This is a genomic window from Lacticaseibacillus styriensis (assembly GCF_030770295.1).
GTDB lineage: Bacteria > Bacillota > Bacilli > Lactobacillales > Lactobacillaceae > Lacticaseibacillus > Lacticaseibacillus casei.
The window spans coordinates 2,649,334-2,764,676 of sequence record NZ_CP132483.1 but is presented as its reverse complement, the minus strand read 5'-3'; the positions used below and the strand labels follow the sequence as shown (position 1 = coordinate 2,764,676).

At 49.1% G+C, this 115,343-nt stretch carries 89 protein-coding genes, 1 tRNA gene and 1 pseudogene; 62 read left to right on the top strand and 29 right to left on the bottom strand.

The window, feature by feature from the left end; all coding sequences use genetic code 11:
- Positions 1 to 123 precede the first annotated feature (123 nt).
- Both LACSTY_RS12955 and LACSTY_RS12950 read left to right on the top strand, forming a co-directional pair.
- Complete coding sequence (locus tag LACSTY_RS12955; RefSeq protein ID WP_087912932.1) at positions 124 to 567, top strand: MarR family winged helix-turn-helix transcriptional regulator; 444 nt, start codon at positions 124 to 126, stop codon at positions 565 to 567.
- 206 nt (positions 568 to 773) lie between these two features.
- On the top strand, positions 774 to 1,091 hold the full coding sequence (locus LACSTY_RS12950; RefSeq protein ID WP_225362698.1) for a YxeA family protein: 318 nt from the start codon (positions 774 to 776) through the stop codon (positions 1,089 to 1,091).
- A 112-nt stretch (positions 1,092 to 1,203) separates the two neighbouring features.
- Here LACSTY_RS12950 and LACSTY_RS12945 read toward each other — a convergent pair whose 3' ends face one another.
- The 5 genes from LACSTY_RS12945 to LACSTY_RS12925 form a co-directional block, all read right to left on the bottom strand.
- On the bottom strand, positions 1,204 to 6,885 hold the full coding sequence (locus tag LACSTY_RS12945; RefSeq protein WP_087912931.1) for a DUF1542 domain-containing protein: 5,682 nt from the start codon (positions 6,883 to 6,885) through the stop codon (positions 1,204 to 1,206).
- A gap of 504 nt (positions 6,886 to 7,389) precedes the next feature.
- Positions 7,390 to 14,517 carry a DUF1542 domain-containing protein gene (locus tag LACSTY_RS12940; protein ID WP_151466792.1) on the bottom strand — a complete coding sequence of 2,376 codons (7,128 nt, stop codon included), beginning with the start codon at positions 14,515 to 14,517 and terminating at the stop codon, positions 7,390 to 7,392.
- Positions 14,518 to 14,876: 359 nt separating this feature from the next.
- The gene (locus LACSTY_RS12935) at positions 14,877 to 15,704 is read right to left on the bottom strand and encodes a PTS system mannose/fructose/sorbose family transporter subunit IID (RefSeq protein WP_087912928.1); all 828 of its coding nucleotides are present in this window, start codon (positions 15,702 to 15,704) and stop codon (positions 14,877 to 14,879) included.
- Entirely contained in the window at positions 15,679 to 16,485 is an 807-nt protein-coding gene (locus tag LACSTY_RS12930; RefSeq protein WP_087912927.1) for a PTS mannose/fructose/sorbose/N-acetylgalactosamine transporter subunit IIC, read from the bottom strand. The genes LACSTY_RS12935 and LACSTY_RS12930 overlap by 26 nt, the downstream gene beginning before the upstream one ends.
- A gap of 5 nt (positions 16,486 to 16,490) precedes the next feature.
- The gene (locus tag LACSTY_RS12925; protein ID WP_087912926.1) at positions 16,491 to 17,405 is read right to left on the bottom strand and encodes a PTS sugar transporter subunit IIAB; all 915 of its coding nucleotides are present in this window, start codon (positions 17,403 to 17,405) and stop codon (positions 16,491 to 16,493) included.
- A gap of 219 nt (positions 17,406 to 17,624) precedes the next feature.
- Between LACSTY_RS12925 and LACSTY_RS12920 the strand changes: the two genes are divergently transcribed.
- A complete protein-coding gene (locus LACSTY_RS12920; protein WP_087912925.1) occupies positions 17,625 to 18,878 on the top strand; it encodes an alpha-L-fucosidase in 1,254 nt (417 codons plus the stop codon).
- 100 nt (positions 18,879 to 18,978) lie between these two features.
- The gene (locus LACSTY_RS12915) at positions 18,979 to 19,716 is read left to right on the top strand and encodes a GntR family transcriptional regulator (protein WP_087912924.1); all 738 of its coding nucleotides are present in this window, start codon (positions 18,979 to 18,981) and stop codon (positions 19,714 to 19,716) included.
- Between the two features lie 161 nt (positions 19,717 to 19,877).
- Here the strand turns inward: LACSTY_RS12915 and LACSTY_RS12910 are convergent, their stop codons facing one another.
- From LACSTY_RS12910 to LACSTY_RS12900, 3 genes are all read right to left on the bottom strand, one after another.
- Complete coding sequence (locus tag LACSTY_RS12910) at positions 19,878 to 20,567, bottom strand: LPXTG cell wall anchor domain-containing protein (protein ID WP_151901597.1); 690 nt, start codon at positions 20,565 to 20,567, stop codon at positions 19,878 to 19,880.
- Between the two features lie 102 nt (positions 20,568 to 20,669).
- Positions 20,670 to 28,040, bottom strand: a complete 7,371-nt coding sequence (locus LACSTY_RS12905) for a DUF1542 domain-containing protein (protein WP_087912922.1) — start codon at positions 28,038 to 28,040, stop codon at positions 20,670 to 20,672.
- A 231-nt stretch (positions 28,041 to 28,271) separates the two neighbouring features.
- Positions 28,272 to 29,024, bottom strand: a complete 753-nt coding sequence (locus LACSTY_RS12900) for a MurR/RpiR family transcriptional regulator (RefSeq protein WP_087912921.1) — start codon at positions 29,022 to 29,024, stop codon at positions 28,272 to 28,274.
- A 124-nt stretch (positions 29,025 to 29,148) separates the two neighbouring features.
- Here LACSTY_RS12900 and pfkB point away from each other — a divergent pair, with 124 nt between their 5' ends.
- The 4 genes and pseudogenes from pfkB (at position 29,149) to LACSTY_RS12885 (ending at position 33,137) form a co-directional block, all read left to right on the top strand.
- The gene (gene pfkB / locus LACSTY_RS12895) at positions 29,149 to 30,078 is read left to right on the top strand and encodes a 1-phosphofructokinase (RefSeq protein ID WP_087912920.1); all 930 of its coding nucleotides are present in this window, start codon (positions 29,149 to 29,151) and stop codon (positions 30,076 to 30,078) included.
- A gap of 3 nt (positions 30,079 to 30,081) precedes the next feature.
- Positions 30,082 to 32,067: a fructose-specific PTS transporter subunit EIIC gene (locus LACSTY_RS12890; RefSeq protein WP_087912919.1), complete on the top strand. Its 1,986-nt coding sequence runs from the start codon at positions 30,082 to 30,084 to the stop codon at positions 32,065 to 32,067.
- 236 nt (positions 32,068 to 32,303) lie between these two features.
- Positions 32,304 to 32,667, top strand: a pseudogene (locus tag LACSTY_RS14775) (hypothetical protein).
- Positions 32,664 to 33,137, top strand: coding sequence for a DUF7679 family protein (locus LACSTY_RS12885; protein ID WP_087912918.1), 474 nt, complete (start codon positions 32,664 to 32,666; stop codon positions 33,135 to 33,137). Before LACSTY_RS14775 ends, LACSTY_RS12885 begins: the two are co-directional and overlap by 4 nt.
- Positions 33,138 to 33,214: 77 nt before the next feature.
- On the opposite strand, the gene LACSTY_RS12880 is transcribed toward LACSTY_RS12885, so the two are convergent.
- Positions 33,215 to 33,913, bottom strand: coding sequence for a DUF554 domain-containing protein (locus tag LACSTY_RS12880; protein WP_047107059.1), 699 nt, complete (start codon positions 33,911 to 33,913; stop codon positions 33,215 to 33,217).
- A 437-nt stretch (positions 33,914 to 34,350) separates the two neighbouring features.
- Here LACSTY_RS12880 and recA point away from each other — a divergent pair, with 437 nt between their 5' ends.
- Positions 34,351 to 35,544, top strand: a complete 1,194-nt coding sequence (recA, locus tag LACSTY_RS12875) for a recombinase RecA (RefSeq protein WP_087912917.1) — start codon at positions 34,351 to 34,353, stop codon at positions 35,542 to 35,544.
- A 270-nt stretch (positions 35,545 to 35,814) separates the two neighbouring features.
- Here the strand turns inward: recA and LACSTY_RS12870 are convergent, their stop codons facing one another.
- Positions 35,815 to 37,020 (bottom strand): aminotransferase-like domain-containing protein, encoded by a 1,206-nt coding sequence (locus LACSTY_RS12870; protein WP_087912916.1) that lies wholly within the window; start codon positions 37,018 to 37,020, stop codon positions 35,815 to 35,817.
- 266 nt (positions 37,021 to 37,286) lie between these two features.
- Here LACSTY_RS12870 and LACSTY_RS12865 point away from each other — a divergent pair, with 266 nt between their 5' ends.
- On the top strand, positions 37,287 to 38,189 hold the full coding sequence (locus tag LACSTY_RS12865; RefSeq protein WP_087912915.1) for a LysR family transcriptional regulator: 903 nt from the start codon (positions 37,287 to 37,289) through the stop codon (positions 38,187 to 38,189).
- 5 nt (positions 38,190 to 38,194) lie between these two features.
- Here the strand turns inward: LACSTY_RS12865 and LACSTY_RS12860 are convergent, their stop codons facing one another.
- Entirely contained in the window at positions 38,195 to 38,677 is a 483-nt protein-coding gene (locus tag LACSTY_RS12860) for a ribonuclease H family protein (RefSeq protein WP_087912914.1), read from the bottom strand.
- Positions 38,678 to 38,772: 95 nt separating this feature from the next.
- Between LACSTY_RS12860 and LACSTY_RS12855 the strand changes: the two genes are divergently transcribed.
- Both LACSTY_RS12855 and LACSTY_RS12850 read left to right on the top strand, forming a co-directional pair.
- Complete coding sequence (locus LACSTY_RS12855; RefSeq protein WP_087912913.1) at positions 38,773 to 39,585, top strand: Cof-type HAD-IIB family hydrolase; 813 nt, start codon at positions 38,773 to 38,775, stop codon at positions 39,583 to 39,585.
- Between the two features lie 161 nt (positions 39,586 to 39,746).
- Positions 39,747 to 40,448: a histidine phosphatase family protein gene (locus tag LACSTY_RS12850; RefSeq protein ID WP_070651421.1), complete on the top strand. Its 702-nt coding sequence runs from the start codon at positions 39,747 to 39,749 to the stop codon at positions 40,446 to 40,448.
- Here the strand turns inward: LACSTY_RS12850 and LACSTY_RS12845 are convergent.
- Together LACSTY_RS12845 and LACSTY_RS12840 are read right to left on the bottom strand one after the other, a co-directional pair.
- A complete protein-coding gene (locus LACSTY_RS12845; RefSeq protein WP_087912911.1) occupies positions 40,445 to 41,122 on the bottom strand; it encodes a YoaK family protein in 678 nt (225 codons plus the stop codon). The genes LACSTY_RS12850 and LACSTY_RS12845 overlap by 4 nt on opposite strands.
- A gap of 270 nt (positions 41,123 to 41,392) precedes the next feature.
- Entirely contained in the window at positions 41,393 to 41,656 is a 264-nt protein-coding gene (locus LACSTY_RS12840; RefSeq protein ID WP_025013126.1) for a hypothetical protein, read from the bottom strand.
- 207 nt (positions 41,657 to 41,863) lie between these two features.
- Between LACSTY_RS12840 and LACSTY_RS12835 the strand changes: the two genes are divergently transcribed.
- From LACSTY_RS12835 to LACSTY_RS12825, 3 genes are all read left to right on the top strand, one after another.
- Positions 41,864 to 42,208 carry a hypothetical protein gene (locus LACSTY_RS12835; protein ID WP_010490885.1) on the top strand — a complete coding sequence of 115 codons (345 nt, stop codon included), beginning with the start codon at positions 41,864 to 41,866 and terminating at the stop codon, positions 42,206 to 42,208.
- A 279-nt stretch (positions 42,209 to 42,487) separates the two neighbouring features.
- On the top strand, positions 42,488 to 43,300 hold the full coding sequence (locus tag LACSTY_RS12830; protein WP_087912909.1) for a Cof-type HAD-IIB family hydrolase: 813 nt from the start codon (positions 42,488 to 42,490) through the stop codon (positions 43,298 to 43,300).
- Positions 43,301 to 43,587: 287 nt separating this feature from the next.
- Positions 43,588 to 44,592 carry an aldo/keto reductase gene (locus LACSTY_RS12825; protein WP_087912908.1) on the top strand — a complete coding sequence of 335 codons (1,005 nt, stop codon included), beginning with the start codon at positions 43,588 to 43,590 and terminating at the stop codon, positions 44,590 to 44,592.
- A 72-nt stretch (positions 44,593 to 44,664) separates the two neighbouring features.
- Here the strand turns inward: LACSTY_RS12825 and LACSTY_RS12820 are convergent, their stop codons facing one another.
- Together LACSTY_RS12820 and LACSTY_RS12815 are read right to left on the bottom strand one after the other, a co-directional pair.
- The gene (locus LACSTY_RS12820) at positions 44,665 to 47,193 is read right to left on the bottom strand and encodes an excinuclease ABC subunit UvrA (protein WP_087912907.1); all 2,529 of its coding nucleotides are present in this window, start codon (positions 47,191 to 47,193) and stop codon (positions 44,665 to 44,667) included.
- 152 nt (positions 47,194 to 47,345) lie between these two features.
- A complete protein-coding gene (locus LACSTY_RS12815) occupies positions 47,346 to 47,762 on the bottom strand; it encodes a MarR family transcriptional regulator (protein WP_087912906.1) in 417 nt (138 codons plus the stop codon).
- A 136-nt stretch (positions 47,763 to 47,898) separates the two neighbouring features.
- Between LACSTY_RS12815 and LACSTY_RS12810 the strand changes: the two genes are divergently transcribed.
- The 7 genes from LACSTY_RS12810 (at position 47,899) to LACSTY_RS12780 (ending at position 53,315) form a co-directional block, all read left to right on the top strand.
- A complete protein-coding gene (locus tag LACSTY_RS12810; protein ID WP_087912905.1) occupies positions 47,899 to 48,543 on the top strand; it encodes an HD domain-containing protein in 645 nt (214 codons plus the stop codon).
- 204 nt (positions 48,544 to 48,747) lie between these two features.
- Positions 48,748 to 50,349, top strand: coding sequence for an ABC transporter ATP-binding protein (locus LACSTY_RS12805; protein ID WP_087912904.1), 1,602 nt, complete (start codon positions 48,748 to 48,750; stop codon positions 50,347 to 50,349).
- A 168-nt stretch (positions 50,350 to 50,517) separates the two neighbouring features.
- Positions 50,518 to 50,793, top strand: coding sequence for a type II toxin-antitoxin system Phd/YefM family antitoxin (locus LACSTY_RS12800; RefSeq protein ID WP_087912903.1), 276 nt, complete (start codon positions 50,518 to 50,520; stop codon positions 50,791 to 50,793).
- Positions 50,786 to 51,043 carry a Txe/YoeB family addiction module toxin gene (locus LACSTY_RS12795; protein ID WP_087912902.1) on the top strand — a complete coding sequence of 86 codons (258 nt, stop codon included), beginning with the start codon at positions 50,786 to 50,788 and terminating at the stop codon, positions 51,041 to 51,043. Before LACSTY_RS12800 ends, LACSTY_RS12795 begins: the two co-directional genes overlap by 8 nt.
- Before the next feature lie 241 nt (positions 51,044 to 51,284).
- Positions 51,285 to 51,357 (top strand) — tRNA-Thr (locus LACSTY_RS12790).
- A gap of 181 nt (positions 51,358 to 51,538) precedes the next feature.
- Positions 51,539 to 52,186, top strand: a complete 648-nt coding sequence (locus LACSTY_RS12785; RefSeq protein ID WP_087912901.1) for a CPBP family intramembrane glutamic endopeptidase — start codon at positions 51,539 to 51,541, stop codon at positions 52,184 to 52,186.
- Positions 52,187 to 52,343: 157 nt separating this feature from the next.
- On the top strand, positions 52,344 to 53,315 hold the full coding sequence (locus LACSTY_RS12780) for a TDT family transporter (protein WP_087912900.1): 972 nt from the start codon (positions 52,344 to 52,346) through the stop codon (positions 53,313 to 53,315).
- A gap of 24 nt (positions 53,316 to 53,339) precedes the next feature.
- Here LACSTY_RS12780 and LACSTY_RS12775 read toward each other — a convergent pair whose 3' ends face one another.
- Both LACSTY_RS12775 and helD read right to left on the bottom strand, forming a co-directional pair.
- Entirely contained in the window at positions 53,340 to 54,164 is an 825-nt protein-coding gene (locus LACSTY_RS12775) for a LysR family transcriptional regulator (protein ID WP_087912899.1), read from the bottom strand.
- 162 nt (positions 54,165 to 54,326) lie between these two features.
- Positions 54,327 to 56,615, bottom strand: coding sequence for an RNA polymerase recycling motor HelD (gene helD, locus LACSTY_RS12770; RefSeq protein ID WP_087912898.1), 2,289 nt, complete (start codon positions 56,613 to 56,615; stop codon positions 54,327 to 54,329).
- Between the two features lie 149 nt (positions 56,616 to 56,764).
- Here helD and LACSTY_RS12765 point away from each other — a divergent pair, with 149 nt between their 5' ends.
- The 7 genes from LACSTY_RS12765 (at position 56,765) to LACSTY_RS12735 (ending at position 65,136) form a co-directional block, all read left to right on the top strand.
- Entirely contained in the window at positions 56,765 to 58,297 is a 1,533-nt protein-coding gene (locus LACSTY_RS12765) for an ABC transporter permease/substrate-binding protein (RefSeq protein ID WP_087912897.1), read from the top strand.
- Positions 58,297 to 59,253, top strand: a complete 957-nt coding sequence (locus LACSTY_RS12760; RefSeq protein WP_087912896.1) for an ABC transporter ATP-binding protein — start codon at positions 58,297 to 58,299, stop codon at positions 59,251 to 59,253. Before LACSTY_RS12765 ends, LACSTY_RS12760 begins: the two co-directional genes overlap by 1 nt.
- Before the next feature lie 5 nt (positions 59,254 to 59,258).
- On the top strand, positions 59,259 to 60,584 hold the full coding sequence (locus LACSTY_RS12755) for a dihydrolipoyl dehydrogenase family protein (RefSeq protein ID WP_087912895.1): 1,326 nt from the start codon (positions 59,259 to 59,261) through the stop codon (positions 60,582 to 60,584).
- Positions 60,585 to 60,885: 301 nt separating this feature from the next.
- Positions 60,886 to 61,902, top strand: coding sequence for a tryptophan--tRNA ligase (gene trpS, locus LACSTY_RS12750; protein ID WP_087912894.1), 1,017 nt, complete (start codon positions 60,886 to 60,888; stop codon positions 61,900 to 61,902).
- A gap of 136 nt (positions 61,903 to 62,038) precedes the next feature.
- The gene (locus LACSTY_RS12745; RefSeq protein WP_010490914.1) at positions 62,039 to 62,647 is read left to right on the top strand and encodes a LemA family protein; all 609 of its coding nucleotides are present in this window, start codon (positions 62,039 to 62,041) and stop codon (positions 62,645 to 62,647) included.
- Between the two features lie 8 nt (positions 62,648 to 62,655).
- The gene (locus LACSTY_RS12740; protein ID WP_087912893.1) at positions 62,656 to 63,516 is read left to right on the top strand and encodes a TPM domain-containing protein; all 861 of its coding nucleotides are present in this window, start codon (positions 62,656 to 62,658) and stop codon (positions 63,514 to 63,516) included.
- 264 nt (positions 63,517 to 63,780) lie between these two features.
- The gene (locus tag LACSTY_RS12735; RefSeq protein ID WP_087912891.1) at positions 63,781 to 65,136 is read left to right on the top strand and encodes an MATE family efflux transporter; all 1,356 of its coding nucleotides are present in this window, start codon (positions 63,781 to 63,783) and stop codon (positions 65,134 to 65,136) included.
- Between the two features lie 90 nt (positions 65,137 to 65,226).
- On the opposite strand, the gene LACSTY_RS12730 is transcribed toward LACSTY_RS12735, so the two are convergent.
- Together LACSTY_RS12730 and LACSTY_RS12725 are read right to left on the bottom strand one after the other, a co-directional pair.
- On the bottom strand, positions 65,227 to 65,721 hold the full coding sequence (locus LACSTY_RS12730) for a GNAT family N-acetyltransferase (RefSeq protein WP_087912890.1): 495 nt from the start codon (positions 65,719 to 65,721) through the stop codon (positions 65,227 to 65,229).
- A 25-nt stretch (positions 65,722 to 65,746) separates the two neighbouring features.
- Positions 65,747 to 66,571: a class I SAM-dependent methyltransferase gene (locus tag LACSTY_RS12725; RefSeq protein WP_087912889.1), complete on the bottom strand. Its 825-nt coding sequence runs from the start codon at positions 66,569 to 66,571 to the stop codon at positions 65,747 to 65,749.
- A 463-nt stretch (positions 66,572 to 67,034) separates the two neighbouring features.
- Here LACSTY_RS12725 and LACSTY_RS12720 point away from each other — a divergent pair, with 463 nt between their 5' ends.
- From LACSTY_RS12720 to LACSTY_RS12700, 5 genes are all read left to right on the top strand, one after another.
- Positions 67,035 to 68,564 (top strand): Ppx/GppA phosphatase family protein, encoded by a 1,530-nt coding sequence (locus LACSTY_RS12720; RefSeq protein WP_087913302.1) that lies wholly within the window; start codon positions 67,035 to 67,037, stop codon positions 68,562 to 68,564.
- Entirely contained in the window at positions 68,561 to 70,726 is a 2,166-nt protein-coding gene (locus LACSTY_RS12715) for an RNA degradosome polyphosphate kinase (protein ID WP_049172807.1), read from the top strand. Before LACSTY_RS12720 ends, LACSTY_RS12715 begins: the two co-directional genes overlap by 4 nt.
- Positions 70,723 to 71,664, top strand: coding sequence for an exopolyphosphatase (gene ppx, locus LACSTY_RS12710; protein ID WP_087912888.1), 942 nt, complete (start codon positions 70,723 to 70,725; stop codon positions 71,662 to 71,664). The genes LACSTY_RS12715 and ppx overlap by 4 nt, the downstream gene beginning before the upstream one ends.
- A 92-nt stretch (positions 71,665 to 71,756) precedes the next feature.
- Positions 71,757 to 72,737, top strand: a complete 981-nt coding sequence (locus LACSTY_RS12705; protein ID WP_087912887.1) for a DUF1002 domain-containing protein — start codon at positions 71,757 to 71,759, stop codon at positions 72,735 to 72,737.
- A 37-nt stretch (positions 72,738 to 72,774) separates the two neighbouring features.
- Complete coding sequence (locus LACSTY_RS12700) at positions 72,775 to 73,053, top strand: hypothetical protein (protein WP_049172801.1); 279 nt, start codon at positions 72,775 to 72,777, stop codon at positions 73,051 to 73,053.
- Between the two features lie 387 nt (positions 73,054 to 73,440).
- Here the strand turns inward: LACSTY_RS12700 and LACSTY_RS12695 are convergent, their stop codons facing one another.
- Positions 73,441 to 73,950, bottom strand: coding sequence for a YbhB/YbcL family Raf kinase inhibitor-like protein (locus tag LACSTY_RS12695; RefSeq protein ID WP_010490934.1), 510 nt, complete (start codon positions 73,948 to 73,950; stop codon positions 73,441 to 73,443).
- A 140-nt stretch (positions 73,951 to 74,090) separates the two neighbouring features.
- Between LACSTY_RS12695 and LACSTY_RS12690 the strand changes: the two genes are divergently transcribed.
- The 14 genes from LACSTY_RS12690 (at position 74,091) to LACSTY_RS12625 (ending at position 90,086) form a co-directional block, all read left to right on the top strand.
- Positions 74,091 to 75,017, top strand: coding sequence for a hypothetical protein (locus tag LACSTY_RS12690; protein WP_087912886.1), 927 nt, complete (start codon positions 74,091 to 74,093; stop codon positions 75,015 to 75,017).
- Between the two features lie 350 nt (positions 75,018 to 75,367).
- The gene (locus LACSTY_RS12685; protein ID WP_049172900.1) at positions 75,368 to 76,060 is read left to right on the top strand and encodes an NAD-dependent protein deacylase; all 693 of its coding nucleotides are present in this window, start codon (positions 75,368 to 75,370) and stop codon (positions 76,058 to 76,060) included.
- A gap of 34 nt (positions 76,061 to 76,094) precedes the next feature.
- Positions 76,095 to 76,691 (top strand): TMEM175 family protein, encoded by a 597-nt coding sequence (locus tag LACSTY_RS12680; RefSeq protein ID WP_087912885.1) that lies wholly within the window; start codon positions 76,095 to 76,097, stop codon positions 76,689 to 76,691.
- A gap of 142 nt (positions 76,692 to 76,833) precedes the next feature.
- Entirely contained in the window at positions 76,834 to 77,739 is a 906-nt protein-coding gene (locus LACSTY_RS12675; protein WP_087912884.1) for a lactate/malate family dehydrogenase, read from the top strand.
- A 100-nt stretch (positions 77,740 to 77,839) separates the two neighbouring features.
- Positions 77,840 to 78,319: an NUDIX hydrolase gene (locus tag LACSTY_RS12670; protein WP_087912883.1), complete on the top strand. Its 480-nt coding sequence runs from the start codon at positions 77,840 to 77,842 to the stop codon at positions 78,317 to 78,319.
- A complete protein-coding gene (locus tag LACSTY_RS12665) occupies positions 78,312 to 79,124 on the top strand; it encodes a DUF72 domain-containing protein (protein ID WP_087912882.1) in 813 nt (270 codons plus the stop codon). Before LACSTY_RS12670 ends, LACSTY_RS12665 begins: the two co-directional genes overlap by 8 nt.
- Before the next feature lie 144 nt (positions 79,125 to 79,268).
- Positions 79,269 to 80,147, top strand: coding sequence for a proline iminopeptidase (gene pepI, locus LACSTY_RS12660; RefSeq protein ID WP_087912881.1), 879 nt, complete (start codon positions 79,269 to 79,271; stop codon positions 80,145 to 80,147).
- Positions 80,148 to 80,248: 101 nt separating this feature from the next.
- Positions 80,249 to 82,231 (top strand): methionine--tRNA ligase, encoded by a 1,983-nt coding sequence (gene metG / locus LACSTY_RS12655; protein WP_087912880.1) that lies wholly within the window; start codon positions 80,249 to 80,251, stop codon positions 82,229 to 82,231.
- 319 nt (positions 82,232 to 82,550) lie between these two features.
- Positions 82,551 to 84,479, top strand: a complete 1,929-nt coding sequence (locus LACSTY_RS12650) for a BglG family transcription antiterminator (protein WP_087912879.1) — start codon at positions 82,551 to 82,553, stop codon at positions 84,477 to 84,479.
- Entirely contained in the window at positions 84,479 to 84,928 is a 450-nt protein-coding gene (locus tag LACSTY_RS12645; protein ID WP_087912878.1) for a PTS sugar transporter subunit IIA, read from the top strand. Before LACSTY_RS12650 ends, LACSTY_RS12645 begins: the two co-directional genes overlap by 1 nt.
- A gap of 21 nt (positions 84,929 to 84,949) precedes the next feature.
- Positions 84,950 to 85,273 carry a PTS fructose transporter subunit IIB gene (locus tag LACSTY_RS12640; protein WP_047107104.1) on the top strand — a complete coding sequence of 108 codons (324 nt, stop codon included), beginning with the start codon at positions 84,950 to 84,952 and terminating at the stop codon, positions 85,271 to 85,273.
- Positions 85,274 to 85,303: 30 nt separating this feature from the next.
- On the top strand, positions 85,304 to 86,401 hold the full coding sequence (locus tag LACSTY_RS12635) for a PTS fructose transporter subunit IIC (protein ID WP_087912877.1): 1,098 nt from the start codon (positions 85,304 to 85,306) through the stop codon (positions 86,399 to 86,401).
- Positions 86,402 to 86,574: 173 nt separating this feature from the next.
- Entirely contained in the window at positions 86,575 to 89,205 is a 2,631-nt protein-coding gene (locus LACSTY_RS12630; protein WP_087912876.1) for a glycoside hydrolase family 38 N-terminal domain-containing protein, read from the top strand.
- Positions 89,202 to 90,086, top strand: a complete 885-nt coding sequence (locus LACSTY_RS12625) for an ROK family protein (protein ID WP_087912875.1) — start codon at positions 89,202 to 89,204, stop codon at positions 90,084 to 90,086. The genes LACSTY_RS12630 and LACSTY_RS12625 overlap by 4 nt, the downstream gene beginning before the upstream one ends.
- A 156-nt stretch (positions 90,087 to 90,242) precedes the next feature.
- Here the strand turns inward: LACSTY_RS12625 and LACSTY_RS12620 are convergent, their stop codons facing one another.
- The 6 genes from LACSTY_RS12620 to LACSTY_RS12595 form a co-directional block, all read right to left on the bottom strand.
- Entirely contained in the window at positions 90,243 to 92,156 is a 1,914-nt protein-coding gene (locus LACSTY_RS12620) for an ABC transporter ATP-binding protein (protein WP_087912874.1), read from the bottom strand.
- Entirely contained in the window at positions 92,143 to 93,969 is a 1,827-nt protein-coding gene (locus LACSTY_RS12615) for an ABC transporter ATP-binding protein (RefSeq protein ID WP_087912873.1), read from the bottom strand. Before LACSTY_RS12615 ends, LACSTY_RS12620 begins: the two co-directional genes overlap by 14 nt.
- A gap of 53 nt (positions 93,970 to 94,022) precedes the next feature.
- Positions 94,023 to 94,934 carry a sensor histidine kinase gene (locus tag LACSTY_RS12610; RefSeq protein ID WP_087912872.1) on the bottom strand — a complete coding sequence of 304 codons (912 nt, stop codon included), beginning with the start codon at positions 94,932 to 94,934 and terminating at the stop codon, positions 94,023 to 94,025.
- Positions 94,921 to 95,625 carry a LytR/AlgR family response regulator transcription factor gene (locus LACSTY_RS12605; protein WP_087912871.1) on the bottom strand — a complete coding sequence of 235 codons (705 nt, stop codon included), beginning with the start codon at positions 95,623 to 95,625 and terminating at the stop codon, positions 94,921 to 94,923. The genes LACSTY_RS12610 and LACSTY_RS12605 overlap by 14 nt, the downstream gene beginning before the upstream one ends.
- A 479-nt stretch (positions 95,626 to 96,104) precedes the next feature.
- Complete coding sequence (locus LACSTY_RS12600) at positions 96,105 to 96,986, bottom strand: aldose 1-epimerase family protein (protein WP_087912870.1); 882 nt, start codon at positions 96,984 to 96,986, stop codon at positions 96,105 to 96,107.
- 179 nt (positions 96,987 to 97,165) lie between these two features.
- Positions 97,166 to 98,164 carry a tagatose 1,6-diphosphate aldolase gene (locus LACSTY_RS12595; protein WP_087912869.1) on the bottom strand — a complete coding sequence of 333 codons (999 nt, stop codon included), beginning with the start codon at positions 98,162 to 98,164 and terminating at the stop codon, positions 97,166 to 97,168.
- A gap of 218 nt (positions 98,165 to 98,382) precedes the next feature.
- On the opposite strand from LACSTY_RS12595, the gene LACSTY_RS12590 reads away from it, so the two are divergent.
- The 7 genes from LACSTY_RS12590 (at position 98,383) to LACSTY_RS12560 (ending at position 103,511) form a co-directional block, all read left to right on the top strand.
- On the top strand, positions 98,383 to 98,877 hold the full coding sequence (locus LACSTY_RS12590; RefSeq protein ID WP_087913301.1) for a PTS sugar transporter subunit IIA: 495 nt from the start codon (positions 98,383 to 98,385) through the stop codon (positions 98,875 to 98,877).
- Positions 98,878 to 98,881: 4 nt separating this feature from the next.
- Positions 98,882 to 99,661, top strand: coding sequence for a TatD family hydrolase (locus LACSTY_RS12585; protein WP_087912868.1), 780 nt, complete (start codon positions 98,882 to 98,884; stop codon positions 99,659 to 99,661).
- Positions 99,658 to 100,227, top strand: a complete 570-nt coding sequence (gene rnmV, locus LACSTY_RS12580) for a ribonuclease M5 (RefSeq protein ID WP_087912867.1) — start codon at positions 99,658 to 99,660, stop codon at positions 100,225 to 100,227. Before LACSTY_RS12585 ends, rnmV begins: the two co-directional genes overlap by 4 nt.
- On the top strand, positions 100,214 to 101,110 hold the full coding sequence (gene rsmA / locus LACSTY_RS12575; RefSeq protein WP_087912866.1) for a 16S rRNA (adenine(1518)-N(6)/adenine(1519)-N(6))-dimethyltransferase RsmA: 897 nt from the start codon (positions 100,214 to 100,216) through the stop codon (positions 101,108 to 101,110). Before rnmV ends, rsmA begins: the two co-directional genes overlap by 14 nt.
- Before the next feature lie 109 nt (positions 101,111 to 101,219).
- Entirely contained in the window at positions 101,220 to 101,471 is a 252-nt protein-coding gene (locus tag LACSTY_RS12570; protein WP_010490958.1) for a Veg family protein, read from the top strand.
- A gap of 231 nt (positions 101,472 to 101,702) precedes the next feature.
- Positions 101,703 to 102,581 carry a 4-(cytidine 5'-diphospho)-2-C-methyl-D-erythritol kinase gene (gene ispE / locus LACSTY_RS12565; protein WP_047107122.1) on the top strand — a complete coding sequence of 293 codons (879 nt, stop codon included), beginning with the start codon at positions 101,703 to 101,705 and terminating at the stop codon, positions 102,579 to 102,581.
- Positions 102,582 to 102,632: 51 nt separating this feature from the next.
- A complete protein-coding gene (locus LACSTY_RS12560; protein WP_087912865.1) occupies positions 102,633 to 103,511 on the top strand; it encodes a cation diffusion facilitator family transporter in 879 nt (292 codons plus the stop codon).
- 445 nt (positions 103,512 to 103,956) lie between these two features.
- Here LACSTY_RS12560 and LACSTY_RS12555 read toward each other — a convergent pair whose 3' ends face one another.
- On the bottom strand, positions 103,957 to 104,718 hold the full coding sequence (locus LACSTY_RS12555; RefSeq protein WP_087912864.1) for an ABC transporter permease: 762 nt from the start codon (positions 104,716 to 104,718) through the stop codon (positions 103,957 to 103,959).
- Positions 104,715 to 105,365, bottom strand: a complete 651-nt coding sequence (locus tag LACSTY_RS12550; RefSeq protein WP_087912863.1) for an ABC transporter ATP-binding protein — start codon at positions 105,363 to 105,365, stop codon at positions 104,715 to 104,717. The genes LACSTY_RS12555 and LACSTY_RS12550 overlap by 4 nt, the downstream gene beginning before the upstream one ends.
- Positions 105,366 to 105,585: 220 nt before the next feature.
- Here LACSTY_RS12550 and purR point away from each other — a divergent pair, with 220 nt between their 5' ends.
- The 4 genes from purR (at position 105,586) to LACSTY_RS12530 (ending at position 110,641) form a co-directional block, all read left to right on the top strand.
- A complete protein-coding gene (gene purR / locus LACSTY_RS12545; RefSeq protein ID WP_039639926.1) occupies positions 105,586 to 106,434 on the top strand; it encodes a pur operon repressor in 849 nt (282 codons plus the stop codon).
- A complete protein-coding gene (locus tag LACSTY_RS12540; RefSeq protein ID WP_087912862.1) occupies positions 106,431 to 107,603 on the top strand; it encodes a VanZ family protein in 1,173 nt (390 codons plus the stop codon). Before purR ends, LACSTY_RS12540 begins: the two co-directional genes overlap by 4 nt.
- A gap of 577 nt (positions 107,604 to 108,180) precedes the next feature.
- Positions 108,181 to 109,569 (top strand): bifunctional UDP-N-acetylglucosamine diphosphorylase/glucosamine-1-phosphate N-acetyltransferase GlmU, encoded by a 1,389-nt coding sequence (glmU, locus tag LACSTY_RS12535; RefSeq protein WP_087912861.1) that lies wholly within the window; start codon positions 108,181 to 108,183, stop codon positions 109,567 to 109,569.
- 97 nt (positions 109,570 to 109,666) lie between these two features.
- Entirely contained in the window at positions 109,667 to 110,641 is a 975-nt protein-coding gene (locus tag LACSTY_RS12530) for a ribose-phosphate diphosphokinase (protein WP_003567718.1), read from the top strand.
- Positions 110,642 to 110,816: 175 nt separating this feature from the next.
- Here LACSTY_RS12530 and LACSTY_RS12525 read toward each other — a convergent pair whose 3' ends face one another.
- Complete coding sequence (locus tag LACSTY_RS12525) at positions 110,817 to 112,007, bottom strand: hypothetical protein (protein ID WP_087912860.1); 1,191 nt, start codon at positions 112,005 to 112,007, stop codon at positions 110,817 to 110,819.
- A gap of 249 nt (positions 112,008 to 112,256) precedes the next feature.
- On the opposite strand from LACSTY_RS12525, the gene LACSTY_RS12520 reads away from it, so the two are divergent.
- The 3 genes from LACSTY_RS12520 to LACSTY_RS12510 all read left to right on the top strand — a co-directional run bounded on the left by LACSTY_RS12520 (position 112,257) and on the right by LACSTY_RS12510 (position 115,258).
- Positions 112,257 to 113,606 carry a M20 family metallopeptidase gene (locus LACSTY_RS12520; protein ID WP_087912859.1) on the top strand — a complete coding sequence of 450 codons (1,350 nt, stop codon included), beginning with the start codon at positions 112,257 to 112,259 and terminating at the stop codon, positions 113,604 to 113,606.
- Positions 113,607 to 113,651: 45 nt separating this feature from the next.
- Positions 113,652 to 114,830 (top strand): metal-dependent hydrolase family protein, encoded by a 1,179-nt coding sequence (locus LACSTY_RS12515; RefSeq protein ID WP_087912858.1) that lies wholly within the window; start codon positions 113,652 to 113,654, stop codon positions 114,828 to 114,830.
- A 98-nt stretch (positions 114,831 to 114,928) separates the two neighbouring features.
- Positions 114,929 to 115,258 (top strand): ASCH domain-containing protein, encoded by a 330-nt coding sequence (locus LACSTY_RS12510; RefSeq protein WP_047107134.1) that lies wholly within the window; start codon positions 114,929 to 114,931, stop codon positions 115,256 to 115,258.
- Positions 115,259 to 115,343 lie beyond the last annotated feature (85 nt).

Below are 115,343 nucleotides of genomic sequence, written 5' to 3'. Positions count from 1 at the left end.
CTCCGTTGTGTATAGTTCTATATAGAACTATATGTTACTATAGCGACTTATTTTTCTGAAAGCAAGTTATTCAGGCAGATGGCTGGTTTTGGACCAGCAGTAATTCAGATAATGGAGGATATAATGACTGATTCGATAGGTATCTTGGTCAAGAAACTGAATAACGATCTGCAACGATATGCAGATCGCGAGGCCAAACAAATGGGATTAACGCAGGTGCAGATGAGCATCATCGATTTTTTGGCGCGCAACGGTTCGCACCGCAGCCTTTACCAAACCGATGTTGAGCGGGAATTCAATATTCAAAAGTCATCGGCGACGGCACTGTTACAGCTTATGGAGCGCAAAGCACTGATCGTTCGAACGCCTTCAAAAGAGGACGCTCGGTATAAAGCGATTCAGCTTACCCCTAAAGCGGAACAAGATGCGGCGCATATTCGTGCGTACTTTGAACAAACCGATGCTTTTTTGCGAGATGCTTTGGGTGAGAATGCGGATGTCGTGGTGACGGCGCTCAAGCAGTTGCAGCAGGTGATGGCAGGCAAGCTTGCGCAGGTGGACAGGTGATAACCTGAGAGCAGCAGGTGAAGTTACCAGAAAGCTAGTTCACGGCAGATGTTTTCGTCGCATTTTCATCTATGCAAGTAACGGGTCAAAAGAATTGCAAATAGCAATCAGCCATCATAATATTTGAGCATGAAGAAACTGAACCAAGTTTACCGACATGGTGGTATTTTGCGATGGTTACTGATTGAAAAAGGGGGCAATGAATCATGGCGCGTACGAAGAAAATGCTGCTCGTCGTCGGCGCACTTATTGCGATCAGTGTGGTAGCGCTGCTTTCGATTCACAATGAATGGACGGATCGAATCAATCCGTTTATCAGCGAAGAAACAAGCTTTGCCAAAGTTCCTTTAAAGACCCAGACCTATCAGGACGTTAAGATTTACTCGAAAACCGGCAAAAAGCTTTCTTATACGTTAAAGCACGTCAAAGGCTATGATGCCACGCAGCAATATGCTGCCATTCAACACAAAGGCCAGTACGTGAAGCATCTTTCGTACGTTGCTAAAGCGCCGTTTGTCGAATGATTTAAATGGTACATCGGAATGAAACAAGCCCTCTGGTCGAGCGCCGTTACGGCATCTCGATCAGGGGGCTTGTTGCGTTACTTTTGGAGGATTTTCAGGTTGCTGACTTTACTTAAGAACGTTTGCGTTTTTTACCTGTCAGCGCAAAGCCAAACATGCTTAGGATGAACGCACCCAGGGCAGCTAAGCCGGTTGCTGGTTTATCACCGGTTCGCGGTAATGAGGAGGTTGGCGTTAGCGTGGTTGACAGTGGCCGCGTTGTTGTCGATCGCGGATCAACGGTCAGTGGTTTTTGTGCTGGATCAGGAGTTGGTGTTTTGGCTGTGCCTGGCACGTACTGGGCGTCGATTTTCTTGATACCGTCAGCGAGTGCGGCATTTAAGGCGTCGGCATCCATGGCTTTTGCTAGGGCTTCTTTAGCTAGTGTTGTTTCGTGATCCACCTTAGCCTTCTGATCGTTTTTTTCCGTATCGGTCAGCAACGGGTCGTTGTCGATTTGCTGTTTAACTTTAGCCGCTTCTTTGTCAATTTCGGTAGTGGCAGTCGAGCGTTGATCGGCTAAAGATTTGCCAGGTTGGTGCTGGGCGTCAATGTTAGCTTTGCCAGTTTCAAAAGCCTGATTAACCTCATCAGGAGTCGTGGCAGCGTCAATGGCGGCCTGGCCGTCTTTGCGCGCCTTGTCAACGTTTTCGGCCTGTTGTTGTTTTTCGGTCGTCGTCAGGGTTGGGTCATTTTGGATGTCCTGCTTAACTTTTGCTGCTTCTTCATCCAGTGATTTCTTTTGGACGGTTTTTTGCTCATCGAGCGTTTTGCCCGGCTGATGGGCGTTGTCGATATTGATTTTGCCGGTTTCAAACGCCTGGTTGATGTCGTCAGCATCGGTCGCAGCATCAATGGCGGCTTGGCCATCTTTGCGTGCCTTGTCAACGCTTTCACTTTGCTGTTGCTTTTCAGCGGTGGTGAGGGTCGGATCGCCTTGGATATCCTTTTTAACTTTGGCTGCTTCCTCATCCAGTGACTTCTTCTGGGCGGCTTTTAGATCATCGAGCGATTTGCCAGGTTGGTGAGCATTGTCAATGTTGATCTTGCCGGTCTCAAAAGCCTGGTTGATATCATCGACATTTGTAGCGGCATCAATGGCAGCTTGGCCATCTTGGCGCGCTTTGTCAACGTTATCGGCTTGTTGTTGCTTTTCGGCAGTCGTTAGCGTTGGGTCATTTTGGATGTCCTGCTTAACTTTGGCGGCTTCTTCATCAAGTGACTTCTTCTGGGCGGTTTTTTGATCATCAATCAGTTTGCCCGGCTGATGAGCGTTGTCGATGTTGGTTTTACCAGTGTCAAAGGCCTTGTTAATGTCGTCGGCGGTTTTGGCGGCGTCAATGGCTGCCTTGCCGTCCGTTAGTGCCTTGTCAACATTGGCACTTTGTTGCGTCTTTTCCGCGGTTGTGAGTGTTGGGTCATCTTGAATGTCTTTTTTAACTTTGGCGGCTTCTTCATCGAGTGCTTTCTTGCGAGCGGTTTGCTGATCGTCAATCGCGGTGCCCGGTTGATGAGCCTTGTCGATATTTGCTTTCCCGGTGTCAAACGCCTGGTTGATTTCATCAGTGTTCTTAGCGGCGTCAATGGCTGCTTCACCGTCCTTGAACGCCTTGTCGACATTTTCGGACTGTTGTTGCTTCTCGGCAGTCGTTAGCGTTGGGTCATCTTTGATGTCTTGCTTCACTTTAGCAGCTTCATCGGCTAGTGACTTCTTTTGGGCGGCTTTTTGATCATCGATACTTGTGCCTGGTTGATGGGCGTTGTCGATGTTGATTTTGCCAGTGTCAAAGGCCTTGTTGATGTCGTCAGCATTAGTGGCGGCGTCAATCGCGGCGTTGCCGTCTTTGAGGGCCTTGTCGACATTGTCTGTTTGTTGCTGTTTCTCGATAGCGGTCAAAGTTGGATCGTTTTGAATGTCCTGTTTAACTTTGGTCGCTTCTTCATCCAGAAGCTTCTTTTGGGCATTCTTTTGATCTTCAATGGATTTGCCCTGTTGGTGGGCGTTATCAATGTTCACTTTGCCAGTATCGAACGCTTTGTTGATGTCATCGGCATTGGTCGCGGCGTCAATGGCAGCCTCGCCGTCTTTAAGTGCTTGATCAACATTGGCGGCTTGCTGGTCCTTTTCCGCTGTCGTTAGGGCAGGGTCGTCTTGAATATCCTTTTTAACTTTGGCGGCCTCATCGACCAGTGACTTCTTTTGAGCGGCTTTTTGATCATCGAGACTGGTACCCGGTTGGTGAGCGTTGTCAATGTTCACTTTGCCGGTCTCAAAAGCCTGGTTGATGTCGTCGGGATTGGTCGCCGCGTCAATAGCCGCTTCACCATCTTTCAGCGCTTGATCAACGTTTTCGCTTTGCTGCTGCTTTTCAGCATTGGTGAGCGTTGGATCATCTTGAATGTCCTTTTTGACCTTAGCCGCTTCATCGACCAGTGACTTCTTTTGGGCGGCTTTCTGATCATCGATACTTGTGCCTGGTTGGTGAGCATTGTCGATATTGGCCTTGCCGGTGTTGAAAGCTTGATTGATTTCGTCCGCATTCTTGGCGGCGTCAATCGCGGCCTTACCATCTTTGAGCGCTTTATCAGCATTTTCAGTTTGTTGCTTCTTCTCAGCAGTGATCAAGGTCGGATCGTCTTGAATCGCTTGTTTGACTTTAACCGCTTCTTCATCGAGTAGCTTCTTCTTAGCGTCCTTTTGGTCATTGATGTCTGTGCCGGATTTGTGGGCTTGGTCAACGTTTTGCTTGGCATCTGTGAACGCTTTGTTGATCTCGTCAGTGTTGGTTCCGGCGTCAATCGCAGCGCCGCCATCTTTGACTGCTTTATCCACCTCAGCAATTTGCTGGTTTTTCTCAGCTGTTGTCAACGTTGGGTCATCTTTAATCGCTTGTTTGACTTTCTCGCCTTCTTCTTCGAGGGCTTTCTTTTGGTCCTTCTTTTGCTCGTCAAGCGTTCGGCCCGGCTGATAGGCATTGTCGATATTCGTTTTGCCGTCTGAAAATGCTTGGTTGATGCTGTCGGCATCCTTGGCAGCGTCAATGGCGGCTTTGCCATCCTTCAGCGCCTTGTCAACGTCACCGGTTTGTTGCTTTTTCTCGGCAGTGGTCAGCGTCGGATCGCCTTGAATATCCTTTTTAACTTTGGTGGCTTCATTGTCGAGCTCCGTTTTCTTGGCGTTCTTTTGGTCATCAAGCGGTTTGCCGGGCTGATGGATCTTACCGATGGCGGTGATCGCGGTGTCTGCGGCAGTGTTGATGGCATCCGCATTGGTGGCGGCGTCAACAGCTGTTTTGCCGTTTTCGGCAGCTTTATCAACTGCATCAGTTTGCTGTTGCTTTTCAGCAGTTGTTAAAGTTGGGTCGTCTTGAATGGCTTTCTTTGCATTGGTTGCAGCATTGTCAATGGCCGCTTTCTTATCCTTTTTTTGGTCATCAAGCGATTTGCCGGGCTGATGTGCTTTATTGATGTTGGTAATCGCGGTATCAGCGGCAGTTTTGATGTCATCGGCACTGGTTGCGGCATCGATAGCATCTTTGCCAACCGTGGCAGCCTTATCAACCGCATCAATTTGCTGTTGCTTTTCGGCGTTTGTTAAGGTTGGGTCATCTTGAATGTCTTTTTTAGCTTTAGTCGCCGCATTGTCAATAGCCGTTTTCATGGCGGCTTTTTGGGCATCAAGCGGAGTGCCAGTTTGATAGGCCTTATCAATATCAGTGATACCAGCGTCAGCAGCGGTGTTAATGTCATCAGCGGTTTTAGCGTCATTGATATTTTTTAAGCCATCTGTCAAGGCCTGATCAACTGCGGTAGTTTGCGTGGCCTTTTGCGCTTTTGTCAGCGTGACATCGTCTTGAATCTTTTTCTTAACCGCAGTAGCTTCATCCGTCAGCCGTTTTCGTTGGGCGTTTTTCTGATCCTCAAGTGGTTTGCCGGCTTGATGGGCGTTGTCGATGTTGGCTTGACTGGTTGTGGCTGCCTGGCTGATCGCATCAGCTGTGGCGGCGTTATCAATATCTTGGTTACCTTGATTAAACGCATCAGTGGCATTTTTGATTTGTGGTTTTTTCTGTGCGGTCGTCAAAGTGGGATCATTATTAATATCGTTAACAACTTGATCGTATTTGTCCTTCAAGGCTTTCTTTTGAGCCTTTTTCTGCTCATCCAAGGAAAGGCCAGGTTGATGGGCTTTTTGAATATTGGCCAAGCCGGTATCGGCAGCGGTAGTGATGTCGTCGGCATTGTCGGCCTTATCAATCGCGTCTTTGCCAGTGGTTAGGGCTTTGTCAACGTTATCGGTTTGAGCCTTCTTCTCGTCAGTAGTTAAGGTTGGATCGTTCTGAATGTCTTGCCTAACTTGTTTTGCCGCGTCTTCTAATGCCTGCTTTTTTGCATTTTTTTGTGCATCAAGCGTGGCGCCAGGTTGATGGGCGTCGTCAATGGCCTTTTTCCCATTTAAAAATGCTTGGTCAACTTTATCCGCATCAGTTGCACCGTCAATCGCTGTATTGCCATTGGTAAGAGCCGTATCAGCATTACCCCGCTGCTGGTTCTTCTGGTCGGAAGTCAGCGTCGGATCGTTGTTGATCGCGGTGATGATGTTATTGTGTTCTGTTTTCAGCTCCGCCTTTTTATTTGCTTTTCGTTGATCTAGTGGTAGCCCAGACTGGTGAACCGCAATAATGAGTGGCTTATTGGTATCAAAAGCGTGGACGGCATCAGGCGTTGTGGTTGCAGCATCAATTGCATCCTGGCCTGTTTTGAGAGCAGTGTTAATGTCGGTGACTTGCTTTTGACGTTCCGGAGTCGTTAGCGTCGGGTCGCTATTCACAGCTGCTTTTTGAGTATCTGCTTCAGTTGCTAATCGGTTTTTCAAATCAGCTTTAACCGCATCCAGTCCAGGAGTGTACGTGAATGATTCAAAATCGAACAGATGCTGATTGGATTGATCGCCAGTTGAACCAATAATAAACATGGATAGTTGATCGTTTTGAATATACGGCTTAGCATCAAATGAAATTGATTTGTTGCCATAAGCAACCGTCAACCGCTTAGAATCGCCATTGTAATCGACGAGCAATGGTAGATATTGGCCCTTTGGATCCTCGAGTTTTTGATAAAATTCGCCTTCTGCTCCTTCGATGCTTTTAACTTTACCCAGTGGGCCTACTGTTTGAATAACGCGCATCTGGGGATAGTCGGCTTCAACACCTGGGTCTTTGAAATAAGCACCAGTGTCTTCCTGGCCATTGTAATACTCGTCAAACTTGACCCCAAAAGCATTCTTTAATGTGCCGATGCCAAATGCGTTCCCGGCCTTACCGGTTTTACCCGGATCTTCATCAGCAAAGCCGAATGCAACGCCATCTGCCGCGTTAGCCTTGGTTCCAAGGAAAAGCCTGCCTTGAAATTTAAAACTTTTATTCATATCAATTTTCGTCTTTAACGCAGCAGTCCCTATTTGGCCTGGTGCGTCAGGGGTTAACTGAACCTGAAAACCTAATTGACCTGATGGATAGGCAATAGCAGAACCTTGGCTTGGATCCGTGCCTCCTCCCAAACGGAAAAAGTTCAAGAACTCATCAGGTTTAACAGTAGCGGTGATATCAGTCGGTGTGGTATCCGCGTATACCGGTACAGCTTCAAAAATCTGCGGAATGGTGATAACCCCAAACGTTCCGAGTGAAATCGAAATCAAAGCGGTAACCCAGAATTTACCGCTCTTATAGCGTTTATAGTGCACTTTACTTTCCATTTTTTCTACCCCTCATTAAAGTTGTGATAATGCGTTGCTGTCTGTTTTTATACAAGTAGAATAGCACATATTATTTTTATATGGAAGCGCTTTATAATATAAAATATTATTAAGTGGTATATTTAGGAAACCATATTGTATGCTAATTTTCGAACAGCTTATTTTGCAAAACTGATATATCCGAAAACTTTCGTAGGACATGCCATTAATGACAATAATGAATAACTATAATCGAATACTGATTAACCGAGTTGCTATAAAAGTAACCATGAGAATCTCGATAATAAATAAGTCAAAATTTTCAGAGCCGTTGACGAAAATTTGTGGGCATGCAATATAATAGCCAGTACGTGAAGCATCTTTCGTACGTTACTAAAGCGCCATTTGTCGAATGATTGAGGCAGCAACTTGGAATGAAACAAGCCCTCTGGTCGAGCGCCGTTATGGCATTTCGATCAGGGGGCTTGTTGAGTTACTTATGGAGGATTTTCTGGTGTCTTTACTTTAAGAACGTTTGCGTTTTTTGCCTGATAGCGCAAAGCCGAACATGCTTAGGATGAACGCACCCAGAGCAGCTAAGCCGGTCGCAGGTTTGTCGCCGGTTCGCGGCAATGGGGAGGTTGGCGCTTGCGTGGTTGATAGTGGCTGGGTCGGCGTCGGGCGTGGATCAACCGTTATCGGCCCTGGTGTTGGATCGGGGGCTGGGGCTGTGCCTGGTACGTACTGGGCGTCGATTTTCGTGATGCCGTCAGCAAGTGCGGCATTTAGAGCTTCCGCATCAATCGCTTGCGCCAGCGCCTCCTTAGCCAGTGCTGCTTCGCGATCCACGTTGGCTTTTTGTTCGGCTTTCTGGGCATCGGTTAGCAGCGGGTCGTTGTCGATTTGTTGTTTGACTTTAGCCGCTTCTTTGTCAATTTCGGCGGTTGCTGCCAAGCGCTGGTCTGCCAATGATTTGCCAGGTTGATGCTGGGCGTCGATATTGGCTTTGCCGGTTGTAAATGCCGTGTTGACGCTGTCGGCATCCTGCGCTTGGTCGATTGCCTTTTGGCCGTCTACCAGTGCTTTGTCAACATTCTCTGACTGTTGCTGTTTTTCCGCGGTCGTGAGGGTTGGATCAGCTTGGATTTCCTTTTTAACTTTGGCGGCTTCATCGGCTAGGGATTGCTTCTGGGCCGTCTTTTGATCGTCAAGCGTTTTGCCCGGTTGGTGCGCCTTGTCGATATTGATCTTGCCGGTAGCAAACGCTTGGTTGGCCTCATCGGCATTGGTGGCGGCGTCAATGGCAGCAGTGCCATCTTTGAGTGCCTTGTCGACGTTTTCGGTTTGCTGTTTCTTTTCCGCGGCGGTCAGGGTTGGGTCATTTTGAATGTCCTGCTTAACTTTAGCGGCTTCTTCATTGAGTGACTGCTTCTGAGCGGCTTTTTGGTCATCGATCGTTTTGCCTGGTCGATGGGCGTTGTCGATATTGATTTTACCGGTATCAAACGCCTTGTTGATGTCGTCCGCGTTCGTCGCCGCATCAATGGCTGCTTTGCCGTCTTTGAGCGCCTGGTCAACATCGGCGGTTTGTTGCTGTTTTTCGGCCGTTGTTAGGGTCGGGTCGTCAAGGATCGCTTGCTTAACTTTGGCCGCTTCCTCATCGAGTGCCTTCTTCCGGGCGGCTTGTTGATCGTTGATAGCGGTGCCTGGCTGATGGGCGTTGTCGATGTTGATCTTGCCAGTGTCAAACGCTTTGTTGATGTCATCGGCGTTCGTCGCCGCATCAATCGCCGCTTCGCCATCTTTGAGAGCTTTATCGACATTTTCTGACTGATGTTGTTTCTCCGCGGTCGTTAGCGTTGGGTCAGCTTGGATTTCCTGCTTTACTTTAGCAGCTTCATCAGCCAGTGACTTCTTTTGGGCTTCTTTTTGGCCATCGAGACTCGTGCCTGGTTGATGGGCGTTGTCGATGTTGGTTTTGCCGGTGTCAAACGCCTCGTTGATGTCATCAGCATTGGTAGCGGCGTCGATCGCGGCGTTGCCGTCTTTGAGAGCCTTGTCGACGTTTTCTGTTTGTTGCTGTTTCTCCACGGCGGTCAAGGTCGGATCGTTTTGAATGTCCTGCTTAACTTTGGCGGCTTCCTCATCCAGCAGCTTCTTTTGGGCATTCTTTTGATCGTCAATGGATTTGCCTGGTTGATGAGCGTTGTCAATGTTCACTTTGCCAGTATCGAACGCTTTGTTGATGTCATCGGCATTGGTCGCGGCGTCAATGGCGGCTTCACCATCTTTGAACGCTTGGTCAACGTTGGCAGTTTGCTGATTCTTTTCCGCTGTGGTTAAGGTTGGATCATCTTGAATCTCTTGTTTAACTTTGGCGGCTTCTTCAGCAAGTGACTTCTTCTGAGCATCTTTTTGGTCATTGACTGCTGTGCCGGGCTTGTGAGCATTGTCGATGTTGATTTTACCGATGTCAAAGGCTTGGTTGACTTCATCAGCAGTCGTGGCCGCGTCGATGGCAGCTTCGCCGGCTTTGAGGGCGTCAGCAACATCTTGTATCTGCTTTTGCTTTTCAGCAGTTGTCAAGGTTGGGTCGTTTTGAATTTCCTGGGTCACCTTGGCGGCCTCATCGTTCAACGACTTTTTCTGAAGGGTCTTTTGATCGTCAATCGTTTTGCCTGGTTGATGGGCATTATCGATGTTGATTTTACCCGTGTTGAAGGCGTCATTGACTTCATCGGCGTTTTTAGCGGCATCAATAGCAGCTTCGCCATCTTTGAGTGCTTGGTCAACATTGGCAGTTTGCTGGTTTTTCTCCGCCGTGGTTAGGGTCGGATCGTCTTGGATTTCCTTTTTAACCTTGGCAGCTTCATCGGCCAGTGACTTCTTCTGGGCGGCCTTTTGATCATCGAGATTGGTACCCGGTTGGTGGGCGTTGTCGATGTTCACTTTGCCGGTATCAAAAGCCTGGTTGATTTCGTCAGCATTCTTGGCCGCGTCAATGGCCGCTTCACCATCTTTCAGTGCTTTATCGACATTATCGGTTTGCTGCTGCTTTTCAGCGGTGGTGAGGGTAGGGTCGTCTTGAATTTCTTGTTTAACTTTAGCGGCTTCATCGGTCAGTGACTTCTTCTGGGCGGCCTTTTGATCATCGATACTTGCGCCTGGTTGATGAGCGTTGTCGATGTTGGTCTTGCCGGTGTCAAAGGCTTGATTGATTTCGTCAGCATTCTTGGCCGCATCAATGGCCGCTTTGCCATCCTTGAGCGCTTTGTCGACATTATCGGTTTGCTGCTGCTTCTCGGCAGTCGTCAAAGTTGGATCATCTTGAATGGCTTGCTTGACTTTGGTTGCTTCATCATCAAGCAGCTTCTTCTGGGCATCCTTTTGATCATCGACAGCCGTGCCAGGTTTGTGGGCTTGGTCAACGTTATTCTTGGCATCCGTGAAGGCCTTGTTGATCTCGTCAGCGTTTGTTCCGGCGTCAATCGCGTCTTTGCCATCCTTGACCGCTTTATCCACCTCGGCAATTTGCTGGTTTTTCTCAGCAGTCGTCAGGGTTGGGTCGTCTTGAATGGCTTGTTTAATCTTGGTAGCTTCGTCATCAAGGGCCTTCTTTTGATTATTTTTTTGGTCATCGAGTGTTTGCCCGGGCTGATGGGCGTTTTCGATGTTTGTCTTGCCATCTGAAAATGCCTGGTTGATGCTGTCGGCATCTTTGGCAGCATCAATTGCGTCTTTAGCATCTTTGAGTGCTTTGTCAACGTTGGCGGTTTGTTGCTGCTTCTCAGCCGTCGTTAAGGTTGGGTCGTCTTGAATAGCTTTCTTGACTGTGGCCGCAATGTCGTCCAGCGCCTTCTTTTGATTGGCTTTTTGGTCATCGACTGAGGTGCCAGGCTGATGAGCATTGTCAATATTCGTCTTGCCGGTGTTGAACGCCTGATTGATTTCGTCAGCATTCGTGGCATTGGTAATGGCCGCTGTTCCATCTTTCAACGCTTTGTCGACGTTGTCGGTCTGTTGTTGCTTCTCGGCCGTTGTCAGCGTCGGGTCGTCTTGAATGGCCTTTTTAACAGCGGCAGCTTCGTCTTGGAGAGCCTTCTTTTGGGCAGCCTTTTGATCATCGAGCGTTTTGCCAGGTTGGTGCGCCGCGTCAATCTTGGCTTTACCATCAGAAAATGCCTGGTTGACGCCGTCAGCATTTGTTGCGGCGTCAATCGCGTTTTTAGCATCTTGTAACGCTTTGTCAACATTGGCGGTTTGCTGTTGTTTCTCTGCCGTTGTCAGTGTTGGGTCATCTTGAATCGCTTTTTTGACTGTCGCTGCTTCGTTCTCAAGTGCTTTCTTTTGAGTAGCTTTCTGGTCATCGAGCGTTTGACCGGGCTGATGTGCCGCGTCAATCTTGGCTTTACCATCAGAAAATGCCTGATTGATGCCATCCGCGTTTGTTGCGGCGTCAATCGCATCTTCGGCATCCTTTAACGCCTTGTCAACGTTCGCTGTCTGCTGTTGTTTTTCGGTAGTCGTCAAAGTTGGGTCATCCTGAATGGCTTTTTTGACGGCAGCAGCCTCGTCCTCGAGTTTCTTCTTTTGATCAGCCTTTTGGTCGTCAAGCGAGGTGCCAGGCTTGTGGGCGTTGTCGATGTTGGTTTTGCCAGTGGCAGTGGCGGTGTTGATCTCGTCAGCAGTCGTGGCCTTATCAATGGCAGCTTCGGCGTCTTTTAGCGCTTTATCGACGTTATCGGTCTGCTGTTGTTTTTCAGCCGTCGTCAAAGTCGGGTCATTTTGAATGGCCTCTTTGACGGTCTTAGCTTCTTTTTCGAGTGCTTCTTTCTGCGCCTTTTTCTGGTCGTCAATTGAAGTGCCAGGTTGATGGGCATTGTCGATGTTGATTTTAGCAGCATCAGTAACCGTGTTGATGTCATCGGCGTTAGCTGCGGCGTCAATGGCTTTCTTACCGGCGTCAAGGGCCTTGTCAACTGCATCTAGTTGCTTGTTCTTTTCATCGGTGGTCAAAGTCGGGTCGCCTTGAATCGCGGTTTTGATTTTGGTAGCTTCATTGTCAAGTTCTGTTTTCTTGGCGTCTTTTTGTTCATCGATCGATTTCCCAGGCTGGTGGATTTTACCGATAGCGGTGATGGCGGTGTCACCGGCCTTGTTGATGTCGTCCGCGTTGGTAGCGGCGTCGATAGCCTTTTTACCGGCATCGGCCGCTTGATCGACGGCATCAGTTTGCTGCTTCTTTTCAGCCGTCGTTAAGGTTGGGTCGTCTTGAATGGCTTTTTTTGCAGCAGTTGCGGCATTGTCGATGGCGGTTTTTTGGGCTTCTTTTTGGTCGGCGATGGATTTTCCTGGTTGATGGGCCTGATTGATCGTGGTGATCGCCGTATCGGCAGCTTTGTTGACGTCATCCGCATTGGTAGCGGCGTCGATAGCCTTTTTGCCGTCTGTGACCGCCTTATCTACCACGGCCAGTTGTTGTTGCTTTTCAGCCGTTGTTAAAGTTGGGTCGTCTTGAATGGCTTTCTTGGCAATGGCGGCCGCGTTATCAATCGCCGTTTTCTTGGCGGTTTTTTGGTCATCAAGGGGTGCGCCAGTTTGGTAGACCTTATCAATGGCAGTAATGCCGTCATCGCCGGCTGCAATGATGCCGTCAGCGGTGGTTGCGGCGTTGACGGCGTTTAAACCGTCTGTCAGTGCTTTATCAACGTTAGCGGTTTGTTGGGTCTTTTCCGCGGTTGTCAGCGTGACATCATCTTGAATCTTTTTCTTAACCGCAGTGGCTTCATTGTTCAGCCGTTGCCTCTGCGCGTTTTTCTGATCCTCGAGCGGTTTTCCAACTTTATGCGCATTGTCGATGTTTGCTTGGCTAACGGTCGCTGCCTGGTTGATCGCATCAGCTGTGGCGGCAGTGTCAATGGCAGCATTGCCATCGGTGAGTGCCTGATCCGCATTAGTGATTTGCGTTTTCTTCTCGGCGGCCGTCAATGTTGGATCTAGGGTAATGTCATTGACAACCTGATCGTGTTTAGCTTTTAACGCCTGCTTTTGGATGGTGCGCTGGTCAGCTAAGGATGGACCCGATTTGTGCGCATTTCTAATATTGGCTAAACCAGTATCCGCAGCGGCGTTGATCGTGTCAGCTGTTGTAGCCTTGTCGATGGCGGATTTGGCATCGGTTAAAGCTTTATCAACGGCATCTGACTGTGTTTTCTTTTCGGCTGAGGTTAGGGTGGCGTCGTCTTGAATGGCTTGCTTGACGGTGGCTGCCTCAGTATCTAGTATTGCCTTTTTTGCGGTTCTTTGTGCGTCAATAGTGGCGCCAGGTTTATGAGCGCCATCAATCGCAGTTATGCCATCTGAAAATGCTTGATCAACATTGTCTGCATCGGTAGCAGCATCAATTTTTGTGTTGGCGTTGCTTAGCGCTGTATCAGCATTAGTTATTTGCTGAGTCTTTTCCGCGGTGGTCAAGGTCGGATCTTTGTTGATGTCAGCTGCGATTTTGTCGTGCTCAGCCTGCAATTTGGTCTTTCTGTCCACTTTTCGATCTGCTAGTGGTTGACCGGGCGTGTGTACAGCTTGAATGAGGCGCTTGTTGGTGTCAAAAGCGTTAATTGCATCAGGTGTTTTGGTTGCGGCATCGATCGCAGCTTGCCCTATTTTCAGAGCAGCGTCAATTTTGTCTGTTTGAGTCTTGCGATCGCCAGTTGTTAACGTTGGATCAGCGTTAACTGCTGCTTTTTGAGTGTTTGCTTCAGTGAGCAATCTGTTTTTAAGATCGGCTTGAACTGCTTTTAGTCCAGGGGTGTATTCAAATGATTCAAAATCGAACACGTGTTGATTGAACGAGCCACCAGTTGAGCCAGTGAGAAACAAGGCTAACTGTTCGTTTTTAATGTACTCCTTTGCATTGAACGAAATGGTCTTTTTGTCGTACGTGACAGTCATTTGCTTAGTATCGCCATTATAAATGATCACAAGGTCAAAAAAATTGCCGTCAGGGTTGGGGATGGTGTCATAGACTACTCCTTTTTTCCCATCGACACTCAAGACGGTGCCCCATTGATCGTCAGTGGTTTTAACAAGGCGCATCTGGGGGTAGTCGTTTCGAGTCCCAAGGTCTGCACCAGCATGAATGTCTCCAGTGCCATTAAAGTATTCATCGAATTTGACACCGAATGATCTAGCTATTCCGCCTATACCGAATGCGTTGCCAGCATACCCATATTTTCCAGGATCGGTGTCTGCAAAACCAAAAGCGACCCCATCTGCACCAAATTCATTCTCACCTAAGTAAAGACGCCCTTTGAGTGTAAAACTTTGGGTCATATCGATTTTGGTTCGTAATGAAACAATTCCAGTCTTAGCTCCCAAGTTAGGTGTCAACTCGACTTGGAGACCTCGTGCTGGTTGACCGTCTGGGGGGGTTGCAAGTAGTGATGCTGATCCGTCCAATTTAAAATAGGTTCCAAATTTGGCAGGATCGATCTTGACTGTAACGTCAGTCGGACTGGAATCCGCGTAGACCGGTACAGCCTCAAAAAATTGTGGAATGGTGATAACCCCAATCGTTCCGAGCGACACTGAAATGAGGGCGGCAACCCAAAATTTGCCGCTCTTGTAGCTTTTGTAGTGCACTTTTCTTTCCATTTTTCTTCTCCTTGTTTAAAGCGAGGGACAGTGCTCATCTATTCACTTTCTCACAAGAAGAGTATCATGTTTTACTTTTTCCGGTAAAGTAATTTGCATTAAAAATGGCCTGAAATAGTACTATAAATACTAATAAAGGTATATTTGGTTAATCAAAGATTGCTTTGGCGATACTGATATATATTTAAGCTTCATTAAGTTGAAAGATATGTTAGTTAACTATAAAAACAAGAGCTATAATTATTAATATATTTGCGGTCGGTACATAAAAACGACTCCAAGCATTACGGTTATCCAACCGAGATGCCCAGAATCGCTTTTACAAATCCGCCGTTTTTAAAGGCTGATTAAAGAGAAAATTAAGCCTTACCAATAATCCCAAAAGCACCTAAAACAATGCCGAGAATCAGCACCAAAACAATGAGGCGTGTCGAGTTCATTTTTTTCTTACCGAGCAGCCAATAACTTAACGCAACCAACGCCACCGGGACCAGCGACGGCATGATTTGATTGAGTACCGTCTGTGCCTTCAAAACGACTTTGCCGGTTTTGAAAACAAGCGGTACGTTGGCGGAGACGACAGTGGGGATTAAGGCCCCGACAACGGTGACACCAAGAAGGATGGCGGCATCGGTGATGCGATTGAGTTTATCGCCAGCTGCGTAAATTAATTTTTCACCTTGTGAATAGCCCAGCGGTAGTAGAAAGAAGCGAAGGATCAGTACGGCAAAATTAACCAATAACCATAAGATTGCACCGGTCGGATTGCCTTTCAACCCCATGTAAGCACCGATAGAACCGAAAATGGTTGGTAGAATGACGCCGACAATGGTATCGCCCACGCCAGCGAATGGCCCCATCAGACCAGCCTTCAGCCCGGCGACGGTTTCTTCGGCTTTGCGGCCTTTCTTTTCCTCGATGGCCATGTCCATACCAACGATGAAGCCACCAACATAAGCATTTGTATTGAAAAATTGATTGTGCATCTTCATCATTTCGATGAGATCCTGATCATTTTTGTACAGCTTCTTCAGCGTTGGCAACATGGTAAACAGATAACCGGTTGACATCATCCGTTCATAATTCCAACAAATCTGGCTGCTCCATAGCCAGCGCCAGTTTGCCTGAAAGAGATCATGTTTGGTTAGTTTGACAGGCTGATCAGTCTTCGTATTCGCCGATGGCATTTTCAAAACCTCCTTTGTGCGTGTCGTGTTGATCGTGGTCATTGCTCGCTGAATGACCGCTTTGCTTGTAGTAAATAATCGCTAGTGCCAAGCCCAGTAAGGCGACACCGAGCATTGGAATTTTGAGATAGGCTGCGGCTAGGAAGCCGATCACTAAATATGAAATAAATCTTTTTGTTGGTAAGAACCGTAGAAGAATGGCAATGCCGACCACCGGCAAAATGCCTCCCGCCGCTGTTAACCCTTTAGAAAGCCACTCAGGCATGGCATTGACCACTTTTTGGACGACACTGTTACCAACCAACAGCATCACAAACACTGGGATCGCGCGCGACAAGCCCCAAGGGAAAACGCCGTAGACAATATTCCGGGCAACATGTTTCGTGTCGCCTTTTTCGATGTAGCGATCCACACGGTGCAGGAAGAAAGTGTTCGTGAATCGGGCAAGAACATCTAGTTGAACCATCAGTAAGCCAACGGGAACAGCGAGGCCGATGGCAAAATTGATCCCTTTGCCGGAAATGACGGCGTAGGCGGTACCGATGATGGCGCCAGTCATGAAGTCTGGCATGCTGGCACCGCCATATGTACCGACACCTAACACCATCAATTGCAACGTTGCCCCGACAACGAGGCCGGTTTTGACATCCCCCATGATGATGCCGGCAACAAAGCCATAAAGTAGGGGATAGTTAGTTAAAATCCCAACCGTTATCTGATCAATGATCATCCAAAACGCGAGCATTGTCAGTAATAGAATTTGCCACCATGCGATTGCCATGTGGCTCACACTCCTTTTTTAAGTAATGGCATAAAATCAACCTTTGGATCATTGGGAACCATTTGGTGATAGAGTTTGACGCCATGAGCGGCCAGATAGTCGAATACGGTGACATCTTCAGCGGTCACTGCAACGCTTTTGGCAATTTGCTTGGCACCTGCAGCCATAGAGAGATTGCCAACATTGACGCTATCGAGCTTGACGCCGGCTGCTACCATTTCTTGTAAAGCCTTGGGGTTGCGCACGATCAGAAAAACGCGTTGTCCTTGATATTGATCCGCTAAAATGCGTTTCGCAGCTCCGGCTGGCGTCAGGATACTGAGATGAACGCCGCCGGGAACTGCGGTTTTCAGAGTCATCTTCTGGACCTCGCTTTTGACGATCTGGTCATCAACCACCATGATGCGCGTGGCGTTGAGCGTTCGCGTCCACATCGTTGCAACTTGCCCGTGAATGAGTCGGGCATCGACGCGAATATTGATTAAAGGATTGACAGTATCGTTGACTTCCTTGACCGGATTGGCGGGCGTTTGCTTCAAAAATTCGGTACGATCGTTGTGCAGTGAAAGTTCTTTGATAATTGCCTTGGACTGTTCAAGTGCTTCTGCAATGGGCGTCCCGGTTGCCAGTGCCAGGACGAGTCCCAGCGACAACCCGGAAAAAACATGAATGTCAGGGTGCTGATGCTTGAACTGTAAAGCGGCGTTCGCAGGCGAGCCATTTGGAATATCTGTCACGATAATGAAGTCAGCAGGATCTTTTACTTTGGAAAAAGCGTTCGCGTATGCCGCGATCAGATCTGCTACGCTCATTGGATCGTGAAAAGAAATGGCTGTGAAATTAGGCAGTTTGCCTGCAATTATTTCACAACTTGCTAAAGTAGCTTCAGCGTAATTGCCATGACTCACAAGAACATACATATTAATCACCTCGTTTTACTTAATGTGTTAAGCTTGGCTTACGCGCAAATCGTAGCACATTAATTTGCCGACTTCAATACTTTGGACTTGCAGATGAAATACTAAATTTTAGGCGATGCAAGCGATTAACTCTAACAAAGGTATAATAGAACAAAAGCATTAAAAAGTTCAACCTAATGTGTTAGGATATGTACCAAGGAAGACAAATGAGGTGACAAAATGACAGAACCACTACCACGAATCAAACGTTATGAAGATCTTGGGTTAGGGCTGTTTATCCACTGGGGTCTTTATTCCCAATTGGCAGTCGGTGAATGGACGGAATTCATCCATCAACGGCCGCAAAATGACTACGAAAAATTGAAAAACAGTTTTACGGCAAATGAGTTCGATCCAGAAAAGATCGCTCACGCCGCCAAAATGATGGGAGCAAAATACATTGTTTTGACAACAAAACATCATGAAGGCTTTTTCCTATATGACACTAAAGGCTTGAGCGATTTTGATGTCATGCACACACCGGCTAAGCGGGATTTAATCGGCGAGTTTGTGGCAGCGTGTCGAAAAGAAGGGCTATTGCCATTTTTCTACATGGCAACGTATGACTGGCATTCACCTTTATACGAAAAGGACTTTTCGGCGTATTTGCGGTACTTACAGTCGTCTGTTGAATTACTTTGTCGAAACTATGGCCCGATTGGCGGCTTTTGGTTTGACGGCAATTGGAATAAGAAAGACGCAGACTGGCACTTGCCAGAGCTCTATGGCATGATTCGCAAATATCAACCGGATGCCATTATCGTCAACAACACCGGACTCAAAAATCGTGGGCAAGTGAGCGATCCCGAAATTGATGTGGTGACGTATGAACGGCGAACGCCAGATGAGATTTATCACGGTGCGCCTAACGAAAAATATGTTGCTGGGGAAATTTCAATAACGTTAAATCAACACTGGGGCATTGCCACGAATGATCTGAATTACAAATCACCGGCGGAAATCATCGAAACGGTCGCCCATGCACGGCACATCGGGGCTAACATTCTGGTTAATATCGGACTGACTGGCCAAGGTGCCATACCGATGGCAGCCGAAACATACATGGCGTTGTTGGGACGCTGGACGGCGATGGCGGCACCGGTTTTATATCAGGGACGTCCCACTGAAATTATCTCGGGACATGGCACACGAGATTTTGTTTTGAGAACGCATCAGCATGATTATCTTTGCGTTTTTGATTTGCAGGTTGTGGGGAACGACAATGTGGTTCTTGGTGGCGAAGGCGTTAACCCGCGCTCATTTATTGGTGTTACACGGCCCATTCAAGCCATTCACTGGTTGGATAACCAAGAAAAGTTGACGTTTACGCAAGATCTAAACAAAAAGGTTCTCACCGTTGATGCGACAGGGTATCCTTATGGCAGTGACTGGGTTGTTAGAATAGCGCAAATCGATTATGCCAATAATAGGTAAATGGAAGTAATTAGCAGGCAATGGTTTGGGCATTCTTTGTGTTCTAATTGATTTTCAAATCACTCAGTCCGAAACTGATAGGTTGAAAGGATGCTGACGTGTGGCCAAACCAAAGTATCAGGAAATTGTGGATGAATTGATCAAAGAACTTAATCGCGGCCGGTTGAATCAAGGAGATCGGTTTTATAGCGAAGCGGAAATTAAGGAGCGTTTTGGGGTCAGTTCAACGACCGCTGTTAAGGTCCTTAATTTGCTTCAATCGGAAAACTGGGTTACCCGAATTAAGGGACGTGGGACTTTTGTCGCCAAAGAGAACCATCGCCGCGTTGTTTATTTGACTGATCTCAATATGGCCAAAACGCAGCCAGAATGGACCAAGGTTTTAAGTGTCGAATCCGGGGATGACCCAGTGGTAAGAAAAAAGATGCAACTGGGTGAAAGTGGCGCTTATGTCGTGATTCAGCGGCTGCGGATGATAGGTGATCAACCGGTTCAATACACGATTAACAACATCAATGCTGCTTATCTCAAGCAAGAATGGTTGCAGAAACTTGATGCTTTTGTATCGGTGTATCAACGAATCCGCGATGACAGTGGCCTTGATCCGTATAAATTGCCTTATGCGCAGCGCAACTTGGCGGGCTCGATTGATGCGGCGTTGGTGAAGCAATATTTCCCTCAACGTCCTGTGAACCAAACCTTCATTCAGCAATTTCGGTTAACGTATTTGCCTTTCGATCGCCCAGGTTTGTTAGAATATGCTGTTAGTTACAAACTACCTGAATTTTGGGGGTTACAGACGGATTCGACTTATGGGTTTATCGGTCAGGATGAGTAGTCGGTAGGTCGTAAGCTATACAGTGTTTCAGAAGGTGTAACAAGGTCAATGCAAGCAAACAAAGAAGCCCTCAATCGTGGACTGTTGTCAGGTCCGATTGAAGGCTTGTTTGTTTGGATGAAAAATGCTGACCAGCTTTATGCTGTCACAATGGTCTGATCTTACATACGTTTGCGCTTTTTGCCCAATGTTGTCATGCCTGCAATGCCTAAGATTAGGGCACCCAGGACTGCTAACCCTCGGGACTTGTTGTCACCGGTTTGTGGTAAGGACGCGTCCTGATTTGTTGGTTTGGTCGGATTAACAAGTTCTAGGGATTCTTGAACAGGGAGCCGTTTAAGCTTCGAAAGGTTATGGGCTTTGTCGGTCTCAATCTCAGTTTTATGGTGCTCGCTGCTTTTGGGGATGTCTTTTTTCTGGTCTGTTTGACGTTCTTTTATTTCTTTTTGTACCTCTGTCAGCAACGTATTGGTTTTGAGCTGTTTCTTCTTGTTGTCTGTTTCAGTATCAATTGTTTCTACAGGATCGTGTTGTTTATCAGTTGAGGTGCTGTCTAATGAAGGCTGATTAGCAAGCAAGATTTTAGCAGATATTTGGTTTTCATGGTTCTGAACCATATCACCTGTGATCCGTTCAGTGACTTGATCGTGTTCGGACTGTGTCACCTTTTCTTCAGCATCTTTTTTGGGAGTTGAGGACGTGATTGGTTGATGCGGCTGATCCGGTGTAGCTTCGCTGACTGCTAGTACTTTGTTGGTGGCATCGGCTGTCGGTGTTACGTCGATAGCGACTTCAGCTTGTTGGACGGTTTGATCAACAGCACTAGGCTGTTCTGACTTCTCTGAGGCCATTGACGTAGCGTTATCGGCAATGGCTTGATTGTCTGTGGCGACCGTTGCCACATCAGGCGCCGGTTGTTGGGCCGCTTTTTGATCAGCGATCGGCGTGCCGGCTTAGTGGACATTGTTAATAGCGATGATGCCGTTAGTGACTGCAATTTTGATCGTGTCGGCGGAGGTAGCCTTGTCGATCGCATTTGCAGCAAGTGTTGCCGCATCGCCAACAGCCACAATTTGTTGCTTTTTATCTGCAGCCGTGAGTGTTGGATCGCTTTGGATGGTTTGTTCAGCGTTCTTCGCGGCATTTGTTAATGCTTGTTTTTGGTGCGTCTTTTGGATTTCCAACGACTGGCCAACTCGGTGCACACTGTTAATGCCAATTTTACCGATCGCAAACGCGGCGTTGATGGCATCGGCTTTCTGTGCTGCATTGATGGCCGCTACGACTATTTGATTAACCTGATGAACGTCGTCGGTTTGTGTTTTTTTCTCCTTTGCGGTTAAGGTGACGTCGGTTTGAATGGTCTGAACGGCTTTAGCAGTCACAGCGTTTAGCTCTCGCTTACGTTGTACTTTTTGATCGGTAATAGAGAGGCCGGCTTGATAGGCGTTGGTGCAGTTAGTCATACCTGCAGTAGTTGCTGTGTGCACGGCATCAGCTGTAGCAGCAGTGGTGAGAATGGCTTGGATGGTGTGATCAATGTTGTCAACGGCCGCGGTTTGTTGCCGCTTGTCCACTATCGTTAAAGTGGGATCGTTTTTGATGCTTCGCTTGGTGCGGTCCACCTTTGAAACCAGCAATCGTTTCATGGCCGTTTTCTGATTGGCGAGCGGGGTGCCAGTCTGGTAACTATTGGTGATCGCAACCTTGCCGGCATCAAACGCGGCGTTGATGGTATCTGCCGACGTGGCAGCATCGATGTTGGCAAGGGCAGTTGCTTCTGCTTTGGCGATAGCCGTGAGTTGCTGTTGTTTCTCCGGTGTGGTTAGCGTCGGATCAGCCTGGATAGTCTTTTTGACTTTAGCAGATACGGAGCTAATGGCCTTCTTTTGAGCGGCTTTTTGGTCAGCAAGGGATGGCCCGTTTTGATGGGCGTTGGCTGCGGCAGTTGTTCCGGTTGTAGCGGCAGTGTTGATTGCATCAGCGGTGGCAGCAGCCTTAATAGCGGCCTGAGTTGTTTTTTCAATCTGGTTGACCGCAGTTATTTGCTGGCGTTTTTCCGCAGCGGTGAGGGTTGCGTCTACCTGAATGGCTTGTTTGACAGTTGTAGCTTTATCAGCGATTGCCTGGATCTGGGTGATTTGCTGCTGATCAATCGCGGTGCCGGCTTGATGAGTATTGTTGATGGCGATGCGGCCGGCAGCGGTTGCTGCATTGATCGCATCGGCAGTTTTAGCAGCCATGATGGTGGTTTGCGCCGTTTTCTGAGCATTGGTGACTGCGGTAGTTTGCTGCTGCTTTTCGGCAGTTGTCAAAGTAGGATCTGCTTGAATGGCCTGCGCAGTTTTGGCGGCTGCCTGAGCCAGCGCTTGAATTTGCGCGGCTTGTTGATCGGCGATGGCGGTGCCAGGTTGATGAGTCTTGGCGATGGTCATTTTGCCAGCAGCAAATGCGGTATTGATGTCATCAGCAGTTTTGGCCACCTCAACGGTCGTTTTGGCCGTTTCTCCGGCTTTGGCAGCGGCATTGGCTTGCTGGCTTTTCTCGGTAGCCGTTAAGGTTGGGTCGCTTTGAACGGTTTGGGCAACTTTAAGAACCTCACTGGCTAGTGAGTGCTTGCGGGTGGTTTTCTGGTCAGCGATAGGTTTGCCGGGTTGATGCGCTTGGTGAATGGCTGTCTTGCCAGTGGTAAACGCGGCGTTAATGTCGTCAGCAGTTTTGGCAGCATCGATGGCAGCTTGGGCAGCTTTATTGGCCGTGGTAACTGCAGCGGTTTGCTGCTTCTTTTCAGCAGCCGTTAGTGTGGCATCATGCTGAATGGCTTGATGGGTGGTGGCGGCTTCATGGTCAAGCGTTTGTTTCCGGGTAGCCTGTTGCGCGGCGATCGGGTTGCCAGGTTGATGAATTTTGGCGACGGTGGCTTGGCCTGCGACGAGCGCTGCCTTGATGTCATCAGCAGATTTTGCCGCGTCAATGACAGTTGCCGTTGCTTGTGCTGCCTTGGCTGCGGCATCGGCTTGTTGTTGCTTTTGGGCAGTCGTTAACGTGGCGTCGCCTTGGATCGCTTGGATGACTTTAGCGGCTGCGTTATCTAACGCCTGTTTTTGCGCTGCTTTCTGATCTGTCATGGCTTTGCCTGGGTGATGCGCCTTTTTAATGGCGGCTTGGCCAGCGTTGAACGCGGCACTGATTGCGTCAGCTGTTTTGGCAGCATCGAGCGTTGTTGCCGCCGTTTGACCTGCGTTATCAGCTGCGGCGGCTTGCTGCTGCTTTTCGGCAGTAGTCAAGGACGCGTCGTGCTGAATAGCTTGCTTGATCTTGGCGAGTTCCTGATTCAGTGCCTGCTTTTTGGCTGCTTGCTGAACGGCAATTGCGGCGCCGGGTTGGTGAGTGGTGGCCAAGTTGGCTTTGCCAGCGTCAAACGCGGCGTTGATGGCGTCGGCTGACTTGGCATTGTTAATGGCATTTGCAGCTGCCGTTTTGGCTGCCTCTGCATGATCGCTTTGCTGCTGCTTGTCGGTAGTGGTTAAGGTTGGGTCGGCTTGAATATTTTGCTGAATCTTAGCGAGCTCATTGGCCAGTGCCTGTTTTTGGGCATCTTTTTGATCAGCTAAAGGTGTGCCGAGTTGGTGGACTTTTCCAATATCGACTTTACCGGCATCAAACGCCGCATTGATAGCATCCGCGGTCTTAGCGTTATCGATTGCATCGCTAACCGTTTTGAAGGTACGGGCAACCTTATCGAGCTGGTGTTGCTTTTCAGCGGACGTCAAAGTCACGTCACCTTGGATGGTTTGCTCGGCTTGGGTGACGGCGTTGTTAAGCTGTTTCTTTTTGTTGCCTTTTTGGGTATTCAAAGGAAGGCCGACTTGATACGCTGCTGCGATGTTGTTTTTGCCAGTCGCGGTCGCGGCGTTGATCTGGTCGGCGGTGGTAGCAGCATCGATATTGTTCAGCCCGGTCGTCAAGGCTTTGGCGACTGCGTCAAGTTGGGTAGATTTTTCGGCAGTGGTCAAAGTAGGCGTATCTTTGATGGCTTGTTCAACTTGCTTGGATTGCGCAGTGAGCTGGGCCTTTTGCGCCGCCTTCTGATCATCGATTGCCATTCCGGATTGATGGGCTTTGTCGATGTTGTCTTGACTGACGGTGGCGGCTTGCTGAATCGCATCAGCGGTCACCGCCGCATCAATGGCTTGTTTACCAGTTAAAAGAGCCTGATCAACAAGCGCAGTCTGAGTTTTCTTTTCCGTGGCCGGCAATGTTGGGTCATGGATGATGCGATCAATCACGGCAGCTTGTTTGGCTTGTAGGGCCTGTTTTTGGCGGGCTTGCTGAGCGGCAATGGCAGCTCCGGATTGGTGGGCGTTGGTGATGTTGGCCTGACCCGCCGCTGCAGCTGTGTTGATGGCGTCAGCGCTAGTTGCTGCGTCAATGTTGGCTTCGCCAGTAGCTAGGGCAGCGTCGAGGCTAGTAAGTTGTTGTTGCTTTTGCGCCGTTGTCAAGGTCGGATCACCTTGAAGGCTTTGTTTGGTCTTATCGGCTGCATCGGCCAACACTTTCTTTTGCGCGACTTTTTGATCAGCCAGCGGTGTGCCTGATTGATGAGTTGAAGTGATCTTTTTGAGCCCGTTATCAGCCGCTTGGTTAATGGCATCTGCATCGGCAGCAGCATCAATTGCTGCTTTGGCATCCGTTAGCATCTGATCAGCTTGGCTTATTTGCCGCTTCATTTCTTTGTTCGTTAACGTGAGATCTTTGTTGATAACATCAGTGATTTCAGCGTGTTTGGAAGTCAACGCCTGCTTTTGCGCCGCTTTTTGATCGGCGATGGCGATGCCGAGTTGGTGCGCGTTGCTGATAGACGTTTTGCCAGCGGCCATGGCCTTGTTGATGGCATCAGCTGTTTTCGCTGTATCAACCGCAGTTTCACTATTAGCCAAGGCGGTGTCAACGTTGGCGACTTGCTGGGCCTTTTGCGTGGTTGTCAACGTTGGATCGCCTTGAATGGCTTGCTTAATATTGGCGGCATCATTTGCCAAGGCCTTTTTTTGCGCGGCTTTTTGGTCGGTTAACGGAACGCCGGGTTGATATGCGGCGGCAATTTTTTTGAGGCCGTCTGCGGTTGCCTGGTTGATTGCGTCTGCACTCACCGCGGCATCAACGATTGCACTGGCATCGGTCAATGCTTGATCGGCGATACTGATTTGGTGATTCGTTTCGGTCATGGTTAACGCGAGGTCTTTGTTGCTGACCTCGGCGATCCGATCGCGTTCAGCTTTAAGTGCTTGTTTCTGCGCAACTTTTTGGTCAGCTAATGGCGTTCCCGGGTGATAAGTCGCAGCAATTGCTTTTAAACCATCTTCGGCGGCTTGGTTAATGGTATCTGCATCGGCAGCCGTATCGATAGCCGCCGTGGCATCAGAAAAAGCCTGATCAGCTTGGCTAATCTGGTGCTTCTGGGCCTCACTTGTCAGTGTCAGATCCTGATTAATGACATCAGTGATTTTATCGTGCTTGGCTTGCAACGCCTTTTTCTGCGCTGCTTTTTGATCGGCAACGGCGACCCCGGATTGCGGGATCTTGTTGATCTTGTCTTTGGCGGCTGCCGCAGCTTTGTTGATCTTGTCGGCATTGCCAACAGCGTCAATGCTCGCTTCGCCATCTGTCAAAGCGGTATCAACGCTCGCAAGTTGCGTTTGCTTTTCTGCGGTTGTCAAAGTCGGATCGGCTTGAATCGTTTGCTTAGCGTTGGCGGCTTCGGTTGCCAGCATTTTTTTCTGTGCGGCTCTTTGATCAGCTAACGGGATGCCGGGTTGGTAGGCGGCCGTGATTTTTTGTAGGCCATCATCGGCTGCTTGCACGATGCCATCCGCATCAGTGGCAGCATCAATGGCCGTTTCGGCAGCTGCTAACGCCTGATCGGCCGTATCCGTTTGGTGAGTGGTTTCAGCCATCGTTAACGTCAAATCTTTAAAACTGATGTCCGCAATCTTATCGCGCTCGGTTTTCAATGCTTGTTTCTGAGCGGCTTTTTGATCGGCGAGGTCGGTTCCGCGTTGATGAACATTTAAAATGGCAGACGCACTAGTTACTTCAGCTTTGTTGATTTTGTCAGCAGTAATGGCTGTATCAATGGCAGCTTCGCCATCTTTTAACACTGTATCAACGCTAGCAAGTTGGATCTTCTTTTCAGCAGTTGTCAAAGTTCGATCACTTTGAATGAATTGCTTAGCCTTGTCAGCTGTATTTGCCAAGGCTTGCTTTTTCGCAACTTTTTGGTCAGCTAAGGGAACTCCGGGTTGATAGGCAGCGGCGATTTGCTTCAAACCACTTGCGACCGCTTTGTTGATGGCATCTGCGCTTGCTGCTGCATCAACGGCCGCACTGGCATCGGTTAGCGCCTGATCGGCAATGCTGGTTTGTTGCTTCGTTTCAGCAAGCGTTAGCGCATAATCCTTATAACTCACGTCCGCAATTCGGTCGCGTTCGGCTTTCAAGGCCTTTTTCTGTGCCGCTTTTTGGTCAGCTAAAGAAGCTCCCGGTTGATAAGCGTCGGTAATCTTTTGTAGCCCGTCTGCTGCCGCTTGATTGACGATATCTGCCTCGGCTGCTGCATCAATGGCTGCATTAGCCGCTGATAGTGCCTTGTCGGCTTGGGCAATTTGATCGTTCGTTTCTTGCATTGTTAGTGTCAGATCTTTGGTGCTGACGTCGGCAATTTCATCACGCTTGGTTTTCAATGCTTGCTTCTTTGCGGCTTTTTGGTCAGCTAAGGGTACGCCGGATTGATGCACTTGATTGACGCTGATTTTACCAGCTGCAAGAGCCTTGTTGATTTTATCAGCAGTATTGGCTGCATCAATGGCGGTTTCCCCATCTGTCACGGCATTGTCAACAAGGCCGAATTGCTTTTTCCTCTGTGCAGTTGTCAAAGTCGGGTCTTTTTGAATGGTTTGCTTAGCACTGGTTGCTGCATTGGCGAGTGCGTTCTTTTGGGCGGCTTTTTGGTCAGCTAAAGGCACGCCTGGTTGGTAGGCCGCAGCAATCTTTTTCAAGCCGTTTTCGGCAGCCTGACTAATGCCGTTTGCATCACTGGCCGCATCAACCGCCGCCGTTGCATCTGCCAAGGCCTGATCAGCAGCGAGCGTTTGTTGCTTCGTTTCAGCCATCGTTAACGCATAATCTTTATAACTCACATCGGCAATCTGATCGCGTTTGGCTTTTAACGCCTGCTTTTGTGTCGCCTTTTGATCGGCCAGTGGCGGACCGGATTTGTGAATGTCGTCAATTTTGGCCTTTGCCGTATCGAAAGCCGCAATGGCATCACCGGTTTTAGTTGCTTGGTCAATCGCGGATTTTCCGTTCTGAAGCGCTTGATCAATCGCATCGCACAATTGCTGGCGTTGCGCATTCGTCAATGTGGGATCTTGATTAATAGCGTTTTTAGGTGCGGTGATCGTGGGGGTCAGATTGTTTTTTAAGTTTTCTTTCACCGTGTCTAATCCCGGGGTAAAGCTAAACGATTCAAAGTCGAACACATGTTGATTCATTTTGCCGCCAGTTGATCCGGAGATGAACATCGACAGTTGATCGTTTTTGATATAGGGTGCTGCATTGAATTTAATCGTCGCACCGCTTCCGGTGACGGTCATGATCCGGTTGTCACCATCGTAATTGACAATCAACTCGGAATATTGGCCGTTTGCGCCCTGAATTTTGGCGTGACTCACGCCTTCGCCACCGTCAACGCCAGCTACTTGGTTACCTTTTGCGTCGTCAGTGTAGATAACGTTCATTTGGTTGGCGCGATAAACATCTGGCAAAGCTCCCTCTGTCCGAACGCCGTTATAATACACATCGAATTTAACCCCAAAAGCGTTTTTTAGCCCGCCTAAGCCAAAAGCATTTCCGGCATCACCAAGCACACCGGGTTTCGTATCGGCGAATCCAAAAGCCACCCCATCAGCACCGTCTGGGTCATCGCCCAGATACAACCGGCCCTTGAGTGTGAAACTCTGGCTCATATCGATCTTGGTGTTTAAGGCAACGCTCCCTGTTCGATCGGGTAAGTTAGGCGTGAGTTGCACTTGCGTCTTTGAATCTTTGGGATAAAAAGAGGCTGAACCGCTGAGTTTAAAATACTGGGAAAACTCATTAGGTCCAACCTTAATTGAAACATCTGTTATTGAAGTTGCGTAAACGGGAACGGCCTCGCAAAGCTGTGGAACGGCTAAGCTGCCGATGATGCCAAACGAGACTGAGATCAGTGCGGTTATCCAGAACTTACCGCTTTTGTAGCGTTTGTAATGTACTTTCGAGTCCAACTTTTCTCTCCTGAATGGTATTAGGTCTGACACATTTTCGCGTTACAACCTGATTTAGCAACTAGCATAGCATATATTACCAATTGAACAAGACAATTTTTGCAATTGGTTGAGACTCGTTGATTAACAAACTTATGTTATTTAAAAATAGCTGCATGTCTGGTATAAAAAGTAGCTCGACTGAATTTTTAGTATGTTGAATGTTCAGTCTTTAAAAACGACAGAACGTGATCAACGCGCCTGCTTCCGCTTCCGCACCACATAACTATCCAGTAAAATCCGACTCATCACTTGCAATGGCAAACGCGAAGCCACTTCATATTTGTCGAAATAGGCGGCCTTTGATTTATAGCCCACAAATAATTCATCAGCGTATTGGACAATGGGCGCTTCGGCGTTGGTCGTCAAAATGATTTGCGGGATATCGCGTGCTGCCAGCGTTTTGGCGGCGGCGACGAGTTCAGGCGTTTCACCGTTCAAAGTAATCATGAGGGCGACTGCTTTTGGACTGATCTGTCCGGCAATGGTTTGAATAATGTTGGGATCACTGAAAAATTCGGCATACTTGCCAAGCAGCTGAAGTTTTAGCGTGATCTCAGAGGCGATCGATTCTGACAAGCCGCGGGCGAGTACCAGAACGATCTCGGCTTTGGCGAGCAATTGCACCGAATCTTCAATGACGGAAACTTTCAAATTATCTAGGGTGTTGTGAACCTCGATTTGATTTTGCATAATCACTTTTTTAATCTGGTCATCCACCTGATCAAGGATGCCAAAAGGTTCAGCATCCCCAATGCGTTTCAACAAGTCATGCCGAAATTCGGTATAGCCGTTGAAGCCTTTTTTCTTCATGGTTCTGACAATGGTGGCGGGCGACACATTGGCAGCGGCGCTTAACTGTGTGATCGAGGCGTTGACGACTGTCTGCTGGTGGTTTTCGATGTAATCCCAAAGATACGCTTCTGTTGGACTGAGTGTGGCCATAAACAACCTCCTGAAAAACATTTTCGATCCGGTACCAAAATCGCTGAAAGCAGAAAACTCTTTTCGAATGAAAGCGGTTAACATAGAAATAAGCAAAAACGAATGACATGAAGGAGCGGTTAATTTGATTTATACCCTGACGTTAAATCCGGCCATTGATCTTTTTATTAAAACCCAGACAATGGCGCCCAATACGGTGAATCGGACAGATAGCTATGATATTCAGGCGAATGGGAAAGGCGTCAATGTCAGCTGTATCTTGAAGCGGCGCGGTGTGGATAATGTCGCGCTTGGCGTAGGTGGCGGCTTTACGCTGGATTATATTGCCGATTTTTTGACGCAGCAGGGCATTCGCAATCATTTTTATAAAGATGCCGGGTTTACCCGGATTAATGTGTTTACGCGGGTCGTGAGTGACAACACGGAATACAAACTGGTCAATCCCGGCCCCGAAATTAGCCCAGCAACATTAAAACAATTATATCAACAACTGACCACGCTGGGTGCTGAAGATTGGCTCTGCGTCTCGGGTAGTTTTGCGCAGGGCATTGAGCCGAGTTTTTTGCTGAAGCTGGGCGCCTTGAGTCAGGAGCGGGGTTTTCAGCTGATCATCGATAGTGCTTATCCTGAAGCCGTCGAAGCCTTGGCGTATCGGCCACTGTTAGTGAAGCCAAATGATGCGGAGTTGATGAGCTGGTTTGATCAATCCGGCGCGGCTGATCTGGCGACCATGGTGGCTTTAGGGCATCGGGCACTGGACGCCGGGGCGCAGAATGTTCTGGTTTCACTGGGCGCTGAGGGAGCGTTGTTCATGAATCATGAAGTTACGCTGGTTGGCAACGCCCCTAAAATTGACGTGCTCAACACGGCAGGCGCAGGTGACACCATGCTCGGCACCTTTTTAGCCGGGTTGTATCAAAAGCAAGATTTAGCGGCCACTTTGAAATTAGCAATTGCGGCCGGCAGTGACACGGCCCGGCGCGCGTGGATTACGGATTTTACCCAGACAGATGAATTACTGACGCAAATTGAGATCAAGCAATTGGAGGGTTAGAGAATGGCAAAATATGATTTGATTGCGGCAACCGGCTGTGCGACCGGCATCGCGCATACTTATATGGCGCAAGAAGCGTTGGAACAGGCTGCCAAAAAGATGGGCCTAACGATCAAAGTGGAAACACACGGACAGACCGGCGTGGATGATCCGTTGACGCAGGCTGAGATCTCAGGGGCCAAAGGGGTTGTCATCGCTTCGGACATTGATGTGGACGCCGATCGGTTTGCCGGTAAGCCGCTGGTCAATGTTCCGGTGGCAGCGGGCATCCGTGAGCCGGACAAACTCATCAAGGAAGCCTTAAGTGACAGTACGCCGGTTTATATGCCAAAAGGCGGGACAGCCAAGGCTAGTGCCGATGAAAACGTTGAAACCAGCACTGCCGGCATTGGCAACAAGATTTATACCAGTTTAATGAACGGGGTTTCGCACATGCTGCCGCTGGTGGTTGCCGGCGGGGTGTTGATCGCTGTTTCATTTTTCTGGGGGATTTACTCGGCTGACCCGAAGAATGCCGAATACAACCAATTCGCGGCCATGCTCAATGCGGTCGGCAGTGCAGCGATGGGCTTGATGGTGCCGGTCTTAGCAGCATACATCGGTGAAGCCGTGGCGAAGCGGTCTGGCTTAATTGTCGGCATGGCAGTCGGGATGATCGCTTACAACGGCGGCAACGGGTCCGGATTCCTAGGCGCAATTGTCGGTGGCTACATGGCCGGACTGGTTATTTTAATGTTACAAAAAGTGTTTGCCTTTATGCCTGACAAGGAATTTCGCGGCTTAAAAGCGATTTTCCTTTATCCAGTATTAGGGGTCTTCATCGCTGGCTCGACTATGTATCTCATCAACACGCCAATGAAGGCGATGAATCTCGGCTTGATGGCGTGGTTAAAAGGACTTGAAAGTTCCAGCCCGATTATTTTAGGCGTTGTGGTCGGCGTCATGTGTGCTGCCGACTTTGGCGGTCCGATTAACAAAGCTGCGTATCTGACAGGCACCGCGCTGCTGGCCCAAGGTAATTACTTTTTCATGGCGGGTGTGTCAGCTGCCTGCATCGCACCACCACTGGCAACCACGATTTCGGTTTTGCTGAATCCTAAAGCTTACAATCGTGACGAGCGCAGTGCCGGTTACGTCAATGCTTTGCTAGGGTCGACGCATATTACCGAAGGCGCGATTCCGTTCGCAGCCAAAAATCCACTGATGAACATTCCTGCATTTATGGTCGGCTCAGCGATTGCGGCAGTGTTGACGTACATGTCACGCATTCAGGTGCCGGCACCCCATGGCGGGTTCATCGTTTTGCCACTGGTGAACAAACCGTTTCTCTGGGTCGCCTGGATTCTGGTTGGTGCCGCTGCATCAGGTGTTCTTTTGGCCATGATTGCCGGACGCTCTGCTAGAAAACGCGGCGTGAAAACCGGTGTTGTTGAAGCAGCCGTAGCAGCGGAAGGAGATGCAGACGATGCGACCGCGGCACCAGTGAAGGTTGACCCGGCGCGCAACCAGCCGGCGCCGGTCGATGATCAGGCCAACGAAACCTTTGACCCGAGTGACATTTTGAGTAAGGAAAATATCGAAGTTGACGTACCTGCGAAAACGCGTGACGATGTTTTACACTATTTGGCGGACATGGCGGTTAAGAATGGCCTTGCTACAGATGCCGATGCAATTTTCGAAAAGTATGTTGCCCGTGAAGAGGAAGGTTCGACTGGGATGGAAAAAGGCATCGCCATTCCGCACGCTCAGGATGCCACGATTAAGCAGTCGGCAATGCTGGTGTTGCATTTGGCACAGCCGGTTGATTGGAAGACTTTTGATGGTAAACCGGTGACAGCCGTGATTTCGTTTTTGATTCCGGAGCATGATAGCGGTAGTCATTTGAAGTATTTGTCGAATACGGCGAAGTTGCTGACGCATGAGGATTTTGTCAAGGCGTTTCAGGCGGCGCGGACGCCGGATGCTTTGTATGCGTTGTTTAAGCGGTAGGGTGTTTGTTGGTGGAGAAGTCTCCCGATGTTGTGGGAGGCTTTTTTGCGTTGGGGGATGTTCTATTGGCGGCAAATAAGGAGGTGGACTTTCGTGTTCTATAACGCGTTCGCTGGCGCAGGAGCCTGCGTGTAAGGACCTTGGTCGCAATGGCAAAGAGCGCCATCACGCCCAAGGCCACTTACACTCCGACTCCTAAGCGCGCCAGCTCACGCTCACAAAAAGCAGACCGCTGGGTGGGCGGTCTGCTGGGGGTGTCTGATCGTTTGGGGGACGATCGACGATTTCTACTTTGGAGGAGTAAAAATGAAAAAGTTGGGTTGGGGTTTGTAGGAATGAGTGGGTGGCTCATTTCTATGTTTCTTATACTACAGACAGGCTGTGAATGAAATGTGAAGGCAAATGCAATATTTTATTATATCTTTGTGGTGATTGTGTTCACATTTGAATTCACCGCTTGCGTTGCCGAGGTTGGTTAGTTTGGCGGAGGGTTAATTAACGAAACAAACGTTCTTTATGCAAATCCGAACATTTCGTGTTAAACTTTTTTCAGCAGTACAAGTCGCCTTAGGGGCCAAGGTAAGTGGGGTGGTAACATGAAGAAGCAACATATCGTTGTACGGGTTCGCCGTCCGGATGGGTTGGTTTTGGACTTCCGGTTACCAAAAGATGTTACGCATGCAATTAAGGTAAGTCCGCAAACTGACTGGTTTGAGCGGCTGCGCGGTGGACTGATTGTCGCACCAATGGCGCCATACGTCGGTAAAGGGCATACCGCATTTTTCATCGGCCGGATTGAACGGGTTTATTATTCGGGAAGGCAGTTAAAACGCTTTACGCGAAGCCAGTTTCTGTTGCCAGATGTCTGGCGCGAGCAGGATTTACTTGAGAGCTTCACGTTCTTGCGGCATGATCATGCATGGTTGAATCGTTTGTACATTAAAGACGATCTGCGCTATTGGTATCACGATGCGAATTCGCGCATTTTGACCAAAATCCGTGATTGGCATTGTAAAGTGGTTTATCGGCGTTTTCAAAGCAGCCGGCAAGGATTGATTCCCAATTTCTGATCGGAACCGCAAAAATAGTAATAGGTAACAGACTATTAAAAAGCAGGTCAAGGCGGCCTGCTTTTTAGATACCTAATTTATAAAAAGTACTGACCAGTCAGAATTGCCAGGAGAACGAGCAACCCTGGCAAGAGATTGGAGATCCGAATCTTGGTGATGTCCATGAGGTTCAAGCCGATGCCCAAAATCATCAAGCCGCCGATCGCGCCGATTTCGCGCAGGGACGTCGCCAACAAGGTTTTGGGAATGAACTGGACTAGGAAACTGGCTAACAATGTGATGGTACCTTGATACAAGACCACGGGAATGGCAGAGAACATAACGCCGACGCCAAGTGAGGCGGTCATCATGATGGCCATGAAGCCATCCATGACTGCTTTCGTGTAAAGTGTGGCGTTATCACCGGACACGCCGGCCTGGATCGCGCCCAGAATGCTCATGGCACCGATGACGGCGATTAACGTCGCGGTGACGAAACCCTCTGCAAAGTGGCTGTTGCCTTTTGCAAAGCGTTCCTGCAGTTTGAGGCCGAGATGATTCATGCCGTCTTCGATATGCAGCCACTCACCCAACAAGCCGCCGAGACACAGGCTAATGATGATGACAATGAAGCTTTTGGTCTGCAACGCCATCTGAATGCCTAGCGCAAACGTGCCAAGTCCCAGACTTTTGGTAATCGTATCCTTGGCGTTGTCGCTAATATTGTGCAAAACCAGCCCAAGCAGACCGCCGCCGATAATGGTTAAGCCGTTGACAATGGAACCCATGAACATCATTGTTTTTCTCCACCTTGTGTGTATGATTGCCATCACTGACCGAACCATCATAGCATGTTTTCAACAGAGCGCGAACTGGCGCGTTCAGAAACCGGAGTGTAAGTGGCCTTGGGCGTGATGGAGGTTTTTGCCATTGCGCCCAAGGTCCTTACACGCAGGTTTCTGCGCCAGCGAGCGCGTTTCAGAGACGCAGCAGAGAACTTGTGTCTAGAGGACCTTACACGCAGACTCCTGCGCCAGCAAACGCGTTTCAGCCCATCAATAACAGCAGGTTTTTCCCAATCGCCCGGTTGCTTCAGGTAAAATAGAGGGGAAACCAATTTGGCACGCAGAAAAATTCGTTTTGTTGAATGAAAAGCTTGCAAAAAACAAACGCATGTTCGATAATGTAACTAGTGTATTTTAAGCGTTATAGACGCGTAATTAAGGAGACAAATATGGCGAAAAAAACGACCACAAAGAATGCGAATACAAAATCTGATACCACAGATCGCGAAACCGAATTAGAAAAGGCGCTGCAGAAAATCAAGAAGGCGTTTGGTGAAGGCGCCGTGATGAAAATGGGTGATCGGCCGGAACTGAAGGTTGATGTTGTTTCGACTGGCATTCTTTCATTAGATTTGGCACTTGGTGTCGGCGGGTTGCCACGCGGCCGGATTGTGGAAATCTATGGTCCTGAAAGTACCGGGAAAACCACAATTGCGTTACAGACGATCGCCGAGTTGCAAAAATCCGGCGGCAAGGCGGCTTATATTGATGCCGAAAACGCGATGGATCCAAAATATGCGGCTGAACTTGGGGTTAACATTGATGATCTTTTGTTATCCCAGCCAAACTCGGGCGAACAGGGATTGGAAATTGCTGAAATGCTGATCGAATCCGCCGCCGTTGATATTGTCGTGATTGATTCCGTTGCCGCTTTGGTTCCCAAGGCTGAAATTGAAGGCGCCATTGGTGACAGTCATGTCGGCTTACAAGCGCGGTTAATGTCGCAAGCACTGCGTAAAATGGCCGGGTCGATTAACAATACCAATACATTGGTCATCTTTATCAATCAATTGCGGGAAAAAGTCGGTGTGATGTTTGGTAATCCGGAAGTCACGCCGGGCGGACGCGCTTTGAAGTTTTATGCCTCGGTTCGTATTGAGGTTAAAAAGGGCCAGCAAGTCAAGGATGGCAAAGATGTGATCGGTTTTGCCAGCAAGCTGAAGGTTACCAAGAACAAGGTGGCGCCACCATTTAAGACGGTTGAAACCACGATGTCATTTGGTCATGGGATTGAGCACAACACCGACATGATCAACTTAGTGACGGAAAAAGACAGTAAATTTGACGTCATTACGAAGTCAGGATCCTGGTATAACTACGGCAAAGAGCGTTTGGGCCAAGGCCTTGTGAACGCCTCCCATTATCTTGATGAACATCCGGAAATTTCTAAGGAAATCGAAGCCAAAATCCGTGAACAGGCCGCACCTAAGAAGCCTGAAGAAACGGACGACGACAAGAAGGACGCTAAAAAAGACGTCAAGTCAACCGACGAAGCCAAGACTGAAAAGCCAGCTGAGACCGATGAAAAGCAGGATGACAAGAAAGATGATCCATCAAGCTTTGGCGTTGACCGGTTAGTTTAAGTATCACGTTGATTAGTTTCGAAAAGTTATCGGTCCACAACAAAAGGCTCGCTGCCAAAACGCAGCGGGCCTTTTTTGGGGTGATGATCGGATGGGGGCCAATCATCTTTTTCTTTGGAGGAGAAAAATGAAAATTAGGTTGGGGTTTAGGAATGAGTGGGTGGCTCATTTCTATGGTGCTAATACTACCGGCAAAGTTTGACGAAAATGTGATGGTTACTTTGTCATTTTGTAAAGTTTACCGCTTAAGCAACACAGTTCGTCAGGTGACTAAGCCTGTTCGGCAACCAGAGTAGGCTGGTGCAATGCCAATTTCAAAGCATCGCCTAATGCCTTGATACCGGTGTCGATCTGATCCAAAGTCGGGCCGGTGAAGTTGAGCCTGGCGCCGTTGACCTGTGCGGAGGTTGCGTATAGATTGGCCGATGGTACATAGGAGATATTGTTTTCCGGCAATAGATGCTGCTTCATGAAGGCACCCATGTCAAAACCAGCCGGCATGGTGAGCCATAGGAAGAAGCCACCGTCAGGATTGTTGAAGTGGGCTTCAGCCGGCATATAGCGGGTCATGGCGGCGACCATCGCATCCTTCTTCTCACGGTAGCGATCTTGAATCTGCTTGATGTGCGCATCCAGATCGTTTTCTTCCATGTAATCATTGATGCCGTGCATGGTAAGGTTGCTGGATTCCAGGTCACTGCCGCCTTTTAACGCGATTAGCTCTTTCAAAAGCTTTGGCGCAGCAACTAACCAGCCCATTCGCAAGCTAGGTGAGAGGATCTTGCTGAAGCTGCCGAGATAGATGACCCGACCTTCTGTATCCAGGGACTTGATGGTCGGCAGTGGCTTGCCGTCGTAGCGAAGATCACGGTAAGGATTGTCTTCGAGGATCATCACGTCGTATTGATTGGCAAGGCGAATCATGGCCTTCCGCTTGGCAAGCGACATCACGATGCCGGTTGGATTTTGAAAATCCGGTACCGTGTAGATGAACTTGACGGAGCGGCTCATCAAAACTCGTTGCAGAGCATTGATGTCAATGCCGTCGTCCTGCATCGGCACTTCGTAGTAAGTTGGCTGATAAGCATTAAATGCAGCCAAGGCGCCTAAGTAGGTTGGGGCTTCAACCACTAGGCCGTCGCCAGGATCAAGCATTAACCGCGCGACCAGATCGATACCTTGCTGGGCACCTTGCGTCATCATGATATCGGTAGCACGTGTCGGCATACCGGTGGCTCGCAGCCGCGCCGCAATCTTTTCCCGTAATGGCAGGTAGCCTTGAGTGCTGGCGTATTGCAGCAATTCGGTATCGCCGCTGGTAAAACTGTGCTTAAAAGCGCGGTTGAGCTGCTGAGTCGGGAACAGGCTGCGATCCGGATAACCGCCGGCAAAGGAAATCACATTCGGGCCGGAAGCCGCGAACAGATCCTCTAAGCCTGATTTACCGGTTTTTTGTGTACGTTTTGCGAATTTCATGATGAAAATCCCCCTTTGGTATCGATGCAAAAAGCGGCGCGATACCTTCGTCGCGCTGGTTCAAAAATCCGATCAACGCTTTCTTATTGACACTAGTGTAAAACGGCTCGTATGATTGAGTAAAGCTCAACTATTTCAGGCTAAGTTGAATATTGTTCACGTTAAAAAGAACGAACACGCTTGGTGACTGATGTGACGGGATTTGTTTCGCTGAAGTGACAAGCGCTGTCACTTCAGCTTCGCGGTGAAAGGGAAGAAAAAATATCATGGGTAATTTTTCGTATGAGGTTTTTAGCAAGGTCGTTGAACGCGGCACACTGGCGCAAGCGGCGGCGGAATTAAATGTCACACCGAGTGCGGTCAGCCACAGCATCAGCCAACTGGAAAGCGAGCTAGGCTTTCCGCTGCTGATTCGCAATCGCACCGGCGTGACCCTAACCGAAGACGGTGCGCAGGTGTTGCCGATTATTCAAAGTATTCAAAATCTTGAGGAGCAACTGTCACAGGTTGCCGATAACATCAATGGCGTCAATACCGGGCGCATTCGCATCGGCGCGTTTTCATCGGTGTCCACGAATTGGCTGCCCACGATTATTCAACGGTTTAAGAAGCGGTATCCGCACATTGAAATCAGCGTGGTTCAAGGCACCTTCAATCGCATTGTGGATGCCGTGCGATTGGGAACGGCTGATCTGGGGTTTTCATCACTGCCGGTTGGCCCGGGGGTGGTCGTGGAGCCGTTGTTGAAAGATCCGATTTACTGTATCACGCCGAAAAGCTTCAAGCCCAAGAATGGTAAAACGGTGACGCAGGCGGATGTCGAAAAGCGGAACTTCATTCTTCAACAAATTGACTATGACCGCGACACCAAGCGCGCTTTGGACCGCTATCATGTGTCGACAAACACCATCAACTACTCAATCGATGACCAAAGTATTTTATCAATGGTTGAGTCGGGCTTGGGACTTGGCATTTTACCCAAACTGGCCTTGCAGAAGCTGGTGGGGGATGTTAATGTTTATCCGTTTTCTGAACCATTTTCCCGGACGCTATGTTTGGCGATTAATCCGACCATTAAAAAATCACCTTCCGTCCAAAAAATGCAGCAGGTGATTAACGGGTTCTTGGCGGAGACCTATGGAGAAGCTTTTTTAGGCCGTCAAGGGTAAAATGATCAGGAGCGATCATCGAGCCGATCCATGGTTTGGTTTAATGCCTCATCAACGCGATTATTGTTGCGATTGGTGGCGTGGCCCTTCACTTTATGAAACGTCACGTGATCAAAGCGGCTAACTTGATGCAACAGTGCCTGCCATAGCTCCGCGTTTTTAACCGGCTTGCCGTGGTTGCGCCAGCCGTTTTGCTGCCACTTGACCCACCAGCGCTGTTGCATGGTGTTGATCACGTATGCAGAATCGGAGTAAACGTCGACTGGAATGTCCGTGCGCTTGATCGCTTTTAATCCTTGAATCACCGCCATAATTTCCATATAATTATTGGTTCGGCCGTAATCGCCTTCAGAGAGCATTTTCTCATGCTCCCCATAGATCAGTAACGCCGCCCACGCGCTTTTATCGGTGGGACGGACTGAGCCGCCAGCGTGATTGCCGGTGTTGCGATTACCGCCGTCTGTATAAAGTACAATTGATTCAGCCATCTTGTCCTCGCTTTCTAACTACCTATTGTAGGGGAACGGGTTGCAGATGGCTATCCTTGATCGCTTTCGAAAAATGATTGAAAAGAGGCTGCTGCATGAATCGTTATCTTATCGCACTGGATTTGGATGGTACGACCTTGAACGCTGATGGTCAGTTGAGCGCTGGCACGATCGCTGTTTTGCAGGCGGCGCAGGCAGCAGGCCATTTGGTGGTCATTGCTACCGGCCGCCCGGATGCGATTTCCGAACAATTTTATGATGCTTTGAAACTGCAAGGGCCGATGATTAACTTCAACGGTGCCTTGATTCACATGCCGCACCGCCACTGGCAGTATGAAAAGGAAGTTACGATTCCGATTCCGGTTGCCTTGTCCTTGCGCCAGTTGAAGCAAGAGTTTGCGTTCAAGGTCATGGTGGCAGAAGGCAAGCGCTTGTTGGTGGCGGATCGGCCATACGCCAACATCCCGTTTTTACCGGATCGCCTGCATCCTGATGCCTTGTTGGATGAGCAGGGGTTGCGGCAGGCGCCGATTTCGGTCACCATGTTTATGGAAGCCAAGATCTTCAAGCCGGTTGCCGCACAGGTCGCGGCATTGTATCCGCATCTGGCCGCCAAAACCTGGGGTGCCTGGAGCGGAGAGTACACGGCGCTGGAAGTCACTAGCCGCAATACGAGTAAATCCCGGGCATTGGCTTATGTGGCGGGATGTTACGGCATTGATCAGTCGCATATTATTGCGTTTGGCGACGATATGAATGATTTGGACATGCTGCAATTTGCCGGTCATGGGGTGGCTATGAAAAATGCGCGTCCGGCCATTCTAGCAGCAGCCGACGCGCATACGCCAACCGATAACGAACACGATGGCGTTGCGGATTATTTAGCAGATTACCTGAAACTGGCTTAGGGACAAGTCAACGATGAAAAAAACGCGTTCGCCGGCGCAGGAGCCTGCGTATAAGGACCTTGGTCGCAATGGCCAAAAACCAGCCATCACGCCCAAGGCCACTTATACTCCGGCTCCTGAACGCGCCGGCTCACGCTCACAGAAATTAGGGGATTATTATCATGACAACGCTTTATCTTGTCCGTCACGGGCAAACCGAATTTAATGTTCAAAAACGGGTTCAGGGAATGGCTGATTCTGCCTTAACTCCCAAAGGCATTGCAGATGCCAAAGCATTGGGATTGGGGTTTAAGACAGCAGATATTCGATTTGATGCAGCATTTGCGAGTGATTTGACCCGCGCGATCGACACGGCGCATTTTATTTTAAGTGGACTAGGTGAACCGTTGCCGGTCACAACGCTGATGGGCTTACGTGAAGAAAATTATGGCAAGTTTGAAGGGCAACTGGCGAATGATTTTTCATTGGCGACCATGGGTGTTGCCAATTTTCACAAAGCCTTGGCCAATCGCGAAATTACCTTGGCGCAAACGGCTGATGCGGCGTTTGCGGCTAATATGGATCAACATCCGAATACTGCCGAGACGAATCGCATGGTTCAAGAACGGCTCAATCGGACTTTGCGCGCAATTGCCGTGGAAGCCGAGACAAAAGATTGGCAGCGCGTTTTGGTGGTGACCCACGGAACCGCTGCGTTGATGTGGTTGAATTACATCCACTACAACATTGATGGGCGGGAAATGCTCGACAATGCCAGTGTGACCAAATTATCGTGGACTAACGAGCGTTTTCGGGTCACCGATTTTAATGACTTAGGCTTCCTGCATCAAGGGCAGAAAGTGGCGGGGGAAGCCAGCGCTTAATGCAGTTTAATCTGGTCTTGCCAGAAAATGCCGTCGATGGCGATTAGGCACAGCGCCGCGCCGGCCAAAGCATAGGTGCCGATATAGTGGGTGAGGATGCTGGTGATACCAGCGCCAGCCGCAAAACTCAGGATAATGGTACCGATCACAGCTGCGGATTCGCGGCTTTTTTGCTGGCCGCGAATGAAGCCATCATAGAGATTCTGAGCAGCTGTCCGGAGATTGCCGGTCATCATTAATGAAGTAAACGGTCCACCCCGTAATCGGCGGAACTCCTGAAGTTGGGCGGCAGCAATGAGCGAGACCATAGCGCTGGCGACTAAGTCAGGTAACCAGCGACCTAGCAGACTGACAAGCAAAATTAACCCAATTTCGTACTGAACGATCCAGCGTTGTTCGCTTAAGGGATGTTGGCGCTTATCGGCTTGCAGCTGAATGGCCCGTGCCGCCATCGTGCCGAACATGAAGGCCAGAATCGGTACGACATAGCGAATCGCCGTATACCATTGTGCCTGACTAAGATGCACACCTAATAGAATGACATTCCCGGTCTGCAAGCCAGCAAAAACTTCGCCATGCAGCAAATAGGTAAACGCATCAAAGCTACCAGCAGCGCCGGTAAGCAACGTGCCGATTAATAGACTTTCGTGGATGGGTTGATCTTTGGTTTGCATATGGATTGCCGCCTTTTAATGATAATGTGTGAACCGCGCCACTTATTGTACCCAAATTCGCCATCTTGACAACGAAAATGCCTCGGCAGTCAAGATAGCTACAAGTCGTTTAAACACCTAAGTTAAGTTTTAGCTATTAAAAACCCCGGCTAGCCTAGTTTGCGGGCTGCCGGGGGTAGTTTGTTCTATTGGGATGCGACTAAGTAAACAATAACAACCGGCATGGCCACAGCGTTAGTAAGTCATGCTTGGCTGATCGTTATCGGATGATTATTTTTTCTGATCCTCGGCTGATTCTGGTGGGAATGCCAAGACAGTGCCGCCGCCAAGGTTTTTAGTCATGGCGTGGAAATTTGTTACAATTTTAAAATTCAGCTCCGAAGCATTCTGTCGGTCTTGCTCTGCATAGTCAGTAATGGTCAGTAGCGCAGAGTTTTCGTAAACTTTTTCGATTTTCCCGGTGAAAGGAGCTTCCATGTCTTCCTTAACTTGACAAACAACAGCGTCTCCGAGATGTAATTTTTCTTTTTCCATAATGCCTCCAGCCTTTCAAAAATTTCCAACATAAGTGGCATATTATAACATTCGTTCTCCAATAGCAAGGTACTAGAGGCGGAAAGTTTCAAAATCCTAAAAATATTTCTTGATTTTTTGAAAATGACCGCGCCGCCAGCAGAGGGCTTTTCAAAAACGGCCTAAAAGTGGTTATAATGGAATAAAATAGAAAGGACGAAATTAGTCATGGCAGCTAGCAACACAACAATCGATCAATTGAATGAAGCGGCACAACAAACCGCATTGGAAACTTTTGCAAAATTTTACCTTAACCGGTTCTTTGGAGCGGGGTTAGACGTTTTCTCCCAGCTTGATAAGCAAGGTGATTTGGCCGATATTAACCATTATCTCCTCGATAACCGTACCTTAACGCGGGAGGAATTGACGAGCGGCTTGTTGACGCATCGGTCAGGTAATCTGCTGGATCTTCTGAAGCAGGTTAAGGTTAAGTACAATGCACAAGGCGCTCCGGAAACACCATGGCAAGAATGGTATGCTGCGCAGATTGATAAGCTGCCGCAGGGACTTTAAGCAACGGTTGCGATAAGCGTTTGGTTTAAGCGATTACCGGAAGCGTATTTGAAATGATTGATAGATGAGTGTTAAAGAGAATCGGTCATAGAAACTTGTGATGTTTCTATGGCCGATTTCATATAAGGGTTTGTTCACGATAACGCGTTCACCGGCGCAGGAGCCTCCGTGTAAGGACCTTGGTCGCAATGGTCAAAGCCCGACCATCACGCCCAAGGCCGCTTACACTTCGACTCCTAAGCGCGCCGGTTCACGCTCACTCAAAAGAAAGGATCGATTATGGCCAAATACTTAATCGTAAGTGATATTGACGGGACGTTAACGGCCAATCATCATGATGTCACAGCAAACACAGCTCAGGCATTGGAAAATGCGGTGGCGGCGGGCGCAGCTTTTTATGTTGCGACCGGGCGCATGCATGCGCTGGCGGAAGTTGTCGCCAAACAGTTTCAGCCCGACGCCAGCATTATTGCTTCTAATGGTGCCGTGTATGATTTTTCCGGTGAACGGGTGCATCATACACTTGGTGAAGAAGCATTGACGGCAGTTGAAGAAGTCAGTTCCGATCTGAATCTGAACGCTTTGTACTTTAGCGATGATACCGTTTATTTCACCGGAACACTGCCACCCGCCATTGAAGCAGCCGCCCGCAAGTTTGCGCCTAAATCGGTTGAAATTAAGGTGGTCGGCGTTCCATCGATAAAGGAACTGTTGCCCCACGCCGCGGTGATCACGAATGGCATTATCTTTGGACCCAATGATACGAAAGCTTTGGATGCTGGAAAAACGGCCTTGGAGGCGCGTGATGTTTTGCATGTCTCGGCCTCAGAACATACGAACCTGGAATTAATTCCCAAGCATGTCGATAAAGCCAATGCTGTGCGCGAATTACAGGAAAAGACCGGCATTGCGCCGGACCACACGATTGCTTTTGGCGACGGCCTTAATGATTTAGGGATGTTGCAGGCCGCTGGTGTGAGTGTGGCCATGGGCAATGCCGTGCCCGAAGTCAAGCGCGTTGCCCGATACGTGACCGACACCAATGTCGATGACGGCGTGGCGCACTTTTTGACGGAATTTTTTGAAAAATAAATTTTTATGGAGAAAACAGGGTTTCCAGTTGCTTGTTTGTTGAACGTTTGCCACGATAGAGATGGTAAATGTTGTAACGTTTTTATTTTGTAACTGTCTGCCATTAGCGCGTTCGCCGGCGCAGAAGTCGGCTTACGCTCACTATAACGCGTTCGCCAGCCCAGAAACCTGCGTGTAAGGACCTTGGTCGCAATGGTCAAAGCCCGACCATCACGCCCAAGGCCACTTACACTCCGGTTTCTAACCGGGCTGGCTCACGCTCACTGACAACTAAGGGGGCTTTGTTCATGTATCATGCAGCGACTGATCGTTATGCTAAGATGCCGGTTCGTCATGCCGGTAAGACAGGGTTGATATTGCCGGCAATTTCTTTAGGATTGTGGCAGCATTATGGCAATCTGGATCCGTTTGATTCGCGGCGTTCGGTGATTCTGGATGCGTTTGATCATGGTGTTTTTCATTTTGATGTTGCCAATCATTATGGTAACGGCGATGTTGATCCGGGATACGGGTCGAGCGAAACGCTGTTGGGACAGATTCTGGCAACTGATTTGAAGGATTATCGTGATGAACTGGTGATTAGCACGAAGGTCGGCTATGAAATCCACCCAGGCCCATATGGCATCGGCACTTCACGCAAAGCCGTCATTCAAGGACTGAATGATTCCCTCAAACGGTTGCGTCTGGATTATGTCGACATTTATTATGCACATCGTTTCGATGACACGGTGGCGTTGGAAGAGACCGTCAATGCGCTTGATCAAACCGTACGGGATGGCAAGGCCTTGTATATCGGCATTTCCAATTATGATACGGAGCAGACCAAAGAGGCCATTGCGATGTTTAAAGACCTGCATACCCCGTTTGTCTTGAACCAGTTCAGTTACAACATGTTCAATCGCGAGGCAGAAACTTCCGGCCTGACGGATGCCTTGAAGGCGAATGGCGCCGGGTTGATTGCGTATGGTCCATTGTCAGAAGGGTTATTGTCCGATCGTTATTTGAACGGCATTCCGGATAGCTTCCAGATCCATCGCACCAACAAAGGTACTTTTGCGAAAGGCAAGGATGCTGTGGTTAAAAAGCTCAACGATCTGAACGAGATTGCCCAAGGACGTGGCCAGACATTGTCCCAGATGGCGTTGGCATGGCTCTTGCGTGATCCGGTTGTTACCAGCGTGATTATCGGCACGACCTCGGTTGAGCATCTCGAGGATAACCTCAAGGCAACAGAACATCTGACGTTCACGGCTGAAGAGGTTCAGCAAATTGATGATATTTTGAACGCATAAGGCGCAATCGTTTCGCGCTGGATATAAAAAATCGGCTCTAGAGATGATCTCCGGAGCCGATTTTGTTTGTTCTCATTTAACCTGAAAAGCCGCCAGATGTGCCGCTAAGTATTTGGCGGTTTCGCCGTGGCCTTGGCGAGCGATGGCTTGCGGTGTGCCGGCTGCCATGACTTGGCCGCCTTCAGCGCCGCCTTTTGGTCCTAAGTCCAAAACGTAATCGGCGTTGGCAATAACATCTAGGTCGTGTTCAATGGCAATGACGGTTGCGCCGGTTTTTAAAAGGCGCTGGAAAACTGCCACCAATGTTTGAACATCAAGGGGGTGTAGCCCAACGGAAGGTTCATCGAAGACGAATAGCGTGTCTTTTTGGGAACGGCCCATGTGTGCGACCAGCTTGAGTCGTTGCGCCTCACCACCGGATAGTGTCGGCGTGCTTTCGCCTAAATGCAGGTAGCCCAGCCCCATGTCGTGGAGCGTCTGCAAGGTATGGGCGATTGCCGGTTCATCCTTGAATACCTTGAGCGCTGTATCCACGTCAAGATCCAGCAGGTCGGCAATGCTGCGGTCGTGCCACTTGATTTTCAAGACCTCGGGATTGTAGCGGCGACCATGACAGGTAGGGCAGGTTTGCTGCATATCCGGCAAATACTGAATGTCCAGATTGATCACACCGGTACCGCCACAAGTGGGGCAGGCACCCGCCTTGACGTTATAGGAGAAGTGACTGCTGGTATAATGCTTGGCTTTGGCGTCTGGCAAAGCTGCGAACAGATGACGCAGGTGATCGAGAATGTCAGTGTAAGTGGCAACGGTTGAACGCACATTTTTGCCAACCGGTGTGGCGTCAATGGCGACCACATGCCGAATGCCGCCGTTTTTGAGATCGCGGACAAAAGTCGGACCCGGCTGATCTTTTGTTGCCGACAATGCCGGGACTAACGCATCGAAAATGAGCGTCGACTTGCCAGCGCCGGAGAAGCCAGATACGGCGGAGAAGCAATTAATCGGGAAGCCAACATGCAAGTTGTGCAGGTTGAAGCGATCCGTCACGGTCAACTGCAATTGTTCGGCCTTGGCAACCGCTTCGGCGCCAACTTGCGGGCGGACGATGAGCTTGGTTTTGCCGGTTAAAAATGGGGCAATTAACGAATGCGGATTGCGACTAACGGTGGCGGGATCCCCCTGATCGAGGATGCGTCCCCCGTCAACGCCGGCACCCGGGCCGATTTCGACGATTTGATCCGCTGCGTTGATGATCGCCGTGTTGTGATCCACGACCACCAGTGAGTTGCCTTGATCAACCAAGCCGTGCATCACTTCCAATAAACCGGCAACATTGGCGGCATGCAACCCGATAGAAGGTTCGTCGAGGACATATAGAACGCCGGTCGTTTCGGTGCGTAGTGTTCGACTGAGCTGGATCCGTTGCAATTCACCGGTGGACAGTGATGCGGCGGCCCGGCTTAAGGTCAGGTAGCTCAGGCCCAAATCCATGATCGGCTTAAGCAACTGCGTCAACTCTTTTATGATGTCGTGAGCCAACGCCTGCATATTTTCCGGCAGCCACTGGTAGATTTTCGGGATAAAAGCGGACAGCTGCGTCAGGGTCATGTCGCTGACTTGCGCGATATTTTGATCAACCAAAAGTTGTGACAACAATTTCGGCGCAAACCGGCTGCCATGACAGGTCGGGCAAACGCCGAACTCATAGAACCGATTCAGACGCTGAATCGCGCGTTCGTTCTTGGTAGTGGCTAAAGAATCTTCGACCGCATTGAAGGCATTTTCGTATTGTGCGTGGTCCATGTGGAAAACTCTGCCTGTTTTGCTGGGGATATTAATGGCGTATTTTTTCCGTTGACCATGCCAAACCTGTTCCTGTTGGTCTTTGGGAAGATCCTGGAAAGGGGTATCGATGTCAATGCCGATTGCCTGGGCAACGTATGGCATGAAGTTACGTCCGGGCAGCCGCCATGAGGCAACGGCGCCTTGGCGAATCGTCAGCGTTTGGTCGGGGATGAGGCGATTGGCTGCCAGCGTTCGCGCTTGACCCGTGCCGCCACAGGTTGGGCATGCGCCAGTCGAATTGAAGGCAAAATCCTCTGCCGCAAAGGCCATGAAGTGAATCCCGCAAGTCGGACAGGTAATCATGCCCATCCCGCTTTCGCCATCATTTGGCAGATCCATGGCCTTGGCAATATCAAGTGTCGGCGGAACGCGGTGACCATTTGGACAAACCGGTGAGCCGAGACGGGAAAACATCAGGCGGATCACATTTAAGGCTTCCGTGGCGGTGCCAACGGTTGAGCGAATGCCAGGCACAACCGGCCGCTGTCTGAGGGCGATCGCACTGGGAATATGCTTGACCGAATCAGCCGCCGCCGGACTTGTCTGCCCTAACCGCCGGCGCGTATAAGTCGACAAAGCGCTCATATACCGCCGCATGCCTTCCGCGTACAAAACGCCCATCGCCAGCGAACTTTTACCGGAGCCTGAACGACCGGTAATCGCCACGAGTTTGTTTAAGGGGATATCCACGTTAAGGTGTTTCAAGTTATTGACGTAAGCACCGCGAACACTGATATGATCTGGAATTGCCATCGAATCAGCTCCTTTGCCGGAATTAGTAAACTGTTTAATGTTGAGTGATATGTCACTATGGGTTTATTGTAACGCAGTTGAGAAAATACGAAAAAAGCCTCACGCGAGCACTGCGCAAGGCGGATTCGGATTGCCAAACGTGACCGATTGGCTTATTCTTCGACTGCGACGCCGGTGGCCTGGCTGAGCAGTTTGATGAGCTTAAGGTATTTCTTTTCACCCAATTCGTTGTACAGGCGCTCAAGGTTCCCCATGTATTCAGGCCCCAGATCCTCGACAGCGGCTTGTCCCGTTTCGCTGAGGACGAGTTTAAAGCTGCGGTAGTCGTCCAGGTCAGGCTGCTTGTCAAGCAACCCGCGGTCAAGCAACGGCCCACTGGCTTTGGTGATGGCAGCTTTGGTGACATGCATCTCCTTGGCCAGACTTGTCGGTGTTTTCGGTGTCAGGTCCGTTGCCATCCAGAATAGCAGATTTTGCTGATTCAACGGGATGTCCGAAGATGACACTGGTGAGAAAAGTCGATGAAATTGGTTAACCGATTGACTCGCCGACAAACAATGCTTTTTCATTTTAAAGTTCCCCCTTTTACATAACCTCTTTATACTTTAAGTATGAACTCTCGAGGTTAAGCCATGCAACAAATAGGGTAGCTTATCGGTTAATTAGTTCAGGTAATCACATTTGAAAGATTGGAAGGTACGTTACATGATTGATTGGCAGGCGTTGACAGCCTATGCGCGCTCCGTTTCCGCACAGGATCATAGCGGTCACGGATTCGACCATATTGAGCGGGTGATCGCGATGGCAAAGCGGTTAGTCGCCGAAACTCCAAGCGTTGACTCGGCCGTCGTTGTCGCGGCAGCCACGATGCATGACACTTATGACGACAAACTGGTTAACGATGTCGCCGCAGCGAGGTCGGCTGCGCGTCATGCGATGGCAGCAGCCGGTTTGACGGACGAACAGATTCAAGCAATTATCGCAATTATTGACCACATGTCCTTTAAAGCCAATTTAGGGAAGCGCCAGCCTTTGTCCATAGAAGGTCAGCTGGTACAGGACGCGGACCGATTAGATGCTATTGGGGCAATCGGCATCGGCCGCGCCTTTATGTACGGTGGCGCACATGGTGGTCGCATGTATGATCCAGCGCTGGCACCGCGAACAGCATTAACCCCAAGTAGCTATCGCACGAAAGAAAGCACCATCATCAATCACTTTTATGAGAAGTTGCTGAAGCTGAAAGATCAATTGAATACCTCGGCGGCTAAGCAACTCGCAGAACATCGGCAGCAGGTTATGGAAGACTTTTTGACGGAGTTTAAGGCCGAGTGGGGCGGCGAGCGATGAGAAAAGGGGCACTGACGGCTGTGTTGAGTGAATTTTGTTACTGGCGAGAGTCGGGAAAATGAGCAACGATTGTTATTATGAGAATTCGATGCTATTATTTGCTTATTCTAATATTATGATGAGTTGATTGTGACACTGCTCGGCGTGTCAGTTTGCATTTCCGGCATAGACGGATCGTGTTCCTTATGAAAAGAGGTATTTTCAGTGACTTTTCGACAGTATCTTTTCCGACTAAAATGGCGGTTTGGTTTATTTATCTTAATGTATGGCGTCATGATTGCTGCGATGACTGCGGTATCGATTTTTACCGGGAACATGATTACGGCATTGACTCAATTTAAGGTCAATGCGTTCGTGACTGCGGCAATCGTGATGGTCGTAGCGACGATTTTGCAATTGGTCGTGCAGACGTTGGTCAACATTTATCAGATCTCGCTCCAACGCCGGTTGAACAATGACATTCGCACGGAGATCACCAAGAGCATTGCGACGATGCCGTTTGAACAGTACCATTCTCGGTCGGATGCGGTGTATACCTCGTGGATGACCAATGATGTCAACACCATTAACACGCAGGGGCTACGCAATGTCGCATATCTCATTCAGGCCAGTTGGCAGGTGGTTCTCAGTATTTTCGTTTTGTTAACGTATCATGCTTCGCTGTTTATCACGACACTGGTTTGCGCCGTGCTCTTAATCACGGTACCGATGATTTATCGCAAAAAGCTAAGCGCCGCCGCGGCAACATGGAGTCAGGAAAACGAGAAGTTGACCAATCGTCTGACCGATATCCTTGAAGGGTTTAATACGCTCTTCATGGCCAATCGGCGTCACGTCATGGTGGAGCGGGTGCAGCAGGCTTCGGATGACGCTGGCCATGCGCAGGTCGGTTACATTCAGTTCAATATGGCCACTCAGTTTTTGATCAATTTGGTTAACTTGGGGAGCCAGCTATTTTTACTGATTCAGGCCGGGTTACTTGCTTACAATCACATCATTCCAGTTGGCGCGGTAGTGACGATTCATTCTGTCGCAGGAACGACATTTAGCGGCTTGACGTTAATGAGCTTTGCCCTGACCACCGTCAAGTCGGTTGCCCCGATTTTCGCTAAGTTTGCCAAGGCAGCGCCGGCTCCACAAGAGGCGAAAACGCCTGTGACACCGCTGACCGAAGCTATCAAGCTGCAAAATGTGACCTTTACATACCCGCATAAAAACGAGCCGGTCATTAATGATCTGAACCTGACGTTGCAGGCCAATCAAAAAGTGGCGCTTGTCGGGCCATCTGGGCGGGGGAAAACCACGGTGTTGCGACTTATTAGCGATGTGTTGGCCGATTATCGCGGTGAGATCACCTGGGATGGTCACGATTACCGGCAGCTTGATCCGCGTTCTTTACGGGATCAGATTACTTACATCGAACAGGCTCCGTACATTTTTAACGACACGCTGCGATTTAATTTAACGCTTGGGCGGCAAGTGGATGACGATGTGTTACAACAGGCCATCAAAGGTGCGCAATTGACTGAATTTATGAAACATCAAGCACAAGGGTTAGATACGGTACTGGAACACAATGGTGGTGATTTGTCAGGCGGGCAGAAACAGCGCATTGCCTTGGCACGGGGACTGATCAGACAAAGCCGGCTCATCATCAGCGATGAAGGCACCGCAGCACTGGACGCCAAAGCCGGACTCTCCATTGAAAAGCTGCTGGTATCACTGCCGAAAACCACATTGATCATGGTGACCCATAATCTGCGTCGTGAAATTAAAGATCAACTCGACCGCGTGATCACGGTTTGAGGCGATTGTGTCGGGATGGGGATTGAGATGTGTCTGTGCTCGTTGCGACGCTCAACGTTTTCATTTAGGGATTTCGGCCGTCCGCTAAGTCTTGCTTACTTGTACATTTAGTTGTACAATTAACTCAGCAAGTTTTCACGCAATGAATCCCAGAAAGAGGCTGATCTCATGGACGCTGTTTCCTACTCAGTTTTCCGCCGCAATCTCAAGCACTACCTTCAAGCAGTCAATGATGACGCTACGCCACTCTTGATTACTAGCCGTGATAATGCGGCTGATACTGCAGTCTTGATGAATAAACGTGATTTTGATGCCATGCAAGAAACGATGAGGATCTTATCGAATCCTGAACTCATGGCCAAGATCCGCCGTGGCCAAGCTCAGATTGCCGCTGGTAAAACCCGGCAGCATGATTTAAAAGATGTCGGTGGCGGGGATGATTAAGCGCTGGACTGACGATGCCTGGCACGACTACATCAGTTGGTTTGAGCAAGGTGATAAAGCTACGGTCAGAAAAATCAATCGACTCATCGCGTCGATTGATCGGACACCGTTTGATGGCCTGGGTAAACCAGAACCGTTGAAACACGCCTTGTCTGGCATGTGGTCGCGTCGAATCACGCAAGAACACCGCTTAATTTACGAAATTGAGACAAACACAATGACAATCATTTCCTGTCGCGATCATTACTAGAAAGTAGGTAGTACTCGGATGATTTACAGGGAGGTCCATGGTTGCACGGATACGGATGACGTCCCGATCGAAGGAAAAGCCATCGTCTGTATATTTTCAACATGGAGATCACCTGATTCCTGACTGCAACAAAAGCGCTGGCGGCCGACAATCCAGACGACTTTTTCCAAAAAAGGCTTGCGAGTGCTGGAGATTTAGTGTACATTAATTAGGCAGTTGTTTTTAAACAACCGAAACATTTGCCGTCTTAGCTCAGTCGGTAGAGCGCATCCATGGTAAGGATGAGGTCGTCGGTTCAAGCCCGATAGACGGCTGCAAATGACGTTGCCTGACAGGTCAGTTGATCTGTTGGGCTTTTTTTCTGCAATTAAAAGGGTCGAACGCCAACGAGCCTTATAACGATGTGCGTGAGCAACGAAGGCCTAGGATTTTGGTGCTCGAGAAATTATTGGTATCATGAAACAGTAACGACTCTCCCTTGAAAGGACGTTAACTTTGAAAATATTCCATTCTTTTTTACAGGTATTAGGCGTTGGCATTGGGTTTATCTTATACTCTTTTGCTGAGTTGGCACTGGTTCGCGGGGAAGCGGCGTGGGGTGCTTATGGCGCGATTGGCGCGTTTGTCATTTCGTTTGGGGCATTGATCGGGCTGTTAATGCTGGTCTATCGCCGGTGGTATCGGCAGCAAGGTCCCTTGACGGTGAAACATCCGTCTGCTGTCATTTGGCAGGGAATCGGCTTGCTCTTCGTCATTCAACTAACGAATTCGCTACTGATGCATTTGTTACATACCCCGCAAGCAGCGAATCAGAGCAATTTACTTCATCTGGTGAAAACTTATCCTTGGGGCATTAAATTATTGGCCGTGGTCGGCGGTCCAATTGTTGAAGAGTACCTTTTTCGCGGCTTATTGATGAACAGTTTTGGCTCATTAAGACAGCGCAAGTGGCAGTGGGTCAGCATTTTAGTCAGTGCCTTTGCATTCGGCTTTGCCCACGTTGTCGGGTCACGGATTGACTACAACCTCTTCATTTACGCAGCGCTTGGTGGTGTCTTGGCCTGGACCTATCTGCGAACCCGCGACATGCGCTATTCGATTGGCTTACACATGCTTAACAATGCCACGATCCTGTTAGTTTAAATCGTGTGCGGACTGAAAAACGTTGACGGTCGGCTTTGCGGCTGACTGTCAACGTTTTTAAGTCTTATTCAGTTTCTGAATATTAACGATGCAATAGATTCATTTAGCTACCACCAGTCATTCTTGTTAGACTCAATGGCATGCGAAGGAGGCTGACATGACAACATTTTTGAAAAAAGTACCGTTACCAATGGCTGGCTTGACGCTGGGCCTGGCATCGTTAGGGAACTTATATAAATTAGCCGGATGGCAATTGGCGGGGGATGTCACCGGGATTGTGGCGCTTTTGCTGTTTGCGGTGATTTTACTGAAGCTTTGCCTGACCCCGCTTCATGCTGCCAAAAGTTTACAGGATCCGATCATCGCCTCGGTGTCGCCGACATTTTCGATGACGCTCATGATTTTGTGCACCTACTTCACCGCTTGGGGGATGCCTATCCAAGTAGCGACTGTTGTGTGGGTGATGGCGGTGCTCATTCACTTCGGTCTGATGGCATTCTTCCTGTCTCGGCACTTGCTCACGCAGCAAAAAGCCTGGCACATGATTTACCCGAGTTGGTTCGTCACGTTTGTCGGATTAGGCGTTATTCCGGTGACCAGTGCCCAATTTGTGCCTGCTTTGGGGCAACCGCTTTTCTGGATCGCATTTGTCCTGTATGCCGCGTTGTTTCCTGTAGTCGTGCATCGCGTGCGGGTGGTACCATTACCAGAGGCTACCCAGCCACTGTTAACCATTATGGCGGCACCGGCCTCGCTGTGCTTGACCGGTTATCTCGCCAGCTTCAATCAGCCTAATTTCTGGTTTGCACTTGGCATGTTGATCTTCGCCCAAGGCTTATATTTTGGTACGCTCTTCAGCATTCGCCAGTACACGTGGTTGTCGTTTTACCCAAGCTTTGCTGCGTTTACGTTTCCGCTGGTCATCTCTGCAACAGCGTTAACGCGGTTTATCGGCATTTTTGCAAAAACCGGTGTTGCCCATAACCTGTTAAGCGTGGTGCGGTGGAGCGAATGGCTGGTTGCGACGTTGATGCTGGTATTCGTCACGGGTCATTACCTGCGCTTTTTGCACTTAAATATTCGCGCCGCCTGGCAGACTCAGCGAGCGTCGCGGGATACGGCTGATTAATTAGATGAGGGCGATGGCGGTGATTTAGTCAACCTTGTTGGCTAAATGCTGGATCGTGTCCAGCATGGCTTGCTTGTGCGGCCAGTGAACATCGGGATTTTGCAACAGGTAAAAATGCCGACGAAACTTTGCGCCGATGGTTTGCTGCGGCACTTCTTGGGGGACGATCCGATCCGACAGCAACGCCTGGCCGACCTTGTTTTGCACCAGCGCTCGGAGCATGCTGTTGTTGTTAACGGTCATGAGATGATCGGGTGTGATGCCGGCTTCTTGTAGATAGGCAGTTGTGTAATAGCGCATGCCGGAGCCTTCCTCGCGCATGAGCCAGGTACCGGTAGGCCAGCCTGCCACGACCAATTGATCGGCACAAAGCGTGGTTCTAACCGCACCTTTTAGCGTTAACGGTTGTTCGATAAATCCCAGATCAAGCCGCCGCGCCTCCATCTGCTTCACCACTTGGAGCGAATTCAAAACGGCAACATTGAATTCCAGATAAGGGAAGGCTGCTTTCAATCCGCGTGCCAAACTCGGGAACAGGACAACGGCAACACTTTGCGAAATGCCGATATTCAACTCGACCGAAGCGGTTGCGGCAGTGTTTTGCATCGCCTGCTTGGTTTTATCCCAGTCAGCGAGCATGTTGCTGCTAAATTCATAGAGGATATCGGCAGCCGCTGTCGGAATGGTGGCACTGCGTTTGTTCCGCTCAAAAAGGGAAACATTCAGCTCATGTTCTAGTTGGTGAATATGATGCGAAACAGTCGGTTGACTGGAAAACAGCTGCTCGGCGGCCAAGGAAAAGCTGCGGGTTTCATAAACCGCCATGAAGGTTCGAAGCAGATTGAACAAGACGTTGCCTCCGGGGATTTTTATTTAGAACGTTGATTAAAAATATTTTATTGATAAGTTAACATAATATTAACTGCAAAATCAAATCGGCACTAGCGATAGAAAAACTTCATCGTTAGTGCCGATTTTTTTTGATATTTTTGATATTAGCCGAGCAAAGAACTAAACCCTTGCTTCCGAAGCATCGCCAGCGTGCCGGTAAAGATCAGTCGGCAATGCTGTGATCAATGGACTAGGCTCGTCCAGCGCGACCAGATTCAAATGGTGCAACGCGCGGGAGCACAGGGTATAGAGAATATCGCGATCGGCTTCATTTTGGTAGGTTGATGCGGAGACATCCCAACCCACGACCGCATCGAACTCAAGCCCCTTGGCCAGATAAACCGGCAGAATGACACAACCGCTTTTAAGACTGTGATCATTTGCTGACAATAACGTGACCGGGGTGTCGAGCTTGAGCGTCGCGTAAAGCTGATCCGCAGTCTGGGCGTCTTTAGTTAAAATCGCCACCGTGCCATCAGCCGTCAACAGCCGCGTGACCAACTTGGACAAGGCCGCGGCCCCATCTGCGCGCGGAACCGTTAGAACTTCCGGCTTGTCACCAGCGCGATTGAAGGCTTGGATATGGTCGTGTTCAGGCAACAAGGCTTTGGCAAAATTCGTAATTGGCTGCGTCGAACGATAGCTCTTGTTTAACGTAATGAGCCGAATTTTATAGCCAGCAAAAACATCTTTGATTTCATGAATGAAGTCACTAGGCTGATAGTTGCTGGTAAAGACATCCTGCTTGGCATCCCCGAGCAACGTCAACTTCGCTTTAGGGAACGCGTGCTTCAGATACAGCAATTGCGCCATACTGAAATCCTGCATTTCATCGACAAAGACATACTGAATCAGGCTGTTTTGCCCGCTGCCCGTACTCAGATCGCGCAAATACAGCAGTGGCGCGGCATCCTCCAGACGTAAGTGATGTGATTCGATCCCATCGGAAAAGGCCGTGATCATGGTCTGCCAAATCGAGTCGCTGACCGGGGCATCAACTTGGGCCATGAAGTGCTGGTAATCCTGGAACACATCATAGAAGTGATCATTGTAAAGCGCATCGTAAATCGGGGCAAACGCCTTGGAGACAATAGCCTCTGACACGAATTGCTGCTCGTCTTCACCGGTCGCAAATTCATGATCGGCGGTCAGGGTTTCTAATTCACTTTGCGATAAATCCGACACCTGCAACTGCGTCCAGTCCTGCTTGGCCTCCATATGAATGCGGGCATTTAAGCGCTTGATCAAAGCATTTTTAGTGGCCGTAAACTTGTCGACTGGCTGCATCAGCGCTGGTTGCGATTGATAGATCTTGGCGATATTAGCGGCAGAAAAGAAGGTTTCACCATTAAACTCAACATCGATGAAATGCGGCGTGCGGTCCGGATTTTTGGCAAAGTCATAGATGGCTTCCAAGTAACTCGGGGCTTCTTTGAACCGGCGAATGGTTTCGGCGGCTTGCGGCAAGCCTGCTGCGTCGTGTTCATACCGTTCGAACAGGGTTTCCACGTGCAAGCCGGTAAAGCGGTTGGCCAAAAATTCAAATAACGTGGCCTGACGCATGTTCTTTTCACCAAGGCTTGGCAGCACTTGGGAAATGTAGTTGGCAAAAAGTCTATTTGGCGAAAAGAGCACCATCTGATCGGCGTCCAGATCGCTGCGACTGTGGTACAGCAGGTAAGCAACGCGTTGCAGCACGGCGCTGGTTTTACCGGAACCGGCGACCCCTTGCACCACCAGCAAATCACTGGAAGTGTCACGGATAATATCATTTTGTTCCCGCTGAATCGTCGCGACGATGTTTTTCATGTATTCGTCGGATTGATCGCCAAGAACCGACTGCAGAATTTCATCGCCGACGGTTTCGTTGGTATCAAACATGGTTTTGATATGACCATGTTCAATTTGGAATTGGCGCTTATTTTTCAAAACCGCGTGTTGTTCTCCGGCCGGCGTTTCATAGGTGACATCACCCAGCGTGCCATTGTAGTAAATGGAACTAATCGGCGCGCGCCAGTCATACACTAGAAAATCACCATTCTCATCAATGAACGTCGCTGTCCCGATATAAAGAGTGTCCGGCTCGCCATCTTCATCGATGTCAATACGGCCAAAATAAGGATTGTCCGCCAGTAGCGTCAGGCGATCACCTTCGTGTTTGAGGATCGTTTCGTTTTCAACGGCCCGCGCGACCATGACTTTTTGCTGCTGAACAGCGGCGTTGGTTTCCATTTGGTCATCGACTTCGGTGACGTTGACTTTCGTGTTTTCACCGTAAGCCCGTTCAATGCGGCTGGTCTCGCGGTGCGCCGCTTCGATTTGATCATGAATAGCCGCTAACCTTGCCTTCAGCTTCTCGATAACCGCCGTGACACGTGCCTGCTCTTCCGCTTTGGTTACATTTTTCATAAAACGGCGCTCCTCTCCGTGTTTAAAATAGTGTCGATAATCTTACGCCCAGCGGCCTGAAAAGTAAAGCAATGCGACATAACGCATGTTGTTGCATTGGAAATCAAGGTGGTACACTTATGAATAATTAAAGTAAATGGAGGTTTGACATGGCTGATTTATGGCGGACGGTTTCCGAGCGCCACGTTGAATTGCTCAATGCCTTAGGACAACATATTGAAATATCGCTGATTGCGCTTGTTTTGGCAGTCATCATTGCCATTCCGCTCGCTGTTTGGGTACAGACGCATCCCAAAGTAGCGGCAGTTTTACTTCAGGTAACCGGCGTTTTGCAAACAATTCCTTCATTAGCCTTGTTAGGGTTGTTGATTCCATTCGTCGGTATCGGCACGGTGCCGGCGATCATTGCGTTGGTCGTTTACGCACTGCTGCCGATTTTTCAAAATACTTATATCGGACTGCAGGATATCGATCCGTCGTATGAAGAAGCCGCCGATGCATTTGGCATGAGCCGACTGCGCAAATTGTTCAAAGTCGAATTGCCGATTGCGTTGCCGGTCATTTTATCCGGTGTGCGCACCGCGATGGTTTTGATTATCGGGACCGCCACTTTGGCAGCGTTGATTGGCGCCGGCGGACTGGGGACGTTTATCCTGCTGGGCATTGATCGCAACGATGCTTCATTGACCTTGATGGGTGCGCTGGCGGCGGCGTTGTTGGCGATTGTCTTTTCGTGGCTACTGAATTTACTGCAAAAAGTCAATTGGAAGCTGAGTGTCAGCGTGGTTGGTATTGTATTACTGGGCTTTGCTGGCACCCAGGTTTACAACTGGGCGACGGCACCTAAAGAAACGATCACGATTGCCGGCAAATTAGGCAGTGAGCCGGACATTTTAATTAGCATGTATAAGGAATTAATCCAAAAAGCCGACCCTGATGTGAAGGTGACGCTGAAACCGAATTTTGGCCAGACGAGCTTCTTGTACAATGCGCTGCGAACCGATAAGATCAACATATACCCTGAATTTTCCGGGACGGTGCTGGAAAGCTTGACGAAGCCGACTGCCGCCCAGAAGACGCAAGTGGCAGCAGGTAAGAACAATTCTCCGCTGGCGCAGCAACTGCTCGCTAAGCAAGGGTTACGCTATCTGAAACCCATGGCTTACAACAATACTTATGCGCTGGTTGTCAAAGCCAGTTTTGCCAAGCGCTACCAGCTGAAGACGATCAGCGATTTGGCCAAAATTGCGCCGTCGATTCGCGCCGGCTTCGACTTGGAATTCATCGATCGGCAGGATGGGTATAAAGGCATTAAGCAGAAATATGGCCTCCAGTTCAAGGTCGATTCAATGGATCCGTCGTTGCGGTATCAGGCACTGGATCGCGGGCAGATTAATCTGACTGACGGCTACACGACCGACGCCCAGTTGCGCCAGTATCACCTTGTCGCTTTGAAGGATGACAAAGGTTTGTTCCCGATTTATCGCGGCGCGCCACTCATGCGCAGCAGTTTTGCCAAGCACCACCCGCATTTGGTAACGGCGTTAAATAAGCTGGCGAACCACATCACCGAAAAGCAGATGCAGGATATGAACTATGCGGTCAGTGTCCGCCGCGAAAAAGCCGCAACAGTGGCGCATCGTTACCTTGTCCGGCATGGTCTGCTAAAGGAGGCGCGCTGATGGCACTGATTAGCTTGGAAAACGTGACCAAAGCCTACGATGGCAAGCCAGTGGTTGATGACTTAAGCCTGAATGTGGAGCAAGGTGAATTGTTTGTCTTGGTCGGGACCTCCGGCAGCGGCAAAACGACCACGCTGAAAATGATTAATCGCCTGGTTGAGCCAACAAGCGGCACCATTAAATTTGCCGGCAAACCGCTCACGGATTATCCGGTTCGCGATTTGCGGTGGAATCTAGGCTACGTGTTGCAACAAATTGCGTTGTTTCCGACCATGACCGTTGCGCAAAATATTGCCGTGATTCCGGAAATGAAAGGCTGGTCGCGCCAAAAGATTCGCAAGGCAACCGATGAGCTGTTGACGATGGTTGATTTACCGCCGGCCGAATACCGTGATCGCATGCCTAGTGAACTTTCAGGCGGCCAGCAGCAGCGGATCGGTATTTTACGCGCACTGGCTTCACGGCCTAAAGTTGTGTTGATGGATGAGCCGTTTTCTGCCCTTGATCCGATTTCGCGAACCCAACTGCAGGATATGTTGCTGCAGCTGCATCAGGCTATGAAGACGACCGTAATTTTTGTCACGCATGACATGGCGGAGGCAATGAAGTTAGGTGACCGGATCGGCGTGATGCACAGTGGGAAGCTTTTGCAGGTCGACACGCCGGAAGCGATTGCGACCCAGCCGGCGAATGATTTTGTGGCTGATCTTTTCAAAGGGGCACAGGCCAATCAAGGGTTGCAGGTGACCTTAAGCCAGCTCGCGCCGTTTGCGGTCGCCGAGTCAGCGCGGCATGCAGTGGGCGGTAACCTGACGCTGGCGGAAGCATTGCCGCTGTTAGATGCACATGAAACGTTGCAGGTGAATAGTGACCATGGCACGTTTGTGGTCAATACTCATAGTGTGGTTGCTTATCTGGCAAGCGCATTTGTTGATCAAAATACAGAAACGGAGTGATCGTGATGGCATATGATTATGACACGATTGTGATCGGTGGCGGCCCCGGTGGCTTAGCTGCTGCTTATGGTCTCGCGGCGCAACAGAAGGTATTGGTCATTGAAGGTGATCTGTGGGGCGGCACCTGTCCCAACTACGGCTGTGATCCGAAAAAAATGCTGTATCGCGGTGTCGAAGTGAAAAACGCCGCCTTGCGGATGAATGGTTTTGGCATTAGTGGAACGGCTAAAATCGATTGGCCGTCCTTGATGGCATTTAAACGTGGTTACACAAGCGGCATTCCGGCGGGGACATTGAACGGTTTGACCCGCACCGGCATTAAAACGTTATACGGCCGGGCACAGTTGCTCGGCGAACACGCGGTTAAAGTCGGTTCGCAAAATGTCACAGGTGAACATATTGTCATTGCGACGGGTCATACGCCGGGGTTTCCGGATATCCCCGGCGCTAATTTGTTGAAAACAAGCCGCGATTTTCTGGATTTAGATGAGCTGCCGACCAGCATCGCGTTTATCGGCGCCGGCTATGTCAGCGTTGAGCTCGCCAATATTGCGGCTGCTGCCGGTGCGGAAGTGCACATCATTGGCCACTCTGACCGCTTGTTGCGGGCTTTTCCAAAAGTTGCCACCGAAGCATTGAAGCAGTTGTTGATTAAGTCCGGCATTCATTTTCACCCTAATGTTGAACTCACGAAAATCAGTCCGCTCGGCACGATGACGCATCTGCATGCGGATGATTTTGACATGAATGTCGACATGGCGATTACGGCCATGGGGCGCATTGCCAATGTTGCTGACCTCGGTCTTGCTAATGCCGGGATTAAGGCGGACACCCGCGGGATTCCGGTGGATGATCATTTGCGCACGGTCGTTCCAAATATCTATGCGCTCGGCGATGTGAATTTGAAGCCGCAACCGAAACTGACACCAGTTGCCGGATTTGAAGGACGCTATGTGGCCAGCCAGATTCTGGGCGATCAGGAGCCGATTCATTATCCGGCGATTCCCACGATTGTCTTTGGACCGACCGAACTTGCCAAAGTCGGCGTGGCCCTCGAAGACGCAGAAGCTGCGCCTGATCGGTATCAGGTGATTCATAACGATACCACCCAATGGTACACCTATCACCGTCTGCAAGATCCGGACGCGCAGGTGTGGACGATTGTCGACAAAACAACCGGCAAACTCGCCGGTGCGGTCGTACTGGCCAGCTTGGCAGAAGACCTGATCAATACTTTCGCCGCAGCCATTGATGCAGGTAAACAGCCGGCTGAGCTTAATCAGATCTATGCGTATCCGAGTGCACAGAGTGATTTGCAGTATTTATTTTAAGTTAGTTGAGTTGCATGGCACCAGTTCACGCTCTTACTATTGACATTGTATTTATAGTTGGCTAACCTAAACTCATATTCACCCAAGTGATGAGTAGTCTATCCAAGCGGTCTCAAGAGAGTCGGTGGTGCTGTGAAGCCGGTGACCGCGATAGGTGAAGTTGGGTCGTTTGGGTTATGTTCGGTGGGTGCGCCTTAAGCCAAGAGTGGTTCGAAATTCGGACAAATTAGGTGGTACCGCGCGCAGGCGTCCTATGTTGCAATAACATAGGACGCCTTTTTAATTGAAGGAGGTAGCTGACATGGCAAAAAAAGTGATTTTAACCGGTGATCGGCCAACAGGACGGTTGCATATTGGCCATTATATTGGCTCATTAAAGAATCGGGTTGAATTGCAGAATTCAGGCGACTACGAGACTTTTGTGATGATTGCGGATACACAGGCATTGACCGACAACGCGAATGATCCGGAGAAAATCCGGCATTCGCTGCTGGAAGTCGCGTTGGATTATCTGGCGGTCGGGATTGATCCTGAAAAAACCACGATTTTGGTCCAGAGCCAGATTCCGGCACTGTTTGAGTTGACCGCTTACTATCTCGACTTGGTGACCGTCAATCGTTTGGAACGCAATCCGACCGTGAAGGCAGAAATTAAGCAAAAGGCATTCGGTGATAGCGTTCCGGCCGGCTTCTTCATTTATCCGGTCAGTCAGGCAGCCGATATCACGGCGTTCAAGGCGACAACCGTGCCAGTCGGGGATGACCAGGAACCGATGCTGGAACAAACCCGCGAAATCGTGCGGACTTTTAACCGTACTTATCACAAAGATGTGTTAGTCGAACCAGAAGGCTATTTTCCGCCAAAAGGTTTAGGGCGCCTTCCCGGCATTGATGGCAACGCAAAAATGAGCAAGAGCCTCAACAACGGTATTTATTTGGCGGATGATGCCGATACCGTTAAGAAGAAGATCATGTCGATGTATACCGATCCTAACCACATTCATGTGGAAGATCCGGGCAAGGTTGAAGGCAATGTCGTGTTTACTTATCTGGATATTTTTGACCCGGATAAAGCACAGGTGGCTAAGCTGAAGGAGCAGTATCAACACGGCGGCTTAGGCGATGTCAAAATCAAGCGGTACCTGATCGATGTTATGGAGGCTGTGCTTGAACCTATTCGCACGCGGCGGGCTCATTACGCGGAAGATATGGGTGCGGTTGCGGAAATGCTCAAACAGGGTTCGGCCAAGGCCAATGTGGTCGCCAATCAAACCCTGCAGGAAGTTCGCGATGCCATCGGTTTCAACTACTTCAAATAACCAGATCCGTCTTTAGCCGGATGCTGATTGGTACCGGCATGGTAAAATAAAAAGGAAGTGAAAAACTTGATTACGGACGCGAATTGGCCTAGCAACGATTTTAGCTGCCGAGGTGTGTCCCAGAGGAGAATTGATGATGAAAACGAAACGACTAAGTCCAGTTGCAGTTACAAGCATTGTGCTCGGCGTGATTGTCGCCATCTGCCTGATTTTTGGCATTGGCACTTATAACTCACTTGCGAAGCAGAATCAGGCGGTTGAAGCGCAATGGAGCCAGGTTGAAAACGTCATGCAGCGCCGGGCTGATTTGGTGCCTAACCTGGTGAATGCCGTTAAAGGCCAGATGGGCCAGGAACAAAAGGTGTTTGGTGAGATTGCAGAAGCCCGCAAGTCCTATGCGAACGCGAACACAACGACTGGTAAGGCCAAGGCTGATGATCAGCTGAATAAGAGTGTTGGTACCTTGATTAACGTCATCAAGGAAAACTATCCGAGTTTGCAAAGCAGCAATCAGGTGAACACGTTGATGACGCAGCTTGAGGGCAGTGAAAACCGGATTGCGGTTGAACGCAAGCGCTATATTGACCAAGTGCGTGATTACAATCAAAGCGTTGTGACGTTCCCGAAGAACATTTTTGCCAGCATGATGGGCTTGGGCAAGAAGGATACCTTTAAAGCCACCCCGTCAGCCCAGACAGTACCAAGCGTTGATTTTTCAAGTAATAGCTCCAGCTCCGGGAAGTAGGTGGCGCCATGCGCAGGCATTTAGCGTGGTTATTCGCCGCGCTGACGGGCTTGCTGCTGTTTGCCGGTGCAGCCCATCCGGTGGCAGCGGCCGAGGATCTGCCGGCACGACCGACTGACCATTACTACCTGGATCAGGATCAATACCTTGACGATGCTACCAAGCAATTAGTCGACCAAAAGAATCGCTACTATCAAGGAACCAAGCAGCAGCCGCAAATTGCGGTCGCAGCCTTGAAGTCCACGCACGGCGATCCGTTGTCAGACTATGCTCCGGATTTATTCCAAAAGTGGGGCATTGGTAAAAAGGGTACCGATAATGGTGTCCTGATTCTGTATGCCGACAATAATGGCAAACAAAATCTGCGAATCGAAGTGGGTTATGGTCTCGAAGGCGATTTGCCGGATGCCTTGGCCGGACAGATTCTAGACAGCAATCTGAAATCGATTAAGTCACACAACAAGGCGGATTTAAACCGAGCGTTGCGCAAGGTGTTTAATGCCGTTGCGACCGTGATTGATAAGAAATACAAGTTTCCTAAAGACCAGAACACGGTGCCTGATGAAACCATGAATCAGTATCGCAGCACAGGCCACAGTCAAGGCGGCAGTTTATTAGGGAAAATCATTTTAATTTTCCTGGCGGTTGTCGTTGTTGCAGTCATCTTCGGCGGCCGTGGCGGTGGTGGCCGCGGAGGTCGCCGCCGCGATGGCGACAGCGGTTTCTGGCTATGGCTGATCATTGACGCCTTGCTCTCCGCAGGCCGAAGAGGCGGCGGAGGCGGTTTCGGTGGTGGCTTTGGCGGCGGATCCGGCGGCGGCTCAAGTTGGGGCGGCGGCAGCTCCGGTGGCGGTGGCGCCGACGTTTGATTGCAAATATGTTTCATTTACCAGACAGTTATTCAGCTGTCTGGTTTTTTGTGCTATGGTGGTGAAATTGTTGAGCGCGAACCGGCGCGGTTAGAAGCCAGAGCATAAGTGGCCTCGAGCCTAAATGGCTGGTCTTTGGCCATTTAGGCTCGAGGTCCTTATGTGCAGGCTTCTGCGCCGGTGAGCGCGTTATGGGAGTAAGAAAGAAGCTTTGCCTTCCCCCACCCGCAGTCAGACAAACATTACAAATTTTGGAGGTTAGATATGCGCAATTTAACAATTGGCAAACCATTAAAACTCATCGTGTTGTTTACAATCCCACTGTTAATCGGGAATCTTTTTCAACAACTTTACAGTTTTATGGATGCGCTGATTGTTGGCCGGACGATTGGCAAAGATGCTTTGGCAGCTGTCGGTGCAACATCTAGTATTGTTTTTTTAATTATCGGCTTTGCCCAAGGGACAACGGCAGGATTGTCGATCTTAACGGCACAAGCTTATGGTGCTCACGATTATCGGCGGGTGCGCCGGAGTTTTGGGACGAGTGTCTGGATTACGCTTGGCATTTCCCTGATTCTGACGGTCGGCGCGGTCACTATGACCCGGCCGTTACTTGCGGTGATGCAGACGCCGCCGGACATCATGGACGATTCGATTGCCTTCGTACGGGTCATTTACTTTGGCATCATTGCGTCAATGGTGTTTAATTTGCTGAGCAATATGTTACGAGCGCTGGGTGATTCGCGAACGCCGCTGATTTTCCTGATTATTGCGACCATTATCAATATTGCGTTGGACTTCTGGTTCATTCTTGGTTTTCATTCGGGGGTCGCGGGTGCCGGGTATGCAACCGTCAGTGCGCAAGTGATTGCGGTATTGCTGTGCTGGGTGTATATCCGCATGCGGATCCCGCTATTGGTGATCCGGCGTCGGGACTTGCGAATCGATTGGCAGGATATTTTGCGCCATCTAAAAGTGGGCCTGCCAATGGGCTTTCAAATGTCAATCATTGCTATTGGGGCGGTGATCTTACAGGTCATGCTCAACACACTTGGCACCAACGCGGTCGCAGCGTACACGGCGGCTGGACGGATTGATCAGCTGGCGACGTTGCCTTCTGCTTCGTTCGGGGTGGCCATGGCCACATTTGCGGCCCAGAATCTGGGTGCAAAAGCCTATGGCCGCATCCGCCGCGGCGTTTACCAAACGCTGGTTGTTAACGTTGGCTTATCGCTGGTTTTAGGGGCCTTGATTATTATTTTCAGTAAACCGCTCGTTAACTTGTTCCTTGGCCCGAATCAGCCAGCGGTCACGGCGTTAGCCCAGACATACTTCCATTACAACGCCAGCATGTATTGGTTATTGGCGATTCTGTTCACGATTCGCAATTTGTTGCAAGGTTTAGGCCAGACGCTGGTACCAACTGTTGCCGGCTTCTTTGAACTCGGCATGCGGGCGTTTGCGGCAATTTTCCTGGTCGTCCCATTCGGTTTTGCCGGCGCATCCGCCGCCAATCCCTTGGCATGGTTCGGCAGCGTGTTAGTGCTGGTCAGCTCATACGTCCGCACCATGCGGCGTATCAGGCAACAGGAAGACACCCTTGCCGGTGAGCAAGAGTGAGTTGCCGCTATTCAAGGTTACAAAAAAACAGACAAATGAGTTTCGCAAATACTGCGGCGGAAACTCATTTGTCTGTTTATATATACGGGCCTATATCCCAAAATGCTTACCATAAACCTCTAGATCCGCGTGGCCTTCTGGCAAAGTCGCGATCGCCGGTAAGTGACCCCAGTGGTCGTAGCCGAATTTTTGGAATAAATGACGGCTTGTCTGGTTGTGGCCGAAGATCCGAGCGACGACTGTGGTTAGGCCGTGGGCAGGGGCTTCGTGATCAACGAAAGCCAGTGCGGCGGTGCCGACGTGATGGCCGCGGGCGGCTTGGTCAAGGTACAAGCTGATTTCAGCCGTCTGGTCATACGCCGCGCGGTCGCTGTAAGCCGAGAGCGTCAGCCAGCCGACAGTTTGGTGGTGGTTTTGGATCACCCACGCCGGAAAATGGGCATTGTGCGCGGCGAACCACGCCGACTTTTGCGCCACGGTTTGCGGTTGTAAATCCGCGGTTGCGCGATGCGTCGGAATGGTTTCGTTGTAAATCGCGACTATTTTTGGCAAGTCAGCGGCAGTTGCCGGTTTAAATTCGATCATCGTTCATCATCGACTTTCTTGGCAATTAAAATGTGATGCGGCCGGTAAAAGTTGGCAAGGTAGCGGTCCCATTGTGGTGCATCGCTTCCAGTTGCGGCTTCACGCGATCGCGCAAATTGGTGCTTAACTTCAGCTCTGTCAACAAGGCACTGGTGGTCGCAATTTCCCAGCGGGCGTCATCCAAATCCGGATTCTCGATGAGTTGCCCGGGAGTGTAGGTCCACGTGTGGTCATGAGCTATTTGAGTCAAGGTATCCGGTGTAATCAACGTGCGGATATTGGCGACATCACTGGGAGCAATCGCATAAAGCAGTCCTTGAACCATTGCTGCCTGCAAATGACCGATTTGGTTCAGTGCCGTGGGCTGAAGCGACCATTCGGCAACATCCACAAAATCACCAATTGTGCGCACATTATTTAGGAGCAACGCCAAAGCATTGGCCGACTCAAAGTACCAAAGACTGTGGGCCATAACGATTCGATCAAAATGCTGATCCGCTAACGTGCCGAGGCCGTTGGTGAGATTCGTATTGAAATGCACTGTTAACCGACTGGCGAGCGGGCCGTTCAACAAGTGATCCCAAGCCTGTCCCAATGTCAATGGTGCCCCATAATCGCGCGAGGCAATATCGATACCGGTAACGTGGCCGCTGGGACCGACGCTATCGGCCAAAACCGCACTCAAGTCGCCTTGGCCGCAACCGATTTCCAGAATATTTTCACCGGCTTTAACTTGCCATGCGTCGGCAATGGCAATGCGATGAGCAGTTTGGCGACGTTGAACGGCATAACTATCAGCGGTAGGTCCAAGCGCCATAAGTTTGGTGATGTCATCAAGGTGATTCTTCATGAGAGACTCCCTTTATGTAAAGTTAAATGTGGACGATGCAGTCAGTCTCTTTTTATAAGGAAAAAGTACAGCTGATATCGCTTTTTCCAGAGTGACGAAGGTTGATCAGCGTCAAAAGTGAGACTTCCTTCAGCGTCGTTTCATGATGGTCTAAGATTATCACAAAAATATTGGCGATTGCGCAAAAAGATGGCGACAATCGCATATTTTTATATAAACCGTGGTCATACTGGGTCACATTGGCCTAGCCTCCATATGATAGCGAAATAATTGGAAGAAGTTGTGAATCTACGCCAAATTCGGCGAAGTATCGGCTAAATATTTGGTAAACTTGAATTGGAGTGGCTGAGCAGATAAATAAGGCTTGGCTAAAAACTCATGCAACCAAAATATGCCGTGCTATGATGGCATTAGGATGAACGGTTCGGTTTTGGTGAATTTAAAAAGAATGGACGGAACGGACATGGCAAATAATATACAGGGATTCGCGATGATCGGTGCACAATCCATCGTTTTTAGCATCACGAATTTAAGGACACTTAAAACAATTGAACGCGGTAAATATCCAGTTGCCATCGGGGATGATTTTTATGCCGAACACGAAATCCTCCCTGAAACCGTTGATACCATTGTGCAGGCGTTTGATGCCATTAATCAGATTTTTAAGGACTATGGCGTGACGACGGTTAACGTTTACGCCAGTACTAGCTGGGCTGAGGCGGACAATGCCGAGTTTGTTCGGGACCAACTTTATACCCGCACCGGTTGGCTAATCCGGACAACTTCATTATCGGAAGAGGCCTTTTTCCGTACGCAGGCCATTATGGTTAAATTTCCACAGTTTGCCTCGATCACGCAAAAAGGAACGGTGTTGATCGATATCAGCTCCGGTTCGGTCGAATTGACAACCTTTTGCCAAGGAACCTTTGGCTTTTCCCGAAACTTGTCGCTAGGGCCGTTGCGGGTGTATGAGATTATGAGCGATGTTCAGCGTTCGGTGACGAACTATGTTGAAGTCATGCGCGATTACATCGACAGCCGCTTACTGGATTTCATGCGTTTGCTGCCGCAAGGGGTTGAGTATACCAACATGATTTTGATGGGCAGCAGTTTGTCGATTTTTCAAAATCTGATCCCGGAAGGCAAACGGCAGGTCGAAACCGATCGGCCGGGCTTTGACATGCTTTACGATGAAGTGACGAAAGCGTCCGACCAGTACCTTGCCGATACTTATGATCTGACCTCAAGTCAAACATCGCTGGTGTTGCCAACGGTTTTGCTTGTGTATCGTCTGATCGAAACACTGAATAGCCAATCAATCTGGATTTCGGATCTCAAAGCGATTGATGGCCTCGAAGTCCACGCGGCGCACGCTGGCGGGTTTAAAAAACTCGGCTTCGATCCTGATGAAGAAATTGTCATCAGCGCTAATAATTTAGCCAAACGTTATCAGGTCGACGACAAACATATGGAAGCGACGCGCACGTTTGCGTTGCAGCTTTTTGATCGGCTCAAGAAACTGCATGGGATGGGCAAACGTGAACGCCTGTTGCTGGAAGTGGCGGCAACTGTGAGCGATATTGGCAGCTACATTGAAACCCACAAGCATTATGCTCACTCGAACTACATTATTATGGCTTCGGAAATTATGGGCTTGAACGAGTTGGAAGTGACCATGGTAGCAACGATTACCCGCTTCCACAGCTCGGTGACGCCACAGTCAGACTTGAAGAATTTTCCGATGATGTCAACCGAAAACCGCTTAGTTGTCGCCAAGCTATCCGCCATTTTACGCGTGGCCGACAGCCTCGATGCCTCCCGCCAGCAGAAAATTCAACAACTACGCGTCTCAGTGAAGCCAAACAAAGTCTTGTTGTCAGCTAAAGTAAATGATGACATTGAATTGGAACGCTGGACGTTGGCACGAAAAGGAAAATTTTTCTCGGAGGTTTTCGGAGTAGGGCTTGAGTTGAAAGGACGAAACACGCTATGAAGAAGCTTGATTTTTCCAAACCACGCTATTTTAATAACCGCGAGCTAAGTTGGCTTGCGTTTAATGACCGGGTATTAGAAGAAGCCCGGGATAAAAATAATCCGCTTCTGGAACGCGTCCGTTTTCTGGGCATCACCCAAAGTAATCTGGACGAGTTCTTCAACATTCGAGTTGCTTCGTTAAAGAAAATGGTGACGGTTAATTATGACAAACCGGATGCAGCCGGCATGAAACCGCAGGAACAACTTGATGCGATTTCCAAGACGGCGCACGCCATGGTGGAAAAGCAATACAACACATTGGTGCGATCGTTGACGCCAAAATTGGCGGCAGTGGATATTCAGTTACTGCATCCTAGCGATTTGAATCAGAAGCAGCGGGATTTTGTGTCAGACTATTTTCACTATGAACTTTATCCGGTTCTGACGCCGATGGGAGTCGACCCGACTCGGCCGTTCCCGTTTCTGGGCAACAACAGCCTGAACTTGGCGATTCGCCTGGTTCGGCCAGAAGATAGCGAAGATGATAAGTCGCGTTCATTTGCCATGGTTCAGGTGCCAGATGTGTTCCCGCGCGTTTTGCGGCTGCCCGGCGGCGACAACGTGTTTATTTTACTCGAAGAAGTCATCCGAATGTTCGTCGGTGAGTTGTTCGTCGGCGCCGATATCAAGGAAACGGCGACGTTCCGCGTGACCCGCGATATGGATATGGATGTGGCTGAAGAAGACGCTTCCGACTTGATGAAAGAGATTCAGTCACAACTTAAAAAGCGTCAGCGCGGCAAGGTGATGCGCCTGGAAATTGAGGCAGGCATGGGCAAACACCTGCGGAAGCGGCTGACCAAGGCGATGAATGTCAAAGACGAAGACATTTACGAAATTCATGGGCCGATCGATCTGAATTTTCTCAGCAAGCTTGTGAAGCAGGTTCACGGCCATAAAGAGCTTTTGTTTAAACCATTCACGCCTTATATGGATCCGGCGTTTGAGCGCGAATCGATCTTTGACGTCATCAAGGAACGCGATGTGTTTATGCAGCATCCCTATGACAGTTTTCAGCCAGTCATTGATTTTATCCGTGAAGCTGCCCAGGATCCGCAAGTCTTAGCGGTGAAAATGACCTTGTATCGCGTGTCGAGCAAATCGCCGATTATCCGTTACCTGAAGCAGGCCGCTGAAAATGGTAAGCAGGTCACTGTCTTAGTCGAATTGAAAGCTCGATTCGACGAAGAAAACAACGTGCATTGGGCGCAAGAACTTGAACATGCTGGCTGCCACGTCATTTATGGTTTGGTTGGCCTCAAAACCCATTGTAAGTTGGCGCTTGTTGTGCGGCGCGAAGAAGAAGGCATCAAACGTTACATGCACATGGCGACCGGGAATTACAACGACGTCACCGCCCGACTTTACACCGATATGGGATTGTTCACCTGCAACAACGAAATCGGGGAAGATGCATCGAATATTTTCAACATGCTGTCCGGCTTTTCGGAACCACCGTATTTCCACAAGCTGGTCATCGCACCACTTGGCATTCGCGACTATCTGATGGATCGAATTGACGAGGAAATCGCTGCTGCTAAAGCCGGTCGTAAAGCCTTGATCCAGATGAAGATGAATTCGCTGTCCGACACTGCCATGATCGAGAAACTTTATGAAGCCTCGCATGCCGGGGTCGAAATCCATCTGCTGGTTCGCGGCATTTGCAACCTGAAAGTCGGAATTCCCGGCGTTTCGGATAATATCACGGTTCATTCGATTGTCGGTCAGTTGTTGGAACACAGCCGAATTTATTACTTTTATGCTGATGGTCAGGAAAATGTCTATCTCTCCTCGGCGGATTTGATGAATCGCAATTTAAGTCGACGCGTGGAGTTGCTTTTCCCGATTCTGCAAGATGATATTCGCGAGCGCATTATCAAGATCTTCGGGATTATGTGGGACGATAATGTTAAAACCCGCGTTCTCCAGCCGGATAGCACTTGGACCCGCGTGCAATTGCGCGGCGTGACCAAGCTTAATGCACAGGCTTATTTCATTAAACATGCAGTCGCCATGGGTGAAGCATTGCGGCGTGAAGAAATTGATCAGGCACCTGAGGATTTGCACGCAACGCACGCATTTATTCCTATGACGGCACCAAAGGAGGATGATGATGCATGACGCATCACTTCGCAGTAATTGACCTTGGCAGTAATTCTGCCCGGATGACGATCTGGTCGATTGATCAGGAAGTCGTGAAACCGGTCAAGCGACTCAAGGAAATGGTGCGCTTGTCTGAAGATATGGGGACGTCGCGAACCCTTCAGCCAGCAGCCATGGACCGAACATTGAAGGCGTTACAAGGGTTCAAAACCGAACTGGATAAGTATGAAGATATTTCCTTAAAAGCCGTTGCCACGGCAGCGGTTCGCCAAGCCAAGAACCAAAAGGCCTTTCTTAAGCGGGTCAAAAACGAGGCTGGCTTGACGATTAGCGTGATTCCCGGCACGCGTGAAGCCGAGTATGACTTTTTAGGGGTGGTCAATACGCTGCCGATTCAAAACGCCTTAATCATGGATACTGGCGGCGCATCGACTGAACTGGTTTTGGTGCAGAATCGTAAGCTTCAGCATCTGGTATCGATTCCATTCGGGTCGGTCAATTTGTCCGAACGCTTTTTGAGCCCGGATGTTATTTCGGCAGCGGAGTATTTTTCCTTGAGTACGTTCATTCACCAAACTTTCAATAGCGTTTGGTGGCTGCGGCGAGCCCAGAATCTGCCAATTGTGGCACTGGGTGGAAGTAACCGGACATTAGCCAAAATCGAGCGCCGCAAAGAAAAACTTGCGGATTTCGAAGCGATTCATGGTTATCGGATGCCAACCCAGCAAGCGAACAATATTTTTAAAGAGATTCTGAGTTCTGATCTGGCGACCCGGGAAGCCATTCCAGGATTAGCGAAGTATCGGGCGGACATTATTGTGGGCGGCTTGGTGCCGGTGATTTCCATGATCCGGTATCTTGATTCCGATCGGCTGACCTTTTCCCAGTTTGGCTTACGTGAAGGCGCGCTTTATGATCACCTCAACAGCCGGGCCGTGGCGCAGCGGGAGCATTAGTTAATCATTGCTTAAAAAGCATGCTGATTTGCTGACGGAATGCGTCCAAACAGCGATAATGAAAGTACCAATCTAAAGGATGGTTTTGAGCTATGAAAAAATTGATCAAATGGCTGGGGTTGGCGGCAGCCGGTCTGGCATTATTAACAACAGCGCCACGCGTGGTGCGGGCGGATACCTGGTCGCAACCGGTTGCCACGCTTGGCGCCTCGTTGACGGGCGATCAAAAAAGCGGCACGCTCAGCACGCTGCAAAATGCCGCGGGTGTTTCCAACGCCAGTCAACTGACGGTCAATGGCGCAACCCTAGTGAAATATCTCAATCCTTCGGGTAGCTCGTTCACCGAGAACTCTGGTGTCTGGTCCAGTGCATTGGTGCAGAAAACCAATAATGGCGGGATTAATGTCACCATTGTGCCGTATAACGGTACGAATAACATTACGACCATTACGGCTGATCAATATCGCAATGCCGCGTTAACGGCGGGCGTCAGCAACGCCAATCTGTACATCACCAGTGCCGTCAAAATCGACGGTTCCGGTGCGTTAGCCGGGGTCTACGCAGCATTTGCCCAAAACGGTGACAACCTCAACAATCAGCAAATCAACGCTGCCCAGCAGGAAGTTAACACGCTTAGTTCGATTACCCAAGCCAACAAAGACAAAGACGGCTATTCGGACAAGCAGCTCAATAATGCCGTTGCCGGTGCCAAGCAGCAAATGGCGACCCAAAGTAACAATGGCCAGCAAACTTTGTCCCAGAACCAAATCGGCAATATTGTGGACAGCCAGCTTAAGCAGAATAATTTAACGACCATCATCAACAATAACCAACGTCAATTGATTATTAACTTGCTGGTGAATGTGCAAAAAGCCGGTTCCTTAAAGAATACCGATTTCAAGGCACAGGCAAGCAAATTAGCCAATTCAATTCAAAATTCGGCAAAAGGGCTGTTTGATAAGCTCAATAAAAGCCTAAACACTGAAGAAAACCGGAATTTCCTGCAGAAAATCTGGGATGGCATCGTTAGTTTCTTTAACGGTATTGCCCAGTGGATTCGGAGTCAGTTTTAATAACCGCAACTTGGTAAGTTAGAAACGAGGTGGCCTCATGTTGCCTAATATCTTGGTCAGTGATCAAACTGGCCAAAGCAGTCACACGTTGACAGGCGCCATCACAATTGGTGCCATTGTCGCGGTGATCATTATCTTGTTCTTAGTAATTAAACTGTTAGGTGCGATTTTGCGCCATCCATTTATCAGCCTGGCACTCTTTGCACTGGGCGGTTTTGCCATTTTCAAATTTGCGTTAGTCGGCATCATCGGCATCGGTGTGCTGGCGGCAGTTGGCGCCGGTGCGTTGTGGATGAATACTGGTGACGGTGGGTGAAATAAAAGAGGACAAAGGAAGCTTAGGCTATAAGTTCCATGTCGTGCCAAACTCCGCAATCTCCGGCCATCTGAGCCTGGTGACCGCGAAGCTAGAGTGGTGGGCACGACTTAAAGCCTCTGCAAAAGCGGCAGAGTCTCTAAGCTCGGCCTTGTTGTAGGCGGGGCAAAAGGCGCCCCACCAACAACAATGTCACCACTGAGGCTCATCTGGCCTACGATTGCTCAGCATTGGCACTATAATCTTAAACACCGTAACTAATTATCCTTGGTGAAAAAACGGGCATACTTTCCACACTCGATTTTCAGTGCAGAAAGTATGCCCGTTTTTATATTGTATTTGTGAACGGTGTCTTAGCATCTGGACACGTTTGCCACAGACAATCACTTAAACCCGTGACGGCAAGTCAATTTCGGCTTTGGCCAAAACATGACCTTTCATCGCATGGCGGGCTTCATTCAACCAGAAGCCGGGTTGCAGTGGTAACTTGGTGTCTAAAGCAAAAATCATCAACGTATAATCATGATTCTTGTCTGGCGGCTGTGGCCCTACATAGCCCTGCTGGGTAAATGGATCAGTGTTACCAACCAAGTGCCCTGCAGAAGCATTTTTGCCTTCAACCATTGGAATCTGATCGCTGTGACTCGCGCCAACTGGGATCGACGTGACATTGGCAGGAATGTTTGCCGCATTCCAGTGAATCCACGGCAGTCCGCCGACTGGAACCGCGTCATAGTCGAGGAGCCAAAGTGCGAAACTGACAGTGCCTTCCGGAGCATCTTCAATGGTAAATGGAAAACTGGTGATCGGGTAGCCATTTTTGACGTCAGCACCAGTGGCATACTTGCCATAACGATCAGCCAGCATCCCATTGACAAGCGGAACGGATAGTTTCATTTGAATTTCCTCCCTTTTATCGCTACCTTTATGATAGTAGATTGAAATTACGAAAGCCAATTTCGGATTAAAAATATTTTTATTGCCACAAGCAGATCAAGCAGATCGAATTGAGCCATAACAAGGAGCTTTGAATAAACATGCAAAAAGATGTCCAGGCATTACTTGATGAAGTGAAAAGTCACTACGATCACCCGCTGGAAGTGGCGATTAACGGGGAAGCAAGCGGCGTGCTGACCCATGATCAAAGCCGTCAGCGCCTGAAAAAAGATGGTACGCTAGAGGTGGTTGTGACTGATACAACAAACGTGGCGTATACATTAAGTCACGAACTGCTGCACTTATTGTTCCAAATGAAAGGCTACCCGCAGTTGCAATTTCATCTGCTGAGCGGTGATCCGCAGGTGGATGATCAGCTTTATGCCACCAGTACAGCCTTGTATAACGCTGCAGTGCACATGCTGGTGGTGGCTTGGCAACGCGAACATGGCTTGCTGACAGACAAGGTGGTTGCGCAGGTGTTGGCAGGCTTCAAGCAGAATGTGCCAGCCGAAGCTGATGATCAGCTGGTGATTTACCGTATTCTGTCGTTGCTGGATCTTTTAGGCTTTTTGGACGGGCAGCTACCCGATGAGTTGGCAAGCGCCTATCCACAAGCGTTGCCGTATGCCCAAGAACTATTCAGCTTACTAGACGAACAGAAACTTGCCACACCATTTGGCCTGCGCCGGGCGATTGTGCACCTGTTTGAACGTTTCGATGACCAAATTGAGAAGTTAGGCTACCAGCCGACCAATGACCATGAATTTGCCACGGTGTCGCCGGTTTTGTCGAAGCGACAACTGCGGCTCACACTCGATCAGGTTTACCTCATCAAACACAGCAGCTACCGCGATCGGGACACGAAACAACCTGCCTATGTCGCAATGGGGCGCAGCGATGACCAAAATGCGTTTGTGCTGCCACTGCCTGAAAAAGAAACAACGCCAGAAGCTTTCCAACAGCTGTATCAACAGCCGCTAGACAGCGTTCTGACGAAGTATGGTCTCGATTTTACCATCCGTTAATGCCGGCCAAAATTAATGAAGAAGCCGTTAGTCACGGACTGAATACCAAGCATCACAACCTGGTAGAAGACGAAAAGGAAGAAAATGAGGACTAGGATCATAAACAAATAACTAAAAAAGTGCGACCACCGAAAGGACTTCATGGTATTAAGACCCCTTTCTACAATGTTTCTTATAAATAATATTACACCTTTTACGCCTAGGGTGACGAACTTGTTCCAAATCAGCCAGCGCGATAGTGACAGTTTGACTAATTGGTGACTGGCGGGCAAGCTAAACGTTTTGCCTGGTGTGAGGTGAATTTTTCGTTAAGAATGTTGCGCTGTTCAGCGTGTTAGGAGATGGAAACGATGTTTGATTTGCAAACCGCGATTGATCAAGCAAAACGGGTCACGTTTATGACCGGCGCAGGCGTTTCGACAGCTTCGGGAATTCCGGATTATCGATCAAAAGGCGGCTTATATGCCGACAAGGTTGACCCAGAGTATGCGTTATCGATTGATAATCTGCAGGCCCATCACGAGGACTTTCATAAATTTGTCGTCGAGAACATGTATTATCCCGATGCCAAGCCGAATGTCATTCATGAAAAAATGGCGGCGATTACCAATCAAAAAGGTACGATCGTCACGCAAAATGTTGACGGACTTGATCGTAAAGCCGGCGCCAAACATGTGGTGGAATTTCATGGCAATCTTTATCGGATTTATTGTCAAATCTGTCGCAAACAATTTGACTATCAAACGTATTTGAAAAGTGACGTACATGAAGCAGACGGCGGTATTTTACGGCCGGACATTGTCTTATACGGTGAACCGATTAATCCGGATACGGTAAGTGCGGCGATTAATGCCATTGCGCAGGCGGACTTGCTGATCGTTGTGGGAACAAGTTTTGTCGTGTATCCATTTGCCGGGTTAATTGGCTATGCACAACCGGATGCAACGATTGTGGCCGTGAACCGCGAACGGATTGCTTTGCCGGAAGGGGCACAGATGGTTCTGGGAGATGCGGTTGACGTTTTTGCCAAGTTGCACGTCTAGTCACGGACAATCATGACGAAAAGGGGATTTGACGGTGAGTAAAGGACGCTTGGAGGCATTTACCGATGCGGTCATCGCGATTATTTTAACGATCTTGGTGTTGGAATTAAATCCACCTCACAGTGGCTCACTGGCGTCGCTTTGGGCATTAAGAGGAAGGTTTGGGATTTATTTAGTTTCATTTCTGACGCTGATTGTTTATTGGAACAATCACCACCATTTGTTCCAGTTGGTGAATCGGATCGACTGGCGCGTGATGTGGGCGAATTCGTTTTTTATGCTGGCCATTTCGATGTTTCCGTTTGCCACCAGCTGGGTCGGTGAAGGGCATGTGGATGCATTCGGACCGGAGCTGATTTATGGTTTTGTTGTACTCATGTCGAATGTCAGTTACCTTCTTTTGGTCGTCACCCTGCGACATGTCAACGGCCCGACCTCGGCGTTGGTGAAGCTATACGGCCAGCAACATGACTGGAAAGCGGTCGGTTCGATTGTTATGGCGTTCATCGCGATGATTTTGGCTTTGCTTTGGCCGCCATTAACGATCATACTGGACTTGTTAATGTTATTGTTGTGGGCAATCCCAGACCAGCGTGTTGAGCGACATCTATTACGTGGTCCAAAAGAGTGAGTGAGCGTGAGCCAGCCCGGTTAGAAACCGGAGTGTAAGTGGCCTCGGGCGTGATGGCCCGGTCTTAGGCCATTGCGACCGAGGTCCTTACACGCAGGTTTCTGGGCTGGCGAACGCGTTATGATGAAAGGAGATTTTTAATATGGCAAGAACGATTGGTATCATTGGTATTGGCCATGTCGGTGTGACGACGGCATTCAATTTGGTCAGCAAAGGTATTGCAGATAAACTGGTGTTAATTGACCAGAAAGCCGAATTGGCTGAAGGCGAAAGTTATGACTTGAAGGATGCGTTAGGCGGGTTGCCGACGTATACCGACATTGTGGTCAATGATTACGATGCGTTGAAAGACGCTGATGTGGTGATTTCGGCAGTCGGAAATATCGGCGCGATTTCAAATGGTGATCGGATCGGCGAGACTAAAACGTCCAAGGCGGCGCTGGATGATGTTGCACCGAAGCTAAAGGCGTCCGGTTTCCATGGTGTCTTGTTGGATATTACGAATCCCTGCGATGCGGTGACCAGCTACTGGCAGTACTTGCTTGATTTGCCGAAGTCCCAGATTATCGGCACTGGCACATCGTTGGATACTTATCGGATGCGGCGCGCGGTTGCCGAGACGCTGCATGTGAATGTTGCGGATGTTCGTGGCTATAACATGGGCGAACACGGTGAGTCTCAGTTCACGGCGTGGTCAACGGTTCGGGTCAATAATGAACCGATCGCAGAGTACGCCAAAGTGGATTACGATCAGCTGGCTGATGCAGCGCGGGCTGGCGGTTGGAAGATTTACAATGCGAAGCACTACACCAGTTATGGCATTGCAACCATCGCAACCGAAATGGCCCAGGCGATCATCAGCGATGCCAAGCGGATTTTCCCATGCGCCAATTACGATCCCGAATTCGGCATTGCGATCGGCCATCCGGCAACCATCGGCAAGCTCGGTGTCGTCAACACACCGGAATTGAAATTGACCGATGACGAGCGGGCGAAGTACGTCCATTCGGCAGGCATCATCAAGGACACACTCGAAAAAATGAAATAATCAACTACGGTAGCAATACCGAAGTCTTTTAAAAGACGCCGACCCGGCGCCTTTTTGCTTCAACTGCCTTAAGCAGATCATTTTTGAAAAGGGGATGCACATGGTCAAGAAATATACATTGGTGACGGTTGAGACGCCCACTGGCTGGCTGTTGATTAACCGTACGAATCCGCCTTATCGCGGCATGTGGAATACGCTCGGTGGTAAGTTTTTGCCTGACGAGACGCCGGCTGTCGGTGCGGCGCGTGAATTGCAGGAAGAGAGCCACATTATCATCCCGGCGCACGAATTGCGCAGTGTGGGGCGCGTTTTTTGGCATGTCGATGGCGAACTTCGCGGTGAGCTCTATGCCTTTCTCGGGAAAACGTCCGATCGGCTTCAGATGCCGCAAGCTAATCGTGAAGGGATTCTGGCGACCTTTTCCAAGGAGTGGTTGCTGGCGGATAATCCGGGGTTGGTACCGGATTTGCAGCCGTTATTGCGATACGCTTTGAATGGTGAAAAGCACGATTATGCGTCGTATTTTACCGGCGATGTACTTCAGAAATTTCAGATTGCGGACGGTGAGCGCCATGATTAGCGTTGGTTTAACCAGTGTGGCCGACCATCCAAGCATTGCGGCAAATGGCAAGCGCAGTACTTTTGCGGACTATGCCCAGTATTTTCCGGTGATTGAGCTGGATACGACTTTCTATGGGTTGAAAACGGTGGAACAGATTCGGCGGTGGCAGGCGCAGGTGCCGGCGAGTTTCCAGTTTATTGTGAAAGCCAGTAAGCTCATGACCAAACACGAAGCCACACAGGATTTGGTGGCGGAATTTTCGCGGTTTAATGATATGGTGGCGCCTTTGGTTGCGACCCATCAGCTGCAGGCAGTGCTGTGCCAGTTCCCGCCTTATTTTGGCGTGACGGCGGAAAATGTCCGGTATCTGCAAAATCTCAATCAGTGGCTGCCGGATTTACCGGTTGCGGTTGAATTCCGGCATGCCAGCTGGTATCTGCCGGCCTATCGTGATGCCACGATCAGCCTGTTGCAGGCGGCAGGCGATATTCATGTCGTTGTGGATGAAGCTCAGACAACAAGCGGTTCCGTTCCGCTGGTGCCGATTGCCACGAATCCTGACTTAACGATTCTGCGCCTGCATGGCCGTAATCAGGCATGGGGCCAGAGCGGTGCCAAAACCACAGAACGGACGAATTATCGCTATAGCCAAGCAGAATTGCAACAGTTTGCCACCATTGTGCACCATCTCAAAAGTAAAAACGTCACCGTTATTTTCAACAATAATGGCGGACATGATGCTGCCGCGAATGCCCAAGCATTCATTGACATGTTGGGATTGGATTTTCCCGGATTGGCGCCACGACAATTGGATTTATTTTAGAATTTGTGTTGCCGCGCCGAATTCGGTCTGACAGTCTGGTACTGGTGTAGTACAATCACGGTAAACACATTGTTTTCACCAAAATGGTTCAGCAATTTTTAATCACTGAATCTGGCGTTTAATTGTTTCGAAAGGCGGATTGCTATGAAGATTACAGAAGGCTACATGCCGTTTCATGAGTACAAAACGTATTATCGGATTGTGGGTGAACCCAGCGCGGATAAGGCGCCACTGCTGTTAATTCATGGCGGGCCCGGGTCCTCGCATAATTATTTTGAACTCATGGACGATTACGCTGCGACCGGCCGACAACTGATTATGTATGATCAAGTTGGTTGCGGTAAGTCGTCGCTGCCAGAGGATCCGGCAGTTTACGTCAAAGAGACATGGGCTGAAGAACTCATCGCGTTGCGCAAATATTTACACTTGGACGAGATTCATATGCTGGGGCAGTCGTGGGGCGGCATGTTGGAGATGTATTATCTGACGAGCTTTGACCCGCAAGGCATTAAGAGTGTCATGATTGATGGGTCACCGGCTTCGATTAAGCTGTGGGTGCAGGAGCAGCATCGCCTGATCAAGTATCTGAGTTATGAAGACCGGGAAGCGATTGCCGAAGCTGAACGGACCGGGGATTTTAACAACGTCAAGTATCTGGCCGCCAATGACCGCTACATGGAGAAGTATTGCTGGGATGACCCTGACGAGAACTCGCCTGAGCCACTGCGCCGCCCAACCAATGGCAAGCGCGCCAGTCTGATTGCGGAAGGACCGAATGAGTTTACCGAAAACGGGACGATTAGCGATTTTGATGTCACCGATCAGCTTCACAAAATTCACGTTCCGGTCTTGGTCACCAGCGGCACGGATGATCTTTGCACACCGTTAATTGCAAAAACCGTGGTGGATCACATTCCGGGGGCAAAGTGGCATCTGTTTGCGAACAGCCGGCATTTGGCGCTGCTGGATCAACACGATGAGTTTATTGATGTGCTGGATCATTGGCTGGCGGCGAATGATTGATGGTGGTTGTGAGGCAGCCACTTATTCGCCATTTTTGAGCAAGTCTGCTCATACTCTGTTATACTGGAATCATTCTGAATTAAAGTACGGGAGGCACTTGCATGGCAAGCAAACCAACTTTTTATGTGACGACACCGATTTATTATCCATCTGGCAAACTACATATCGGCAATGCCTATACCACGATTGCGGCGGACGTTTTGGCGCGTTATAAGCGATTGATGGGTTATGATGTTTTCTTCCTCACTGGGACGGATGAACATGGCCTCAAGATTGAGCAAAAAGCCGATAAGCTGGGTGTGACACCGCAAGCTTATGTCGATGGCATGGCGGCGCAGATCAAACAGTTGTGGAAGACCCTTGAGATTACCAACGACAAATTTATTCGGACAACGGATAAAGCGCACGTTGAAGCGGTTCAGACCATTGTTGAACGGCTTATTAAGCAGGGTGACGTTTACCTTGGTGAATATACGGGCTGGTATTCGGTTGAAGACGAGGAATATTTCACCGAATCGCAATTGTCAGAAGTCTATCGGGATAAAGATGGCAATGTTGTCGGCGGGAAGGCACCATCCGGTCATGAGGTTCAGCTGGTTCATGAGCCGAGCTACTTCTTCAAAATGAGCAAATACACGGATCGCCTGTTGAAGTATTATGACGAGCATCCTGATTTTGTGCAGCCGGCTTCGCGTAAAACGGAAATGATCAACAACTTTATTAAGCCGGGGCTTGAAGATCTGGCGATGAGCCGTACCAGCTTCAACTGGGGCGTTCAGATTCCGTCTGATCCGAAGCACGTGGTTTACGTGTGGGTTGATGCCTTGCTGAACTATATCACGGCACTTGGCTACGGTAGCAACGACCACGCCTTGTTTGACAAGTATTGGCCGGCCAATGTGCAGCTGATCGGTAAGGAAATCGTTCGTTTCCACATCATCTACTGGCCAATTATTTTGATGGCCTTGGGTCTGCCATTGCCGAAGAAAATTTACGCCCATGGCTGGCTGGTCATGCGCGACGGGAAAATGAGCAAGTCAAAAGGCAATGCCGTTTATCCGGATATGATCGTGGAACGGTACGGTCTGGATGCTTTGCGGTATTACCTGATGCGGGCGATTCCGTTTGGCAATGATGGCCTGTTCACGCCGGAAGACTTCATTGATCGCATCAACTATGATCTGGCCAATGACCTCGGCAACTTGTTGAATCGCACCATTGCGATGATTAATAAATATGAAGACGGCATTTTGCCAACCTTCAAGCCGGATGTGACGCCATTCGACAAAGAGCTTGGCGATGTGGCCGAAGCGGCTTTGACCGAGTATCACAAGCTGATGGACGAGTTGCGCTTCTCGGATGCGTTGGATCAGGTGTGGAAGATCGTTTCCCGCGCCAATAAGTACATCGACGAAACCGAGCCATGGAAGTTGGCTAAGGATCCGGCCAAAAAGGATCAACTTGATGCCGTCATGGCACACCTAGCCGAAAGCTTGCGGTTGATTGCCTTATTGATTCAGCCGGTCATGACCCATGCGCCACTGCAGATTTTTGGCCAATTGGGCTTAGACCACGAAAACGATGACCATAAAATCGTCAAGTGGGGTGCATTGCCTGCAGGCGCCAAAGTGGTTGAACAAGGCACACCGATCTTCCCACGGCTTGATGCTGAAGAAGAAGTTGCCTATATCAAGAGCCAAATGACCCCAGGCACGGCTAAAGCAGCAGTCGATGAAAAGAGCCGCAAGTCGGAAATCGAGTTCAAACAATTCGATAAGAGTGAAATCCGAGTTGCAGAAATCCTCGACGTCGAACCGGTCAAGGGTGCCGACAAGTTGCTGAAATTCACCCTCGATGCCGGCGATAAGGGCACGCGCCAGATCCTGTCAGGCATTCGTGAATTCTACCCTGATTACGAGAAGTTGAAGGGCAAGAAAGTCATGGCGGTCGTGAACCTCAAGCCGCGGAAAATGAAAGGTGAGATTTCGGAGGGTATGTTGCTATCAGCCGAAAGCTTGGATGGTAAGAAAATTACCTTGCTGGAAGTTTCCGAGAATCTACAAAACGGCAGCTTGGTTGGTTAAACTAGATAAAGCAAAAAGGGCACGCGGCAATTTTTGTCGGTGTCCTTTTTGAATGTCTTAATATAATGTACTTCGCAAGCTGAAGGCAAACTGAGTGGCTGAATGAAACGCTTATCCAAAAGCTGTTTCGGCAGCCAGTTAAAATCTACCGGAATCGAACGGCTCCTAATTGTGATTCTTGGACGAACCATTATCCTCGCCAATATTAAAAAGTCGAACACTTGAAACGAACTACACTAAGTTCAAGTGTACCAAGATGGCGTTATCAAATGGAACCGCTTACGTTAAAGTAAAAATGTAAAAGTTAGGAAGTGATCATTTGGGCCCGAATCAGTCACAAAAAACTCTTACTCAAGAAATCATTCAATTAATCTTGTACAAGTCCACTATTCACTATCAAGACATTATGGACTTTACGCATAAATCTCGGAAGACAGTCGCTAAGTATCTCGATCAAGTTGAAAAAGAGGTGAAGCCATTAGGTGTCAGTCTTGTGCGTAAGCGCGGGTCAGGCATTCATTTCACGGGTGAAGTTGCTGCATTACAGTCTCGTTTCTCGGAATTACGTTCTAGTTCAGCAGCTTCCGAGGAAGAACGTCAGCTCGATATCATGGAGTATTTGATCCAGAATCGAACGCCCATCCTTCTCGCTGATCTGGCTGACAAGTTCTTTATTAGCCAGCGAACGCTCGATAGAGATCTCCACTCGCTCAAAGAGCACTATGGCCTAACAACTCAGACAACACCGGCTGGCATTATTCTAATGGCCAGCGAAGCGGAAGTGCGTCAATTGATGGCCAAAATATTACAGAAATATTGGGGGCAAGAAGCAAATCAGGATAAAGACGGCAGAGTCCAGCTAAGATTTAATGTTCCGGCGAGTCTTCGCCGATATGTTTCAGCAGATATTCTTGAACGGACTGAAGGTGTTCTAGCAGACTTCATCAATACACTAAAGGTTCAGGTCAATGAATATCAATACGAGTCACTTCTTATTCACACCACCATCGCTATGCAGCGCATTATCAATGGCGATTATGTTCCACACGATGCTTCTGCTCAGCTCAAGCTTTCCAATATTTCACCAGCGACTTTTAAGCTGATGAAGATGCTGGGCAATACTTTTCATTGTGAAGTTCCGATTGAAGAGCTTGAGTATCTCAACATTCATATCGCCGCAATTGAGGATGGTTACATCGATCTTCGTAAAAGCGGCGTCCAGGAACAAGGCATGCTCGGGTGGTTACGAACGAGCTTGACTAATTACGATGAGACCTTACTCGATAATCTTGTATTACATCTGCGGCCGGCCTTAACACGCGTGAAGAATGGGCTAAGTATCAAAAATCCGTATCTGAGCAAAATTAAAGTGAATTTCCCACGAGCGTTTGAAATGGCGGTTGATTTAACGCTAAAACTTGAGGCGAAGTTTCACGTTAACCTCAATGAAGATGAAACTTCATACATCGCCTTGCACTTCGAATCGTATCTTGAGCGACGTAAGCAGGATGTTCAGGATGTTAAAGTTGCCATTATTTGTAGTACCGGTTACGGAACCGCCGAATTATTACGGCAGCGTGTGCGAGATAAATTGCCGGATGTCCAGGTCGTTGCGACTTTATCGGTATCGGAACTTTTACGCCATCCAGTAGATGCCGACATTTATATTTCCACGATCCCACTTCGAATGAATCGGGTTCAAGTGATGCAAGTGAGCCCATTTTTAACGGAACATGAGCTTGATTTCTTGAAAAGAATGACCCAAAACATTCGCAAAGAAAAATATGCTCGCAATGCTTTCATGGCAATGCTACGGCCGGAAAACATTATCCCGAATGCATCTGTTAAAACGAAGCGAGATGCGATTATTGCAATTACTGAATTACTTGAAAAGAATGCCTATGTTGATGACAAGATGACGGACTCAGCACTAGAGCGCGAGAAGCTGGCATCGACAGTGCTAGGAGATTGTGCAATCCCACACGGTGATATTAGTCATGTGTTAAAACCAACGATTGGCATACTAACGTCGCGAGCAGGTATTCAATGGGATCAGGAAGTGGTCCACGCGGTTTTCTTTGTTGCATTGAATCAGACTGTCGAGGCGCGACTGGACGACATCTACAGTTATTTTTATGAATTGATTCAGGATCCTAAACGGATAAATGATTTAGTCGTTGCTGCTGATGAGGATGCAGTGCTTAGAAGCATTGACGTAGCTTCGATTTCGCGGAAGAAGGAAGACTAATGACAGACATTTTCGATAAACGTTACATTTTTTTAAACGAGAATTTGAAAAGCCAGGATGATGCATTCAGATTTATCGCGAATATTGCTGTAAACCTAGGCTTTGGAGACGACGAGGCGGCCATCCTCAAAGCGCTTAAAGATCGTGAAGCGCAGGCGTCTACCGGTTTGCAGGATGGTATCGCAATACCGCATGCAATCACAAGCCATATCACAAGGCCAGCTGTGCTCTTCATCCGATCACACTCACCAATCATGGACTGGGAGACGCTTGACGATGTACCGGTAAAACAAATTATCGTCATGTTAGTACCAAAAGGAGAAGAAGATGAGCACCTTCAGGTACTTGCAGACTTTGCCGGTGCTTTGGTGGACGACGACAAGCGTGAGGCACTTGGAACAAGCAAAACAGTTGATCAAGTTTATTCATTATTAACTGCAACTAATTAAAAAATACAAGGAGACGATATTATGGATTTTGTCGCAATTACATCATGCCCTGCTGGGGTCGCACATACACCAATGGCCGCAAAGGCACTGGAAAAAGCTGCTTCTGCGCTGGGTTTAGAAGCAAAGGTTGAGCAACAAGGCGCCATGGGTCTAAGAAACGAAATTACCGAAGAAGAAGCACAATCTTCCAAGTTCCTATTGATTGGATCAGATCAGAAGATCGAGAAAATGGATCGCTTCAAAGGAATTCCTGTAGTCCGTGTTGATATTAACGCCTGCATCAAGTCGCCTAAGGCAGTCATCCAGAAGGTCTATGCGGCGGTTGAAGCTCGCAATAAGAAATAGAGAAAAACTTATCAGGAGGTGAATGGTACGATGAGAAAATTATTTGAAGAGTGGAAAGGTTACCTCATGTCGGGGATTTCATACATGTTGCCAGTCGTTATCGGTGGCTCACTCGTTGTTGCCGTGCCGAAAATTATTGGTTTATGTTTTGGAATTACCAGTTTCGATGCCTACAAGTCAGGCTTCTTCTTTTATCTCGGACAGATAGAAAATGTTGGTTGGATTGGCGTCGGTTTAGTCAACTTGGTCCTAGCTGGATACATTGCGTATGCGATCGGCGATAAACCGGGTTTAGCTGCAGGTTTCATTGGTGGCTCACTTGCAACAAGCGGCAAAATGGGTTTCCTGGGTGCCTTGGTTGCAGGATTCCTTGCTGGTTATATTGCTAAATGGTGCACGAAGAAGATTCATGTTGGTGAGAAATATCAATCAATTCTGCCTTTAGTCATCATTCCTCTGCTGTCAACGATGGCTGTGGCGATTCTAATGGGGGTTGTGCTGCAAAACCCATTGACTTGGCTCAATACTTCCTTGGTTGAGTGGATTAAAGGCATGAGCACGAGTGGTGTTTCGGCGGTTGTCCTTGCACTCATCATGGGAGCAATGATTGGTTCTGACTTGGGTGGGCCCATCAATAAAGCTGCCTGGATGGCCGGAAACGTTTTGTTGACTGAAAAGCTTTATACACCTGCGCTAATTGCTAATACAGCGATTGCCGGGATTCCGTTGGGTTACGCACTGGCAACATTGTTGTTTAAGAAGCGTTTCTCGGATGAATTACTGGATGCAGGACGCAGTAACTGGTTTATGGGCTTTATTGGTATTACTGAAGGCGCTATTCCGTTCACCTTGATCAGTCCACTAAAGCTGGTGCCAATTAATATGATCGCCGGTGCTTGTGGATCAGCGACAACGATTCTACTTGGCGCCCAAGCCAATATTCCACCCGTTGGCGGTGTTTATGGTTTCGTGACCATTACGAACGGCTGGGCTTATCTCATTGGGCTTGCAGTATGCGCACTGATTATTGGAGTTCTGGCTCCACTAGCGGTTAACTTCAATTCAACTTACAAAGAAGACGATTCTGATGCCGCTAAAGATGATATCGATATTAGTTTTGAAGCTTAGCGATTTTTGTTAAGCGCTGGTTGGCCGCACACTGGGTTTTAGTAACCGGCGTGCGGCCTTGCTACTGCATTGATAAGTGCTTTAACGATCACTAATGCTTTAGCTTGAGCAGTTTTTGGCAGTGTCAGATTGGTGATATCAGATTGGTGATAAGAGAAGGGAAGATTTAAAATATGGCAACAGCACATTTTGTGAATCATACGCACTGGGATAGAGAATGGTATTTTACATCAGAAGACGCACAGGTTTTAAGCGATCAGCTTTTTGCAAATGTTCTTGACGAACTTGAGTCACATCCAGAGGCTAATTTTACGCTTGATGGTCAAACCTCAATTGTAGATGAATACATTGCTTTTCATCCCGAAGATTTGGCACGCGTACGTGCGTTAATGGCAAGGCACCAGCTCTTCATTGGTCCTTGGTACACGCAGACGGATGCAAACTTACCAGATGCTGAATCTATTATCCGTAACCTGGTTATCGGGATTAATGACACAAAACGCCAGTACGGCGATCCGATGATGGTGGGCTATCTACCTGATACTTTTGGTTTCAACGCCCAATTGCCAATGTTGTTAAACCAAGTCGGGATTCAAGACTTCATTTGCTGGCGAGGAATAAACTTCAAGCGCCAACAGCCATCTGTTTACTTTAAGTGGCATGGACTTGGCAATTCGCAAGTTTATGCAGCAAACTTTCCTCTCGGCTATTACACTGGTCAAATCACGGTGGACTCGAAGCGCGATATGGCTAACTTTGTTAAGAACAGGCTTGATACCGGGATTGATTTCGAAGCTGAACATGGGGACAATGACACCGTACTTCTTCCTTCTGGAATTGATCAGATGAACATTATTCATTCTGTTTCAGAGACACTAAAAGAAGTGAATAAATATAGTCATAACAAGGTCATGCTCAGTGATTATCCGACTTTTATGAACACACTGCGCAACAAAGACCTACCGGATTACAAGGGTGAATTACGGCTGCCTACGTATGCTCGGGTGCACCGAACCATTGGATCTGTGCGTTCGCGAATCAAGCGGCAAAACTTTGAGCTTGAACAGGCAATTCTTAAGCGGGTAGAACCGCTGATGGTTATTGGAAGTCAATGCGGTGTCCAAGTATCAAACGGACTGGTTTTGAAATTATGGAAGAAGCTCCTTGAATGCCAGCCCCACGATACACTGGGCGGAAGTGTTTCCGACAATGTTGCTGAAGATATTGATCACCGTTTTAAAGAAGGCTTCGAGCTTGCTGACGGTATCGAAAACTACATCAAGAAAAGAATTGCGCAGCGACTGAAATTGAATTCCGAACAAGCATTGGTCTTCAATACCGAAACTCGTCCGTTTGCCGGATACAAGGATATTAAACTAGTGGTGCAAAGTAAGAATATTGAATTTCCTCCAAAGTACAAGGCGTCGATTATTCAAGCCAAAAAGATTGAAAAACGCGAAAATATTATGCAGATGACCTCTAAAGGCTTTGAATTCAAGGATGAGCCGGCTTATTACCTCGTGACAGTCCGACTTTACGTTGAGTTTGATGGTCTGGGATATCAGGTTGTGTCCTTCAAAGAGAACGCAAATCAGACATTACCCGAACTGACGTTGACGACTGGCAACACAATTCAAAATGATCACTGGAGCGTGCACTACAACGGCCATGGCTTTGACGCTAAAGCCGGCTCAGTTGCTTACAATGACGTGATTCGGGTTCTTGATTCCGGTAACGATGGCGATACTTATGATTATTCACCACTTCGCGGAGACACTGAGATCTCATTACCACTTGAGGGTGAGGTGAGGGTTGCTCAAGTAGGCGATACACAAAGCTTAGTACTTAGCGGTGTTTGGCAGCTGGCGGCAGATTTGAAGAATCGAGTGGCAGATGCGCCGGATCTTAAAGATGTGCCTTACACCTTGACGTTAAGTCTCAAAGGTGACAATCAGGTGCTAGACGGTCAGCTAAGGGTTAATAATACAGTTTTGGCTCACCGTTTACGTTTACAGATTGCGACTGGTATTATGAGTGACGCGACACTTTCGCAGATACAGGGTGGTTTTCATAATACCATCAATCACCAAATTGACGATGACTGGGAAGACGAGTTTGTTGAGAAACCTGTCAATATCTATCTCTTTGATAAAATTGTCGGTGTGCATGATGAAACGCATGGCGTTTTCTTCCTTGGACGTGGACAAAAGGAATATGAACGAGTTGGAAGTAATCTCGACATCACACTGATGGCGACAACCGGCCAATTGGGTAAGCCAAATCTATTGTGGCGCCCGGGTCGCGCCAGCGGTGATACAACCAGTCTTGGTCACCAAATGACGCCGACTCCAATGGCAGAAGAACTAGGTACAAATTGTTTCAAATTTGGGTTGCTTGCCACCACAGGAAATATTTCTGAAAATGGGCTGGCAATGATTGCGGATCGCTGGCTTGCGCCGTCTGTAGGTTATCAAATGCAGAACTTGAACCTTTTCGTCAATCGATTGGATAATAAGATATGGGAGGTCGAATTCTCAGACGACCTTCCAAAACTAAATACCCGCGAGTCCATCCTGACGCTCGATCCTGCTGTTAGTGTGACAGCAATCTACCGTGCGTATACGATTAAGGATGCGACCATTGTGCGCCTCGCCAACGAGTCAGCTGATCCGGTAGATGTTTCGGTGCTCCTCGACAAAGGCTATCAACTTGCCAATGCTTTGGAAATTGTTGAACCAACTAGTGATCGCTTGGAGATCCCGGCCTACGATATGATAACGTTAATCAGAAAGGACAAATCATGACAGCTTATGGGAGTATCGAAGCTGGTGGCACCAAATTCGTTTTGGCCGTCGCGGATGAAAAGTTGCGGATAGTCAAACGTAAACAAATTAAGACGAGTACACCGCCTGAAACACTGCAAGACTGTATTGACTTTTTTACGGAGTATCCAGTTGACGCCCTGGGGATAGGAAGTTTTGGGCCCGCGGATATTATTGTTGGTTCGCCGAGATACGGTCACATTCTTAATACTCCTAAACCAGGCTGGACAAATACCGATATTGTTGGCGCGATTGAAAATGCGCATCATGTGCCAGTTTTCTTCACGACTGATGTGAATGCATCTGCTTATGGGGAATACATGTCTTGGCAGAACGAAGGAATCAAATCCTTAGTCTACTTTACTATTGGCACCGGTATTGGTGGTGGTGCGATTCAGAATGGGCATTTCATTGGCGGAATGGCACATCTTGAAATGGGGCATACGGCTGTCCGAGCGTTTCCTGGTGATGATTTTGAGGGTGTTTGCCCCTATCACGGTAATCGGTGCTTTGAGGGAATGGCGTCTGGTCCTGCAATCGCTGCACGGACTGGAATTCCTGGTGAACAACTCGACCGTAGTAACCCGGTTTTTCGGCTTATTTCCTATTACGTTGCACAACTTACCTTTGATGCCTATCTTAATCTAGCGCCAGCTAAAATTGTCATCGGTGGGTCGGTCGTTTCTGAGACTGAGTTACCGCAGATTTATGAGGATTTTAATGGTCTGAACGCCGGTTATGTTAATACTCCCGCCTTATCGGATTTGATCGTACTTTCTCGCGTGCCGAATAATGGTTCGGCCACGATGGGAGATTTTGCCTTAGCTAAGCAAATGCTTGCGAGTGCCCACGCACTGAAATGATATTGGCAAGATGGTTGCTTGCTTAGGAGTGCAGTAACACTCCTAATAGTCATAAAGAGCCGCTTGATTGTAGTTGGTTTGGTCAACTTGACCGGGTCAACTACAACAAAGCGACTCTTTTTAGGTGGTAGAAAAAGTACCGCTAGATGTAAATCGCTAATCCGCTACCGCTGTCGTGGTAGCGGCAACCTTTTTCCGGGCCGCTTTGATGCGGTCTTCCGTGTAATACTGTGCCTGGGCGTTGAATAGTTCCCGATAAATACCCGGATGCGCCATGAGGCTGGTGTGGGTGCCGTCTTGGACGATTTGACCGTGATCAAGGACCACGATGCGTTGTGAAAAGCGGGTGGAGCTCATCCGGTGTGAGACATAAATGGCGGTTTTGCCTTCGATGAGCTCGTCAAAACGCTGATAGATTTCATACTCGGAAATCGGATCGAGTGCTGCCGTAGGTTCATCTAGAATCATGATCGGCGCATCTTTGTACCAAGCACGGGCGATGGCAATTTTCTGCGCTTCGCCGCCGGAAACGGTCACACCATCATCGCTTAAGGCTGTGGTGATCGGCGTGTCGATCGTTTTCGGCATCCGCTTGACGCGATCGGCGACATCCGCAACCTTCAAGGCTTCCCAAACGCGTGCCCGATCTGGGTCAGTCGTGGCGGCCACATTTTCCGCGATGCTGTAAGCAAAAAGGCGGAAGTCCTGGAAAACGACACCTAACAGACTGCGATATTCGTCTTCATCGTATTTCTGGATGTCAATGTCGTTTAACGTGATGGTGCCTTCGGTGGGTTTAAACAGGCGCACGAGCAGTTTGATCAACGTCGTCTTGCCGCTGCCGTTGCGGCCGACCAATGCGAGCCGTTCACCGATGTTCAGCGTTAGGCTGACATGACGCAAGGCCCACTGGTCGCTGCCGGGATACTTGAAACTAACATCGTGAAACTGGATGGCAAATTCGTTGTCGTTGCGCTTTTCAACCGGAAGTGTGCCTGATTTATCGTGATCCGGCAAGGCGAGAAAGTCAGCGTAAAATTGAAGGTAATCGACCATGTTGATGTACATGCCGACTTGTTGTAGAAATTGATAGGCAGCGGTCATCAGTTGCTGAAAGTACCCAACGGCGATCATCACGCTGCCAATGGCGATGACACCCATCAACGCTTTGACGCCAACCAGGATGTACAAGCCAATGACCGACAACGCAATGGCTAGGTTAGGCCAGTGACCGAACTTGGCCATTTGCCAATAACCGTGGCTGAGTTGGCCAAAGAATTCGTTGTTGTCATTGCGTTCATTGTTCATGACTAAGTGGCTTGCTTGATAAAGGCGAATCACTTCATGATTATCCATATTTTCCGTGAAGTGGTAAAAGTACGTAAATCGGCGATTGCTTGGGATAATTTTTCTGATCAGTTCTTGTTGAATCTGATTACTGTGGTGAATACTCCAGCTGCCAACGACAATTGGGAAGATTAGTAGCGCCAAAATTAACAGTGGATAGCGAAAGTCATTCAGCCATGTTGTTGCGTGGTTAGTTGCCCGTGCCAGACTGATCAAAGTGGCAATACCGAAGCCAATCGCAATGATTAGCGAAAAGAAATCTTGCATGCCCTCTTTCATGAGCGAGGTCATGCCGCCATTAAAACTTTGCCCAGCTTGAGCGCCGGCATACTGTTTACGCATATCTGGATCCTGAAGGGTGGTATAACTCACCGTCAACAATTTCTCGGTTGTTGCGCGGGTGAGCCGCCTGTTTACGCCGCTTTCATGATCTTCGGCTAATTTAGCAAACCATTGGCTCGATAATTGAAGCAGGTAGCGAATGGCTAGGAACAAGCCGACAAGAAGCACCATCCGCCGGAACGTTGCGCGTTGCTGTAATTGATTAAGCACCAAACCGAGGAAAGCAATGTTGAGGTAAGGGATGCCGACAGTTGTCAATGCGCGGAGAAATTCGACCGGGATCGCAAGCGAATCGAGACTTTGAATCACGCGCACCACCCGCAAGGCCCGATGAACAGTTTGTTTTGACATGGTTTTTTCTGAATCTTTAGAAGTTGTCATTGACTACGACCTCCTTTGCATCCGGTTGATAGTACTTACTTTGGATTTGATACATTTGGGCATAACGGCCGCCCTTTGCCATGAGCTGCTCATGAGTCCCAGATTCGAGTACCTGGCCATGATCCATAAACAGGATGCTGTCACAAAAGCGGGTTGATGCTAGTCGATGGGAGATGAACAGAGAAGTTTTACCGGCCGCTAGTTGCGCATAGTCTTGGTAAATCTCATTTTCGGCAATTGCATCCAGTGCGGCGGTTGGTTCGTCCAAAATCAGGACGGGCGCATCTTTATACAGTGCCCTTGCCAGCATGAGCTTTTGCGCCTGGCCGCCGGATAATTCAACCCCGTCATCTCTGGTGTAACGGGTCATCGGCGTGGCAGTTGTTTGCGGCAACGTTTTGACGAAGGTTCCCAAGCCAGCCTCAGTTAATGCGGTTGTGACGCGGTTTAAATCGGGATGCTCGGTCATTGCGACGTTGTTGGCTAAACTCTGGGCAAGAATAATGGTTTCCTGAAAGACAGGGGCGAATAAAGCAAAACGTTCTGCTAGCGGTAGAAGGTTAGCGTTTAGCCCGTTGATGGTGATGGTGCCGCTTGTCGGATGCAACAAGCCCATCATGAGGCGGGCGAGCGTTGATTTGCCTGCGCCGTTAATGCCGACGATCGCCAATTTCTGTCCGGCCTGCAATGTGAAGCTGACGTCTTTAAGACTGGCACTTTTGGCTCCCGGATATTGATAAGTCACATGTGAAAAGGTGATGGTGACAGGACGTTTTGCTAACAGCTTCTGCTCCGTTTCCGTGAGTGTGCGGGTTGGCGTTTGCGGTTGAAGGTTCATAAACTCGCGGACTTCCTGCAAGTCGAGACTGGCATTTTGCAACTTGCCGAAGTCGTCTAAAAGTTGATCCAATAAGGTGATGAAACTATTGGTCATCCCAAACATTAAAGTGAACTGGGCGATGGAAAGACTGCCGCGCATGATTGCCACAATCAAGGTGCCGTAGACAATGGCATCGCGTAACAAGCCGGCAAGTTGACCGATTTGTTCTCCTAGAAAACGACGCAGCGAGTTACGGCGCTGCCAGGCATCTTGCAACTGAATCAAGCGGTCAAGGTGGTGATGGTACCAGTTCGCCATGCCGAACATGCGAATATCTTTGCCATTTTCCAAAGCGTAGGCGTTGCGCGTAATGTAATCTTGCTGGCGTCCTAGCTTGTTCCACTTGACATTGTTTTGTTGATACCAGTGGCGGTACCAACTCATGCCGGCATAACTGATGGCGGCACTGACCAGGACCAGTGCAAAGACCCACGGAACGGCAAATGACAACGTCGCTAGGAACACGATCAGCGTTGTGAGGTCTACTAGTGTTCCACGGCCATACAGATAGATAGCTTCGGCGCCGGCATATGTGTTGCTCAGCCCTTTTTCGAATGCGGTGTGGGCTAGCCCTTGGAGTTTGCCGCTGCTGATCTGGTCGTAGTCAAGATCCCATTGCTTTTGATGAAAATCCATTTCGATAACACCGCGCAATACGGAACTTGCGACGCTGTCATGGGTCAGCAACAGGTACTCGATTTCACTGGTCAGAGCGAGTCCCAATCCGGTTAATGTTGCCAGCCAAGCAAATTGGCCTAATGTCGCGTGTCCGGTAATTGCTCCGACCAGCAGCGCCGGCGTAAAAACGCCCAGCAAAGCGGCCGCAGCCTTATCAATGGCCAGACCGCTTGCTGTCCAGGCTAAGGAAGGCTTGTCTTTACGCAGATACTTGATGTACCAGCGCAGGTTGTTCCATAAGCTATATTTTTTCATCCCACTCACCTCGTTGATCTTAACCTACCAAAAAACCGACGCGCTGACGCAAATTATGCGTGAGTGGTCGGTTTGACTGCGTGAATGGGAATCGCAATTTCAGTGACGAACACCTCATCCTCATATTGGCGGTTGATCATCCCATCGTACTTGGCGACGAGCTTATTCACCCGCCGAATCCCGAGGCCGCGTTTATCGCTTTTGGTAGAGGCATATTGATAGTCAATGACTTGGTCAGCCGGGCGGGTATTGGTGACAGAGATGTAAAATTGTTGCTTCACAATGCCGATATAAAGACGCAGCTGGCGCTTTTCATTAGCTGGCTGTTCACTGATGGCTTCAATGGCGTTGTCCAGCAAGTTGCCTAAAATGACCACCAAGTCCACATCTTTGATAAGCGGCGTGTTCCCCACGATTACTTTTTCGTTAACCGGAATCTGCAGGCGTTCGGCTAGTGTGAGTTTCGCGTTGACAATGGCGTCGAGCATGGCATTGCCGGAGTGGACGAGCGGATCAACGGCGTCCAGTTTATCTTCCAGTTCATCCAAATATTGGCGCGCGCCGGTCGTGTCTTGGTTGTCTAGGTAAGCTTTTAAAGCCTGCAGGTGGTCATGATAATCGTGCCGCCAGCCGCGCATGTTCGCGTACAGCTCCTGCACTTCCTGCGAGTACTGGGCCATCATTTTGTCCAAACTGCGCGCAAACACCGCATCCTGATCGCTGAGAAACTGGCGAATCAAGACAAATTCCAAGCTGCCTGCCAGAACCGTGCCGACGAAAAGTAAGATGCGCACGATCGGTTGCGGCCAAAGCCACCAGCTGCCAAGTGCAACCGCGACGATGGCGAGATTCAACCAGCGGACTGGCCAATTTTGCTGGCGGCGAAAGATCCACCATAACTGCCAGCAACAGCCCACTGTCAGCAACAGAAACGCGACGAGGCCGATCCAATCATTCACTGTCATCTGTCAGCCCCCGGAAATGTTTGAAAAAGGCTTGCTTAACCACCGGCGCCTGTTGTCGGGAAACCGGATAAGACGTCCCATCGGCCATCACAACGGTGTGGTGATCGAGCTGGGATAAAAAGTTGAGGTTGATGACGATGGACCGGTAGATTTGAATAAAGTTGTCGTCTAACTGGGGCAATAAGTCTTTTAACTGGCCGCTCACGGTGTACGTTGTTTTCTGAGTATGGACTTGCAGCCGATGATCGGTCACTTCGATGGCGCTGATGTCGTAAAGCGGCACCCGGGTAAGGCCGGTGGACGTTTGCAGCGGCAACAATTTAGGCTGTGTGCGGGCTGCGGTTTTGTCAATCAGATGCTGCAGCTTCTCTTTGGTGAGCGGTTTGATGATGTAGTCAATGGCGTTGACATCATAGCCATCGAAAACGAACTCGTCGTAGTTACTGACAAAAGCGATAGCGGTATCAGGATCGTGTTGGCGGATTTTTTTGGCAAGCGACATGCCGTCCATCCCCGAGCCGAGCTTGATGTCCAGCAAAAGAAGATCCGGCGTCTGTTCGGCGAAAAGAAACTGTTCCGCACTTGCATAAGCCGCCACCTGCAATGGCTGCGATGGCCGGGCCAATTGTTGAATCAATTTAACGGTTGCTTCGCGGGTCGCTGCTTGATCGTCAATAAGTGCAATGTGCATCTGGAATCATCCCTTTAGCCAGTATGCTTCTATTTTACCGCAATGATGTGCGTGTTCGAGTTATTTGGCTGATTTTCGGAGAATGTGGGTCGGTAGAAAAATCGAAATCCCACAAAGAAAAAAGTTTGGGAATAATTTTCGACTGCAAAATAAAAGTGAATCCACTTTAATTTTGAAAATGGGTTCACTTTTTTTCGTTAATATAGATAATTTGTTAGGAGCCTTGAAATTTAGTGCCAAGGCGGAGCAATCGTAGGCCAGATGGGGCTCAGTGGTGAAATTGTACTAGCTGGGCGGTCTTCCCAGCGTAGTACAAGGCCGAGCTTTGAGACTCAGCCGGTTTTGCTGAGGCTCAAAGTCGTGCCCACCACGTTCCAGCCCCAGCTGGCCGGAGATTGCGGAGTTTGGCACGGCATGGAAATTTTAGCCTAATTATTTTCTGAATGAGGCTGAGACTCAGTTTCAGAGAAGGCACCCGCTTAATGCAAAGCAATCTTCAACGCCAGCTGCTTATTGGCACCTGCTGACAAGGTGGTGTTGCCAAGCTTGGTGTACCAGTCGGATGGTTCGCCGGCTTGGTCAGGCAGACCGTCAAATGGCTCAACGGCAATGAATGGTGCCTTTTTATGTTCAGGGCTCCAGATGGTGAGGTAAGGGAAGTCATTGATATCGAGCGTGACGCTGTGATCGTGGTGCGGGGATGATAGGGTCGCTTTCATGATTTCGCTGTTGGCGAGGATAACCAAGCCCCCATCTAGCAACTCGTGCGTCAATGGCAGTTTATTACTTTCTGCGCCGGGAATGTCCTCGACGTCGCCATTACGGAACGGCACCGGGCCGATGCCGAACCGCTGCAAGGGACTATTCAGCGGTTCAACCGTAAGATCATAATCATCAAAGCTGCCATCAGCCTTTAACGCCACATTGAACGCCGGATGGAAGCCTAGTGCAAACGGCATTGAATCCTTGTCGTCATTGGTCACGGTGTAATGAATACTGAGCCCGTCTTTGGTCAACATGTAGGTGACGGCTAACGTATATTTAAACGGGAACTTTTTCAACGTCTCGGCGCTTTGATGTTGCGTAAAGGTCACCGCTGAATCACTTTTATCGCTAACGTCAAAATCGTAATCCCGGGCAAAGCCATGTTGGCTCATCGGGAATGTTTTGGCTCCTAGGCGATACTGATCCTCATTCGATTTACCAATCGCAGGGAAAAGAATCGGGGCATGGCGATTCCAAAAAGTTTTGTCGCCGTTCCAGATGTACTCATAGTTGTCACTTTTGTTGACTAATGACTGTAACTCAGCACCGCGTTCGGCAATGCCAGCTTTGAATTGATTATTTTCAATTGTGATCAAACCTAACTACCTCCTAGTATAAGAAAACGCATTCATCTACTAGTCTACCACTGTGCCGGTGGGCTGCAATGGTTGGCGCGGATTTATGCATGGCGCTATTGATCAGCACGCATTCACCAAATAAAAAAGAACCGGCCTGTTTGGTTCGGCCAGTTCTCCTATTTACTTATTTATCAGAACTAACCTTCAACCTTGTTGGTCCAAGGAGTGGCGGTTTCAGCCAAAACCTTGTTCAAACGATCGATGTTAGCTTTGCCATCGGTTTCCAGCCACTTCTTGCCGGCAGCTTCGCCTTCAGCAGCAAATGGCTTAACGCCTGGCTTCCAGGTTGCCCGGCCGCAAAGGACACCATTAAAGGTTGAACCTGCTTCCTTGGCGAATTTGAGTTCTTCAAGGAACAATTCGTTGGAAACACCAGCAGACAAGAAGATGAATGGCAGATCCGTTGCATCGGATTGTGCCTTATAGTACTTAGCAGCTTCTTCTTTGCTGTAAACCGGGGTCACACCTTCGTCGGTATAGCCTTCAACAAACTTCTGGTCAACCGGAACTTCAAGCTTCAAAACAGAAACGTTGTATTGCGGCTTGCTGAATTCCTTGGTGATCTTGATAACCTTTTCCGGCTTAGCCTTGGCCCATGCAGCAGTGCCGGTTTCGTTGGTCTTACCATCGTAAGAAACCAATTCAAGGAACAACGGCAGGTCGTTGGCCTTAGCTTCAGCACCGACACGTTCAACAAAGGCATATTTGCGATCGTTGATTGAGTCTGGTTCGTCTGGATCAATGTACAGCAAGAACTTAACCGCGTCGCCGCCTTCGTTCTTGATGCGCAATGCACTCTGGTTGTCGATCAAATCAGGGAAGCGGCCAGGTTCGGTGGCATCGTAGCCGGTCTTTTCATAAGAAAGTAACAGACCGGACTTAGGATCGCGCACCTTGGCAGCCGGTAAGCCATATTCTGGATCGAGCAGAATGGCACTGGCGTATTTGGTTAATTCTTCAGAAACAGCCTTTTTGAAATCAACGATGGTGGTTTCATCAGCCGGCTTATTGGCAGCGGCTGCAAGCATCTTCTTCAGGGAACCGCGTTGGTCGATGGCCAAAGCGGAAATCACATTGTCATCATTGGACAATTGCTTCAAATGTGCTAACTGACCAGCAGTAAGTTTAACAGACATGTAAAAATACCTCCTAGGTAATCCTTAAATGTTCAGTACAAACTCAGTATAGAACAAAATGACAACAATAAACATTTTTCGCCGAGGATTTTCATGAAACTCCAAGAAAATGGGTGAATAATAGAAGCTTTAACCAAAAGTGGAACCGATCATGAGGGACAGCAAGCGGCGTGCTATACTCTAACCATATCGAGTTTATGAAAAGATAGGTGAAAGGCTTGGCTGAATTTAGCACAACCCCGTTGGTTTATTTTTTAAACACGCCGACGCAAGAAGATTTTTTTAATGTCATCAGTCACGAGCTCGTGGCCCAAAAGGTGATGCTGCCAGCGGGCGAAGCGGCACTGATCGCCCGGGAGCAGACGTTTCCGTCCGGTATGCAGCTGAATCAGATTGCCGATCGGCTGCCAAACATTGCGATTCCGCATCTGGAAGGTGATTTAGTGCAGCAAGGGCGATTGGTCGTGGTTCACTTTGAGATTCCCGTTGCGTTTAAGGATTTGGCAGACGTTAGCCGCATACTGCCAGTTGAGTGGGCGTTTATGTTAATGAATCCCGTCGCTAAGGAGCAGCCAATGCGCATCGCCCAGTTGATCCGCGCGTTGACCCAGTCACCAGTGGCGCAGTTGCAACACTTGTTTGCCGCTAAGAAGCCGAGTCAGGTGATCCGTTTGTTGCCGCCATTAATGGCAGAAGCAGAAAGAAAGCAGTGATTGCATGAATATTTTCGATTCGCATACCCACTTAAATGACACCCCTTATCGCGGCAAGGAAGCCGACTACATTGAAGCAGCGCAGCAGCTAGGCGTGAAAAAGATGGCAATTGTCGGCTCCGATACAGCGTTAAATGCCGGCGCTTTGACGTTAGCCCATGAGTATCCCAACTTATACGCCATTGTCGGCTGGCATCCCGAGTCGAGTCAGGATTACGATGCAGCAAAAGAGGCGTTGCTGCTAAAGCAGTTGGCGGATCCCAAAGTGGTGGCGTTAGGGGAAATCGGGCTGGATTATCACTGGGACACCTCCCCGCGCGAGATCCAACGCCGCGTTTTTCGCCGTCAGCTAGAATTGGCTCGTTCCCTGCACATGCCGGTGTCGATTCATAGCCGGGATGCGTTTGAAGATACTTACGATATTTTAAAAGCAGCGCATGTCGAGCAATTTGGCGCGATTATGCATAGCTTCACCGGTGATGCCGAATGGGCGCGACGCTTTTTGGACTTGGGTCTGTACATTTCTTATTCCGGCATTGTCAGCTTCAAAAATGCGCCGGAAGAGCATGCCAGTGCCAAAATCATTCCCAGTGACCGCTTATTGGTAGAAACCGATGCGCCATACTTGACGCCGACACCGTACCGCGGCCGGCAGAATCAACCGGGCTACACGCGTTATGTAGTTGAAGCTTTGGCAAAATTACGCGACACCACCGCAGAGGTCATTGCCCAACAGACTTGGGACAATGCCCACCGAATTTTCAGATTAAAGGAAGACGCATGACAACCATTAAACAAATTGTGGTCGTAGAAGGCCGCGATGATACAAAAAGACTAAAAGAAACTTTTGGCGATATTGATACCATTGAAACTCGCGGCAGTGCAATTGATGACGCCACTTTGGCGCGCATTCGCCAGGCTCAGGCCAAACGCGGGGTGATTGTCCTTACCGATCCGGATTTTCCCGGTGAGAAGATCCGCAAAACAATTTCGCGGGCCGTTCCTGGCGTGACTCACGCTTTTTTGCCGCGGGCAGAAGGCGTCCCGGCACATAAAGGGTCGCTGGGCATCGAACATGCGACCCCGGCAGCATTACGGGCAGCGCTTCAGCATTTATTTACCGAAGTGCCGGATGCGCCACAAATCATCAGCCAGCAGGACCTGTTAGCTGCGTATTTGATCGGCGGCACAGACTCGCGGCAGCGGCGTGAGCAGCTGGGCGAGTTGTTGCACATCGGCTACACAAATGGCAAACAGCTATTACGCCGCTTGACTGAGTTCCGTATCAGTCGGGCTGCCTTTTTTGCAGCACTGGATCAAGTGAATGGAGGCCAGGATGACCATGCATGAAAAAGTCGCACAGCCGGCAGTGACCAATGCCATTTTAAAGCGCCACGGGTTTCGCATGCGCAAAGGCTTAGGCCAGAACTTTCTGACCGATCCGCAGATTTTGCAAAAAATTGTCGCGGCTGCCGATTTGTCGTCACAGGATGATGTGATCGAAATCGGACCGGGCATTGGCGCTTTGACCCAGTTTCTTGCCGAAAGCGCCCATCAGGTGGTGGCGTTGGAAATTGACGAGCGCCTGCTGCCGATTTTGGCCGAAACGCTGGCCGATTATCCTAATACTGCAGTGGTGAATGAAGATGTTTTGAAAACTGATTTAAGCGCGCTGGTGGCTGAACATTTTGACGGGAAGCATACCCTGAAGGTGGTTGCCAATTTGCCGTATTACATCACGACGCCGATTTTGTTGCACTTGCTACGGGCACGGTTGCCGCTGCACAGCATGACTGTGATGATGCAAAAAGAAGTAGCAGCGCGGCTGAGTGCGGCGCCGGGGTCAAAAGATTACGGCAGCTTGAGCATTGCTGTGCAGTTGGTGGCAGATGTAACGACAGCTTTCACAGTCAGCCGCCATGCCTTTGTCCCGGCCCCTAATGTCGATTCGGCGATTGTGACGTTAACCCAACGATCCGAGCCATTAGCAGACGTCACAAACCCAGACAGTTTCGATCGCTTGGTACGCGGCGCCTTTGCATCCCGACGGAAAACGCTTTGGAACAACCTTGTTGCGTTATTTGGCAAGGAAAACAAGCCAGCGATTCGCACAGCACTGGCAGCTGCAAACATTGCGCCGGAAACGCGCGCCGAACAGTTGGCAATTGCCGACTTTGCCCGGCTGGATACGGCGTTGCGAGGAGAAGGGCTCGGCGTGCGCGCTGACGCCTGACGTGACGCATTTGCTACGCGTTTATTATTGCTTGCGATTAATAAGAGTGCGTGGTATAATTGCAAATTTCTTGCTTTCGTGTTAGAATGCTATTTAAGAGGTGAAGTGCATGCCAATCACACTAGCAAGCATCAAACGGAAGCTCGATGGGAAAATCGGTGAGAACTTAACGGTCGTTGCACAAGCTGGACGCAAGAAAGTGACGCGGCGGCGGGGGACCTTGAAGGAAACCTATCCGGCTATTTTTGTGGTCGATCTTGACCAAAGTGAGAATGCGTTCGAGCGTGTCTCTTACAGTTACGCAGATCTTTTGACCAAGTCAATCAAGATCACCTTCGAAGGCGAAGAGAAAGCGTCATAATTTCAGATAGTAACCGACGATTAAATCGTTTATTTCAGGAGGCCTTGGTGCATTTGCATCAGGGCTTTTTGCTTGCCGTTAACTTCTAACGCCGTTTTTAAAATCCGACAATGAAAATCACAACGCAAAACAGTATACTAAAAATAACTATACGGTGGATGCATGCAACGGCGCTTGTAGCTAGACTTTGGTAGCTATAAAGGTATGCATCGCCAAAGACTGGTGGTTAGCATGGAACTAATCGAAAAAGCACCCGCCAAGATTAATCTCAGTTTGGATGCCTTGTATCGCCATGCTGACGGCGAACATGAGTGGCAGATGGTGATGACATCAGTCGACTTGGCTGATTATGTGACGATTCAACCGAGCCGCACGATCAAGGTTTCCACGGACAGCGGCTTTTTACCGGAGGATCCGCGCAATCTGGCTTATAAAGCGGCACTGGCGTTACAACGTCATGCCAACATCCGCCAAGGTGCGCGGATTCATATCGAAAAACATATTCCGGTTGCGGCTGGACTGGGCGGTGGATCAAGTGATGCCGCTGCTGTGTTGCGCGGCCTGAATTCACTTTGGGAGTTAGGCTATAGTCGTTCGCAATTGGCGCGTATCGGGTTGAGTGTCGATAGCGATGTCCCGTACTGTGTTTATTCGGAGACGTCGCTGGTTACGGGACGTGGGGATGTCGTGACGCCGTTGGGAAGTTTGCCCAACTTTTGGGTGGTGTTAGCTAAGCCGCGCGTATCAGTGTCAACGCCAACCATCCTCAATGCGATTGACTATCAAGCCGGGCTTGAACATCCGGATACCCAGCGTGTCGTCGCCGGGATTCAAAATCACGATTTTAATCAAATGATCAGCGGTATGGGGAATACTCTGGAGAAGATTACGGCCAGTCGGTATCCCGAGATGACGGCGCTTAAACATCGGTTAGAGAAGTATGGTGCCGAGATTGCCCAGATGTCCGGCAGCGGCCCGACCGTGTTTGGCCTTTGCCAGAAACATTCGCGGGCGATGCGCGTTTACAACAGCATGAAAGGCTTCTGCCGCGAGGTTTATTTGTTGCGGCCGTTTTGTCTGCCCGCAAATGGTCGTGGGCTTAGGGGTTGATTTTTAGGGATCACTAAACCATGATGGATGAGGAAATGAGGCATTGACGATATGGAACAGGTTCAGCCAAACAAGGCATTTTTTTGGGGCATTCTGCTTAATCTGATTTATATTATTGCTGAAATTGCTTTTGGGATCGGGATCGGTTCGGTTGCGTTGGTCGCGGATGCGATTCACAATATGAGCGATGTTTTAGGCTTGGGGTTGGCGTGGTTTGCCGAGTGGCTGTCGAATCGCCATCCGACGGTACAGCGTACATACGGTTACAAAAGTTCATCGATTCTGGCCGCTTTGGCAAATGCCGCCTTTTTGCTAGTGGCAATGGGCGCGATCATTGTCGAAGCGATTACCCGGCTGTCGCAAAATGCGCCGGTTGAAGGCGGCTGGATGATGCTGGTTGCCGGTGTCGGGATTTTGGTCAACGGCGCGACGGCAGTCCTTTTCCACAGTGGTTCGCAGCACGATCTGAATATTCGCGGCGCGTTCATGCATATGGCAGCCGATGCGGGCGTTTCGCTGGGTGTTGTGTTAGCCGGGGGCTTGATCATGCTGACAGGCTGGGAATGGCTTGATCCGGTCATGTCGATTGTGGTTGCCATTGTGGTCTTGATTGGCACCTGGAACTTACTGCGGGATGCGGTCAACTTGGCTATGGCGGCCGTTCCCAAGGAAATCGACCCGATTGCCGTTAAAACGCTGGTCAATGCGTACCCGACCGTTGCTTCGTGCCACGATCTGCACATCTGGGCGCTTAGCACAACTGATGTGGCGCTGACGGTCCATGTGGTTCGGACAACACCAGAAGGCAACGACGCCTTTCTAGACGCCTTGAGCCTGTCGTTGCGGGAGAGCTTTGACATCGCGCACACGACCATTCAAGTCGAATATGGTCCGTACTTGCCGGATAACAAGATGGAAAATCCTTACTGAACGCTTAGCATTTCGTGAGTGAAAAAGGTTCCGAGCCATAATTCGAGCGCACTGTTCTCGGTCTTCCAAACTTAGGCCAAATTAGGGAAGCCGAAGCAATGAGTTCCGTGCCGTGCCAAACTGCGCAATCTCCGGACAGCTGGGGCTGGAACGTGGTGGGCACGACTTAGAGCCTCTGCAAAACCGGCAGAGTCTCTAAGCTCGGCCTTGTTGTAGGCGGGGCAAAAACCGCCCCGCCAACAACAATGTCACCACTGAGCCCCATCTGGCCTACGATTGCTCCGCATTGGCACTACGATCTTAATGTTCTTAGCGAATTAGTTATTCGAAAACTAAAGACGAAGCCACTCCCGATTTTTTGGGAGCGGCTTCGTCTTTACATTGCGGCCACGAATTATGGCACGAAATGTTCTTTTACGCCTTCTTGATGTCTATCAGCTGATGATTACCGTAACTGCTTTTGATCATTATAAAAGCGTGAATAACTGCGATAAACGGCAATGAAGCTGCCGAGGCTTGTGGCTCCCAGTAACATGAAAGTGACCATGATTTGGTACATAATGGCTTTTGTTGGATCGATGCCGGCAAAGATCAGACCGGACATCATGCCGGGTAAGCTGACGAGTCCGACTGTTTTCGCCGAGTCGATCGTTGGCGCCATGCCGGTTTTGATCGCGTTGACGATGAGTTTTTGACTGGCCTGTTTGAGGGTGGCGCCCAAAGCGAGGCGTTCAAGGACTTGCGGCCGCAGATCCGTGAATTCGGTGTTCAGACTGCGGTATGCCAAGCCGGTCGCCACCATGACATTACTGGCAATCATGCCACTAATCGGCACGATCTGGGCGGGAATGAAGCGGATGGCGCGGACAGAAACTAGCATGATCAGCGTGAGCCCGGTTGCGGTGGTGACGGCGAGCAAGCTGGTGACAAAGGCATCGGGAATGGTGCCAGCCCGCTTTTTGGCGTTCCACGCCGCGTTGAAAATAATAATGGCGACCATAGCTAACGTTAACCAAACCGTGTTGACTTTAATGATATAGGTCAAGACAAAGCCGACAACGGTTAGCTGGATGACGGCGCGCACGACACCAACGATTAAGTCTTTGGTCATCCCCAACTCTTCTTTTAAGTTGATCGTTAACGCAATGACCACTAAGATTAACGCCAACAAAAGCGCTAAGGGTGATACAATTAACTGACTATTCATGCGGTTGGCACCTCCTCAAATTGGCCATCTACCAGTGTCATGAGGTTCTTTGCCATGTGCAGTTCCCCTTCGTCATGGGTCACGCTGACGAGGGTGATCCCCTTTTTGTTTTGGCGGTCCAGCAGGTCGTGAATCACGGCTTTGGTGTCCGGGTCCAGTCCAGTCGTGACCTCATCCAGCAGCAGGACTTTAGGTGGAAAGAACAGATGGCGCAATAAGGCAACACGCTGGCGTTCACCGCCGGACAGATTTTGTGTCGGTGCGTCAAGCATGCTCTTCGCCAGGTCGACGCTTTCCAGTGCCGCTTCAGCTTGTTCACGCGGCATTTCAGTGTTGCGAATTGCGAATGGAAAACGCAGATCATCGGCGACAGTGGCGCCAAACAAGGCAGGTTGCTGGGCGCAATAAGATACCTCCCGCCGATAAAGAATCGGATCGTAATCAGACTGAGGCTTGCCATTATACAAAATCGTGCCGCTTGTTGGCGTCAGTAACGTGGCAAGCAAGCGCAGCAAGGTACTTTTACCCGACCCGGAGTGCCCGGCAATGGTAAGATCAATCCCCCAAGGAATGTCTAAATTGATATCATTCAGGATAGCCGTTTTTGTCGGCGCGAAAGTCATGTGGTGTAATTCAAAAGCATTCATACTTTTCCCTACCCTTCTTTGTAACCATTCTAATATAGAAATGGGTGGGAGGCCACTGATACGACTCGCGAGGCAGCAGGGGTCAAAATGAACAAATGCGAACGTTCGGTGAGAAAATCGAGTCAAAGGGTCGAAATTTTCGGTAAAAGCATTTATACTGGGTAAGATTATCATGTAATGTTAACACAGAGCTAAATATTCGGAGTTAGGAGCGGGATTAATGAAAGTAAGACGCAGTGATCGCTTGATTGATATGACGAGGTACTTGTTAGAACGGCCGCATACGCTGATACCGTTGACGTTTTTTTCTAAGCGGTATGAAAGTGCCAAATCCTCGATTAGTGAAGATCTGGCAATCGTAAGACGAACCTTCGCGCAACGGCAAACCGGGATTCTTGAAACGGTTCCGGGAGCGGCAGGCGGTGTGCGGTACATCCCGATCATGGGTGAAGATGAGGCAGAAAACTTTATTTCCGCCATGGCTAAACGGCTGTCGGAAACCGATCGCTTGTTGCCAGGCGGGTATGTTTATCTTTCGGATTTGCTTGGAACGCCAAGTGTGTTACGGCAAATTGGCCGGTTGATTGCCACCCAGTATCGCGATGCCAAGGTTGATGCGGTGATGACCGTCGCGACCAAGGGTATTCCCATTGCCCAAAGTGTTAGCCAGTATCTGAATGTGCCGTTCGTGATTGTGCGGCGTGATTCCAAGATTACTGAAGGCTCGACAGTCTCCGTCAACTATGTCTCCGGATCATCGGCGCGGATCGAGAAAATGGAGTTGAGTAAGCGCAGTCTTCCGGCAAATTCGCGGGTACTGATTGTCGACGACTTCATGAAAGGCGGCGGCACGGTCAATGGCATGAAGGCGTTGATTGACGAATTCAACGCCGAAATGGTTGGCATCACCGTCTTTGCGGAAGGCAAGTTTGATGGCGATCGGATGGTCAATGAATATACTTCACTGATTCGGGTTGATAAGGTCGACACCAAGGCGAACACCCTCCATGCCACTGCCGGGAACTTTCTTAGTCAGAATCAGCAGCTGCTTGAGGTGAGCCATCAATGAGTGCTTACCTCGGGCCGGTTAAAACGGCACTGATCACGTTTCCATTTTTAGCATTGGTGCTTGCACTACCGTTTCTGGTGATTGTTTATCGGCGCTACGGTGCGTTTAGCTGGTGGCGTGCGATTGTGATCTATTCGTTCATATTTTACCTATTATCGGCTTATTTTTTGATTATCTTACCGCTCCCATCACGCGAGGCGGTTGCGCAGTTTACCGGGCCAAAATATAATCTGACCCCGTTCATGGCTTTGCGCTACTTTATTCACACGACGGTCTTTTCCCCGACTAACCCGCACACGTGGTTAGCGGCGTTGAAACAATCCGCGTTTATCCAGCCCTTCTTTAACGTCGTCTTGACGATCCCGTTCGGCTTTTATCTGCGCTATTATTTCAAGCGCAGTGTACCGCAGATCATCATGATGAGTTTTGGCTTGAGTCTTTTCTTTGAACTGACTCAGTTGTCAGGGCTGTATGGCATCTATGTGCGGCCGTATCGACTGTTTGATGTGGACGATTTGATTCTTAACACCACCGGCGGCTTGATTGGCGGCGTTTTGGCCCCGATTTTCATGCGGGCGTTGCCATCTCGGGATACGATGGATGCCAAAAGTCAGGCGCGTGGCGTTCGAGTGACGTTGATGCGCCGCCTGGTTGCTTTTTTCATTGATTTTATAATATTAAGCACCATCGTTGGCTTGATGATCAGGTTCCTGTTCCATTTACTAGGGTTAGCGCAGTTGCCGGACTTTTTGAGCGAAATGGTTTTACCGCTGCTCTTTGTTTTCGTTATCTGGCCCGCCTTTAATGATGGGCAAACCTTAGGCAAGGGGCTTGTTCGGATTAAAATCGTTCGTACTGATGGCCGGCCGGTTGGTTTTTGGCGGCTCTTATTGCGAGAAGGCTTGTTATATGGTGTGGCCTATTCAAGTCTGATTGGGTTCAGCAACTTTCTCATCGAGTATTTTGGAGAGGGACATCGAACCGAGATCAATCTTGCTGCGCTGGGATTTTTCGGCATTTTGGCGATGTTGTTTATTCTCAACTTTATTTGGGAAACGATCACCCGGCATTATCGGTTCTTCTATGATGCGTGGGCGGACACGACTCAGATTAGTACGTTGAAAGTGTCGGATGATGTTAAGCAACATGCGGCTGAGAATGAGCAGTAAGGGTAGTTTTTTAGGCAGATCCGTTGTGAGGCGGGTCTGTTTTTGTTTGGAGTTTGAGAGTGTGGATGGGGGTTGGTCTCAAAAAGTGTTTACTGGACTAGGGAGCTTGCACATAAGGGTCTTAGTCGCAATAGCTTAAGCTTGACGTAGTATGTCAGAGGCTATTGGGTTCTCTGCGGCTTTCTCAAACGCGCTCACCGGCGCAGAAGTCTGCGTATAAGGACCTTGGGCGCGATGGCCTAAGCCCGGGCCTGAGTTTTCCGATACAAAAACGCGCTCACAGTCGCAGAAATCTCCACATAAGGGCCTCAAGCCTAAATGGCCAAAGACCAGCCATTTAGGCTTGAGGCCACTTATGCTCCGATTTCTAAGCGCTCCTGCTCGCGCTTTACATAACGCGCTCACTGGGCCAGAAACCTGCACATAAGGACCTTGGTCGCAATGGCCTAAGCCCGGGCCATCACGCCCAAGGCCGCTTATGTTTCGGTTTCTAACCGGCCCAGTTCACGCTCACTTGTTGTCACCGCATTCGCGCTGGTCTATTATGAAATAAGACAATTAGGAATGGAGCTTTAGCATGTCAAAGAAATTCACCATCATTCTTGCGGCCGGTAAGGGGACGCGGATGAAGTCGAAGTATTATAAGGTTTTACAGCCGGTTTGTGGTAAGAGCATGGTTGAGCATGTGGTGAGTCAGGTTGAAGCGATTCATCCGGACGCCATTGTGACGATCGTGGGGCACGGTGCCGAAGAAGTTGAGAAAACGCTTGGGGACCGGACTAAATTCGTTTTACAAGAAGAGCAACTTGGCACCGGTCATGCGGTTTTGCAGGCTGAGCCGTTATTAGGCCAAAAAGACGGTGCCACGCTGATTATCAGCGGTGACACGCCACTGTTTACCGCGAAAACGTTAAATGATTTATTTGCTTATCATGAAGCTAAGGGTGCAAAAGCCACTATTTTAACGGCCAATGCACCTGACCCGACTGGCTATGGCCGAATTATTCGGGATTCTGACGGTAATGTGATTAAGAATGTCGAGCAAAAAGATGCCACCCCGGAAGAGGCACTCATTTCCGAGATCAACACAGGCGTTTACGTTTTCGATAATCAGTCGCTGTTTAAGGCACTGCATTCGGTTAAGAACAACAATGCCCAAGGTGAATATTATTTGCCGGATGTTCTCGGTATTTTGCGTGAAGCCGGTGAAAAGGTAGCCGCATATCAAATGCCGGATTATACAGAATCGCTAGGCGTCAATGATCGGGTCGCGCTGGCCAAGGCGACTCGGATCATGCAACAACGGATCAACAAACAGCATATGCGCAACGGCGTTACCTTAATCGATCCGGCAACCACCTACATTGATTCAGATGTTCAAATTGGCGCCGACACCGTGATCGAACCGGGCGTTTATTTGAAAGGTAAGACCGTGATCGGCGAAGATTGCCACATTGGCACGCATTCCGAACTCGTCGATGCCACTCTGGAAAATGATGTAACGGTCACGAGTTCAACGATCGAACACGCCATCATGCATGCCCACAGCGACATCGGTCCGAACTCGCATTTGCGGCCGGATGCTGACATTGGCGAATATGTCCATTTGGGCAACTTTGTGGAAATTAAGAAGGCCAAAATCGGTGCACGCACTAAGGTTGGCCATCTCACATATGTCGGCAACGCAACACTCGGTACTGACATTAACGTAGGGTGCGGCGTGGTATTCGTCAACTATGACGGGGTCAAAAAGTGGGAAAGTACCATCGGCGATCATGCATTTATCGGCTCCAATTCGAATATCGTTGCGCCGGTTGAAGTGGCAGACCACAGCTTTATCGCGGCCGGATCCACTATTACCAAAGACGTACCGTTTCACGCAATGGCCATCGCTCGTGCCCGGCAAACAACCAAAGAGGATTACTGGAAACGGTTGCCGGTCGCGAACGATCCAGATTGGAATTAGGTTATAATTCGTCTCATGTGCTTGCTTTTTTCCGTCAATCCGCTAAGCTTTTTGTGGAACAATTTTTCGCAGCCTATAATATTTCGTGGAGGAACATATGTCTGAGCAATACGGTGACCCGAGATTAAAGATTTTTGCCTTGAATTCGAACAAGCCGTTAGCAGAAAAAATTGCTGCTGAGGTTGGTGTCAAGCTGGGGAAGTCCTCAGTGAAACGTTTTAGCGATGGTGAGATTCAGATCAACATCGAAGAAAGTATTCGTGGGGATGATGTTTATCTGATCCAGTCGACATCCAGCCCAGTGAATGACAACTTGATGGAATTGCTGATTATGATTGATGCGTTGCGGCGGGCATCTGCCCACACCATCAATGTTGTAATGCCTTACTACGGTTATGCGCGGCAGGATCGCAAAGCGCGTTCACGCGAACCGATTACGGCGAAACTGGTAGCCAACATGCTTGAACGCGCGGGTGCGACCCGTGTGCTGGCACTTGACTTGCACGCCGCCCAAATTCAAGGCTTCTTCGATATTCCGGTGGATCACCTTGTGGGCGCGCCTTTGTTGGCTGACTACTTCTTGCGTAATCATTATGACGGTGCCGACACTGTTGTGGTTTCGCCCGATCATGGCGGTGTTACCCGCGCCCGTAAGTTAGCGGAATTCCTTAAAGCGCCAATTGCCATTATCGACAAGCGGCGTCCGCGGCCAAACGTTGCTGAAGTCATGAACATTGTTGGTAATGTGACCGGCAAGCAATGTATCATCATCGACGACATGATCGACACTGCCGGCACCATCACGCTGGCGGCTCAAGCCTTAAAGGATGCCGGCGCAACTGAAGTGCTGGTTGCCGCAACTCACGCCATTTTCTCTGGCCCAGCGGTTGAGCGCTTGACCCACTCGGCCATTGAAAAGGTCGTTGTCACTGACTCAATTAATTTGCCAGCTGACAAGCACATGGACAAACTCGACGTTGTTTCGGTTGGCCCATTGATGGGTCGTGCCATCATGCGGATTCAGGAGAACCGTTCCGTTACACCGTTGTTTGAGAATCGGTTTACGAAATAATTTAAAAGATTTGATGCTTGTTGAGGCTTCCCTTTCGACAAGCGGGATATTCAGTAAAATAAGTATTTTAAAAGTGGTCGGCATAACCTTGCATTTTGGTTGTGTCGGCCACTTTTGCTATCTTCAACTAAAGTCGTCGTTTATATATGTGTCAACAATCTTCAAAGTGACGGCATTAAAGCAATTTTAGGAAGATCGTCGCGATGATAACGGATGCGACCGAGACCGTGGCGAATCCGCCAACTAACATCTTTGGCATCATTTGTTGCGTTAAGTATTCTTCTTCATCTTCAGTAGTGGCCACCGCGCTGGCAACTTCGGAAGTCAAAATATAATCGGCGGGGAATCCGAACAGCGCCGTCAACGAGCATGAAAAGGCCATTTGCCAGGACATGCCAAATGGTTTAGCCAACACACGAGAGGCTAGGAACATACCCGAAACGCCTAAGACAATGAGCACTGCGATTTGCAGCACAATGCTGGCCAGAACCGCCGGCGTGGTTGCACTAAGTTGCCCGAAAACATAAGCGAGCAGGCCATACATCAGCCAGTTAAAGACGCCTGCTTTATTCAACGCGTTATCTTCCAAAAAGCCGATTTGGTGGGCAATGACACCGAAAATCAGACATACGACATTTGAATTAATGACATTGTGAGTTAAGGTGCCGAAACCCATGGCCAACACGCCGACGATCGCAACTCGCGCCATGATAAACGCACTGGTTTGATAGGGGGTAGGCAGTTTTATCATCTTAGGACGGTTATCCCCCTTTTCTTCAGCGCCGCGACGCATTTTGGGAATGGATGGATCGAGCTTGCTACCGTTAGCGCGGAATTGCTTAAGGAGTCGGTGACTTTCCTGCTTCAACAGTACGGAGGTTAGCGGATAGCCAACGACTGAATGGATGACGAACATCGCAACCGGTAAAGCGACCAACGTTGTTAAACCTTGAGCCTTCAACCCACTGGACATGAGTAAGGCAGAAACCAGTCCGCCAGTTAACGGTGGTACCGCAGCGACGACGGTTTTCCAATCAAAAATAAGCGTTCCCAATGTTAAGGTCAGCAGTAAAGTTCCGCAAACGCCAAGCAATGCAATGCAAACGGCCTTCCACTGGGCAAGCAACTCGCGCAGATTCATCAGCGTTCCGAGATGAACCAACAAGAGTGCGATGCAGATGGTGATGAATCCCGAGCCAAAAGAAGCCGTTGCCACAACATTTTTAGGTAAAACGGTCCAAAAACCGATGACGAACAGAACCGCAGTGATGAAGACGGAAGGAATGAAGGCTCTAGTGGCGGCGGCAACCCACTCGCCAACAGTCATAAAGACCATGACAACCGTAAACGCAATTAAGAAATTCATAAGCATCCTCCATTCAAGTAATAGATTATAAAAAGATTATAATATGGGGAATACTTTAACCTTAATTGTGCTGGTGTCAATAACCGATTGTGTGCAACTCTCATTTTTATATAAACAAAAATGCCGATGCGGTGCCTTATTTGCCAATATTCGGATTTTTTAAATGTGATTAAAATTATAAAACGATGTTGACGTCTTTATGAATGAGAACTATATTGAAAATTAATAACATCATAAGGAGGCGGCTTGATGAACGAACAAAAATCGATCGAAGAATTTGCGTTATCTTATTTGCCATCGTTGGAGGACTATTTACGAATTCCAACGATTTCAGCCCAAAACAAAGGCATCCGCAAAACAGTCGATTGGGTGAAGCAGGCATTTAAGGATTTAAATGCCGACACGGTTGAGGAGTGGACTGACCAAGGTGGTAATCCAGTCGTCTTTGCCGAACTTAAAGGAAACTCCGATCAAACCGTCCTGTTTTACAATCACTACGACGTTCAGCCGCCGGAACCATTGGCAGAATGGCGGACCGAGCCGTTTGAACCGACTGTCGTGGACGGCAAGCTCATTGCTCGTGGCGTGGCTGATGATAAAGGCGAGCTGATGTATCGGCTCACGGCGCTACGCTGGATGAAAGATCATGGTGGATTTCCGGTGAATATTAAGTTCTTCATCGAAGGTGGCGAAGAAGTCGGCAGCCCGCACGTTGGGGATTACGTCAAGGCTCATCGCGACCGGTTGACGGCGGATGCATGCATCTGGGAAACCGGCGGCAAGAATGAAGCCGATCATTTTCAGGTTATTGCTGGCCTTAAAGGGATTGTTTCATTTGATCTTCACGTCAAAACGGCTGATGCCGACATTCATTCTTCACTAGCTGCCTATATTGATAACGCAGCTTGGCGCTTGGTTCGTGCCTTGTCATCGTTAACAGATGATCAGCACCGCGTTCTTGTTGACGGCTTTTATGACGGCATCGAGCCGTTAGATGAAGCCTCAGAGAAAGCGATCGCCGATATGGATTTTGATGGTGACAAGATTAAAAAAACATATGGCCTCAAACGCCCGTTTACAAGTGATGATCCCAAGCGTGCTATTGTCACGGCACCAACCATCACGATTAATGGCCTTTCCGCCGGCTATGAAGGTGAAGGGGTTAAAACCATTATCCCGAAGGAAGCCAAGGCCAAGCTTGATTGTCGGTTATTGCCAGGGCAGGATCCCAAGAAGATTGCCCAGCTCATTCAGGCTCAGTTGGATAAAAATGGTTTTTCCGATGTGCGTTTGCACTATAACCTTGGTGAAGATGCGTTCCACTCCGATCTCAATGACCCGCATTTGCAACTGGCGAAAAGTGTCGCCGAACGGGTTTATGGTGCCGGAAAGGTCCGCTTCGTCCCGATGATGCCTGGCGGTGGTCCGGCTAAATTTTTTGTTGATGCGTTGCATTTACCGGTTATTTTAATTGGGGTGAATTACGCCGGATCAGGACCACATGCGCCCAACGAAAACATTCGGTTACATGATTATCAACAAGGCGTGGCTTACTTAATCCAACTTTTACGGGCGTATGCACAGCCAAAGGCACAATAGTCCAAGTACGTTGGACAATCAGAATTAACGAATGGAGGTTTTATGATGGCAACAACTTTTACAAATTGTTCTTTATTTACTGGCACTTCAGAAAAAATTCTTAAAGATGCCTGGTTCACGGTTGATGACACTGGTAAAGTTGCTGAAGTAGGGAGTGGACAGGCTCCTTCGGCAAACAAAACGGTAGATCTCGGTGGTCAATACGTGACGCCCGGATTAACCAATGTCCATACACATATCACGATGGATCCTTTAACCGGCGATGGCGGCACCAGTCGTGGTGTCGTTGCTTCAACAGTTGGCGCAGTTGACCATTTGCATCGGCTATTAAAATCCGGTGTTACTTACGTCCGTGAATGCGGCAGCAGCTTTGATATCGATATTGCGTTAAAGGCATTGAAAGACCAGGGTCAACTAAAACAGGTGCCGCAAATCATGCCATCCGGTAAATTCTTTTCAATGACAGGTGGTCATGGGGATATGCCTAATGCTGCCTATGTTGTTGATTCACCGGATGAGATGCGCAAAGCCGTTCGGACCGCATTGAAAAAAGGTGCTAAAGCTATTAAGGTGATTGCGACTGGCGGGGTTATGACACCTAACGACTTTATGGATGATCCGCAGCTGAGTGTGGCAGAAATGCATGTTGCGGTTGAAGAGGCGCATCATAAAGGTCAGATTGTTGCGGCGCATGCTGAAGGCAATCCCGGCATTATGAATGCCATTCAGGCGGGGGTTGATTCAGTCGAACATGGTTTTTATGTAAATGATGAAGAAATCGATCTCATGTTGAAGCAAGGCACATACTTAACCCCAACGCTCGTGGCCGACTGGGCAATTCCAACATTTGCCAAGGGTAAGATTCCGGACTGGGAAGTCAAAAAAGCTGCGGATGCGTTAGATGACCTGTACAAGAACATCATGCATGCCTTTCATCGTGGGGTACCGTTGACATTAGGTACTGATGCCGGCACGCCATTCAATGACTTCACTATGGCGCCGGTTGAACTGCAATTAATGGTTGAGCAAGGGATGACACCGTTTGAAGCCTTTTCGACGTCGGTTAATGGCACCAAGTTGATGGGCGTTGACGACCAATATGGTACCCTTGAAAAGGGGAAGTTCGCGGACTTCTTGGTCTTGGAAAACGATCCAATGGCCGATGTGAAGGCTTTCCAACAAAAGGATAAGCAGGTTTACCAAGGTGGTAAGCGGCAGTATTAATTGTAAGCCGTTAAGTGAACACTATTGTCTGAATTCAAAAGGTGGGCGTACGCGTAATGGCGTGCGACCATTTTTTAAAATTAAGGAGCACTGGGGATATGAAAATGGGGCTCACGCATGAACAATTTGAGCTGGTACGAGAAGGTAGTAAAACTATCGAAATCAGATTGAATGACCAAAAACGCCAACAGTTACGGGTGGGCGACCCGATTGTATTTGAAGATTTGACGACACAACAGCGATTAAGCAAACAGGTTGCTAAACTTGAAAAATTCGCCAGTTTCGTGCAGTTGTATGATCATTATCAAGGAATCGTCGTAGGCAGCGCCCCAACTGATTCGGTGGCTAAGATGGTTAGTGATACTTACCGGATTTATTCGAAACAGCAGGAAGCCGAACATGGTGTTTTAGCGATCCACTTGGAATGAGCAGCATGATGATGTCTTTTGGCGTATGCTAATAGCAAAAATATGGACCTGTGCAGCCTTGGTGTCAGAGATAGGATTGTTGCCT

Coding starts and splice junctions, on each gene's coding strand:
- LACSTY_RS12595 (WP_087912869.1), bottom strand. CDS start 98,164: ATGTCTGTTAAACTTACTGCTGGTCAGTTAGCACATTTGAAGCAATTG.
- LACSTY_RS12740 (WP_087912893.1), top strand. CDS start 62,656: ATGCGCAGGCATTTAGCGTGGTTATTCGCCGCGCTGACGGGCTTGCTG.
- LACSTY_RS12880 (WP_047107059.1), bottom strand. CDS start 33,913: ATGATGTTCATGGGTTCCATTGTCAACGGCTTAACCATTATCGGCGGC.
- LACSTY_RS12850 (WP_070651421.1), top strand. CDS start 39,747: ATGACAACGCTTTATCTTGTCCGTCACGGGCAAACCGAATTTAATGTT.
- LACSTY_RS12610 (WP_087912872.1), bottom strand. CDS start 94,934: ATGACAGTGAATGATTGGATCGGCCTCGTCGCGTTTCTGTTGCTGACA.
- LACSTY_RS12720 (WP_087913302.1), top strand. CDS start 67,035: ATGGCAAATAATATACAGGGATTCGCGATGATCGGTGCACAATCCATC.
- LACSTY_RS12735 (WP_087912891.1), top strand. CDS start 63,781: ATGCGCAATTTAACAATTGGCAAACCATTAAAACTCATCGTGTTGTTT.
- LACSTY_RS12935 (WP_087912928.1), bottom strand. CDS start 15,704: ATGCCATCGGCGAATACGAAGACTGATCAGCCTGTCAAACTAACCAAA.
- LACSTY_RS12920 (WP_087912925.1), top strand. CDS start 17,625: ATGACAGAACCACTACCACGAATCAAACGTTATGAAGATCTTGGGTTA.
- LACSTY_RS12725 (WP_087912889.1), bottom strand. CDS start 66,571: ATGAAGAATCACCTTGATGACATCACCAAACTTATGGCGCTTGGACCT.
- LACSTY_RS12765 (WP_087912897.1), top strand. CDS start 56,765: ATGGCTGATTTATGGCGGACGGTTTCCGAGCGCCACGTTGAATTGCTC.
- LACSTY_RS12510 (WP_047107134.1), top strand. CDS start 114,929: ATGAAAATGGGGCTCACGCATGAACAATTTGAGCTGGTACGAGAAGGT.
- LACSTY_RS12645 (WP_087912878.1), top strand. CDS start 84,479: ATGACAGACATTTTCGATAAACGTTACATTTTTTTAAACGAGAATTTG.
- LACSTY_RS12870 (WP_087912916.1), bottom strand. CDS start 37,020: ATGAAATTCGCAAAACGTACACAAAAAACCGGTAAATCAGGCTTAGAG.
- LACSTY_RS12640 (WP_047107104.1), top strand. CDS start 84,950: ATGGATTTTGTCGCAATTACATCATGCCCTGCTGGGGTCGCACATACA.
- recA (WP_087912917.1), top strand. CDS start 34,351: ATGGCGAAAAAAACGACCACAAAGAATGCGAATACAAAATCTGATACC.
- LACSTY_RS12810 (WP_087912905.1), top strand. CDS start 47,899: ATGATTGATTGGCAGGCGTTGACAGCCTATGCGCGCTCCGTTTCCGCA.
- LACSTY_RS12945 (WP_087912931.1), bottom strand. CDS start 6,885: ATGGAAAGTAAAGTGCACTATAAACGCTATAAGAGCGGTAAATTCTGG.
- LACSTY_RS12860 (WP_087912914.1), bottom strand. CDS start 38,677: ATGGCTGAATCAATTGTACTTTATACAGACGGCGGTAATCGCAACACC.
- LACSTY_RS12620 (WP_087912874.1), bottom strand. CDS start 92,156: ATGACAACTTCTAAAGATTCAGAAAAAACCATGTCAAAACAAACTGTT.
- LACSTY_RS12700 (WP_049172801.1), top strand. CDS start 72,775: ATGTTGCCTAATATCTTGGTCAGTGATCAAACTGGCCAAAGCAGTCAC.
- LACSTY_RS12825 (WP_087912908.1), top strand. CDS start 43,588: ATGTATCATGCAGCGACTGATCGTTATGCTAAGATGCCGGTTCGTCAT.
- LACSTY_RS12830 (WP_087912909.1), top strand. CDS start 42,488: ATGGCCAAATACTTAATCGTAAGTGATATTGACGGGACGTTAACGGCC.
- LACSTY_RS12845 (WP_087912911.1), bottom strand. CDS start 41,122: ATGCAAACCAAAGATCAACCCATCCACGAAAGTCTATTAATCGGCACG.
- trpS (WP_087912894.1), top strand. CDS start 60,886: ATGGCAAAAAAAGTGATTTTAACCGGTGATCGGCCAACAGGACGGTTG.
- purR (WP_039639926.1), top strand. CDS start 105,586: ATGAAAGTAAGACGCAGTGATCGCTTGATTGATATGACGAGGTACTTG.
- LACSTY_RS12690 (WP_087912886.1), top strand. CDS start 74,091: ATGCAAAAAGATGTCCAGGCATTACTTGATGAAGTGAAAAGTCACTAC.
- LACSTY_RS12865 (WP_087912915.1), top strand. CDS start 37,287: ATGGGTAATTTTTCGTATGAGGTTTTTAGCAAGGTCGTTGAACGCGGC.
- LACSTY_RS12780 (WP_087912900.1), top strand. CDS start 52,344: ATGACAACATTTTTGAAAAAAGTACCGTTACCAATGGCTGGCTTGACG.
- LACSTY_RS12855 (WP_087912913.1), top strand. CDS start 38,773: ATGAATCGTTATCTTATCGCACTGGATTTGGATGGTACGACCTTGAAC.
- LACSTY_RS12570 (WP_010490958.1), top strand. CDS start 101,220: ATGCCAATCACACTAGCAAGCATCAAACGGAAGCTCGATGGGAAAATC.
- LACSTY_RS12715 (WP_049172807.1), top strand. CDS start 68,561: ATGAAGAAGCTTGATTTTTCCAAACCACGCTATTTTAATAACCGCGAG.
- LACSTY_RS12615 (WP_087912873.1), bottom strand. CDS start 93,969: ATGAAAAAATATAGCTTATGGAACAACCTGCGCTGGTACATCAAGTAT.
- LACSTY_RS12820 (WP_087912907.1), bottom strand. CDS start 47,193: ATGGCAATTCCAGATCATATCAGTGTTCGCGGTGCTTACGTCAATAAC.
- LACSTY_RS12745 (WP_010490914.1), top strand. CDS start 62,039: ATGAAAACGAAACGACTAAGTCCAGTTGCAGTTACAAGCATTGTGCTC.
- pepI (WP_087912881.1), top strand. CDS start 79,269: ATGAAGATTACAGAAGGCTACATGCCGTTTCATGAGTACAAAACGTAT.
- LACSTY_RS12925 (WP_087912926.1), bottom strand. CDS start 17,405: ATGTATGTTCTTGTGAGTCATGGCAATTACGCTGAAGCTACTTTAGCA.
- LACSTY_RS12890 (WP_087912919.1), top strand. CDS start 30,082: ATGGCAAAATATGATTTGATTGCGGCAACCGGCTGTGCGACCGGCATC.
- LACSTY_RS12625 (WP_087912875.1), top strand. CDS start 89,202: ATGACAGCTTATGGGAGTATCGAAGCTGGTGGCACCAAATTCGTTTTG.
- LACSTY_RS12900 (WP_087912921.1), bottom strand. CDS start 29,024: ATGGCCACACTCAGTCCAACAGAAGCGTATCTTTGGGATTACATCGAA.
- LACSTY_RS12800 (WP_087912903.1), top strand. CDS start 50,518: ATGGACGCTGTTTCCTACTCAGTTTTCCGCCGCAATCTCAAGCACTAC.
- LACSTY_RS12635 (WP_087912877.1), top strand. CDS start 85,304: ATGAGAAAATTATTTGAAGAGTGGAAAGGTTACCTCATGTCGGGGATT.
- ppx (WP_087912888.1), top strand. CDS start 70,723: ATGACGCATCACTTCGCAGTAATTGACCTTGGCAGTAATTCTGCCCGG.
- LACSTY_RS12555 (WP_087912864.1), bottom strand. CDS start 104,718: ATGAATAGTCAGTTAATTGTATCACCCTTAGCGCTTTTGTTGGCGTTA.
- LACSTY_RS12540 (WP_087912862.1), top strand. CDS start 106,431: ATGAGTGCTTACCTCGGGCCGGTTAAAACGGCACTGATCACGTTTCCA.
- LACSTY_RS12835 (WP_010490885.1), top strand. CDS start 41,864: ATGGCAGCTAGCAACACAACAATCGATCAATTGAATGAAGCGGCACAA.
- LACSTY_RS12760 (WP_087912896.1), top strand. CDS start 58,297: ATGGCACTGATTAGCTTGGAAAACGTGACCAAAGCCTACGATGGCAAG.
- LACSTY_RS12840 (WP_025013126.1), bottom strand. CDS start 41,656: ATGGAAAAAGAAAAATTACATCTCGGAGACGCTGTTGTTTGTCAAGTT.
- LACSTY_RS12795 (WP_087912902.1), top strand. CDS start 50,786: ATGATTAAGCGCTGGACTGACGATGCCTGGCACGACTACATCAGTTGG.
- LACSTY_RS12815 (WP_087912906.1), bottom strand. CDS start 47,762: ATGAAAAAGCATTGTTTGTCGGCGAGTCAATCGGTTAACCAATTTCAT.
- LACSTY_RS12695 (WP_010490934.1), bottom strand. CDS start 73,950: ATGAAACTATCCGTTCCGCTTGTCAATGGGATGCTGGCTGATCGTTAT.
- helD (WP_087912898.1), bottom strand. CDS start 56,615: ATGAAAAATGTAACCAAAGCGGAAGAGCAGGCACGTGTCACGGCGGTT.
- LACSTY_RS12955 (WP_087912932.1), top strand. CDS start 124: ATGACTGATTCGATAGGTATCTTGGTCAAGAAACTGAATAACGATCTG.
- LACSTY_RS12730 (WP_087912890.1), bottom strand. CDS start 65,721: ATGATCGAATTTAAACCGGCAACTGCCGCTGACTTGCCAAAAATAGTC.
- ispE (WP_047107122.1), top strand. CDS start 101,703: ATGGAACTAATCGAAAAAGCACCCGCCAAGATTAATCTCAGTTTGGAT.
- LACSTY_RS12930 (WP_087912927.1), bottom strand. CDS start 16,485: ATGGCAATCGCATGGTGGCAAATTCTATTACTGACAATGCTCGCGTTT.
- LACSTY_RS12755 (WP_087912895.1), top strand. CDS start 59,259: ATGGCATATGATTATGACACGATTGTGATCGGTGGCGGCCCCGGTGGC.
- rnmV (WP_087912867.1), top strand. CDS start 99,658: ATGACAACCATTAAACAAATTGTGGTCGTAGAAGGCCGCGATGATACA.
- rsmA (WP_087912866.1), top strand. CDS start 100,214: ATGACCATGCATGAAAAAGTCGCACAGCCGGCAGTGACCAATGCCATT.
- LACSTY_RS12585 (WP_087912868.1), top strand. CDS start 98,882: ATGAATATTTTCGATTCGCATACCCACTTAAATGACACCCCTTATCGC.
- LACSTY_RS12705 (WP_087912887.1), top strand. CDS start 71,757: ATGAAAAAATTGATCAAATGGCTGGGGTTGGCGGCAGCCGGTCTGGCA.
- LACSTY_RS12940 (WP_151466792.1), bottom strand. CDS start 14,517: ATGGAAAGAAAAGTGCACTACAAAAGCTACAAGAGCGGCAAATTTTGG.
- LACSTY_RS12675 (WP_087912884.1), top strand. CDS start 76,834: ATGGCAAGAACGATTGGTATCATTGGTATTGGCCATGTCGGTGTGACG.
- LACSTY_RS12950 (WP_225362698.1), top strand. CDS start 774: ATGGCGCGTACGAAGAAAATGCTGCTCGTCGTCGGCGCACTTATTGCG.
- LACSTY_RS12525 (WP_087912860.1), bottom strand. CDS start 112,007: ATGAATTTCTTAATTGCGTTTACGGTTGTCATGGTCTTTATGACTGTT.
- LACSTY_RS12665 (WP_087912882.1), top strand. CDS start 78,312: ATGATTAGCGTTGGTTTAACCAGTGTGGCCGACCATCCAAGCATTGCG.
- LACSTY_RS12685 (WP_049172900.1), top strand. CDS start 75,368: ATGTTTGATTTGCAAACCGCGATTGATCAAGCAAAACGGGTCACGTTT.
- LACSTY_RS12515 (WP_087912858.1), top strand. CDS start 113,652: ATGGCAACAACTTTTACAAATTGTTCTTTATTTACTGGCACTTCAGAA.
- LACSTY_RS12520 (WP_087912859.1), top strand. CDS start 112,257: ATGAACGAACAAAAATCGATCGAAGAATTTGCGTTATCTTATTTGCCA.
- metG (WP_087912880.1), top strand. CDS start 80,249: ATGGCAAGCAAACCAACTTTTTATGTGACGACACCGATTTATTATCCA.
- LACSTY_RS12910 (WP_151901597.1), bottom strand. CDS start 20,567: ATGGCCTCAGAGAAGTCAGAACAGCCTAGTGCTGTTGATCAAACCGTC.
- LACSTY_RS12885 (WP_087912918.1), top strand. CDS start 32,664: ATGAAGAAGCAACATATCGTTGTACGGGTTCGCCGTCCGGATGGGTTG.
- glmU (WP_087912861.1), top strand. CDS start 108,181: ATGTCAAAGAAATTCACCATCATTCTTGCGGCCGGTAAGGGGACGCGG.
- LACSTY_RS12550 (WP_087912863.1), bottom strand. CDS start 105,365: ATGAATGCTTTTGAATTACACCACATGACTTTCGCGCCGACAAAAACG.
- LACSTY_RS12560 (WP_087912865.1), top strand. CDS start 102,633: ATGGAACAGGTTCAGCCAAACAAGGCATTTTTTTGGGGCATTCTGCTT.
- LACSTY_RS12530 (WP_003567718.1), top strand. CDS start 109,667: ATGTCTGAGCAATACGGTGACCCGAGATTAAAGATTTTTGCCTTGAAT.
- LACSTY_RS12630 (WP_087912876.1), top strand. CDS start 86,575: ATGGCAACAGCACATTTTGTGAATCATACGCACTGGGATAGAGAATGG.
- LACSTY_RS12605 (WP_087912871.1), bottom strand. CDS start 95,625: ATGCACATTGCACTTATTGACGATCAAGCAGCGACCCGCGAAGCAACC.
- LACSTY_RS12670 (WP_087912883.1), top strand. CDS start 77,840: ATGGTCAAGAAATATACATTGGTGACGGTTGAGACGCCCACTGGCTGG.